At 65.0% G+C, this 111,276-nt stretch carries 115 protein-coding genes, 2 tRNA genes and 2 rRNA genes; 66 read left to right on the forward strand and 53 right to left on the reverse strand.

Annotated features, from left to right (window positions below; genetic code table 11):
* The 3 genes from R6U53_RS11620 to R6U53_RS11630 form a co-directional block, all read left to right on the forward strand.
* Positions 1-387, forward strand: a 23S ribosomal RNA gene (locus R6U53_RS11620); the annotation flags it as partial.
* Positions 388-498: 111 nt separating this feature from the next.
* Positions 499-620 (forward strand): 5S ribosomal RNA (gene rrf / locus R6U53_RS11625).
* Positions 621-751: 131 nt separating this feature from the next.
* A tRNA-Cys gene (locus R6U53_RS11630) sits at positions 752-827 on the forward strand.
* Between the two features lie 79 nt (positions 828-906).
* Here R6U53_RS11630 and R6U53_RS11635 read toward each other — a convergent pair.
* A complete protein-coding gene (locus R6U53_RS11635; protein WP_410322528.1) occupies positions 907-1,641 on the reverse strand; it encodes a polysaccharide deacetylase family protein in 735 nt (244 codons plus the stop codon).
* Between the two features lie 123 nt (positions 1,642-1,764).
* On the opposite strand from R6U53_RS11635, the gene R6U53_RS11640 reads away from it, so the two are divergent.
* Entirely contained in the window at positions 1,765-2,763 is a 999-nt protein-coding gene (locus R6U53_RS11640) for an NADPH:quinone reductase (protein ID WP_410322529.1), read from the forward strand.
* Positions 2,764-2,877: 114 nt separating this feature from the next.
* Here the strand turns inward: R6U53_RS11640 and R6U53_RS11645 are convergent, their stop codons facing one another.
* Complete coding sequence (locus R6U53_RS11645) at positions 2,878-3,111, reverse strand: hypothetical protein (RefSeq protein WP_410322530.1); 234 nt, start codon at positions 3,109-3,111, stop codon at positions 2,878-2,880.
* Between the two features lie 43 nt (positions 3,112-3,154).
* Positions 3,155-3,337, reverse strand: coding sequence for a hypothetical protein (locus tag R6U53_RS11650; protein WP_410322531.1), 183 nt, complete (start codon positions 3,335-3,337; stop codon positions 3,155-3,157).
* Between the two features lie 303 nt (positions 3,338-3,640).
* Between R6U53_RS11650 and R6U53_RS11655 the strand changes: the two genes are divergently transcribed.
* A complete protein-coding gene (locus R6U53_RS11655) occupies positions 3,641-4,069 on the forward strand; it encodes an HIT family protein (RefSeq protein WP_410322532.1) in 429 nt (142 codons plus the stop codon).
* Positions 4,070-4,130: 61 nt separating this feature from the next.
* On the forward strand, positions 4,131-4,838 hold the full coding sequence (locus R6U53_RS11660; protein WP_410322533.1) for a ParA family protein: 708 nt from the start codon (positions 4,131-4,133) through the stop codon (positions 4,836-4,838).
* Here R6U53_RS11660 and R6U53_RS11665 read toward each other — a convergent pair.
* On the reverse strand, positions 4,831-5,325 hold the full coding sequence (locus R6U53_RS11665; protein WP_410322534.1) for a hypothetical protein: 495 nt from the start codon (positions 5,323-5,325) through the stop codon (positions 4,831-4,833). The genes R6U53_RS11660 and R6U53_RS11665 overlap by 8 nt on opposite strands.
* Positions 5,326-5,496: 171 nt before the next feature.
* Between R6U53_RS11665 and R6U53_RS11670 the strand changes: the two genes are divergently transcribed.
* The 8 genes from R6U53_RS11670 to mutL all read left to right on the forward strand — a co-directional run bounded on the left by R6U53_RS11670 (position 5,497) and on the right by mutL (position 16,511).
* Complete coding sequence (locus R6U53_RS11670; protein ID WP_410322535.1) at positions 5,497-6,360, forward strand: transcription initiation factor IIB; 864 nt, start codon at positions 5,497-5,499, stop codon at positions 6,358-6,360.
* A 44-nt stretch (positions 6,361-6,404) separates the two neighbouring features.
* On the forward strand, positions 6,405-6,695 hold the full coding sequence (locus R6U53_RS11675) for a DUF5789 family protein (protein ID WP_410322536.1): 291 nt from the start codon (positions 6,405-6,407) through the stop codon (positions 6,693-6,695).
* A 247-nt stretch (positions 6,696-6,942) separates the two neighbouring features.
* Positions 6,943-8,007, forward strand: a complete 1,065-nt coding sequence (locus R6U53_RS11680) for a TAXI family TRAP transporter solute-binding subunit (protein ID WP_410322537.1) — start codon at positions 6,943-6,945, stop codon at positions 8,005-8,007.
* Position 8,008: 1 nt separating this feature from the next.
* Positions 8,009-8,488, forward strand: coding sequence for a DUF1850 domain-containing protein (locus tag R6U53_RS11685; RefSeq protein ID WP_410322538.1), 480 nt, complete (start codon positions 8,009-8,011; stop codon positions 8,486-8,488).
* Positions 8,478-11,189, forward strand: a complete 2,712-nt coding sequence (locus R6U53_RS11690; RefSeq protein WP_410322539.1) for a TRAP transporter permease — start codon at positions 8,478-8,480, stop codon at positions 11,187-11,189. Before R6U53_RS11685 ends, R6U53_RS11690 begins: the two co-directional genes overlap by 11 nt.
* A gap of 70 nt (positions 11,190-11,259) precedes the next feature.
* On the forward strand, positions 11,260-11,643 hold the full coding sequence (locus tag R6U53_RS11695) for a VOC family protein (RefSeq protein WP_410322540.1): 384 nt from the start codon (positions 11,260-11,262) through the stop codon (positions 11,641-11,643).
* A 53-nt stretch (positions 11,644-11,696) separates the two neighbouring features.
* On the forward strand, positions 11,697-14,363 hold the full coding sequence (mutS, locus tag R6U53_RS11700; RefSeq protein ID WP_410322541.1) for a DNA mismatch repair protein MutS: 2,667 nt from the start codon (positions 11,697-11,699) through the stop codon (positions 14,361-14,363).
* 63 nt (positions 14,364-14,426) lie between these two features.
* Positions 14,427-16,511 carry a DNA mismatch repair endonuclease MutL gene (gene mutL / locus R6U53_RS11705; protein WP_410322542.1) on the forward strand — a complete coding sequence of 695 codons (2,085 nt, stop codon included), beginning with the start codon at positions 14,427-14,429 and terminating at the stop codon, positions 16,509-16,511.
* A gap of 19 nt (positions 16,512-16,530) precedes the next feature.
* Here the strand turns inward: mutL and R6U53_RS11710 are convergent, their stop codons facing one another.
* The 4 genes from R6U53_RS11710 to R6U53_RS11725 all read right to left on the reverse strand — a co-directional run bounded on the left by R6U53_RS11710 (position 16,531) and on the right by R6U53_RS11725 (position 22,300).
* Positions 16,531-17,709 carry a type I restriction enzyme HsdR N-terminal domain-containing protein gene (locus tag R6U53_RS11710; protein WP_410322678.1) on the reverse strand — a complete coding sequence of 393 codons (1,179 nt, stop codon included), beginning with the start codon at positions 17,707-17,709 and terminating at the stop codon, positions 16,531-16,533.
* A gap of 138 nt (positions 17,710-17,847) precedes the next feature.
* Entirely contained in the window at positions 17,848-19,698 is a 1,851-nt protein-coding gene (locus R6U53_RS11715) for a phenylalanine--tRNA ligase subunit beta (RefSeq protein WP_410322543.1), read from the reverse strand.
* A complete protein-coding gene (locus R6U53_RS11720; RefSeq protein ID WP_410322544.1) occupies positions 19,698-21,212 on the reverse strand; it encodes a phenylalanine--tRNA ligase subunit alpha in 1,515 nt (504 codons plus the stop codon). The genes R6U53_RS11715 and R6U53_RS11720 overlap by 1 nt, the downstream gene beginning before the upstream one ends.
* A gap of 92 nt (positions 21,213-21,304) precedes the next feature.
* Positions 21,305-22,300, reverse strand: a complete 996-nt coding sequence (locus R6U53_RS11725; RefSeq protein ID WP_410322545.1) for a DUF5784 family protein — start codon at positions 22,298-22,300, stop codon at positions 21,305-21,307.
* 111 nt (positions 22,301-22,411) lie between these two features.
* Here R6U53_RS11725 and R6U53_RS11730 point away from each other — a divergent pair, with 111 nt between their 5' ends.
* Entirely contained in the window at positions 22,412-22,582 is a 171-nt protein-coding gene (locus R6U53_RS11730; RefSeq protein WP_410322546.1) for a DUF5786 family protein, read from the forward strand.
* Positions 22,583-22,609: 27 nt separating this feature from the next.
* Here R6U53_RS11730 and R6U53_RS11735 read toward each other — a convergent pair whose 3' ends face one another.
* Entirely contained in the window at positions 22,610-23,371 is a 762-nt protein-coding gene (locus R6U53_RS11735) for an SDR family NAD(P)-dependent oxidoreductase (protein ID WP_410322547.1), read from the reverse strand.
* 441 nt (positions 23,372-23,812) lie between these two features.
* On the opposite strand from R6U53_RS11735, the gene R6U53_RS11740 reads away from it, so the two are divergent.
* The 4 genes from R6U53_RS11740 to R6U53_RS11755 all read left to right on the forward strand — a co-directional run bounded on the left by R6U53_RS11740 (position 23,813) and on the right by R6U53_RS11755 (position 28,040).
* Positions 23,813-24,565, forward strand: a complete 753-nt coding sequence (locus R6U53_RS11740; protein ID WP_410322548.1) for an IclR family transcriptional regulator — start codon at positions 23,813-23,815, stop codon at positions 24,563-24,565.
* A gap of 142 nt (positions 24,566-24,707) precedes the next feature.
* A complete protein-coding gene (locus tag R6U53_RS11745) occupies positions 24,708-25,598 on the forward strand; it encodes a ZIP family metal transporter (RefSeq protein WP_410322549.1) in 891 nt (296 codons plus the stop codon).
* A gap of 320 nt (positions 25,599-25,918) precedes the next feature.
* Positions 25,919-26,746: an SDR family oxidoreductase gene (locus R6U53_RS11750; protein WP_410322550.1), complete on the forward strand. Its 828-nt coding sequence runs from the start codon at positions 25,919-25,921 to the stop codon at positions 26,744-26,746.
* Between the two features lies 1 nt (position 26,747).
* On the forward strand, positions 26,748-28,040 hold the full coding sequence (locus tag R6U53_RS11755) for a glycerate kinase (protein ID WP_410322551.1): 1,293 nt from the start codon (positions 26,748-26,750) through the stop codon (positions 28,038-28,040).
* Between the two features lie 21 nt (positions 28,041-28,061).
* Here the strand turns inward: R6U53_RS11755 and R6U53_RS11760 are convergent, their stop codons facing one another.
* The 3 genes from R6U53_RS11760 to aspS all read right to left on the reverse strand — a co-directional run bounded on the left by R6U53_RS11760 (position 28,062) and on the right by aspS (position 31,444).
* A complete protein-coding gene (locus R6U53_RS11760) occupies positions 28,062-29,123 on the reverse strand; it encodes an ArsA family ATPase (RefSeq protein ID WP_410322552.1) in 1,062 nt (353 codons plus the stop codon).
* A gap of 90 nt (positions 29,124-29,213) precedes the next feature.
* Positions 29,214-29,825, reverse strand: a complete 612-nt coding sequence (locus R6U53_RS11765) for a hypothetical protein (protein ID WP_410322553.1) — start codon at positions 29,823-29,825, stop codon at positions 29,214-29,216.
* A gap of 317 nt (positions 29,826-30,142) precedes the next feature.
* The gene (gene aspS, locus R6U53_RS11770; RefSeq protein ID WP_410322554.1) at positions 30,143-31,444 is read right to left on the reverse strand and encodes an aspartate--tRNA(Asn) ligase; all 1,302 of its coding nucleotides are present in this window, start codon (positions 31,442-31,444) and stop codon (positions 30,143-30,145) included.
* 147 nt (positions 31,445-31,591) lie between these two features.
* On the opposite strand from aspS, the gene R6U53_RS11775 reads away from it, so the two are divergent.
* On the forward strand, positions 31,592-32,191 hold the full coding sequence (locus R6U53_RS11775) for a DUF6159 family protein (RefSeq protein ID WP_410322555.1): 600 nt from the start codon (positions 31,592-31,594) through the stop codon (positions 32,189-32,191).
* Here the strand turns inward: R6U53_RS11775 and R6U53_RS11780 are convergent.
* Both R6U53_RS11780 and R6U53_RS11785 read right to left on the reverse strand, forming a co-directional pair.
* Positions 32,161-32,766 carry a cysteine hydrolase family protein gene (locus tag R6U53_RS11780; protein WP_410322556.1) on the reverse strand — a complete coding sequence of 202 codons (606 nt, stop codon included), beginning with the start codon at positions 32,764-32,766 and terminating at the stop codon, positions 32,161-32,163. The two genes, R6U53_RS11775 and R6U53_RS11780, sit on opposite strands and share 31 nt — an antisense overlap.
* 63 nt (positions 32,767-32,829) lie before the next feature.
* Positions 32,830-33,420: an FAD-dependent oxidoreductase gene (locus R6U53_RS11785; RefSeq protein ID WP_410322557.1), complete on the reverse strand. Its 591-nt coding sequence runs from the start codon at positions 33,418-33,420 to the stop codon at positions 32,830-32,832.
* A gap of 108 nt (positions 33,421-33,528) precedes the next feature.
* On the opposite strand from R6U53_RS11785, the gene R6U53_RS11790 reads away from it, so the two are divergent.
* A complete protein-coding gene (locus R6U53_RS11790) occupies positions 33,529-33,936 on the forward strand; it encodes an SHOCT domain-containing protein (RefSeq protein WP_410322558.1) in 408 nt (135 codons plus the stop codon).
* 16 nt (positions 33,937-33,952) lie between these two features.
* Here the strand turns inward: R6U53_RS11790 and R6U53_RS11795 are convergent, their stop codons facing one another.
* Positions 33,953-36,163 (reverse strand): twin-arginine translocase subunit TatC, encoded by a 2,211-nt coding sequence (locus R6U53_RS11795; protein ID WP_410322559.1) that lies wholly within the window; start codon positions 36,161-36,163, stop codon positions 33,953-33,955.
* A 180-nt stretch (positions 36,164-36,343) separates the two neighbouring features.
* Between R6U53_RS11795 and R6U53_RS11800 the strand changes: the two genes are divergently transcribed.
* The 6 genes from R6U53_RS11800 (at position 36,344) to R6U53_RS11825 (ending at position 40,964) form a co-directional block, all read left to right on the forward strand.
* Positions 36,344-37,030: an AzlC family ABC transporter permease gene (locus R6U53_RS11800; RefSeq protein WP_410322560.1), complete on the forward strand. Its 687-nt coding sequence runs from the start codon at positions 36,344-36,346 to the stop codon at positions 37,028-37,030.
* Positions 37,027-37,404, forward strand: a complete 378-nt coding sequence (locus tag R6U53_RS11805; protein WP_410322561.1) for an AzlD domain-containing protein — start codon at positions 37,027-37,029, stop codon at positions 37,402-37,404. Before R6U53_RS11800 ends, R6U53_RS11805 begins: the two co-directional genes overlap by 4 nt.
* Positions 37,405-37,577: 173 nt before the next feature.
* Positions 37,578-38,588 carry an ABC transporter substrate-binding protein gene (locus R6U53_RS11810; protein ID WP_410322562.1) on the forward strand — a complete coding sequence of 337 codons (1,011 nt, stop codon included), beginning with the start codon at positions 37,578-37,580 and terminating at the stop codon, positions 38,586-38,588.
* A gap of 3 nt (positions 38,589-38,591) precedes the next feature.
* Positions 38,592-39,461, forward strand: a complete 870-nt coding sequence (locus R6U53_RS11815) for an ABC transporter permease (RefSeq protein WP_410322563.1) — start codon at positions 38,592-38,594, stop codon at positions 39,459-39,461.
* The gene (locus tag R6U53_RS11820) at positions 39,458-40,207 is read left to right on the forward strand and encodes an ABC transporter ATP-binding protein (RefSeq protein WP_410322564.1); all 750 of its coding nucleotides are present in this window, start codon (positions 39,458-39,460) and stop codon (positions 40,205-40,207) included. The genes R6U53_RS11815 and R6U53_RS11820 overlap by 4 nt, the downstream gene beginning before the upstream one ends.
* 1 nt (position 40,208) lies before the next feature.
* Complete coding sequence (locus R6U53_RS11825) at positions 40,209-40,964, forward strand: ABC transporter permease (RefSeq protein WP_410322565.1); 756 nt, start codon at positions 40,209-40,211, stop codon at positions 40,962-40,964.
* Positions 40,965-41,003: 39 nt separating this feature from the next.
* Here R6U53_RS11825 and larB read toward each other — a convergent pair whose 3' ends face one another.
* Together larB and R6U53_RS11835 are read right to left on the reverse strand one after the other, a co-directional pair.
* Complete coding sequence (gene larB, locus R6U53_RS11830) at positions 41,004-41,801, reverse strand: nickel pincer cofactor biosynthesis protein LarB (RefSeq protein WP_410322566.1); 798 nt, start codon at positions 41,799-41,801, stop codon at positions 41,004-41,006.
* A gap of 30 nt (positions 41,802-41,831) precedes the next feature.
* Positions 41,832-42,971, reverse strand: a complete 1,140-nt coding sequence (locus R6U53_RS11835; RefSeq protein WP_410322567.1) for a nicotinate phosphoribosyltransferase — start codon at positions 42,969-42,971, stop codon at positions 41,832-41,834.
* A 117-nt stretch (positions 42,972-43,088) separates the two neighbouring features.
* Between R6U53_RS11835 and R6U53_RS11840 the strand changes: the two genes are divergently transcribed.
* Positions 43,089-43,862 (forward strand): twin-arginine translocase subunit TatC, encoded by a 774-nt coding sequence (locus R6U53_RS11840; RefSeq protein ID WP_410322568.1) that lies wholly within the window; start codon positions 43,089-43,091, stop codon positions 43,860-43,862.
* Positions 43,863-43,918: 56 nt separating this feature from the next.
* Here R6U53_RS11840 and R6U53_RS11845 read toward each other — a convergent pair whose 3' ends face one another.
* From R6U53_RS11845 to R6U53_RS11865, 5 genes are all read right to left on the reverse strand, one after another.
* The gene (locus R6U53_RS11845; protein WP_410322569.1) at positions 43,919-44,815 is read right to left on the reverse strand and encodes a hypothetical protein; all 897 of its coding nucleotides are present in this window, start codon (positions 44,813-44,815) and stop codon (positions 43,919-43,921) included.
* Positions 44,812-45,876, reverse strand: coding sequence for a glycosyltransferase family 4 protein (locus R6U53_RS11850; protein ID WP_410322570.1), 1,065 nt, complete (start codon positions 45,874-45,876; stop codon positions 44,812-44,814). Before R6U53_RS11850 ends, R6U53_RS11845 begins: the two co-directional genes overlap by 4 nt.
* Positions 45,873-46,250, reverse strand: coding sequence for a 6-pyruvoyl trahydropterin synthase family protein (locus tag R6U53_RS11855; protein ID WP_410322571.1), 378 nt, complete (start codon positions 46,248-46,250; stop codon positions 45,873-45,875). The genes R6U53_RS11850 and R6U53_RS11855 overlap by 4 nt, the downstream gene beginning before the upstream one ends.
* A gap of 48 nt (positions 46,251-46,298) precedes the next feature.
* Positions 46,299-47,288, reverse strand: coding sequence for a zinc-dependent alcohol dehydrogenase (locus R6U53_RS11860; RefSeq protein WP_410322572.1), 990 nt, complete (start codon positions 47,286-47,288; stop codon positions 46,299-46,301).
* 174 nt (positions 47,289-47,462) lie between these two features.
* Entirely contained in the window at positions 47,463-48,341 is an 879-nt protein-coding gene (locus R6U53_RS11865; RefSeq protein WP_410322679.1) for a hypothetical protein, read from the reverse strand.
* Positions 48,342-48,429: 88 nt separating this feature from the next.
* On the opposite strand from R6U53_RS11865, the gene R6U53_RS11870 reads away from it, so the two are divergent.
* From R6U53_RS11870 to R6U53_RS11900, 7 genes are all read left to right on the forward strand, one after another.
* Entirely contained in the window at positions 48,430-50,403 is a 1,974-nt protein-coding gene (locus R6U53_RS11870; protein ID WP_410322573.1) for an aldo/keto reductase, read from the forward strand.
* A 49-nt stretch (positions 50,404-50,452) separates the two neighbouring features.
* Positions 50,453-50,848, forward strand: a complete 396-nt coding sequence (locus R6U53_RS11875) for a hypothetical protein (protein WP_410322574.1) — start codon at positions 50,453-50,455, stop codon at positions 50,846-50,848.
* A 160-nt stretch (positions 50,849-51,008) separates the two neighbouring features.
* A complete protein-coding gene (locus tag R6U53_RS11880) occupies positions 51,009-51,782 on the forward strand; it encodes a CDP-alcohol phosphatidyltransferase family protein (protein ID WP_410322575.1) in 774 nt (257 codons plus the stop codon).
* Positions 51,783-51,915: 133 nt separating this feature from the next.
* Entirely contained in the window at positions 51,916-52,383 is a 468-nt protein-coding gene (locus R6U53_RS11885) for a metal-dependent hydrolase (protein ID WP_410322576.1), read from the forward strand.
* 58 nt (positions 52,384-52,441) lie between these two features.
* Positions 52,442-53,002 (forward strand): phosphatase PAP2 family protein, encoded by a 561-nt coding sequence (locus R6U53_RS11890; protein ID WP_410322577.1) that lies wholly within the window; start codon positions 52,442-52,444, stop codon positions 53,000-53,002.
* A gap of 353 nt (positions 53,003-53,355) precedes the next feature.
* Positions 53,356-53,970, forward strand: a complete 615-nt coding sequence (locus tag R6U53_RS11895) for a histidine phosphatase family protein (protein ID WP_410322578.1) — start codon at positions 53,356-53,358, stop codon at positions 53,968-53,970.
* Positions 53,971-54,051: 81 nt separating this feature from the next.
* Positions 54,052-54,747, forward strand: a complete 696-nt coding sequence (locus R6U53_RS11900) for a sensor histidine kinase (protein WP_410322579.1) — start codon at positions 54,052-54,054, stop codon at positions 54,745-54,747.
* A gap of 33 nt (positions 54,748-54,780) precedes the next feature.
* Here R6U53_RS11900 and larE read toward each other — a convergent pair whose 3' ends face one another.
* Positions 54,781-55,653, reverse strand: a complete 873-nt coding sequence (larE, locus tag R6U53_RS11905) for an ATP-dependent sacrificial sulfur transferase LarE (protein ID WP_410322580.1) — start codon at positions 55,651-55,653, stop codon at positions 54,781-54,783.
* 69 nt (positions 55,654-55,722) lie between these two features.
* Positions 55,723-57,093, reverse strand: a complete 1,371-nt coding sequence (locus tag R6U53_RS11910; protein WP_410322581.1) for a phosphoglucomutase/phosphomannomutase family protein — start codon at positions 57,091-57,093, stop codon at positions 55,723-55,725.
* Positions 57,094-57,177: 84 nt separating this feature from the next.
* On the opposite strand from R6U53_RS11910, the gene R6U53_RS11915 reads away from it, so the two are divergent.
* Positions 57,178-58,614 (forward strand): DHH family phosphoesterase, encoded by a 1,437-nt coding sequence (locus tag R6U53_RS11915; protein WP_410322582.1) that lies wholly within the window; start codon positions 57,178-57,180, stop codon positions 58,612-58,614.
* 18 nt (positions 58,615-58,632) lie between these two features.
* Here the strand turns inward: R6U53_RS11915 and R6U53_RS11920 are convergent, their stop codons facing one another.
* The gene (locus R6U53_RS11920) at positions 58,633-59,130 is read right to left on the reverse strand and encodes a cupin (protein WP_410322583.1); all 498 of its coding nucleotides are present in this window, start codon (positions 59,128-59,130) and stop codon (positions 58,633-58,635) included.
* 77 nt (positions 59,131-59,207) lie between these two features.
* Positions 59,208-59,690, reverse strand: a complete 483-nt coding sequence (locus R6U53_RS11925; RefSeq protein WP_410322584.1) for a hypothetical protein — start codon at positions 59,688-59,690, stop codon at positions 59,208-59,210.
* A gap of 212 nt (positions 59,691-59,902) precedes the next feature.
* Here R6U53_RS11925 and R6U53_RS11930 point away from each other — a divergent pair, with 212 nt between their 5' ends.
* Complete coding sequence (locus tag R6U53_RS11930; protein ID WP_410322585.1) at positions 59,903-61,822, forward strand: beta-CASP ribonuclease aCPSF1; 1,920 nt, start codon at positions 59,903-59,905, stop codon at positions 61,820-61,822.
* Between the two features lie 12 nt (positions 61,823-61,834).
* Here the strand turns inward: R6U53_RS11930 and R6U53_RS11935 are convergent, their stop codons facing one another.
* Positions 61,835-63,184: a DEAD/DEAH box helicase family protein gene (locus tag R6U53_RS11935; protein ID WP_410322586.1), complete on the reverse strand. Its 1,350-nt coding sequence runs from the start codon at positions 63,182-63,184 to the stop codon at positions 61,835-61,837.
* A gap of 87 nt (positions 63,185-63,271) precedes the next feature.
* Here R6U53_RS11935 and R6U53_RS11940 point away from each other — a divergent pair, with 87 nt between their 5' ends.
* Complete coding sequence (locus R6U53_RS11940) at positions 63,272-63,940, forward strand: nucleotide exchange factor GrpE (protein WP_410322587.1); 669 nt, start codon at positions 63,272-63,274, stop codon at positions 63,938-63,940.
* A gap of 134 nt (positions 63,941-64,074) precedes the next feature.
* Positions 64,075-65,994, forward strand: coding sequence for a molecular chaperone DnaK (dnaK, locus tag R6U53_RS11945; protein ID WP_410322588.1), 1,920 nt, complete (start codon positions 64,075-64,077; stop codon positions 65,992-65,994).
* A gap of 175 nt (positions 65,995-66,169) precedes the next feature.
* On the opposite strand, the gene R6U53_RS11950 is transcribed toward dnaK, so the two are convergent.
* Positions 66,170-66,367 (reverse strand): hypothetical protein, encoded by a 198-nt coding sequence (locus tag R6U53_RS11950; RefSeq protein WP_410322589.1) that lies wholly within the window; start codon positions 66,365-66,367, stop codon positions 66,170-66,172.
* 134 nt (positions 66,368-66,501) lie between these two features.
* Here R6U53_RS11950 and dnaJ point away from each other — a divergent pair, with 134 nt between their 5' ends.
* Entirely contained in the window at positions 66,502-67,662 is a 1,161-nt protein-coding gene (gene dnaJ / locus R6U53_RS11955; protein WP_410322590.1) for a molecular chaperone DnaJ, read from the forward strand.
* Here the strand turns inward: dnaJ and sppA are convergent, their stop codons facing one another.
* On the reverse strand, positions 67,663-68,661 hold the full coding sequence (sppA, locus tag R6U53_RS11960) for a signal peptide peptidase SppA (RefSeq protein WP_410322591.1): 999 nt from the start codon (positions 68,659-68,661) through the stop codon (positions 67,663-67,665).
* Between the two features lie 84 nt (positions 68,662-68,745).
* On the opposite strand from sppA, the gene R6U53_RS11965 reads away from it, so the two are divergent.
* From R6U53_RS11965 to R6U53_RS11975, 3 genes are read left to right on the forward strand one after another with little or no spacing between them, the layout of a single operon-like run.
* Entirely contained in the window at positions 68,746-69,207 is a 462-nt protein-coding gene (locus R6U53_RS11965) for a PUA domain-containing protein (protein WP_410322592.1), read from the forward strand.
* A gap of 45 nt (positions 69,208-69,252) precedes the next feature.
* The gene (locus R6U53_RS11970; protein WP_410322593.1) at positions 69,253-69,642 is read left to right on the forward strand and encodes a nascent polypeptide-associated complex protein; all 390 of its coding nucleotides are present in this window, start codon (positions 69,253-69,255) and stop codon (positions 69,640-69,642) included.
* Between the two features lie 32 nt (positions 69,643-69,674).
* Positions 69,675-70,436: a methyltransferase domain-containing protein gene (locus R6U53_RS11975; protein ID WP_410322680.1), complete on the forward strand. Its 762-nt coding sequence runs from the start codon at positions 69,675-69,677 to the stop codon at positions 70,434-70,436.
* Positions 70,437-70,445: 9 nt separating this feature from the next.
* On the opposite strand, the gene R6U53_RS11980 is transcribed toward R6U53_RS11975, so the two are convergent.
* The 3 genes from R6U53_RS11980 to R6U53_RS11990 form a co-directional block, all read right to left on the reverse strand.
* Complete coding sequence (locus R6U53_RS11980) at positions 70,446-71,087, reverse strand: hypothetical protein (RefSeq protein WP_410322594.1); 642 nt, start codon at positions 71,085-71,087, stop codon at positions 70,446-70,448.
* 115 nt (positions 71,088-71,202) lie between these two features.
* Positions 71,203-71,901, reverse strand: coding sequence for a DUF3179 domain-containing (seleno)protein (locus tag R6U53_RS11985; protein ID WP_410322595.1), 699 nt, complete (start codon positions 71,899-71,901; stop codon positions 71,203-71,205).
* A 233-nt stretch (positions 71,902-72,134) separates the two neighbouring features.
* Complete coding sequence (locus R6U53_RS11990) at positions 72,135-72,461, reverse strand: transcription factor S (protein ID WP_410322596.1); 327 nt, start codon at positions 72,459-72,461, stop codon at positions 72,135-72,137.
* A gap of 127 nt (positions 72,462-72,588) precedes the next feature.
* On the opposite strand from R6U53_RS11990, the gene R6U53_RS11995 reads away from it, so the two are divergent.
* The gene (locus tag R6U53_RS11995) at positions 72,589-73,119 is read left to right on the forward strand and encodes a hypothetical protein (RefSeq protein ID WP_410322597.1); all 531 of its coding nucleotides are present in this window, start codon (positions 72,589-72,591) and stop codon (positions 73,117-73,119) included.
* A gap of 131 nt (positions 73,120-73,250) precedes the next feature.
* A complete protein-coding gene (locus R6U53_RS12000) occupies positions 73,251-73,421 on the forward strand; it encodes a hypothetical protein (RefSeq protein WP_410322598.1) in 171 nt (56 codons plus the stop codon).
* Here R6U53_RS12000 and R6U53_RS12005 read toward each other — a convergent pair whose 3' ends face one another.
* Complete coding sequence (locus R6U53_RS12005) at positions 73,422-73,859, reverse strand: bifunctional nuclease family protein (RefSeq protein WP_410322599.1); 438 nt, start codon at positions 73,857-73,859, stop codon at positions 73,422-73,424. It abuts the gene before it with no gap.
* A 59-nt stretch (positions 73,860-73,918) separates the two neighbouring features.
* Between R6U53_RS12005 and R6U53_RS12010 the strand changes: the two genes are divergently transcribed.
* Positions 73,919-74,212, forward strand: coding sequence for a hypothetical protein (locus R6U53_RS12010; protein ID WP_410322600.1), 294 nt, complete (start codon positions 73,919-73,921; stop codon positions 74,210-74,212).
* A gap of 42 nt (positions 74,213-74,254) precedes the next feature.
* Positions 74,255-75,046 (forward strand): enoyl-CoA hydratase/isomerase family protein, encoded by a 792-nt coding sequence (locus tag R6U53_RS12015; protein ID WP_410322601.1) that lies wholly within the window; start codon positions 74,255-74,257, stop codon positions 75,044-75,046.
* A 100-nt stretch (positions 75,047-75,146) separates the two neighbouring features.
* Here the strand turns inward: R6U53_RS12015 and R6U53_RS12020 are convergent.
* The 5 genes from R6U53_RS12020 to R6U53_RS12040 form a co-directional block, all read right to left on the reverse strand.
* A tRNA-Ser gene (locus tag R6U53_RS12020) sits at positions 75,147-75,231 on the reverse strand.
* A gap of 94 nt (positions 75,232-75,325) precedes the next feature.
* Positions 75,326-75,784, reverse strand: a complete 459-nt coding sequence (locus R6U53_RS12025; protein WP_410322602.1) for a universal stress protein — start codon at positions 75,782-75,784, stop codon at positions 75,326-75,328.
* 51 nt (positions 75,785-75,835) lie between these two features.
* Positions 75,836-76,255 carry a universal stress protein gene (locus R6U53_RS12030; RefSeq protein ID WP_410322603.1) on the reverse strand — a complete coding sequence of 140 codons (420 nt, stop codon included), beginning with the start codon at positions 76,253-76,255 and terminating at the stop codon, positions 75,836-75,838.
* A gap of 54 nt (positions 76,256-76,309) precedes the next feature.
* A complete protein-coding gene (locus R6U53_RS12035) occupies positions 76,310-77,035 on the reverse strand; it encodes a creatininase family protein (protein ID WP_410322604.1) in 726 nt (241 codons plus the stop codon).
* A gap of 13 nt (positions 77,036-77,048) precedes the next feature.
* Positions 77,049-77,582, reverse strand: coding sequence for a 50S ribosomal protein L16 (locus tag R6U53_RS12040; protein WP_410322605.1), 534 nt, complete (start codon positions 77,580-77,582; stop codon positions 77,049-77,051).
* Between the two features lie 235 nt (positions 77,583-77,817).
* Here R6U53_RS12040 and R6U53_RS12045 point away from each other — a divergent pair, with 235 nt between their 5' ends.
* The 3 genes from R6U53_RS12045 to R6U53_RS12055 all read left to right on the forward strand — a co-directional run bounded on the left by R6U53_RS12045 (position 77,818) and on the right by R6U53_RS12055 (position 80,710).
* Positions 77,818-78,774 (forward strand): rhomboid family intramembrane serine protease, encoded by a 957-nt coding sequence (locus R6U53_RS12045; protein ID WP_410322606.1) that lies wholly within the window; start codon positions 77,818-77,820, stop codon positions 78,772-78,774.
* Positions 78,775-79,518, forward strand: coding sequence for an endonuclease V (locus R6U53_RS12050; RefSeq protein ID WP_410322607.1), 744 nt, complete (start codon positions 78,775-78,777; stop codon positions 79,516-79,518). It begins immediately after the preceding gene.
* A gap of 571 nt (positions 79,519-80,089) precedes the next feature.
* Positions 80,090-80,710, forward strand: a complete 621-nt coding sequence (locus R6U53_RS12055) for a class I SAM-dependent methyltransferase (protein WP_410322608.1) — start codon at positions 80,090-80,092, stop codon at positions 80,708-80,710.
* 7 nt (positions 80,711-80,717) lie between these two features.
* On the opposite strand, the gene R6U53_RS12060 is transcribed toward R6U53_RS12055, so the two are convergent.
* Complete coding sequence (locus R6U53_RS12060; RefSeq protein ID WP_410322609.1) at positions 80,718-80,999, reverse strand: helix-turn-helix transcriptional regulator; 282 nt, start codon at positions 80,997-80,999, stop codon at positions 80,718-80,720.
* A gap of 143 nt (positions 81,000-81,142) precedes the next feature.
* On the opposite strand from R6U53_RS12060, the gene R6U53_RS12065 reads away from it, so the two are divergent.
* Positions 81,143-81,460, forward strand: a complete 318-nt coding sequence (locus R6U53_RS12065; RefSeq protein WP_410322610.1) for a hypothetical protein — start codon at positions 81,143-81,145, stop codon at positions 81,458-81,460.
* The gene (locus tag R6U53_RS12070) at positions 81,460-83,298 is read left to right on the forward strand and encodes a ribosome biogenesis/translation initiation ATPase RLI (protein ID WP_410322611.1); all 1,839 of its coding nucleotides are present in this window, start codon (positions 81,460-81,462) and stop codon (positions 83,296-83,298) included. Before R6U53_RS12065 ends, R6U53_RS12070 begins: the two co-directional genes overlap by 1 nt.
* Here the strand turns inward: R6U53_RS12070 and R6U53_RS12075 are convergent.
* Together R6U53_RS12075 and R6U53_RS12080 are read right to left on the reverse strand one after the other, a co-directional pair.
* Positions 83,274-83,951 carry a DUF3267 domain-containing protein gene (locus R6U53_RS12075; protein WP_410322612.1) on the reverse strand — a complete coding sequence of 226 codons (678 nt, stop codon included), beginning with the start codon at positions 83,949-83,951 and terminating at the stop codon, positions 83,274-83,276. The genes R6U53_RS12070 and R6U53_RS12075 overlap by 25 nt on opposite strands.
* A gap of 12 nt (positions 83,952-83,963) precedes the next feature.
* Positions 83,964-85,568, reverse strand: coding sequence for a right-handed parallel beta-helix repeat-containing protein (locus R6U53_RS12080; protein ID WP_410322613.1), 1,605 nt, complete (start codon positions 85,566-85,568; stop codon positions 83,964-83,966).
* Between the two features lie 472 nt (positions 85,569-86,040).
* Between R6U53_RS12080 and hjc the strand changes: the two genes are divergently transcribed.
* Positions 86,041-86,565: a Holliday junction resolvase Hjc gene (gene hjc / locus R6U53_RS12085; RefSeq protein WP_410322614.1), complete on the forward strand. Its 525-nt coding sequence runs from the start codon at positions 86,041-86,043 to the stop codon at positions 86,563-86,565.
* A gap of 171 nt (positions 86,566-86,736) precedes the next feature.
* On the forward strand, positions 86,737-87,714 hold the full coding sequence (locus R6U53_RS12090) for an NOG1 family protein (RefSeq protein ID WP_410322615.1): 978 nt from the start codon (positions 86,737-86,739) through the stop codon (positions 87,712-87,714).
* Between the two features lie 60 nt (positions 87,715-87,774).
* Here R6U53_RS12090 and R6U53_RS12095 read toward each other — a convergent pair whose 3' ends face one another.
* Complete coding sequence (locus R6U53_RS12095; protein ID WP_410322616.1) at positions 87,775-88,518, reverse strand: SIMPL domain-containing protein; 744 nt, start codon at positions 88,516-88,518, stop codon at positions 87,775-87,777.
* Between the two features lie 70 nt (positions 88,519-88,588).
* On the reverse strand, positions 88,589-89,887 hold the full coding sequence (locus R6U53_RS12100) for a TIGR00341 family protein (RefSeq protein ID WP_410322617.1): 1,299 nt from the start codon (positions 89,885-89,887) through the stop codon (positions 88,589-88,591).
* Positions 89,888-90,003: 116 nt separating this feature from the next.
* Here R6U53_RS12100 and R6U53_RS12105 point away from each other — a divergent pair, with 116 nt between their 5' ends.
* Both R6U53_RS12105 and engB read left to right on the forward strand, forming a co-directional pair.
* A complete protein-coding gene (locus R6U53_RS12105; protein ID WP_410322618.1) occupies positions 90,004-91,017 on the forward strand; it encodes a hypothetical protein in 1,014 nt (337 codons plus the stop codon).
* Positions 91,018-91,087: 70 nt separating this feature from the next.
* The gene (engB, locus tag R6U53_RS12110) at positions 91,088-91,705 is read left to right on the forward strand and encodes a GTP-binding protein EngB (RefSeq protein WP_410322619.1); all 618 of its coding nucleotides are present in this window, start codon (positions 91,088-91,090) and stop codon (positions 91,703-91,705) included.
* 17 nt (positions 91,706-91,722) lie between these two features.
* On the opposite strand, the gene R6U53_RS12115 is transcribed toward engB, so the two are convergent.
* On the reverse strand, positions 91,723-92,091 hold the full coding sequence (locus R6U53_RS12115; protein ID WP_410322620.1) for a DCC1-like thiol-disulfide oxidoreductase family protein: 369 nt from the start codon (positions 92,089-92,091) through the stop codon (positions 91,723-91,725).
* Positions 92,092-92,320: 229 nt separating this feature from the next.
* On the opposite strand from R6U53_RS12115, the gene R6U53_RS12120 reads away from it, so the two are divergent.
* Positions 92,321-93,334 carry an arsenic resistance protein gene (locus tag R6U53_RS12120; RefSeq protein ID WP_410322621.1) on the forward strand — a complete coding sequence of 338 codons (1,014 nt, stop codon included), beginning with the start codon at positions 92,321-92,323 and terminating at the stop codon, positions 93,332-93,334.
* 40 nt (positions 93,335-93,374) lie between these two features.
* On the opposite strand, the gene R6U53_RS12125 is transcribed toward R6U53_RS12120, so the two are convergent.
* A complete protein-coding gene (locus tag R6U53_RS12125; protein ID WP_410322622.1) occupies positions 93,375-94,652 on the reverse strand; it encodes an MFS transporter in 1,278 nt (425 codons plus the stop codon).
* A 122-nt stretch (positions 94,653-94,774) separates the two neighbouring features.
* Between R6U53_RS12125 and R6U53_RS12130 the strand changes: the two genes are divergently transcribed.
* From R6U53_RS12130 to R6U53_RS12140, 3 genes are all read left to right on the forward strand, one after another.
* Positions 94,775-95,125 (forward strand): DUF192 domain-containing protein, encoded by a 351-nt coding sequence (locus R6U53_RS12130; RefSeq protein WP_410322623.1) that lies wholly within the window; start codon positions 94,775-94,777, stop codon positions 95,123-95,125.
* Positions 95,126-95,287: 162 nt separating this feature from the next.
* Positions 95,288-96,823 (forward strand): (R)-citramalate synthase, encoded by a 1,536-nt coding sequence (locus R6U53_RS12135; RefSeq protein ID WP_410322624.1) that lies wholly within the window; start codon positions 95,288-95,290, stop codon positions 96,821-96,823.
* A 79-nt stretch (positions 96,824-96,902) separates the two neighbouring features.
* Entirely contained in the window at positions 96,903-98,633 is a 1,731-nt protein-coding gene (locus tag R6U53_RS12140) for an excinuclease ABC subunit C (protein ID WP_410322625.1), read from the forward strand.
* 198 nt (positions 98,634-98,831) lie between these two features.
* Here R6U53_RS12140 and R6U53_RS12145 read toward each other — a convergent pair whose 3' ends face one another.
* The 3 genes from R6U53_RS12145 to R6U53_RS12155 form a co-directional block, all read right to left on the reverse strand.
* Positions 98,832-99,401 (reverse strand): peroxiredoxin, encoded by a 570-nt coding sequence (locus tag R6U53_RS12145; RefSeq protein WP_410322626.1) that lies wholly within the window; start codon positions 99,399-99,401, stop codon positions 98,832-98,834.
* A gap of 1 nt (position 99,402) precedes the next feature.
* On the reverse strand, positions 99,403-100,218 hold the full coding sequence (locus R6U53_RS12150) for a hypothetical protein (RefSeq protein WP_410322627.1): 816 nt from the start codon (positions 100,216-100,218) through the stop codon (positions 99,403-99,405).
* Between the two features lie 199 nt (positions 100,219-100,417).
* Positions 100,418-100,633, reverse strand: coding sequence for a hypothetical protein (locus tag R6U53_RS12155; protein ID WP_410322628.1), 216 nt, complete (start codon positions 100,631-100,633; stop codon positions 100,418-100,420).
* Positions 100,634-100,752: 119 nt separating this feature from the next.
* Between R6U53_RS12155 and leuS the strand changes: the two genes are divergently transcribed.
* Both leuS and R6U53_RS12165 read left to right on the forward strand, forming a co-directional pair.
* Entirely contained in the window at positions 100,753-103,419 is a 2,667-nt protein-coding gene (gene leuS / locus R6U53_RS12160; protein ID WP_410322629.1) for a leucine--tRNA ligase, read from the forward strand.
* A 97-nt stretch (positions 103,420-103,516) separates the two neighbouring features.
* Entirely contained in the window at positions 103,517-104,521 is a 1,005-nt protein-coding gene (locus R6U53_RS12165) for a threonine aldolase family protein (protein WP_410322630.1), read from the forward strand.
* Positions 104,522-104,534: 13 nt separating this feature from the next.
* Here R6U53_RS12165 and R6U53_RS12170 read toward each other — a convergent pair whose 3' ends face one another.
* Positions 104,535-104,717 carry a hypothetical protein gene (locus tag R6U53_RS12170; RefSeq protein WP_410322631.1) on the reverse strand — a complete coding sequence of 61 codons (183 nt, stop codon included), beginning with the start codon at positions 104,715-104,717 and terminating at the stop codon, positions 104,535-104,537.
* A 117-nt stretch (positions 104,718-104,834) separates the two neighbouring features.
* Between R6U53_RS12170 and R6U53_RS12175 the strand changes: the two genes are divergently transcribed.
* The gene (locus tag R6U53_RS12175) at positions 104,835-105,575 is read left to right on the forward strand and encodes an ArsR/SmtB family transcription factor (protein ID WP_410322632.1); all 741 of its coding nucleotides are present in this window, start codon (positions 104,835-104,837) and stop codon (positions 105,573-105,575) included.
* Between the two features lie 164 nt (positions 105,576-105,739).
* Here R6U53_RS12175 and R6U53_RS12180 read toward each other — a convergent pair whose 3' ends face one another.
* Entirely contained in the window at positions 105,740-106,261 is a 522-nt protein-coding gene (locus R6U53_RS12180) for a metallophosphoesterase (protein ID WP_410322633.1), read from the reverse strand.
* A 128-nt stretch (positions 106,262-106,389) separates the two neighbouring features.
* Between R6U53_RS12180 and pdxT the strand changes: the two genes are divergently transcribed.
* The 3 genes from pdxT (at position 106,390) to hisE (ending at position 107,807) form a co-directional block, all read left to right on the forward strand.
* Positions 106,390-106,968 carry a pyridoxal 5'-phosphate synthase glutaminase subunit PdxT gene (pdxT, locus tag R6U53_RS12185; protein WP_410322634.1) on the forward strand — a complete coding sequence of 193 codons (579 nt, stop codon included), beginning with the start codon at positions 106,390-106,392 and terminating at the stop codon, positions 106,966-106,968.
* Between the two features lie 87 nt (positions 106,969-107,055).
* Positions 107,056-107,502: a bifunctional nuclease family protein gene (locus R6U53_RS12190; protein ID WP_410322635.1), complete on the forward strand. Its 447-nt coding sequence runs from the start codon at positions 107,056-107,058 to the stop codon at positions 107,500-107,502.
* On the forward strand, positions 107,499-107,807 hold the full coding sequence (gene hisE, locus R6U53_RS12195) for a phosphoribosyl-ATP diphosphatase (protein ID WP_410322636.1): 309 nt from the start codon (positions 107,499-107,501) through the stop codon (positions 107,805-107,807). The genes R6U53_RS12190 and hisE overlap by 4 nt, the downstream gene beginning before the upstream one ends.
* 25 nt (positions 107,808-107,832) lie before the next feature.
* Here hisE and R6U53_RS12200 read toward each other — a convergent pair whose 3' ends face one another.
* Genes R6U53_RS12200 through R6U53_RS12210 form a run of 3 tightly spaced genes read right to left on the reverse strand, consistent with a single transcriptional unit; the run spans position 107,833 to position 111,235 of the window.
* Complete coding sequence (locus R6U53_RS12200; RefSeq protein ID WP_410322637.1) at positions 107,833-108,621, reverse strand: hypothetical protein; 789 nt, start codon at positions 108,619-108,621, stop codon at positions 107,833-107,835.
* Positions 108,621-109,559: a hypothetical protein gene (locus R6U53_RS12205; protein ID WP_410322638.1), complete on the reverse strand. Its 939-nt coding sequence runs from the start codon at positions 109,557-109,559 to the stop codon at positions 108,621-108,623. The genes R6U53_RS12200 and R6U53_RS12205 overlap by 1 nt, the downstream gene beginning before the upstream one ends.
* Positions 109,559-111,235 (reverse strand): hypothetical protein, encoded by a 1,677-nt coding sequence (locus tag R6U53_RS12210; protein WP_410322639.1) that lies wholly within the window; start codon positions 111,233-111,235, stop codon positions 109,559-109,561. Before R6U53_RS12210 ends, R6U53_RS12205 begins: the two co-directional genes overlap by 1 nt.
* Between the last annotated feature and the right edge of the window lie 41 nt (positions 111,236-111,276).

Here is a 111,276-nt window from a genome sequence, read left to right on the forward strand (position 1 = left end):
ATGTCGGTTCCCTCCATCCTGCCTGTGCAGAAGCAGGCAAGGGTGAGGTTGTTCGCCTATTAAAGGAGGTCGTGAGCTGGGTTTAGACCGTCGTGAGACAGGTCGGCTGCTATCTACTGGGTGTGTTTGACGCTTGACAGGAACGACCGTATAGTACGAGAGGAACTACGGTTGGGTGCCACTGGTTTACCAGTTGTCCGAGAGGGCACTGCTGGGCAGCTACGCACCACGGGGTAACGGCTGAATGCATCTAAGCCGGAAACCCACCTGGAAAAGAAGCGTCGCCGAGGTCTCTCGTAGAAGACGAGTTCGATAGACTCGGGGTGTACGCGTCGAGGCAACGAGACGTTCAGCCCGCGAGTACTAACCGACCGAAGCCACCAATCTTGATTGCTCCGCCCGATGAAGCGGGTCCGGGCGTAAACTGGATCGCATGTATATTACGGTAACACCACCGGTAGCGGTATACCATCGTGGTTCGACTCCACGAGCCGGCGTTAAGGCGGCCAAAGCGGCGGGGCCACTCCCGTACCCATCCCGAACACGGAAGATAAGCCCGCCAGCGTTCCAGGGAGTACTGGAGTGCGCGAGCCTCTGGGAAATCCGGTTCGCCGCCTGCCACTCATTCAACCCCCGCACAGGGATGCTGTGCGGGGGTTTTGTATTTTCATGTGGCGAGTGACGACGTCGCTGCGGGGCGGTGAGAAGCGACCGCTACGCTTAAAACGCCGTCTCCGCTATCTGTAGACGCGCCAAGGTGGCAGAGTCTGGCCTTACGCGGTTGCCTGCAGAGCAGCTACACGCCGGTTCAAATCCGGCCCTTGGCTTTCTTACGACGGTCGAACCGTAGCAATGGGTCCCTCGCACACGGGGTTTAGTAATGTAAAAAGCGGTGGGAATTCTCGCTCAGTCGATCCGAACGGGTCGGACGCAGTCGAGGACGACCCCTGTCCCGCCGGTCTCGAACTGCTCGGCGACGGAGACCGGTTCGACCGCGGCGATCCACTCCTCGAAGGCGCCGATGCCGTCGTGGTACTCGACGACGGGGGGATGAAAGAGGAACGGACTGTCCCCATTCGCGTTCTCGCGGAGTTTCGCCATCACGTCTTCTGGCGGACTCTCGGGCAAAAGCGCGATGTCGAACGGCGTTACCGGTGGTCTGATGTCGACGCTGTCGGACGCTCGATCCGCTGATCCGAGCACCCACTCGAAACCGACGTCTTCGATGGATCGTACCGATCCCTCACTGAGCGTGAGGAAGGGCACAAAAAAGCCGTCGGGCGAGACTCCGGTGGCGTCTTCGATGGCGGCCAACCCTGTGGTGATGGCGTCGTGGGCGTCGTCGTAAGAAAGATCGGCGTAGGTGTGGTGGCGGTGGGAGTGAAACGCGATCTCGTGGCCGTCGGCGTCGAGCGTTTCTATGATCGCCGCGTGTTCGTCGGCGTCGCGTCCGAGGAAGGCGAAACTCCCCGACGCATCGTTATCCGTGAGCATCGCCGATTGCGCCTCGAAGTCCTCCAGTTCGTATTCGGCGACGCAGAACCACGCTTTCCACCGGTCTTTTTCGGGTAGTTCACCGTCGGTAAAGAGGCTCAGCCAGGTTTCGAACTCGCGTACTGTCGGTGTCTCTGCTTTACGCATGTTCTGTCCCCTTTCATCGATACTCAATTAACGCTTTCGCAAATCGCGGTTTTCACGGCCTCTACGGACGACTTAGCTCCATATGGGTGGGTATATATCCTCTAGCGTACTACCGGCGAGGAGATGCACGCAGTACGTTTTCACGAGTTTGGGAAGTCCATCGACATGTATCAGGTCGATGAGATCGACCGTCCGGGGCCTCGCGACGATGAGGTTTTAATCGAAATAAGCGCGTCGAGCGTGAACCCGGCCGACACGTACATGACCGAAGGGATGTACGCGCCGCCGGAACTCCCTTGGGTCCCCGGTATCGACTTCGCGGGTGAGGTCGTCGAGGTCGGCGATCGCGTCGGTGAACCCGATGCGGCAGGTCAGGCGGACCATTTCGAGGCCGGAGACCGCGTCTTCGGAACCGGCGCGGCGAAGTTCGTCCACGGCGGATACCAGGAATACGCGGCGATCCCGGCGTCGCGGGTCGTCCATCTCCCGGACAACATGGATCTGATCTCGGCAGGTGGCGTTGGCTGCGCAGCCGTGACCGCCTGGTTGTGTCTCATCGATTTTGCGGGACTCCAAGTCTCCGAGCAGTGTCTCATTCACGGCGCCAGCGGCGGCGTTGGCCACACCGCTGTTCAGATCGCCGCCGCCGCCGGCGCGCACGTCGTCGCCACCGCGTCACCGAAGAACCACGATCGGGTCCGCGAACTGGGCGCCGATGTAGTCCTCGATTACGCGCGCGACGATCTCGCCGACGCGATCATCGAGGCGTCCGGTGGCGGTGTTGACGTCATTCTCGACCACCGTCTCGACGAGTACCTCGACCTCGACGCCGAGGTCGCCAATATGGAAGCCCGTGTCATGGGCATCGGCGAGGCCGAAATGGACCCCCCTGTCGGGGTTGCGGCGTCATCGTCGCCGCGTCTGAAGAACCTGACGGTGAAGTTCATGAAGATGTTCAACACGCCCGATCTGAAACCCCCGCTGGAGGGGATCGCCGGGATGATCGAACGCGACGAGTTCGTCGTCGATGTCGCTCGCGAATACCCCCTCGAAGAGGCCGGACAGGCCCACCACGACGTGATGGCGGACAGTTTCTTCGGGAAGCTCATCGTTCGTCCCTGAACCGCGCTCACGTGTCTTTCGCAGGTGGGTGTGGAAAAAATACGTCGATCCGCCCGAACCCCCCCCACACGTGGGTCCTCTCGGTCTGATCTCCGCTGCGATTCTACTGTCGAGTTACACGTCGAGCGTATCGCGAACCCGCGGAACGACCTCGTCGAGTCCCAACGCGACGATGCCAGCGTACAGCGCGACCGCACCCATGACCGATAGCCAGATCGCAAAGTGCATGTTACCGGCCGCGAGGTATTCGACGCTCGTCAGTTCGGCGAGGACTCCGGCGACGGTGAATCCAGCCGCGATGACCGCGTAGACGAGCAGTTCGACGATCGGTGCGAGGAGCTCTTTCATACCGTCGATACGACTATTGGCGTATAAAAAACTGCCGGCAGCGTTACGCGCCGACTTCGACGACGAAGTCCGACTGTACCCACATCTCCGGATCTTCCCGGTCGTAGATGACGACCTCGCCGTTGTCGAGCGAAAGGTGTGCATACCGTTCGGAGTCAAGCGGCGTCTCTGGCGGTTCGGTCGATGATCCGGGCGATTCGTCCGTATCGGAGGGTGCGTCACTCATTAGCATATGTACCCTGGCGGTGGATGGGTATAAGCGTTCGGTCGCCGGATGCCGACCAGTATATGTTGTATTATGGGGATAATACTGACAAAAGGGGTAACCGTCGGACCGCTGGATCTCGGTCGATGGTAACCGCTCTCGACCCGTCCGATCGAACCGTTCTGGGTGGCTTTCTCGATACCGTGCCGACGTCGATCGAGACCGACTCGTTGCCACCGACGTATCGATCCGCCACCTGTCGTATCAAACGGACTGGATCCACCGAGGACCAACGTTCATACGGACGCCGTTCGAGGTTCCGATATGGCCGACAGAACGATCTTCGAACGAATTATCGACGGGGCTCTTCCCGCGACCATCGTCCTCGAGACCGAGCGCGCAGCGGCCTTCCTCGATGCGAACCCCCTCGCGCCCGGGCACACGCTCGTCGTCCCGAGAGAGCCGTACGAACGACTTCGTGATGCCCCAGCCGAAGTGTCCTCCAGCCTCTTCGAGGCGGTTCGAACGCTCGCACCTGCCGTCGAGGATGCCGTCGACGCCGACGCCACCACCATCGGACTCAACGATGGTACTGCGGCCGGACAGGAGGTCCCACACCTTCACGTCCACATCATTCCTCGTTTCGAGGGTGACGGCGGCGGTTCGATCCACACCGCGATGGGTTCGCGGCCGGATCTATCGGACGAGGAGATGATCGACATCGGCGATCGGATCGCGGCACACATCGAGTGAGGCGATTGGGTGGATCGTCGAGAGCAGTACGCTTTTATCCGACACCGACCGGACCGTACGTATGTCAACGACGGTTGCGCTCGTCGGCGCCGCTGGCGGCGTCGGAACGACACGTTTGACGCTCGAATTCGGTCGACTGCTGGCGGGCAACGGGACCGATACGGCGATTCTCGACGCATCCTACGGGACCCAGGGGTTGTCGGATCGAATCTCCGGTCGAATCGACCCGGACATAACGACGCTCTGTCTCCAGGAGATCCCGCTCGGGGAAGGACTCATCGACCTCTCGCTACAGGGGGCGGGACGATTGGCCGTCTGTCCGGCGTACGCACCGTTCGAACGTCTCGCACGGGCGAAGGCCGCCGACGCCGCCGAGCGGTTCGGTGAACTAATCGATGAGGCCGGTCGACACTTCGAGTGCGTACTCGTCGATACGCCGCCGGTGGCGACGAATCCGGCCGTCGCGGCCGTCACCACGGCCGATACGGTCGCGATCGTCTGCGATGGCTCTCGGGCCGAGTCGGCCATCCCACGAACTGCGGACCGGTTGGCCGATCTCGGAACGTCGTCGTCGGCGACGTTCGTTACGCGGACGGCCGACCACTCGGATGCCGACGTTGCGCTCCCCCCGTTCGATTCGGAATCGATCGCGACTGAGTTGAATACACCCGCTTACGAGGCTGTCGCCAACGCGGTCGAACGGATAACTGACGTGTCGATCGAGCGTCCGGAATCGGGGGGACTCCTCGACGGAATTTCGTTTAAATAAGGTCGCTGAGATCGCTTCTGGCCTCCGACAGCGGATCTTCGTTGTCGAGCGAACAGGCGTCGGCGATCGCGGATCCAGCGTCCTCGATCGGTTCGTGCGTAGCGACGTACGCCCCGAGTGCGAACTCGTCGTCTCCGAGGCCGGCCAGCGTCCGCGCGTCAGTTCGCGATAGCTCGCCGGCGAGCCAATCGTCCAAAACCCGTTTCGCCGTCGGGGTCAGCGGATCGATCGGCTCCCCGAGGAGGTACAGCGTCTTGGCCGCGGTCGTCTTCGGCACGGTCGCGACGGCAGCCGCGCGACCGACGCTCGCCCCTCCCGTGTAGGCTTCGACGACCGCGGCCGCGTGTTCGGGCGAACAGGGAAGCCGATTTTCGAACGCGACGAGCCGCTCCCGAAGCGGTGCGTCGGTTCCGTCCGCCGTCGCCACCCCTCGGTCGCGCTGCTCGGTCGTGACTTCGATGCCGGCGGCGATCTCCGAGAGCGTCATAGATACCAATGGTATGTACTAGTTGATAAATGCCGGGGTGTTTCGGGACGTCCTCGGTGATCCGCCGGGTGGAGCGTACCGGTAACCGATACGCTTTTGCGGGCTTTTTTCGCCGTTTCCGGCTTCGACGCTCCGTTTTTAAAGTACCGTTGTGCCGAAGTATCACATGTGATGAGTACGACGACACGACAGACCTGCCCGGAGTGCGGCGGTCGGCTTCGAAGTGCACGTTCGGAGACCGTCTGCAGCGACTGCGGCCTCGTTGTCTCCGAGGACGAACTGGATCGCGGTCCCGAGTGGCGATCGTTCGCCGACGACGAGACGAACCCTGAGCGGTGCGGCGCCCCGTTGACCCGCTCGCGTCACGACCGAGGGCTCTCAACCGAGATCGGGCGATCGACGCGTCTCAAGGGTCGAAAGCGACGACAGCTCGCTCGCATGCGCAAACAGCACAATCGAGCGCGGATCTCTTCGAAACGCGACCGGAATCAGGTCTACGGCTTCACCGAGATCCGGCGGCTCACGGGACAGTTGGAGCTCCCCGAAACGGTTCGCGATCGCGCATGCGTCCTGTTCGAGTCCGCACAGGACGCTGACCTGCTCCAAGGCCGCTGTATCGAGGGGTTCGCCGCGGCGGCGGTGTACGCCGTCTGCCGGACCGCGTCGGTGTCGCGGACGCTTGAGGAGATCGTCGCCGTCGCGAGCGCTGACGATGCCGAACTCAAGGTCGCATACGACGCGCTGAACCGCGATCTCAACCTCCCCATCGGTCCGATCGATCCCACCGAGTACCTCGCGCGCTTCGCCTCGAAGCTCGACGTGCCGAGCGACGTCGAACGAACCGCGCGACGGTTGGCGACCGACGCCCACGAGTCCGGACTCACCATGGGCCGGAATCCCAGCGGTGTCGCCGCCGCTTGCCTGTACACGGCTGCACGCGAGATGGGCCACGACCTCACACAGAAAGCCGCTGCGGACGTCGCGGACGTTTCGGCTGTCACGGTCCGGAACACCTATCAAGATCTGCGGCAGTGAACGCGTTCGTAAGCATTAGGGCGGGACGCATCGAACGAACTCCCATGAGCGACACCGACGACGAAGAGGAGGGACCTGCGGTTCCGCTCGGCGAGGGCGAATCCGTCGAGGGCGCGCCGCTCGCACGGGTGGCCTCGCGACTTCATTACGCCATCGGCAAGAGCGACATCGTCCGACGCGAGGGTGACACGGTCATTCGGACGCCCGACGGCCCCCGCAAACTGGCGTCGGTACTCGAAGAGACCGACGAAGTGTACTTCGACACCAGACGGGCCTTTGAAGCGGCCGTTCGAGACGTCATCGGAGTTGGTCCGGTCCCAGCGGCTGACGAGTAGCGACGTTCGTCGACCGCGTTCTTGTCCGTCGCACGATGCCCTTGAGCGGCGTCTCCCCCGATATTTGTCGGATCGGGACTATTACCCCCGGTCGACATACAACCAGTATCACGTGACATTGTCATTATTTGTCATATGTCTATTTACACTGAGTCTTATGCGAACTATTAACCTATAGCGCTGCTTTGTGTGAATATCGAACATTTCTTAGAAGGGTTTATACTGTATAAAAACCAAGTTAGTGGACATGGTGGATTCATCAGACATCGACCGTCGTCGCGTACTGAAAGGAATGGGCGCCGTCGGGATCGCGAGTCTCGCCGGCTGTACGGGTAACGGTGACGGCAACGGTGACGGGGATGGGAACGGGAACGGGAACGGGAACGGGAACGGGAACGGTGACGGCAACGGTGACGGCAACGGTGACGGCAACGGGAACGGCGACGAACCCGCCGCGATCATCAACTGGCACGCGGGCGGAACGGGTGGTACCTACTTCCCGCTCTCCGGCGAGTTCGAGACGATCGTCGAGGACGTCACAGACTACGATCTGCAGGTGTCCTCGACCGGCGCGAGCGTCGAGAACGTGGGCAGCCTCGGCAGCGGTGACGCCGACTTCGCGCTCATCCAAAACGACATCGCCTACTTCGCGAAGAACGGCACCGGGCTGGAGGCCTTCGAGGGGAACCCGATCGAGAATCTCGCGGGCGTCGCGACGCTGTATCCAGAGACGATTCACATCGTCACGCGACCGGACGCCGATATCGAATCGGTAGCCGACCTCGAGGGACAGCGAGTCAACACCGGTGACCTCGGAAGCGGAACGCAGGTCAACGCTCTGCAGATCCTCGAATCCGTCGCCGGACTCACCCCGGACGACTTCGACGAGCAGAACACGGACTTCACCCAGGCCGCCGACCAGATCCGTGACGGCGACATCGAGGCGGCGTTCGTCGTCGGCGGTTGGCCGGTCGGTGCGGTCGAGGAACTCGCGACGACGAACGATATCGCCATGCTGAACCTCACCGACGACGAGCGGGCTGCCGCCCGCGAGGACGCCTCGTGGTTCGCGGACGACACCATTCCGGCCGGCACGTACGAGGGCGTCGACGAGGACGTCAACACCGTCTCCGTGCAGGCGATGATCGCGACCCGCGAGGAGTACGACGCCGACATCGTCGAGGAGGTCACCGCCGCGATCTTCGACAACACCGACCGACTCACTATCAAGGAGGACTTCATCGGCGCCGACACGGCGCAGGACGGCATGTCTATCGACCTCCACGAGGGTGCCGCAAGCTACTTCGAGTAGCGTGAACCTCCGGTTCTCGACCATAGCAGTCGCCGTCTCGGTCGTCTGCGTGGTCGCCGTCGCCGCAACCGTTTTCGCCGGCACCACGACCCTCGTCGTCAGCGATGGCAACGGAACCGACCTCGCTATGTTTCCCGTCCACGACGGCTCGGAGGTCACGATCGAGTACACCCACAGCGTCGAAAAGACGCTCGTGAGTGACGTCTATCGCGTCTCCGATGGCGCTCTCGTCGACGATCGCATGCTTTTCAGCTCCTTCGGTGCGGGACTCCCCTCGGAGGCCGACGTCGAACGCGAGGACGACAGATACGTATACTACCCGCCGGAACAGCGGTACGAACGGCTATCCGTCTCGACAGGGCCGGTGGCCGACCACGACCTCATCGTCGACGGAGAACGCCACGACCTCCACGCGTTGGCCGACGACGGGACGGTGCAGTTCCGGATCGAGTCAAGCCCCCGATTCGCACATGTCACCTGACCCAACCGACGACTCGCCTGTTGACGACGACCGGACGACCGATCCAGACGCCGTCGACGGTGATCCGGACGAACTGTACGACGAAATCGATCGAAAACGAACGCTCCGTGGCTGGACCGTAGTCGCCGTCGCGATCGTCGGCATTCTCTTTTCTATCTTTCAGATGTGGCTCGCCGCCCGTGGGTTCACCTTCGAGGTGACGCTCCCGTGGATCGGAACGTACCGGATCGCTTCGCTGCAGAACCTTCAGGTCAGGGCGATTCACGTCACCTTTGCACTCGTCCTCGCATTCCTCATGTATCCCGGTTCGGACGGGGAGGGGCCGCTCGCACGGCTGCTCGACCCGATCCCGCGTGCCGCCCGTTCCCGTCTCGGCGACCATCCGCTGACACGCGCCGTCGAGGGACTTCGCTCGACGGTTCGGTGGTTCTTCGTCGACGAAGATAGCGACCGAGTGACGCCGGCCGATCTCGTGCTCATTCTGTTGACCCTTCTGCCGACCATCTACTACTTTCGACACTTCGACGAGGTCCGAAACGTCGTTCGGATTCGTGGACTTCGGGGAGCGGCCCCGCTGGGCGACCTCTATCCGGCGCTCGAACCGATCGCGGTCGGCCCCCTCGCGACTTGGCCGGTCGCGTACCTCATGGGCATCCTCGCCATCCTCCTCGTCTTGGAGGCCACCAGGCGATCGCTCGGCGTGTTGCTCATGGGGCTCGTCTCGACGTTCATCCTCTACGGACGCTACGGCTACCTCATCCCGCGCGACGCGCCGGGAATCGGCATCCTCTCGACGAGCGAACTCCGATGGGATCAGATCGTCCAGAACCTCTGGTACACCGTCGAGGGAATCCTCGGCACCCCTGTCTCCGTCAGCGTTCGGTTCATTTACATCTTCATCCTCTTCGGCGCGTTCCTCGAGATGTCGGGTGCCGGCAAGTGGTTTATCGACCTGGCGTACTCGCTGACTGGGACCCGAAAGGGCGGCCCCGCGAAGGCGAGCGTCGTCTCCTCGGGTTTCATGGGTATGCTTTCGGGATCGTCGGTCGCGAACACCGTCACGACCGGCGCGCTGACGATCCCGCTGATGAAGCGATCGGGTTACTCTTCGGAGTTCGCCGGCGCGGTCGAATCGTCGGTGTCCTCCGGTGGGCAGATCCTGCCACCGGTGATGGGAGCCGCCGCGTTCCTGATCGTCGAGTTCACTGGGACACCCTTCCGGGACGTCATCATCGCCGCGACGCTGCCGGCGCTCATGTTCTTTTTCGGTATGTGGGTGATGGTTCACTTCGAGGCGGCCAAACACGGCATCGGCGGTCTCGACCGCTCGGAGCTACTCGATCTCGGTCCGCACATGAAACGCGGGTGGTTCTACCTCGTCCCGCTCGGTCTCCTGTTGTACTACATCGTCGTCGCGCGGCTCTCGATCGGCCGAGCCGGCTGGCTCACGATCCTCGCGACCGTCTCGTTGATCGCCGTTGTCGCCGCCTACGACGAGCGAACCGGGCCGTACGTTGTCGGTGCGATCGCAGCGCTTTTCACCGCCACTGCCGCCTCCCTGTACCTGTTCGGCGTGTCCCCGATCGGTCTCATAATGGGCGCCGGAGCCGTCGAACTCGACCCGATGGCCGCACTCCGCGAGGCGCTCTCCTCGCTCGTGTTCGTTCTCATCGCTGTCGGCGTCGCGATGCTTCTGATTCGTCCGGGCGGTGAGGCACCGCTTTTGGAACTCGACGACACGGTGAACGACGCGGCGGGATTCGTCGACGACCGCCTCGATCGGGAGTTCGCGACGACGCGTGCCGGGCTTTTCGCCTCCTTTTTCTTCAAGTCGCTGGACAACGGGGCGCGAACGGCGACGGTCGTCGTCGTGGCCGTCGCCGCGGCCGGGATCATCCCCGGCATCATCGGCGTGACCGGGTTGGCCGGGAGCCTCCGGAGCCTGATCCTCACCGTCAGCGGCGGCTCGCTCGTTCTGTTGCTCATCTTGGCCGGTATCTCGTCGATCATCGTCGGCATGGGCATGCCGACGACCGTCATGTACATCGTAATCATCGTGCTGTTGGGGCCGACGCTCGACACGTTCGGCATCGCGGTGCTCGCGACGCACCTGTTCGTGCTGTATCTGGGCCTCATGGCGGACGTGACGCCTCCGGTCGGAGTCGCCGCCTTCGCCGCCGCGGGAATCGCCAAATCCGAGCCGATACAGACGTGCGTGCAGGCGTTCTTGCTCTCGTTGAACAAGATCCTCGTCCCGTTCGCGTTCATTTTCGCGCCCGGCATCTTGTTAATTCGCGATTGGGACGCCGAGGCCGGCGACCTGACGCTCGCCGGCTGGAGCGACGTCGCCGACCTCGGGTTCTTCGTCCCCGAGGTGTTGATCCCCGTCGTCGCCGTCTTCGTCGGCGTCTACGGACTCGCGATCTCGATCATCGGCTACTACCGGACGTACGTTTCCCGACTGGCCCGCGTCGGCTTCGGGGTCAGCGCGGTGTTGCTCTCGGTCCCCGGTATGCTCTTGATGCCGGCGGGTACCGCGCTGGGACTCGCTGGGATCGACGTGACGCTCTTCACGCCGACGATCGATCTCGGCGTTCGGGGTGTCGGTGGGGCGATCTTCGCCGCCTTGATGATCAGAAACATACGACGGGCGGCTCGTGAAGACGAAGGGACGCCGACGACCGAAGAAGTCCCGGCCTGACTGACGCTCGGTGACCGTCGCGACAGTCGACCGCCGGAACCCTTTCGCTCCGGGGGGTCGAGTACCCCCCATGGACCTCGAACGGTTCTTTCACGTCGCGATCAAGACGGACGACCTCGAAGCGAGCACCGCGTTCTACCGTGATGCCCTCGGCGGCGACCTGTTGGAGTCGGGTGACGCCGGCGACGGCTCCGAGTACGTCGCGCTGTCGGTCGCCGACAAGCGTGTCTACTGTTTCGAGCGGCCGCCCTACGAGATCGACGGCCTCGTAGACGACGTGCCGCTGGGCGTGTTGCACTTCGGCTTCGTCGTCCCCGATGTCGACGCCGCCATCGAAACGCTCGACGCCGCCGGCACGGAACTGTTCATGACGCCCGAGACGTTCGGCGACCTCCGGATCGCGTTCGTCTACGGTCCCGCCGGCGAACTCGTCGAGTTCATCGAGGAGCGATGATCCGACGCTCCGAACCCGTCACGCTTTAGCGCTCGGCACTCGCCGATGCGAACATGGCTTCGGGTATCGTCGGGGATTTCTTTGAGTTGAAGGCCGAAAGCGGAGCCGATCTGCTGGCGATGCAGATGGGCGATTTCTACGAGTTCTTCGGCGAGGACGCGGAACTGGTCGGCGAGGAACTCGAGTTGAAAGTCTCCGAGCGTACCTCGGGAGGCGACCCTTACGCGATGGCGGGCGTCCCGGTCGACGATCTCACGCCGTACGTGAAAGCGCTCGCCGAGCGCGGCTACCGGATCGCGGTCGCCGACCAACGCGAGGTCGACGGCGAGATCTCACGCGAGATCGTCCGGATCGTCACGCCCGGGACACTTCTCGAAACCGACGACGAGAGCGCACAGTATCTCGCGAGCGTCGCGGTCGACGGGAACGACTACGGACTCGCCGTCTGTGACGTGACGACCGGCCGGTTCCGCGCGACGACGCTGTCGGGCGACCGCGCTGCGGACCGGACGCTGACGGAACTGTACCGGTTCGATCCGGTCGAGGTGTTACCGGGACCGACCGTGCGCGAACACGACGACTTTCTCACGGCGGTTCGCGAGGAACTGCACACGCGGTTGACCCTCCACGAGACGGAGGCGTTCGCGCCGGGGCGGGCCAGACATCGACTCACCGAACTGTTCGGTGACGCCGTCGAAACGGTCGGACTCTCGGATATCTCGATCGCGGCGGCCGGGGCGGCGATCGATTACATCGACGAGACCGGCGTGGGCGCGCTCGCCTCCGTGACCCGGATCGGCGCGTACGCCCCCGACGATCACGTTTCGATCGATGCGACGACGCAGCGAAACCTCGAACTCACCGATCCGATGACGGCGGGCGGGCAGACCCTCTTCGAGACGATCGACCACACCGAGACGAGCGCCGGCGGCCGACTGCTCAAGGAGTGGCTCACGCGACCGCTTCGTCGACCGGACGTGCTCCGAACCCGACAGGCCGCCGTCGACGCGTTGCTCGGGGACGCGCTGGTTCGCGAGGGGATCATCGAGACGCTCGCCGAGGCCTACGACATCGAGCGGGCCGCCTCCCGGACGGTTTCGGGGAGCGCCGACGCCGACGCCTTGCTTCGCGTCCGCGAGACGCTCGCGCTGGTTCCCGATCTCCGCGAGCGTATCGACGGCTCGCCGGAACTCGCCGATTCGCCGGTCGCCGGGCTGTTCGCGGACCTCGATCGGGCCGCGATCGATGACCTTCGGACGGAACTCGATGCCTTAGCCGACGACCCGCCAAAAACGCTCCACGAGGGCGGGCTGATCGAACGCGGCTACGACGACGACCTCGACGACCTCGTCGCGCGCCACGAGTCCGCACTGGAGTGGTTCGAGACGCTCGAAGCGCGCGAAAAGCGACGACACGACCTCTCGAGACTGACCGTCAGCCGGAACAAGACCGACGGCTACTACGTCCAGGTCGGCAAGTCCGAGTCCGACGCTGTCCCCGGCGCCTACGAGGGTATCAAGACGCTGAAAAACGCCGAACGGTACGTCTTCGACGAGTTACGGGAGAAGGAACGGCAGATCCTCCGATTGGAAGACGAACGCGGTGAGCGCGAGTACGAGGCGTTCTGCCGGCTTCGCGATACGGTCGCCGAACGGGCCGACCTGCTCGGCGCGATCGGGGGCGCGCTCGCGGAGCTCGACGCCCACTGCTCGCTCGCGACCCACGCCGCACGACAGGGTTGGACGCGCCCCGAACTGACCGACGAGCGCGTGCTCGACGTCGAGGCCGGTCGCCACCCCGTCGTCGAGACCGACACCCAGTTCGTCCCGAACGATCTGTACCTCGACCGCGACCGGCGCTTTCTGCTCGTCACCGGCCCCAACATGTCCGGGAAGTCGACCTACATGCGGCAGGCGGCGCTCGTCACGCTGCTCGCCCAGGTCGGCTCGTTCGTCCCCGCGACGTCCGCTCGCGTCGGACTCGTCGACGGGATCTACACGCGCGTCGGCGCGCTCGACGAACTCGCCGGCGGGCGCTCGACGTTCATGGTCGAGATGGAGGAGCTCTCAAACATCCTCCACTCGGCCACCGAGGACTCGCTCGTCATCCTCGACGAGGTCGGCCGGGGGACGGCGACCTACGACGGCATCTCGATCGCGTGGGCGGCGACGGAGTACCTGCACAACGAGATCGGCGCGTTCACGCTCTTTGCGACGCACTACCACGAACTGACCGCGCTCGCCGACGAGTTGCCCCGCGTCGAGAACGTCCACGTCGCCGTCGCCGGGGAACCGGACGCCGAGACGCGCACCGACGCCGCCGCGGACGGGGCTGGTGAGGGCGTCACCTTCCTTCGGACGATCGAACCGGGACCGACCGACCGTTCGTACGGCGTGCACGTCGCGGATTTGGCTGGCGTTCCAGCCCCCGTTGTCGATCGTGCTGGCGACGTCCTCTCGCGACTCCGCGAGGAGCGAGCGATCGAGGCGAAAGGCGGTGACTCCGGCGAGCCCGTCCAGGCGGTGTTCGATCTGTCAAACGCCGAGTTTCGATCCGATCGTCGCGTCGAAGAGGACGCTCACGACGACGCGAAACCATCGCCCGACCCCGGCATCGAAGCCATACTCGACGAAATCCGGGGGACGTCGCTCGCCGAAACGTCCCCGGTCGAGCTCATGACCCGCGTCCAAGAGTGGCAGCGGCGGCTCGACGAGGAGTGACGCGGTCGGCTCGCCCGAGCGAAACGATTACGCCCGATCCGCTACACGCTCCGGTAGATCCACATGCCGGAGATCAGGGAACTCGACGCGAAGACGCGCGATCGGATCGCCGCCGGGGAGGTCGTCGAGCGCCCCGCCTCCGTGGTCAAAGAGCTCGTGGAGAACGCCATCGACGCGGACGCGACCCGGATCGACGTACGGGTCGAGTCGGGTGGCACTGACCGAATCGTCGTCAGCGACGACGGCCTCGGAATGTCCGAATCCGACGCCCGACTCGCGATCGACGAACACACCACTAGCAAGCTCAGGTCGGTCGACGACCTCGATTCGATCCGCACGCTCGGCTTTCGGGGCGAGGCGCTCCACGCGATCGGCTCCGTCGCCCGGCTTCGAATCGAGACGAAACCGCGCGGCGGCTCGCGCGGAACGGAACTCGTCGTCGAGCACGGTGAGTGCGTCTCGTGCGGTCCGACCGGCTGTCCCGCGGGGACGGCAGTCGAGGTGACCGACCTCTTCGGAAGCGTCCCGGCCCGTCGGAAGTACCTCAAAACCGAGGCGACGGAGTTCGACCACGTCGCCCGGATCGTCACCGGCTACGCGCTGGCCCGTCCCGATGTCGCGATCTCGTTGACCCGCGACGGGCGCGAGACGTTCGCGACGACGGGGGACGGCGACCGGAAGAGCGCTGTCATGTCGGTTTACGGCCGCGAGGTCGCCTCGGCGATGCTCCCCGTCGAATCCAATGGATGCGACGAGCCACTCTCCGGCGTCGAGGGACTCGTCAGCCACCCGGAGACGAACCGGGCGGGTCGCGAGTACGTGACGACGCTCGTCGACGGCCGGTACGTGACGGCCGGCGCCGTCCGCGAGGCGATCGTCGACGCCTACGGGAGCCAACTCGCCCCGGATCGCTACCCCTTCGCTGTCGTCGACGTTCGGCTTCCGCCAGGCGGCGTCGACGTGAACGTCCACCCGCGAAAGCTGGAGGTAATGTTCGTCGACGAGGCCGAGATCAAAGTCGGCGTCACGGAGGCGGTCGAATCGGCGCTTTCGGAGGCCGGGTTGCTCCGCTCTCGCGCGCCGCGCGGGAGATCGGCTCCCGACCAGACCGAGGTGTCGCCGTCGCGTTCCGACCCGGCTTCGCCCTCTTCGGACGACCCCCGGATGGACGAAGCGGAGCAGGAACGGTCCTCCCCGTCGTGCTATTCGTCTCCGGGCGAAAACGCCCCGGAAGACGAGTATCACCCGAAGCGGACTGACGCGAGCACGCGAACCGCCAACGGCGGTGCCACATCGACGCCGTCCCCTCGGTCCGAACAGCCGTCGTCCGAACCGAGCGCGACGGACGCTCCGGCTACATCCGCCGATGTCGACGCCGCCGAATCCGCTCCGCAGTCGGACGAACCATCCCCGCCAGGCCGATCGGGGGAACGACCGGCGGACTCGGAACCGCCGCGTACCCGAAGCGTCCGTCCCACCACGCAACGAACCCTCGACGGCACGACGACGACCGGTACGCCGTCGGGCTTCGAGCGACTTCCCGATCTGCACGTTCTCGGGCAGTTCGACGACACGTATCTCGTCGCCGAGTCCGAGGACGGCCTCCTCGTGATCGACCAACACGCCGCCGACGAACGGGTGAACTACGAGCGATTGCGGGCGGCCTTCGACGGCGACGTGACCACGCAGACGCTCGCCGACCCGGTCTCCGTCGGCGTCACCGCCCGCGAGGCCGCCATCGCCGAGGAGTACGGCGAAGCGCTCGCGAAACTCGGCTTTCGGGCGCGACTGGACGACGATCGAACGCTCTCGGTGACGACCGTCCCCGCCTTCTTGGCGGATCACGTCGGCGAGGCCGCCCCCGAAATCGCCCGCGATCTCCTCGGTGAGTTCCTCGGCGGCGACCCCGAGGGAACCATCGAGGCGGTCGCCGCCGACGTGCTCGGCGATCTGGCGTGTCACCCCTCGATCACGGGTAACAGTTCGCTCCGGGAGGGGACGATCAAGGGCCTCCTCGACGCGCTCGACGACTGCGAGAACCCCTACGCCTGCCCACACGGCCGGCCGACGATTCTCGAGTTCTCGACCGAGGAGATCGAGAATCGGTTCGAGCGGGACTATCCGGGGCACGGCGGGCGGCGGCGGTAGGTGGATAACTGCGCGAAAATCATAACATATCGTCAGTTGTTTCGGCTGTGCGTAATGCTTCGAGGGTCGTATAGCGCAAGCCTTGCGGATATTTTGATTTATAGGGAACTGGATCTTCGAGTTCGTAAAGCGACCCCGGCTTAAATACGATTACCTGCTTTCCATCCTCGACTGTTATTTGGCCGGTGTACTCCTGCGGTTCTCGTATTAGGTCGGCTTCACCGGGCTCAACGATATCATCGACCTCGGCAACGTACTTTACTTCCTGAACGTCTCCGGTAACGTACATCGCAACGTAGTCGAATTCGCTCCCGACTCGGACGAATCCCCAGGCCTCGTTCTCCTTGAGGAACGTAAGCCCTGATTCTTTCGTGGGAAAGACTGCAACGCGCGCGTCAGGGTCCCCTTTGATTTCTGTTCGGGTGATCCTCCCCGCTACGTTGTCTTCCCCCGGCTTAACCTCATCCTCAATGCGATTTACCTCCCCTTTTAGTTCCGGTTCCGCTGACCGTTTCTCACTCACAAACTGTCGCTGTTCGCGGAGAACGGTCACGAGATTCTGTGTGAATTCACGCGACTGTTCTTCGAGATCTATGGTGAGTTCACCGACTTCGTTTTCGACCGCTTCCGTCACCGCCGCCGTGACGCTGTCCTCGTTCTCCCGCAAATCCCGAATCACACGGTTCGTCTGTGTGACCTGCTCGGCCACCTCGTCGGATTTCCCCGAGCGTATCGACTCCTTAGTCAGCAGTTCGAGAACGTTCGGATTTCCGGTGAGGTCGTCTAGGCCGAACTGTACGACTGAAACCTCCTCCCCGCCGTTTCGCTGGCGGTTCTTGGTCAGTACCTCGAAGGACTTTCCGTTGGTCAAAATCCCCCAGTCCACGTTCAGTTCCTGTCGCATGTAACTCCGTAACTGTCGGATCTCGTTGTCACTGAGCGTCGATCGGACGGGCTTTGCCTCGACGAACACGACGGGAGAATCCCCGACTAACAGGGCGTAATCGACGTGCGTGCTTCCCGATGCCATCGGGACCGTGTGTTCCAACGCGACTTCGGTCGAGTAGAGGTCCCAGCCGAGCAGTTCGAGAAACGGCTGTATGAGCTTGACCTTCGTGTTCTCTTCGTCCATCTGCGGTGACGCCTCGATGAGTTGCTGACTCCGCTGGACGTACTCGTTGATCGCTGCCCTGTCCATTACCCGGCTATCCGTCACGAACCAGTTTAAAGGGTGGTGTGTACGGGAAAAGTCCGCAAAGTAACGGGCGGATACAAGAGTAATCTCGCTCGCCATTTATAAATCTAAAATAAGAACGTCCGAACTGCTTATAAACGCCTACCGCAACGCATCAAGCCGGAACTCGAACGCCGCCACCGGCAGTTCCAGATCGTGTTCGACCAGCACCTTCGGGTGGACCTCGCCGAGGACGCCCACCGACTCGCCGTCGAGGACGATCTCCGCGGTTCGGCCGCGTATAAATGACGGGTGATCCGTAGGTGGCGTTTCGAGCGTCTTGCCGAACGCTCGGGCGAGCGCCTGCAGGCGCGCCTTCGCGTCCTCGTAGGAGGCGTCGGTTCGGGCGAGCACGCCGGCGACCGAGCGGTGTTCTTCGACGCCGGTCGGCTCGTCGGGATCGACCCCGGAGACGAGGCCGATCTCGGCGAGGTCCTGCGGGTACGCCCGGTGGGTGTTGCTCTCCAGGACCATCACGAGCGAGGGGAGCGCCCACGTCCGCACGACGGTGTACTCCTCGCTGTAGGGTTCGGTGATCGTCGGCGGCCCCCGGGCACCGAGTGCGTCGTGGTCGGGCGAGAGGCCCATCCGGTCGAACAGCGCCGCCTCGTTCGTCATGTAGAAGTTCAACAGGTCCTCGAAGCCGAGGCCGACGAGGGCGTCGCGCGCGGCGTCTTCGAGCCGCGAGTGTGCATGGCGGCCGCCGACGGTCGACACGTCGGGATACGTCGGTTCGAGGTCGTTGAAGCCGTAGGCCCGGCCCACGTCGTCGACGATGTCCATCGGGTGCAACACGTCAACCCGATACGGCGGGATCTCGACCTCGTAGACCAGTCCCTCGTCCACTGGTTTGCCGTCGGGTTCGGCTCCGGATCGACCCCCTCCACCGGCCGTGTCGGGGCCTTGGGTCCGATTCGGTACGGTTTCGAGCTCGACGTCGTCCGCGGGGACCTCTGGCTCCCCACGTTCTTCGCCCGCGTCCACCGTCTCGGCGCTGAGGCCCGCCCGTTCGAGGAGGTCGACGACCTCCTTCCCGGGAACGTCGATGCCGAGCGTCCGTTCGATGCGGTCGTGGCCGACGCGTTTGGTGTCCGTCGAGAGGTCCGGTCGGACGAACTCGCGGTCGTCGTACCGCACGTCGACCTCCTCGATTCGCCCGCCGCGGGCGTCGAGCGCGTAGCACACGATGGTGAGCATCCGGTCGATCGTCCACTGATCCGTGCCGGTCATCTCGATGAGCAGATCGCGCGACCCCTCGTCGACCTCCGTTCGCTTGCCGTTGATCACCGGCGGGAACGAAAAGAGGCCGATGTCGTCGTAGATCGCGGGGTACCGATCCAGTCCCTCGACGAGATCGCGGTAGGTGTCGCCCGTCGGATGGGTGTCGAGTACCTCGCCAGGAGTCCGTTCCTCGTCGTCGTCCAGCGGGACGAACCGGTCGCCGTCCGGCTCGACACCCCTGTAGCTGATCGTCTTCGGTGCGTCGTCGTCGCCCCGAGCCGCCCGACCCTTTATCATCGCGAGGTCGTGGACGCCGATCGCGCCCTTCGCGCGCCCGCGGCCCATCGTCGCGTGGAGCTTCTCTTGCAGTTGGATGAGCGATTCGAGGCGGCGCTCGTCGAGGTCCAGCCCACGGACGATCGCACCGGTCACGTAGGGGCGTTCCTCGGGGACCGACTCGTCGACCTCGATGACCCACTCGGCGTCGTTCGTCTTCGGGACGTAGACGCCGCGGTCGTGACCGTACTGGTAGCGGAGCGACCGAGCGATTCCCTCGACCGAGAGGCGATCGAGTCGATCGGGGGCGAACTCCAGCTCGAACGCTCCGTCGTCGCCGAGCCCCTCGAACTCCAGTCCGAGCGCGAAGAGGTCGTCTTTGAGTTCTTCGTCGGATCTGTCCTCGGCGCCCGCCAGCTTCCGTAGTTCGTCGGGATCGACGTCGACGACGGGCATCAGTACACCACCTCCACGTTCCGCAGCAAGTCGAGGTCACACAGCGTTCCGTGCACGTCGCGGATGTCCTCGAAGCCGTACATCAGCATGAGCAGCCGCTCCAAGGCGAGCCCCCACGCCATCACGTCACACTCGACGCCGAGCGGGGCAAGCACCTCCTCGCGGAAGATGCCGGAGTTGCCGATCTCGATCAGCTCGCCCGTCTCGGGATGTTTGCCGAACAGCTCGAAACTCGGCTCCGTGTAAGGGTTGTAGTGGGGTTTGAACTCCAGATCGGTGATCCCAAACTGCTCGTAGAACTCGGTGAAAGTGCCCATCAGATCCCGAACCGACAGTTTCTCCGCCATCACCCACCCCTCGATCTGGAAGAACTCCAGAAGATGCGTCGGATCGAGCGTGTCGTTACGGTAGACCTTCTCGACGCTGAAGTACCGCTGCGGCGGTTCGAGCTCGCCGACGGCGTGCCCCGAGAGGTATCGCATCGATAGCGACGTGGTGTGACCGCGCAGGGCGACCGCGCGAGCGAAGTCCTCGGACCACGGCGAGTGGTAGCCGTCGCCCTCGGTCCCGACGCCGTTTCGGTGGGCGTCCTCGACGCGTTCCACGAGATCCTCGGGGAGGTCATCCATCAGCGGGACGTCGAGGGCGAACCGATCCCAGTGGGTTCGCGCCGGGTGATCCTGCGGCATGAACAGACAGTCGTTGATCCAGAAGTCCGCGTCGGCGTGGGGGCCCTCCATCTCCTGAAAGCCCATCCCGACGAGGACGTCCTTGACGCGGTTGGCGGTCTGGCGGAGGATGTGTTCTTTGCCGCTGTGAATGGTCTCGGCGTCGGCGTCGACGTTATATTCGGTGAACTCGACCTCGCGCCACTCGCCCGAGGTCAGCAGTTCGGGAGTGACGGCGCTGACTGTCTCGGTCGCCTCGACGCCCTCCATCAGCGCCGTCACGCCGTCGTCGGTCAGCGTGACGCTGCGGACCGTCGTCTCGGTCCGCTCGACCAGTCCGCGGGATTCGAGCCGGTCGAGGATTCCCACATCGAGGTACCCGGCGTTTCCGTCGGCGATGGCGTCCAACGCTTCAGCCTCGGGGTCATCCTCGGGGTCGTACTTCGGATCCTCGCCCAGCCGAACCGCGCCGCCCTCGATCGAGCCGTAGCCCTTCCTCGCGAGGTTCGACAGCGCGATGTCGACTTCCGGGCCATCGAGCCCCGACGCGCCGATCAGTTGCCCCATCTCGGTCGGTTCCGCGTCGGCACCCGCCTCGACGGCGGCGGCTCGGAGGCGAAGTTCGGGCAGTCCCGCCTCGCGGTAGCGCTTGCCCTCTTCGGTGAGCGTCACGTCCTCGGCGACGTGTTCGTCGACCGCGAGCAGCCCTGCCCCCTCGAGTTCGAAGGCGGCCCGCGTGATCGCGGCCGTGTCTTCACCGAGCTCGTCGGCGAGCTGTGCAACCGTCTTCTGTTCCGTCGCGCTGGCGGCTTCCAGCAGCGCGAGTTGCGTTTCGGGCAGTCTCATTGTGTCGAGTTGTGCGAGGCTGGCTGTTAGCGGTTCCGACTCGGCGGCGGCCCGGCTCGCCGCGCGTCGTTCACCCTATAAAAACCCTTCGGCTAAACGAACTCGATCCCGCCGTCGAGGTCGAACGGCAGGCTCCCGTGGCGGTAGCCTTCGATCCGTCCGCCGGGCCGCGCACGGAACACCACGGTCGGCTCGTGGCCGACGCCTGGACGTTCGCCTTTCACCGCCGCCCACTCGGCGTCGGTGAACGAGGTACAGTCGACGAACAGGGCCGCGTCGGGGTGCTTTGCGAGCTGGTCGGTGCGCTTTGCGCCGCCCGTTTCTTTGACCGCTGCGACCGGGTGATCGGCGTGCGAACGGCGTGCCGGCGGTTCGGGTCTGGTCACCTCCACGAGCCGCGATCCGACGGCGAAATCGAGCGCGTGGCCGCTGTCCTGTTCGACCTCCGGAACGAAATCGAGTCCGGCCTCAGTGAGGATCCTCGCGACCGTGAACTCGCCCATCGTCGCGCGCATGCGGGTGAGATCGAACCCCGGTGAAGTGCCGAGTTTCGAGGCCATGGTATAGCGGTGTTCGTCTAGCGTGCCGGTCGAAAACAGCGACTCGTAAAAGTCGAGTCCATCCTCGCGGTTCGCGTCGGGGAAGCCGGCGGCGTCCTCGTGGAAAAATCGGCGGGTCGTGTCCCGGCCGTCCTTCGAAAAGAAGACCGGGAGGAAAAACCACGTCACGTACTCGAACTCGGCGAGCCACGGATCCGTCACTTCGAGTCGGGCCGTGAGTTCGCGTTCGGCCCACCTGGTGATCGCGTAGGGGGCCTCCGCGAACGTCTCCTTGTCCGTCCGCCACAACACCTCGGGCGTTTCGGTGTTGCCGAGCCAGTACGCCCGCTCGGGGCCAAACGCGAAGAGGGCGAAATCCCCGTTCTCCATGTCGAGTCGGACGGCGTCGTATCGGTCGTCGCCGACCGCAAACCACGTCTCGTCGAGTCGAGCGCCGAACCGCTCGTCGAGCGGCGCGAGAAGTTGCGTCCGGATGCGGTCGCGTGTCCACGTCCCCTCGGAGCGGCGGAATCGAAGCGGGCCTGCCACGCTAGTTTTTATACCCCGGTGCGTTTACGGGTTCCGCTTTCGGTTCATCGATGCCCACTGTCACGTTCCCCGATACATTCATAGTGAACAATAACCAAGGACAGGTATACCATGTCAATGGGTGCCTATGACGAGGACGAACACGAGCGCCGCGAAAAGAAAGCCGCCACGGTCGACGCCGCCTTCGACGACGAGCGGACGAGCTACCAGGGAACGATCGAGTACGACTCCGGCGACTCGGCCGAAGCGCTCATAGATCAGTTCAAGCGAATGCGCGAGTGACCGCACGATTCTCCCGACGCGGCTCTCTCAACTCACCGAGTAGCCGCCGTCGACCACGAGCCCGTGGCCCGTGATGAACGAGGCCTCGTCCGAGAGGAGGAAGGCGATGGCGTCGGCGATCTCCTCGGGTTCGGCGAAGCGACCGAGCGGATACTGGCGTTCGGCCTGTGATTTGGCCGCCTCGGGATCGGCCATCGACTCGAAGTGCATGTTGCCGAGCGACGTCTCGACGAAGCCCGGACAGACCGCGTTAGCGCGAACCCCGTCGCGTCCCGCCTCCGCCGCGACAGCGCGGGTGAAGTTCATTACGGCCCCCTTCGTCAGCGAGTAGACCGACTGTTTCGGCAGTCCGAGAAATGAGGCGAGCGAGCCGACGTTGACGATCGCCCCGTCGCCGCGGGCTCTGAAGTGCGGGAGGGCGGCTCGACAGCCGTTCCAGACGCCGCGAACGTTCACGTCGACGACGCGCTCGAAGGTGTCTTCGGCCACGTCCTCGGTGTCGGCCGGTGAGTGGCCGATCCCGGCGTTGTTGACGATGGCGTCGAGGCCGTACTCGTCGATCGTCGTCTTCACGACGGCGTCGAACGCATCGGCGTCGGCCACGTCGAGCGCGGAAAAGACCGCCTCACCGCCGGCTGCCTCGACCGCCTCGACGGTCTCGGCACCGCCCGTCTCGTCCACGTCGGTCGCGACGACGAAGCCGCCGTCCTCGGCGACGCGCAGTGCGGTCGCACGACCGATTCCCGATCCAGCGCCGGTAATGAACACCGTCCGATCTTCGAATCGCATACCGCTAGAAGCGATGCGTGTGACATAAATCCCGAGTGGACGGTCACCGCTCGGACCGGTCGGCGGTTATCGGAGCAGGTCGAGCAGTCGGTCGATGGGTCGACTCGCCTTCCGGAGGTCGGCCGGACGGGGGGTGTCTTTCAGACGGAGCAGTTCGGTCTCGCTGGCGGGGCGTCGCTGTGACATCGAGTGTGGATAGACGCCGAACGCGTATTAATATATCGGATATTATATGTTTTCTCTTTGCGAACGCGATTGTTTTCCTACTGGTGGCATATAAGGCCGAATTTACGGCGGTTCAGGCTTCTGAAAGCAAATCTCAGAAAAGTTAATAGACGCCCACGTTCAAACACCGTCGCGGTGCGTTTCGCAGACGTGAACGCCCGTCGATCGTGACCGGGTCGAACAACGCTTATCAGCGGAGGTGTCGAAGGGGCGCGCATGGAGGACGACCGCGTCCGCGCGACCGAGACTTCGATCCGGATGATCGAGGGAATCATCGACCTCGGCGGCGAGGCGGGGATCACGGAACTCGCGACGCACCTGTCGGTCGCCAAGAGCACTGTTTATAAACATCTCAGCACTCTCGAATCCAACGGGATCGTCGTCAAGCACGACGGCCGCTTCCGAATCGGTCTTCGGACTCTCGAGTTCGGCGGCTACGCACAGCGGTACGACGGCGTCTACGACACCGCTCGTCCGCAGATGCGAATGATGGCCGACGAGACGGGGGAACTCGCCAACCTCATGTTCGAGGAGAACGGCCGGGGCGTCTACATCCACACCTCACGTGGCGAGGACGCCGTCGATATCGACACCCAGACCGGGCGGCGAGCGTATCTCCACGCGACGGGGCTCGGCAAGGCGATCCTCGCGACGCTCGACGACGATCGCGTCGAGGAGATCATCGGGGCGACCGGCCTCCCCGCCGTGACGGAGCACACGATCACGGAGCCGGCGGCACTGTTCGACGAACTCGCGGAAATCCGTGCGAGTGGTGTCGCCTACGACCGCGAGGAGTGCGTTGACGGGATGGCATGCATCGCGCGTCCGCTCTCGACGCCCGGCGATCGACCGGCCGCGATCAGCATCACCGGCCCAGTGAGCAGGGTGACGAGCGACGAGGCCGAACAGTCGATCCGGACGGTACTCGAGCAGGCGGGCAACGTCATCGAACTCAACCTCACGGGGTAGCGCACCTGGGAGTTCTCGTTCGCAATGGGGAAACGTACGGCCGCCCACCGTCGATCCGCGTGCCGCCGATCGTGACTGCCGACTTTCGACCAATTATTTTTAGGATAGCCAAAAACAACTTCGTCAGTTGGAAACTTTTTATATGCGCGTCCACGACGTACACGTATCCGTGGAGAATCTCATCCTCGTCTTCGTCGCCGGACTCGCCACCGCGTTGGCCACCGGAATCGGTGCGCTCCCGTTCTTTTTCGTCGACGACTTCAGCGATCGGTGGAACGTGGCGCTGTGGGGGATCGCGTCGGGGATCATGGTCTCGGCGTCGCTGTTTGGCCTCGTCGACGAGGGGCTGGCGTACGCCTCGGACAGACTCCCGACTCTGCTGATCGGCGGCGTGATCGCGGGCATCGTACTGGTCGAAGCGTCCGATCGCCTCCTCGACGGTGCCGAGTTCGGCGCCGTGGACGACGCTGGCGACGTTCACCTCGGTGAGGAGGGCGGGCACAGCGAGCGCGTACTCGGCGCTCAGGCGTTCGCCGAGGGAGATGTAAAAAAGCTCGCCCTCATACTCGGCATCCTGACCGTCCACAGCTTTCCCGAGGGCGTCGCCGTCGGCGTCTCCTTCGCGGAACTCGGCCTCGACAGTGGGATTCCGATTCTCGGCTTTTCCGTGCCGCTGCTCGCGGTGTTCATGACGGTCGCGATCTCGATTCACAACGTCCCCGAGGGGACCGCCATCGCCATCCCGATGCGCGCGATGGGGCTGTCGAACTGGCGGATGGTCGGCGCGGCCGTCTTTTCGAGTCTCCCACAGCCGATCGGTGCGGTCATCGCGTTCGCGTTCGTCACGTGGGCCCGCGAGTTCCTGCCGTTCGGGTTCGGATTCGCCGCGGGCGCGATGGTGTATCTGGTCATCACCGAGTTTATCCCCGAAGCGCTCGAAACCGGCGCGGATCTGCCCCACCGTGGCCACCTCGAGTTGCTCGGCGGCATCGGAGCGGGCGTCGTCGTGATGATCCCGCTGTTGTACATATAGCGTTCCCACCGGGAGTACCGTAGCCAGCCGTAGATTTCGACACCCGCATGCGACACCGTGTCTCGATGCTTCGCGGGGGAAACTCTAGTGACCACTGGACGTCACTGCACACCCGATCCTACGACAGCAGTGCGGTCGGTGTGTACACCGTTTCAGTTGTTACTACCTGAATTCCTACGCTGCCCCTCATCAGTCGTCGAACGTGGATCTCGACGTCGACGAGCGCGAGCGGAACGGGGACCTCGATGAGCGGGTCGATTCGCGATCCGGCGTTCCGACTCCCTCGAATGGTATAACTACCGTCCGCTCGATCGGTCGATATGAGCAATCGGACGGTACTGATCACCGGCTGTTCGTCCGGGATCGGCCGGGCGGCCGCCTACGCGTTCTTGGACGAGGAGTGGCAGGTGTACGCGACCGCGCGAAACCCGGCGGACATCGAGACGCTCGGCGACGCCGGCTGCGACATCGGGACGATCGACGTCCGGAGCGACGAGGACGTCACCCGGGTGGTCGATCGGATCATCGACGAGGAGGGTCGCCTCGACGCCGTGGTGAACAACGCGGGCTACGGCCAGCACGGCCCGCTCGAAGACATCGACGACGAACTGTTCGAAAAGCAGTTCGACGTGAACGTCTTCGGCCCCCACCGACTCGTTCGCGCCGCGCTGCCGCACATGCGCGAGCGCGAGGACGGGACGATCGTCAACGTCTCCTCGCTCGCGGGCCGGATCGCCGCCCCCGGGATGGGAGCGTATTCGGCGTCGAAACACGCCATCGAGGGGTACAGCGACGCGCTGCGACGCGAACTCGATCCGTTCGGGATCGACGTCAGCGTCGTCCAGCCGGGGCCGGTCGGGACGAACTTCCGCGACCGGGTCGACGACGAACTGGGTCGCCTCGATCGGACGGCCGCCTACGAGGACCTCTACGAGTTTCAGGAGGACGCGACGCTCATCGGCGCCGACAGCCCGTTCGCCGTTCATCCCGCCGAGGTCGCCGAGGCGATCGTCGAGGCCTCGGTGTCGCCCGACCCCGAGCCACGATACGTCGTGGGACGAGCCGCACAACTGCTCGTCTACGCCAGCTATCTGCCCGACCGAGTCGCTGACCAGCTCTTCGGGGCAGTTCGACGGTTCACGTCCTGAGATGTTCGAGGATAGCGATATCCTCGCCGATTCGCCGGCACACGAACTCGCGTTGGACTGTCTCGCCGCGGGAATCGACGCCGCCCACCCAAAACGCGCGGTCGAACGCCACTGTGCCGTCGCGGGGGAGACGCTGCGGATCAAAGGCACCGAGTACGATCTTTCGGCGTACGATTCGGTCATCGTTCTCGGGGGTGGAAAGGCGGCCGACGATCTCGCGGCGGCGTTCGAGACGCTGCTCGGCGATCGGATCGACGGCGGTGTGGTCGTCACGAACGAACGCACCGCCGATCCGACGCGCGTCGACGTGCTCGAGGGCGAACACCCGACACCCGGCGAGGGGAGCGTTTCGGGTGCACGAACCGTGCTCGATCGAGCCGAAGCGGCCGACGCCGGAACGCTCGTCATCGCCGCCATCGCCGGCGGCGGCAGCGCGCTCCTGTGTGCTCCTGCGCCGGGGCTCTCGGTGGACGACCTTCGAGCAGTCACCGACGGCCTCCTCGACGCCGGCGCGCCGATCGACGAGATCAACACTGTGCGACGGGCCTGCTCGGCGATCAAGGGCGGCGGACTCGCGGTCACAGCGGCTCCGGCACCGGTCGTCGGCGTTCTAGTCAGCGACGTCGTCGGCGACGATCCGTCGGTCATTGCCAGCGGGCCGACAGCTCCGACGGGGAGCGATCCGGCCGCCGCGCTCGCGGTGCTGGACCGATACGGTCTCGACGTGTCGGCCGTCCGCGAACGCCTCGATGGCCTCGAACCGATCGAGCCCGCCGATGTCGACGTCGAGAACCACATTATCGCCTCGGGCCGGGATGCGATCGACGCAGCCCGCGAAGTCGCCACAGAGCGGGGCTACGGGGCGTGCGTCCTCTCGACGAGAATCGAGGGGGAGGCGACGGCGGCCGGCCGGATTCACGCCGCGATCGGGGCCGAGGCCGCCGACAGCGGGGACCCCGTCGGTCCGCCCGCCGTCGTTCTCTCGGGCGGCGAGACGACGGTTCAGGTGACCGGCGACGGCGTCGGCGGTCCGAACGGCGAGTTCGTTCTCGCCGCCGCTTCGGATCTCCCGCAAAACGCGGTCCTCGCCGCGGTCGACACCGATGGCGGCGACGGGAGCACCGACGCCGCCGGTGGGCTGGTCGACGGCCGGACGGTCGACGATCCCGAGGCCGCCCGCGCGGCGCTCGCGGACAACGACAGCTACACGTTTTTGGACTCGAAGGACGCGCTCTTGTGGACGGGCGCAACCGGAACGAACGTCAACGACCTTCGGGTGCTCGTCGTCCCCTGAGCACGGCGTTCGGCGCGGTTATCAATCGAGACAGCGGCCGACGATCCCGAGCATCGCCTCCCCGTGAACCGCCTCGGCAAACAGCGGGACTCGCTTTACGTCTCGACCGCTGAACAGTTCCTGTGCCCGAGCGAGCGCGTCGCGTTGGACTTCCCATCGCCGTCGACAGAACTCGCAGTGTTCGGTGTCCGGGGCGACGAACCAGTCCGTGTCGAGGCCAGTAACGGACGTGAGGTCCTCGCTGACGCGGTTGACGACGACGGTCCCGACGGGGATACCGAACTCCGCTAACCGGCCGACGAGTCGCTCGCTCTCGACCACGCTCATCTTCTCGGGGACCATGACGACGCGGAAGTCGGTTCGCGTTGGATCTCCGAGCGCGGTCCGCAAGCGCTCGATCTTCGTCGATAGCTCGTCCAGATTCGCGGTCGCCTCGACGCCGTCGCCGTCCCCGAACAGTCCGCCCACGCTATCCATCATCCCCGACAGCGATTCTCGAAGCGAGAGCAATCGGCCCAGCATCGAGTCCATCACGTCGGGCAGTTCGAGCAGCCGGAGCGTGTGGCCCGTTGGCGCGGTGTCGACGACAACTCGATCGAACCGGGGATCGTCGAGGTACTCGATCAAAAGCGACATCGCGGCGGCTTCGTCGGCGCCCGGCATCGCGCCGCCCGCGAGGGGGTGGCCCCCATCGCCGAACAGCGATTCGAGGCCGCCGAGTCCGGCGTCGGCTGCGGTGACGTCCCGCGCGTCTTCGTCGAACGCCCCGTCGTCGGGCGCGAAGGGACCAGCCGCCGACTCGGGATCGATCTCGACAGCGAAGAGCGGGATCTCATCGTCTATTCGCCCCGGTTCCGACGGGATCTCCGTTTCGAGGGTGTCGGACAGCGAGTGGGCGGGATCGGTCGAAACGACGAGCGTCGACGTGCCGCCGCGCGCGCTCGCAAGCGCTGTCGCGGCCGCGCAGGTGGTCTTCCCGACGCCGCCTTTGCCGCCGTAGAGGACGTACTCCGGCGCGTCCACGCCGGCCGGAAGCTCCTCCGTTTCGAGGGAGTCGACTGCCTCGACGGTGAGTTCGGTCATACCGGTCGTGGGTGATCACCGTTTGTGTACCCGTCGGTACGGGACGCGGTGTCGAAAAAAAGCGGTGTCAAACCGACGGTCGGTATCGGATTACGCCGAGAGCTCGGTCGTCTCGCTGGCGGCCTCTTGGACGTTCTCCGTCACGTCCTCGAGTTGCTCTTGAATCGCCTCAGCTTGGGCCTCGAGCTGCTCCTGCATCTCCTCGCCGCGGGCCTCGAACTCGGCCTGCAGGTCCTCGATCCCGTCCTCGAGTCGCTCGAGCATCTCGATGGTCTGGCCTTCGAGGTCCTCGTGGGCGTTGAGCAGGGTCGTGACCTGTTCGTTGAGTGCCGAGAGGAACTCGTCGAGCATCTCGTCGGTCGTCTGGGTGCTCTCGTCGAACCCGCCCTCGAGTTGATCGATGGCGTCGAGTTGGCTCTCCTCGAACAGGTTGAGCTGTTCGTGGGTGATCTCGCGGACTTCGTCGACGCCGCTACCGGCGGGGACGACGGCTTCGATGGCGTCGAAGTACGTGTCGACGCCCGTGCGGACGAGATCGGTGTTGCGCTCGGAGGCGTCGCGGGCCGGGCCGAATCCGTCGACCATCGCCGCGTTGAACTGTTTTTGGGCCTCGATACCGTTCTCGACGACTTCGTGGGCGCTCTGGATCGTACTGCGCTGGAACTCGAACGCAACGGACACCGGGGTGCTGTATTCGCTCATTGTAACTGAACAAACGACCGCTGAGGTAATAAGCGTGTCGGTGAAAACCATTCTATACCATTTGAGTACATCTAAAACCTATTTTGGTGTCGTGTCCGGCGATTCGCGGGTTCTCTCCCCACGCGAAATCGAGCGCTGTCGCTCCTCGTGAGGACCTCACAAAAAGGACGCGTATTCGCTCATTCGGTGCGGTCGGAGAAGCGTCTTCGCCCACGGGGCTCAATCGCTGTCTGTCTCGCGGGGACACCCCAATACGGTTGTGCTCGCCTCGCTCCGCGCGGCTGTGCTGACTGCGACTTCCGAACCCCCCAGGATCGCTACGGCGAGAGCCGTTGCCGGTCGCGCGGGAACAACACGGCCTCGCGGATGTTGTCTAGATCGAGCATCGTCATGATGAGCCGCTCGGCACCGAGCCCCCAGCCCGCGTGCGGCGGCATCCCGTATCTGAACATCTTCGTGTAGTACTCGAACGCGTCGGAATCGAGTCCCTGCGCCTCGAAGCCCCCGATGAGCTTCTCGCGGCGGTGTTCGCGCTGGCCGCCCGAGACGAGTTCCATCCGCGGGTGCATCATGTCGAAGCCCGTCGAGAGCTGGTCGTCGTCGTCGTGATCCATGATGTAGAACGGCTTGATTTCGGCGGGCCAGTCGGTGATGAAGTAGTGGCCCCCCACGTCGTCTCCGAGCGCCTTCTCGCCCTCGGTCGGCAGGTCGTCGCCCCACACGAGCTGTTCGTCGAGCACACCCGTCGCGTTGATCCGCTCGATCACCTCCTCGTAGCTGATGCGCGGGAACGGCGTCTCCGGCACCTCGAGCTCGTCGATGCCGAGCGCGTCGAGTTCCTCCCCGCAGTTCTCGGCGACGGCCTCGTAGGCGGCGACGACGACGGATTCGCAGACGTCCATCGCGTCGTTGTGATCGCAGAAGGCCCCCTCGAAGTCGATCGAGGTCGCCTCGTTGAGGTGTCGCGGCGTGTTGTGCTCCTCGGCGCGGAATATCGGGCCGATCTCGAAGACGCGCTCGAGGTTCGAGCCCGCGACGAGCTGTTTGAAAAGCTGCGGGCTCTGGTTCATGAACGCCTCGCGGCCGAAGTACGTTATCGGGAACAGTTCCGTGCCGCCCTCGGTCCCCGTCGCGACGATCTTCGGCGTGTTGATCTCGGTCGCATCGGCCTCGCGGAACGCGTCCCGAACGGCGGCTTGAATCTCGCTGCGGATCTCGAAGACCGCCTGGCCGGCCTCGCGACGGAGATCGAGCGTCCGGTTGTCGAGTCGAGTCGAGAGTTCGGCGTCGACCTTCCCGGTCGGGTCCAGCGGCAGTTCGGTGTCCGCGGCCGACAGCACCTCGACGGTGTCGGGCACGATCTCGACGTCGGTCGGCGCGCGCGGTTCCTCGTTCACCTCGCCGGTCACGGCGACGACCGACTCCCGCGAGACGCCGAGCCCCGTCTCGACGAGGTCGTCGTCCATCTCGTCTTTCTCGAATTTGATCTGTATTCGTCCGGTCGTATCGCGCAGAATGAGGAAGGCGATGCCGCCCAAATCACGGATTTCGTGAACCCAACCGGCGACGGTAACCGTCTCACCAGGCGTCGCCTCAGCCGTGTATGTTCGATCGTCCATACTCTGGATTCTCCACGGTTGAACTTAAGCGCGGGGAAACACACCGGATACGATCCGCCCTCCGCAAACCATGCTCCCACGACGGCCCCTCGGCAAAAACGCCCAGTATCGATACGTTCTCACGATGTGTCACTTCTCGGGATGGCAATGCGTACTCGATCCAGTGGCGTTGGATTCTTCGACCGACTCAACACCGGCTGGAAGCTCACGAAAGACAGCATCGACGTGATCGGAGACCATCCGAAACTGCTAGCGTTCCCGCTGTTGGCAGCGATTGCGAGCATCGTCTTTCTGGTGGTCTTTTTTGTTCCCATGGTCCTCGCCGACGTCATCGGCGGCGGACCGGAGTACGTCGTGCTCTTCGCGTTGCACTTCGTGACGACGTTCTTCAGTACGTACTTTTCGGCCGCGCTGGTGTGCGCGTCCAACGAGGCGTTTCACGGACGAGATCCCCGAATCCGCGCCAGCATGCGCGCGATCAACGGTCGTCTCGGACAGATCGCCATCCGGTCCGTGATCTCCGCGACGGTCAGCGTTCTCCTCCGGATGCTCGAAGACCCGGATAATCCCCTCGCTTCGATCCCGCGATCTCTGTTCGCCCTCGGGTGGTCGATTGCGACCTTCTTCGTCGTCCCCGTCATCGTCCTCGAGAACTTCGACTTCGAGACGCTCGGCGGTCGGACCGAGCGCACGGCCACGCCCGGAACGAGGTCGGATCACGGGTCCAGCGAGCCGTTCGTCGATTGATCCTCCCCGAACTCGATCTCGGAGCGGGAGTGAACTTCCCCGAAGAGCCACTCCGCGTGTTCTAAGGCGTACTCGCGGTGAGACTCCTCGATCGATCCGACGGCGTCTTCGAGCAGTATCGGCCGGTAATCGCGCAGCCCCGCGGAGCCGGCGGTGTGGAGCACGCAGACGTTAGCGAGCGTCCCGCAGATCACGAGGTCGCCGACGGCGTGGCTTTCGAGCCAGCCCTCCAGCCCGGTCCGATAAAAAGCGTCGTAGGTGTGTTTGTCGACGACGAGGTCTTCGGCTCCCGGTTCGAGTTCGTCGATGAGTTCGGCCTCCCACGACCCCTCGAGGACGTGTTCGCCCCACCGGTCGAACTCGTCGTAGTAGTGGTTCCCCTCGAACTGCTCGGGTGGGTGGACGTCCCGGGTGAAGACCACCGACGCGCCGGCCTCGCGGGCCTCCGAAACGACCGCCGCACACGGCTCGATCGCCGCCTCGCTCCCCGGCGCGTACAGCGAGCCGTCGGGGTGACAAAAGCCGTTCTGCATGTCGACAACCACGATCGCGGTCCGTTCGGGATCGAGCTTCATACGGCAACGTTCCGCCGGAAGCGACAAACCGTTTTCGCGGCGATCGACGGCTCCCCCCGCGGACTACTCGCCGGCCATCCCACCAAAGACCGCGTCGGCGTCGGCGGGCACGTCGAAGTCGTGGTAGTGTTCGCCCTTCTGCTTCGAGAGGATGTTCAGCGCCGCCGCCGCGCCGTCACCGGCGGAGATGATCGCCTGCCACTCCTCGGCTCTGACCATCGCCCCCGTCGCGTAGGCGTTTTGGACGCTCGTCTCCATCGTCACGTCCACGTCGACGATATCGCCGTCGAACGCGCAACCGAGCGATTCGGCGAGGTCGCGGTTCGCGCCGGTCGCCAACACGACGTAGCTCCCGGTGTACTCCCCCCCGTCGGTCTCGACGGTGAAGCCGTCGTCAGCCTCGTTCACGTCGGTTACTTCCACATCGACGCGCTCGACGCCGAAGCTATCGACCTGCGATCGAGCGGCCGTGATGAACGTGGAGCCGTCGACCGAGCCGACCCCGAGGTAGTTGAACAGATGCGCCTTGTGCATCCACGTCCCGTCGGTGTCGAAACAGATGGTCTCCAGTCCGTTCTTCCGTGCGAAGAGGGCTGCACTCAACCCGGCGGGGCCGCCCCCGACGACGAGCACGTCGGCGTTGGTTTCGGTCATACGCGTTCGTGTTCACTTTCCACCGACAAAATAGTCGTGGATGACGTCAACGTCGCCGCCGTCTGTGTGGTTTATTAGTTATAAATGCTTGCCGCTCGATGCTAGCGCATGGCCGATAGTGCGTGGTCCAGACTCCGCGAGAACGTGACCGGGATCGTCGCCCTGATCGTCACCGGAACGTGGCTCGCGGCGCTGCTCTCCGGGCAGGGCTGGTGGCTGCCGTTCATGCTGTTCGGCTATATCGTTATCGTCCCGGTCGTCGCGATCCTCTTCGGGGACGCCGACGACGTCGCTGAGTGGTGGGACGACGAGACCGCTCCCGAAACGGTGGACGTCGAGACGGCCGACGCCGAACCCGAGCCACTACAGACGCTCCGAGACCGGTATGCTCGCGGCGAACTCAGCGACGCGGAGTTCGATCGGAAACTCGATCGACTCCTCGAAACCGAGACGATCGACGAAGTGTCGGAGTACCGTCGGTCCTCGGAGCCACTGATCGAAGACGACGTCGAGTGAGCCGAACAGGCGCGTTTCAGTCGGCCGGTTCGGTCGTTTCGGGCACTCGTCGACCGCCGAGCGTGTAGAGCCACAGCAATCCGAGACCGAGCCCGTAGGTAGCGATCACCGGCAGGCCGAGCAGGAACATCGTGAACACGCCCCGCGGCGACAGGAAGGCTCCGGCCGCGAGCACGGCGATCGAGAGCTCGCGCCATCGGCCGCGCATCGTCGCGTAGGGGACGATCCCACCGCGGTGAAAGAGGAGCATCGTGACGGGCACCATGACGAGGATCCCGATCCCGACGGTGAGGAAAAAGACCAGCCAGCCGTAATTACTGATCCGGTAGGCGATCACCATCTCCGCGCGCAACACGTCCGTCGCGAGCCACGAGATGACCGACGGGGCGACGTAGAGAAAGCCGAACAGACTGCCGAGCGACATCGACGTCAGGAGGCTACCGCCCCACACGAGGAGGACGCGTCGGTCGCCGCGGGCGATCCCGCGCTCTTTCAGCGCCGGCCACGAGTAGTACATGAGCAACGGAACGACAGCCGCGAGCCCGAATATCACGGCCACCTTGATCATGAAGATGAGCGCCTCGACCGGGTGGAGCGTGACGATCGACACCTGCTCGGAGGCGAACTGGGATGGCATACCGCTGACGAACTGCTCGTGGAGCCGGCCGATTCCGCCCTGATACAGTACGAAGAAGGTCCCGGCCATGACGGCCATGAACAGGCCGACGAGTCGGAACGATTTCGACGTGATGCTGTCGAAGACGAACTTGATATCGTAGGCGTAGCCGCCGATGTCGTCCTCGTCGATGTCGTCTTCGCTGAACGCGCCGAGGATGCCCGCCCCCCTGGCCGCCATAATCCGGCCGTCGTCGACCTCCTCGGTTTCGGCTGCCTCGTCGTCGCCCGCGTCGGAACTCGCCTCGTCCCCCTCACTCCCGTCCGTTTCGGCGTCTGCAGTATCAGCCCCTTCGGTCCCCTCGGCGTCGGCCGCGTCGAACCGATCGAGGATCGCCTGTGCGCGGTTGACGTCTCCCTCGTCCATCGCCCGTCCGGCGAGGGCGACCGCTTCTGACTCCTCCATCGCCTCGAACACCGCGTCCGGGGCCGACCGGACCTCTTCGAGGTCGAGTTCGGCGACGTCTACCTCCTCGGGATCCATCCATCCGTACCGCTCCATCGGTTCGAGGCCGTCGTAGACGAAGTACGCGAACCCGATGAACGCGAAGACGAGTCCGTACAGCGAGCCGACGACCGCGATGTACGTCGTTTCGGCGACTCCGTACCCCACGCCCGCGGCCAGGACCCGGTAGCTGGATCCGATGGCGGCGAGCGCGCCGTTGATCGCGGTGTAGCCGCCGTAGGTATAGAACGCGTAGACGAGACCGAGACCGATCAAAAAGAGTCCGACGAGGACGTTCCACCGCGCTTTTGCGGTCCCTTTGAGATCGATCGAATCGCGCGAGCGTTTCGTCGTGACGACGATCTTCGTCACGTAGAGGGAGGCCCCATACAGCACGACCAGCGGTACCGCCCACATGATCTGTGTGAAGGGGTCCGGCGGCGAAAACAGCGCGCCGAAGACGAAGATAGCGACGACCGCGTACTTCCACTTGTCGCGGAACGTCTCGTATTGAACGATTCCCGTGTACGCGAGCGTGCTCATGAACAGCGGCAACTGTGCGGCTAGCCCGAACGAGAGCGAGAGGAGGAAGATGAACTGCGCCCACATCGAAATCGAGTACGTCGGCTGAAAACCCGCGCCGACGGCGTTGTCGGCCAAAAACGCGAACATGATCGGGAAGAACAGGTTGTAGGCGTAGGCGACGCCGCCGAGAAAGAGCGTCGCGCTGACCACCGCGAAGGCGGCACCCTTCCAGCGCGGGAGATTCTCCGGCCAGCGCCCGCGGTCCTTCAGCGAGTCGCGGCCGAAGTACGCGAGCGCGGGAAGCATGATGATGAGACCGGACACGAGCCCGATCTTCGCCTGCAGGAGGATGACCTCGAAGGGCGTGATGGCGACGACGACGATGTCCGGGTGAGCGTTCAGATCCCGCTTGAGTATATCCCAGATGTAGAGACGCAGTACGGTGAACGTCCCGAGAAACCCGATGACGAAGACGATGAAAACCTTCTGGAGATGCTTCTGTGCGGTTCGAAGCAGCGCGCCGAGGTGTGCGCGACCCTCCGAGACCGTCCGGGCGACATCGTCGTCTACGGCGCTGGACACGACGAAAGGTTATCCGCTCGCGGTTATCAACCTTTTCCGTTAGCCGCCGGGATGGAAGGCTTTTCACCCCCGGAGTGCGCGTGATCGATCGATGACTGCTGGTATCGACCCCCACGGAACGCCTATACGGCCGAATCTCACAGTTTCGGGTCGACTACATCCCGGTCGCGGTCGCACGCGATGATCGATATTCATCCGGATATTCGCGCCGGAATCCGGGATTCGATCCCGTTTTACCTCGGCATCGTTCCGTTCGCGATGATCACGGGAATCGCCGCCATCGAGGCCGGCCTCTCCGCCGAGCAGGCGATCGTGATGTCCGTCATCGTCTTCGCCGGCGCGTCCCAGATCGCCGCGTTCGAACTGCTCAACAACGCGGCCCCGCTGGTCGTCGTGATCGGCACCGCCGTCGTGGTCAATCTCCGAATGCTCATGTACTCCGCCTCCATCGCCCCGTACTTCACGGGCTACAGCCGGCGCGTCCGGGCGGCGCTGGCGCACGTGCTCGTCGATCAGGTGTACGCGATGTCCGTCGCGGAGTTCTCGCGAAACGAGTCCCGGGATCGGCTCCGCTATTACGCCGGGCTCGGAGGCGCGTCCTGGTTCGTCTGGTCGTCGGCGACCGCCGCCGGCGTTCTCGTCGGGACGGGCCTCCCGCCCGAACTCGAACTCTCCTTCGCCATCCCCCTCGTGTTCATCGCCCTGCTCGTCCCGTCGATACGCGACCGGCCGGCGATCGCGACGGCCGCCGTCTCCGGCGTGGGCGCGCTGCTCGCGGCCGACGTGCCGTTCAATCTCGGTCTCTTCGTCGGTACCGTCTCCGGGATCGCTGTCGGCCTCGCCGTCGAGACGTGGGGGAATCGATGAGTCTCGCTCAGACCGCGAGCGCCGGCGCGAGCGCGAGCGGGGGATACGGATCGACGGCCATCTGGTTCGTTATCGTCGTCCTCGCCGTCGCGACCTACGCGATCCGGCTGTCGTTCATCTACCTGTTCGGTCGGCTCGAGTCGGTTCCCGAGGCCGTCGAACGCGTGCTCCGATTGGTCCCGGCGGCGGTGCTCGCGGCGCTGGCGCTTCCGGCGGTCGTCACGCTCGAACCGTCGCTCTCGGCGACCGTGCTCGACGAGCGGCTCGCCGCCGGAATCGTCGCCGTCGCCGTCGCCTGGCGGACCGAGAACGTCTTCGCGACGATCGCGAGCGGGATGGGCACGCTGTGGCTGCTTCGGTTCGCTCCGTTGTGATCGATCCCGACGTCCGGCCCTTCCGTCGCCCCCTCGCCGTCGAGCCGAAGGCGTCCACGATCTCCGACGAAATGAAGCGTAATCGAGTTTCAATCGAGATGTACATAGATATTATCTCTTCAAAGATTAGGTCCGAACATATTTTAAATTAGAACCTGTTATATGAGGCAACAGTGCACCGACGAGAGCTCCTCAGTGCGGCTGGCGGCGGGATTTGCCTCGGTCTCGGGGGCTGTCTCGGGCGATTCGACACCGACGGAGCGACGGGAACGTCGATACGAACCGTCGAGGTCGAAAGCAGTATTAGCGTCGCCGTCTTCAGGTGGGGGCTCCGGGAGGGCGTCTGGGCCGACCGCGGGATCGACCTCGATTTCGAAACGGCTCCCTTCGGGCGTTACAATCGACAGATCGTCGACGGCGAGGCCAACGTCGGCGCACCCTCCGCGGTCGCCCAACTCGAACTCACGAATAAAGGCGAGCCGCTGACGTTCGTGGCTCCACAGCAGAACATGTTCAACCGGATGTTCGCCCGGGCCGACGACGGGACGATCGAGGATCCGACCGACCTCACCGACAGGCGACTCGGGCTTCCGGCGTCGCTGAGTTCGACGACGAGTATCGTCCACCGGGTGCTCGTCGAGGACGAATACGAGTTCGACATCGTCGAGGACACCGCCGACACGCGGGCGGCCGAGCCGCCGGCGCTGTGGGAGTTCCTGCTCGAGGGCGAACTCGACGCCGTCTCGCAGTTTTCGGGTTTCACCATCCGCGGCATGGCCGACGATGGCGTCAAGACGATCTTCGATCCCTACGCGCTCTGGTACGACCGGACCGGAGTTGGGGTTCCGACGACCGCGTTCACCGTCCGTCCGGAGTGGCTCTCGGAACACGCCGATGCGGTCGATGACTTCCTCGCCGGCTGGGCGGCCGCGCTCGATTCTTTCGGTGCCAACACGGAGGCTGCCCTGGAGGAGTTCGGTGCCGACGCCGGGATCACCGATCCCGACGAGGCCGCGGTCGTCGTCGATCTCATGGACGACGGCGTCGTCTTCGGACCCGCCTACTACGACGAGGAACTCGTCGACGCCCACTGGACGTTCTTCGAGCTGCTCGCCGACGCCGACGAGATCGGCCTCGGCGACCGCGAGACGACGTTCCGGACCCAAGAGGAGCTGCGGGGCTGACGGATGGCTGCCGACGGCGATTCGCGCGTGCGCCATCCGTCCCGACTCGACCGCCGGCTCCGACAGCGGCTCCGTGCGCTCCCGATCGCCGTCCCCCGGCCGGCCACGGTCGCCGCCGTCCTCGTCGTCCTCGTCGGCTGGCAGCTGCTCTCGCTTCGATTTCCCGACTACCGGTTCCCCGGTCTGGCAACGCTCGCCGGAAACGTTGTCGTGGTGATCTCTGGCGAGACGCCGTTCGAGCCGCTCGTCCAGTACGGGGCCACGATCGCGCGCGTCTCGATCGGGTTCGCCGTCTCGATGGTTCTGGCGACGCTGTGGGGCGTCGCGATGGGCTCGCGGGACGCCCTCCGCGGATACCTCTCGGGGCCGCTTTTCGTCCTCCTGACCGTCCCGTCGGTCGTGTGGGCCTTCGTCGGCGTCATCTGGTTCGGCCTGACGGAGTTTCTCGTCCCAGTCTTCGTCGTCGTGCTCGTCGTGTTCCCGTATCTGACCGTGACCGTCTGGGAGGGGATGGGCGACGTCGACGAGTCGCTGCTCGAGATGGCGGCCGCCTTCGGCGCGAGCCGGCGTGCGATCTGGCGAGACGTCTACCTCCCGCAGCTGCGGCCGTATCTGTTTGGGATCGCCCGGGTCGGGTTGGCGGTCTCCTGGAAGCTGTGTCTCGTCGCCGAGGTCTTCGGCTCCGCCACCGGCGTCGGCGTCGCGGTCAAGTACCACTTCGAGAGTTTCGAGAATGGGATGGTCATCGCGTGGGCGCTTCCGATGATGGCGGTGATCTACGGTGCCGATCGACTCCTCCGGCGACTGGAGCGGCGCGCGACCCGCTGGCAACCCGACTCGGAGGCGACCGACGTCCGGGGGATGATAGAGTGAGCCGGCTCCGGATCGCGGGCGCGACAAAACGCTTCGAGGGTCCCGACGGTCCGCTCACGGTCTTCGAGGGACTCGATCTCACCGTCGAGGACGGCGAGTTCGTCACGCTCATGGGGCCCTCCGGGTGCGGCAAGACCACCCTCCTGAACGCGGTCGCCGGCATCCTCGAACTCGACGCGGGGACGGTCGAGTTCGACGGGCGACCGGTCGTCCCGGGCGAGCTCCCGATCGGCTACGTCTTTCAGGATCCCCGCCTGCTCGAGTGGCGCACCGTCGGCGAGAACATCGCCTTTGCGCTGGAGGCCGCCGACGTCGACCCCGACGAGCACGACCGCCGGATCCAGACGTGGCTCGATCGCGTCGGGCTCGGCGACGAACGGGACAGTTATCCGAAACAGCTCTCCGGCGGGATGCGTCAACGGGTCGGGCTCGCGCGAGCGCTCGCCATCGGCCCGGAACTCCTGTTGATGGACGAACCGTTCTCCTCGCTCGACGAGGTGACCGCTCGGACGGCTCGGCGGGATCTGCTCGAGTTGTGGGAGGAGACCGGAACGTCCGTGCTCTTCGTCACCCACGACGTCGCCGAAGCGGTCGTCCTCTCGGATCGAGTCCTGCTGATGAACGAGGCGGGCGTCATCTTCGAGGAACTGGTCGTCCCCCACGAGCGCCCCCGGGAGTTCGACGCCCCCGCGATCCACGAGACCCAGGCCGAACTGACCCGGACGTTCTTCGAGGCGGTGGAGTGACGTGAACAGACGCGGGATCGTTGGTGGGATCGCCCTGTTGGTCGGCTGGGCGATCGGGAGCGCGATCGCGCCGGCGCTGCTCCCCGCCCCGCTTTCGGTCCTCGAACGGCTCCCCGCCATTCTGGGGCCCGGACCGGGTGGCGACGGACTCACCCATCTCGGATACAGCCTGTTCAGGGTCACACTCGCGACGACGGTCGGCCTCGCCGTCGCGGTCCCGGTCGGCGTCGCCATGGCCCTCGACGACCGAATCGAGGTCGGGGTCTCGGTCTGGTTGCCGTTCTGGATGACGATCCCCACGCTGGTCGTCGTGCTGGTGGCGATGGTGCTCTTCGGTTTCAGTGGCCTCTCTGTCGTGGCGGCCGTCGTCGTCGCCGCCACGCCGTTCGCTACCGTCACCGTCTACGAGGGCGCCGCGAACGTCGATCGGGATCTCCTCGCGATGGCGTCGGCGTTCGGTGCGGACCGCCGCGCCGTCCTGCGGGACATCTATCTCCCCTCGATCCTCCCGGCCCTCTTCGGGAGCGCGCGGTACCTGCTGAGTATGGTCTGGAAGATCGTCGTTCTCGCCGAGACGTTCGGCATGAACCGGGGGATGGGGGCGCTCTTTCGGTTCTGGTTCAACGAGGGCGACTTGACGGCGCTGTTCGCGACGATCGCGCTCTTCGTCGGCGTGATGGTCGCTTTCCAGGCCACGATCTCCGGGCTGGAACGCCGGCTGTTCCGCTGGCGAGACGGGCTCCCGACCGCGCGATGAGGGGTATCGACCGATCCGCCGTCCGCCCCGTCGATCGTTCTATCGCGCGACGAGTGCCGCCTGCCCGCCCGCGACGAAACCCGCGTCGACGTTGACGACGGTCAGGTACGTACACGACTGCAGCATGCCGAGGAGCGCGGCCTCACCGTTGCCGCCGTAGCCCGTCCCCGTGCCGACGGGGAGGCCGATGACGGGCGCGGAGACGAGTCCGGCGACGACGGTCGCCAGCGCGCCCTCCCGACCGGCGGCGACGACGACGCAGTCACAGGTCTCCAGCGTCTCCCGCTCGGCGAACAGCCGATGGATCGCGGAGACGCCGACGTCGTAGATCGTCTCGACGCGACAGCCCATCTCGTCGGCGAGGGCGGCTGCCTGTTCCGCGACCGCGATGTCGGAGGTGCCGGCGGTGACGACGCCGACCCGTCCGCACCGCTCGGGCGGCTCGTAGTCCTCGGCGTGGAGGACGAGGGTCCCCGAGTGCTCGTAGACCTCGCTGTCCGCGGCCGCCGCCTCCAGATCGTCGCGCGCGGACTCGGGGACGCCCGTGAGGATCGCCCGCCCAGTCGAGGCCAGGAGCTCCCGGGCGATGCCGAGCAGTTCCCCGTCGGTTTTGCGCTCGGCCTCGACCACTTCGGGAATGCCGGTTCGCTCGCCCTGGCGGGCGTCGACGCGGGCGAACTCGGTCCCCCCCTCGCCGATCCGTCGGACGCCGGCGAGGCGCTCTCTGGCTTCGGCGACCGCGATCTCGCCGCGATCCAGCGCCTCCAAGACGGACTCCAGGTCCACGCCGTCGCCGGCCTCCCCGGCTGTCGACTCCTCGCGTTCGCGCTCGTCCATATCCCCCGTTTCGGTTCCCCGGCCGTAGGTCTACCGCTCGAAGACGCCGCGCTCTCTGAGCGGTTCGATCGCGTCCCGTGCGCGCGCCGTCGACGCGTCGAGACCGAACTCGCGGACCACCTCGCCGTCGAGAACGAGCGGTTCGAGCAGTTCCTCGCCGGGTGCCGTCTCGTCCACGGCGACGACGGTGTCCTGGTAGTCCTCTCGGTAGATCGTCTTCGCGCCCGGTTTGACGCCGCGTTTGGTTCGGGGTTCGCCGTCGACCGCCACCACGTTCAAGGAGAAGTCGACCGGGTCGGCGTTGGCGATCGTCCCTCCGACGCCGAAGCCGTCGGCGACATCCCGGAGGCGTTCGATCTCTGCGGCGTCGATCCCGCCACTGACCAGCACGTCGACGTCCTCGCGGTTTCGCCGACGCAGCTCCCAGCGGACGTCCTCGACGATGGCCCGCATGTCGCCCCGCCGAGAGGAGGTCGTATCCAGCCGGACGCCGTCGAGCGCCTCGCCCAGCGTGTCGGCCGCCCGCCCGACCTCGTCGGCCTCGTCGCCGAAGGTGTCACACAGCATCACGCGCGGCACGTCGGGATCGATCGCCTCGTCGAAGCCATGCCAGGCGGCCTCGGGCGAGCCCAGCACGATCGCCAGCGCGTGCGGCATCGTCCCGCCGGCCTCGACGCCGATGGCCTCGCCGCCGGCGACGTTGCCGATCCCGTCGACGCCGCCGACGAGCGCGCTCCGTTCCACCATCGCACCCAGCGCCGGGTGCTGTCGCCGGGTGCCGAAACTGAGGACGGTTCGATCCCGGGCGGCCGCCCGGACCCGCCAGGCCGCCGAAGCGATTCCGGAGGCGTGAGCGAGAAATCCCAAAAGCGGCGACTCGTAGCGGCCGAACGCCCGGTAGGGGCCTTGGATCCGCAGGACGGGGCCCCCGGAGATCGGCGTTCCCTCCGGCGGTGCGTAGACGTCGACCGGCAGCCCCTCGAGGAGGGTGGCGGCGTCCTCGAGCCCGGAGAGCAGGTTCCACCCGTCGGGGGCCGAAAGCTCCGCGACCACCGTCGGATCCGCGCCGACGTCGTCCAGGACCGCCTCCGTTCGGAGGAAGTAGGCGGCGGTCGCCCGTCCCTCGTCGATTTCCTCGGTGGTGAGCACGTCGTATCTTCGCTCGGTCATCGACTGTCACTCCGGGGCGGCTGAATAAGGGCGTTTGGCTCCGGTGGGGCCCGGCGGGAGCGCAGTTGCGGGGGCGCAGCCGACAGGATTACAAACGCCGGGGACGGATGCACGCCAATGGCAGAGACGGCCGACGGGGGATACGACGTCGACGATGGGATCCTCGGCGAGGGTCCCGAGAGCGACGAGGAGATGCCGCTGGCGGACCACATCGAGGAGATGGTCTATCGGCTGGGGATCGTCCTCGTGGTCATGGCGATCGTCTCCGGTATCGTCTTTCCTTTCGGCGATCAGATCATCAACTTCCTGTGGTACTCCGTCCTCCCTGGCGGCGACATCGCCCGACCGCGGGTGTATCACCCGCTCGGGCTCATCCTCGCGCGGCTGAAGGTCGCGACCCTCGCGGGCTTCGTTATCGGTCTCCCAGTGTTCGTCTATCAAACGTATCTGTTCATGCGTCCGGGTCTGTACTCCCACGAGCGGCGATATTATCTCGCATCCGTCCCGGCGAGCCTCGTGTTGGGCGTCTTCGGCGTGCTCTTCGCCTACTTCCTCATTCTGCCGGCGATCTTCACGTACTTTCTGACGTACTCCCAGGACGCCGCAGTCATCGCGTTCGGGCTCACGCAGACGTTCGATCTCATCGTGTTGATGATGGGGCTATTCGCCGCCGTCTTCCAGATCCCACTGTTCGTCATGCTGGCGATCATGATGGGGCTGACGACGCGCGCGTGGCTGGCCGAAAAGCGGCTGTACTTTTGGGGTGCCTTCCTCGGCATCGCCTTCCTCTTCAGCCCGGACCCGACGGGGATGGCACCGATCATGGTCGCCGCCACGATGATCGGCCTCTTCGAGGCGACGCTTCTGTTGTTGCGGTGGGTCCGGCGATAACGCAATATCGCCGTCGTTTTCTCCGATCTGTCCGCCGACGGTCCTCACCTTTCAAATCATTTCTTGACGCACCCCAGGACGTCGAGTTGATGCGTAAGGTAGCACAACTCGGCGGAATCGACCTGTCTCCGACGCTCGGCCAGCCACGCTTCGAGCGTCTCGGTATCGTCGGTCATCTCACCGACGGCTTCCTCGATCGTATCGAGAATGTGCCGGAGAAAGTACGCCTCGTCGGCAGGATACGTTCCCTCGATAGGGCGGACGACCCAGTCCGAGCCGGCAACGCCGAGAAGCGTCACCCCGACGGCTCCCTGTAGCCGAGCGACGACAGCTCCACCCGCCCGACTGTTTCCGCCCGGTTTCGCGTCCATGTGAGCGTGGTAGTGACGCTCGATCGTCCGGTCGGCCGGGAGTTCCGGCTGGAACCGAGTCCCACCGTCGAACGTGATGGGGAAATAACAGAGTCCGCCGGGCGAAAGCGCATCGAGCAACCGATCCAGCGCGTCGAGTTCGAGGAGATCCAGCAGCGCGCTGCCGACGACCAGATCCCACTCGCCAGTCGTTCGCTCGGCGTGCGCGACGGCCTCCGAGACCACCGGTTCGAGTTCGATACGACGGTTCGATCCCTCGAGAACGATCCGGTCCGTCTCGGAGACCGAAACCGATCGTTCGGCGGCCCACTCTCGGACGTACGGCACGACGGCTTCGATGGTGTCCGATTCGATATCGACCGCTGTGTATCGGATCTCTCCCGGCGGGAGTACGTCCCACTCGACGAGGCGGGCGAGCATCGTCCCGATGCCAGCCCCGACTTCGAGGACCCGAAGCGGGCCGTCGCCGGCTTCCGTTCGGTTCCGGAGGCGTTCGCGAAGCGTTCCGACGAGCCGTCGATCGATCGCACGGTCGTCGACGGTCCGTTTCGCCCGAAGATAGCGCCGGAAGTCACCAGTCATGTTATCCCCTCGAGAGCGGCGACGGCTTCGAGCAGCCCGCGGACGCGGGCGGTCGTCTCGCGCCAGTCTGGATGCGATTCGTATCGTCGTCTGGCGGCTTTGCCCATCGAGGCCAGCCGATCGCGGTCGGCGTCGAACCGCGTCAGCGCCCTTGCGATCGCCGCTGAGTTCCCCGGATCGACGAGTACGCCCGTCTCGCCGTCGGTGACGACATCTGTTGCTCCCCCCGCTCGTGAGGCGATCGCCGGGAGCCCGAAACTCATCCCCTCCAGATAGACGATGCCGAACCCCTCGTATCGGGACGGCACCGCGAGGACGTGACTCGATCGGAGCACCGTTTCCAGTTCCTCCTCGGAGAGTTCGCCCGCCAGATCAACGCGGTCGGCGAGACCTTCTCGGCGGACGCTGCGTCGCACCGCGGCGGCGTATCGCTCATCGGCCGATCGTCCTACGACGGTCAGTTTCACGTCGGTTTCGGCGGCCGACAGCCCCTCGATGAGCGTTTTCAGCCCCTTTCGGGGAGTGACGTTGCCGACGAAGACTACCCGAAGCGGTCGCTCCCGTGCGCGGTGCTCGATCGTCCCGTCGTCGAGGTCGGGATCGAACTGGTCGCCGGCGGGCGGTGCGACGGCAGTCAACCCAGGATCGACGCCGAGGCCGGTAACGATGTCTCTGGTCGTCGTGCTGTTGCAGACTGCGCCGTCGACCGTTCCGAGATACCGGCGCTCGATGGCGCGGTACAACGGGGACAGACGTCTCGATTCGCTCGTTCGCAGGTGATGGACGATGCTGACGATCGGATACGGCAACTGACGGTTTGCCCGGAGCAGGGACGGATGGGCGAGTTCGTCCTGCAGCATGACGTCGACGTCGATATCCAATCGATCCCGGAGCCGTGGCGAAGCGTTGTCGAGGAGTCCCCGGGGGTACCGCCGCCAGGGCAACTCAACGAGTTCAACGGTATCGCCGGCCGCTCGAAGTCCCTCGAGTAGTTTTCGATCGTAACGAAACCCCCCGGATCGCTCGTCGATGTCACCGTACAGCGTCAGTCCGACTCTCATACCGAAACATCGTATGTGGCAGCCGCCGTGTCGTCTTCCCAGACCGTCACAGCCAGCTCGGTGACGGTCTCGTCGGTCACGGCCGCGGTCACGCGCTCGAAGATGACGCGGGCAAAGCGTTCGACGCTCGGGTTGTAGCCCTCGAACTCCGGAAGGTCGTTGAGCAGCGTATCGCGGTACCGATCGGCCAGTGACGCGAGTGCGGCCTCGGCGTCGTCGATGTCGACGAGGTAGTCGTACTCGTTCAGTTCGGGACCGCGGAAGGTCAGTTCCACCTCGAAGTGATGGGAATGCGGGACTCCCTCGGGGCCCGGATCCGGAACCGTGAGGTAGTGCTGTGCCACGAAGTCGGTCAGCACCGTCGTGGAGTACACGGACCCGACAACGGGTGGCGGGCACCTAAATCCGGAGGATCGTTCGCATCACTCGTAGGTGAACACGATCTGGACGGCCTCGTCCTGTCGTTCCTCAAGCAGTCGGTAGGCATCGGCCGCGTGCTCGATGTCGAATTCGTGGGTGAAAAGCGCCGAGAGATCGTGCTCGGCCAGCCACGACCGGACGACGTCCAGCCGGCGGTCCTTGTCCCACCGGTCGGCGTGGTCAGGATCGATCCGGCTTACCTGGCTGCTCCGGAGGCGGATGTGGCTCCGATGGTACGTTCCGCCGAGATCCAGCGCCACGTCCTTCGTGCCGTACCAGGACCCGACGATGACCGTCCCCGCATAGCCCGCGACGTCGATAGCGTCGTCGAGTGCCGTCGGGTTCCCGGAGAGTTCGAACGCGATGTCGGCGTCCGCCTCGATCGCGCCCCCGAGGGCGTCGGGCGAGACGGCGCGGTCGGCGCCCAGCGATTCCGAGAGCCGCCGCCGGGGCTCGTAGTGATCAACGGTGATGAGTTCCGAAAGCGGGAACTCAGATAGCAGCGCCGTCGTCAACAGCCCGATCGGCCCCTGGCCGAACACCACGACCCGCGCGCCGATCCGGGGCCGCGCGTCCATGACGAAGTTGACTGCCGTCTCGGTGTTCGGGATCAGGAGGGCTCGCTCGTCGGACAGCGCCGTCGGGACGAGCGTCTCGGGGTCGGCGAGGAAGTGACTCTCGTGGGGGTTGAACGCGAACACCCGCCGTTCGAGCCACTCGTCGTCGACGCCCTCGCCGACGGCCGTCACGCGCCCCACAGAGGCGTAGCCGTACTGCAGCGGGTACGAGAACGTGTCCTCGAATGCGTCGATCGTCTCGTCGACTACCAGTTCCGGGGGGACCTCGTCACGGTAGACCAGCATCTCCGTGCCCGGACTGACAGTTGACCGTCCCGTCTGAACCCGGACCTCACCAGCATCCGGATCGGGGATCGACGACGTTCGGACTTCCACCGATCGCGGCCCGGTGAAGTACAGCGCCCGCCGAGTCATCCCCGCTCACGCCGCTCCGGTGTCCTGGGATGCTTGATCCGAGGGGGTGGATGTGGCGATCGAGCGCGTCGGCGTTTCCCCTGGTGATTCACAGTCGAATCTATGTGGGTCCTTGACTAAAGATTACGGCTCCCGGCCCTGTGGTCCTCGATCACAACGACCGATTTCGGCCCGTTATTCGGTGGATAAATACCCCAGCGCCGCCAGCCGCTCGCTGTCGGTCTCGGCGCCGTAGACACGGCCCACTGGGAGCGGTTCCGGAGGTTCGAGGGTCGGGACGGAGCTCCGTCGGCCCTGGCCGTCCGTCTCCGCCCACGGAACCGCGAGCAGAGCCGGCACCGGCGTGTGCATCGGATGACCGTAGAGACCCCACTCCCCGAAGAGATTGCCGTGATCGGCGGTGATCGCGACACGACCGGTGACGTTCTCGACGAGCGTCCGTACCTCGGCGAGCACGTACTCGAGGTTCGCTCTGTAGGCCGATCGAACCCGTTCGGTCGTGATTTCGCCACGGCGGAGTAACACCCACGGGTTCGCGTCGTTGCTGTGGCTGCCGGTCCGGGCCATGCCGTCGTCGCCCGCGATCGGGTCCGGAACGAACGGGTGATGGGGCTGCATGTAGTGGACGACCAGCCGATCGGGATCACGGTCACGATCGAGCGCGATCGCCCGTTCGGTGATCGTCGCCGGCCGCACGGTACCGAGATCGTCGTCCCAGGCATACTTCCAGACCTCGTCGAGGGCAGCGAACGCGTCTGCCTCGAGGTACCGATCAGTCCAGGTGTTTCCGGTGACCATGACCGTCCGGCCGGTCTCGGTGCGGCCGCCGAAGGTGTTCTCGAGCCACTCCGAGGAGGAACTCCCGACCGACCGAACGGTTTCGACGGCGTCGAGAAAATCGACATCGGTCGCGACCGACCGCAGCAGATCCGCCCGGCAGGCGTCCAGCACGACGAGCACGTCCCACTCGCGGTCGTAGACGTTCTCGCCGTAGTCCATCCGCCGGCCGATCGCCTGCAGACATCGCAGATAACCCGTGCCGAGCCGGCTCATTCCCGGTTCCATCACGTTGGTCGGTCCGCGCCATGTCGACTAAACGCCTCCGCCGAGGGAATATATGTCCGGCCGCCCTGGTACCGTCGTGAACTGTCTGTTCGTGGGCGCCGGGGCGATCGCGACCGAGTACGCGGCCGGACTGTCCGACGGTCCGCTGTCGCTGGCCGGCGTCTGTGATCTGGACGGCGAGCGGGCGGCGGCGCTGGCCGAGGACCATGTCTGTCCCTCGTTTACCGACTTGCAAGCGGCCCTCGACACGGTCGACGCGCCGCTGGTGGTCAACCTGACGAGTCACGCCGCCCACGCGCCGGTGACGCGGGCGGCGCTCTCGGCGGATCGACACGTCTTCTCGCAGAAGCCGCTGGCGCTCGACGGTGACACGGCCGGCGAGTTGCTGGCGATGGCCCGCCGCCGGGGACTGGCGCTCGGATGCGCGCCGACGACGTCGCGGGGCCCTCCCCAGCGCCGGGCAGCACGACTCCTCGCGGACGGGCGGCTCGGTCCCGTCCAACTGGGCTACGCCCATGCTCACGTCGGTCGGGTGACCGACTGGCACGACCGTCCCGAATCGTTCCTGGAGATCGGCCCGCTGTACGACGGCGGCGTCTATCCCCTTTCGCTTCTCGTCTCGTGGTTCGGCCCCGTCGAGCGCGTCCGTGTCGCCGACGCGCTTCACCTCTGGCCCGACCGTGAAGCGAGGCGGCCGACCGCGCCGAGCCACGTCGAGGCCACCCTCGCGTTCGCCTCGGGACTGACCGTCCGATTGACGGCGAGCCTCTATGCGCCTCACCGGAGCCGGGAGTTCTACGGCCTCGAACTCCACGGCGACGACGGATCGCTGTATCTTCGGGGAACCGGCGCGATGGAGTCATCTACCGACGACGTTCAGTTCGGCCGTCTCGGCCGTGAATACACGACCGTGCCGCCGCAGTCTCCCGCCGAATCGCTCTCGTATCTCGACGCCGTCGAGCGACTCGCGACAAGCGTCGCCGACGGAACGCCCTCGCGATCCGGCGGTCAACGGGGCGCACACGTCGTTGCCGTCTGCAACGCCATCGAGACGGCTGCAGCGGACGGCGGTCCGATCGCGGTTCCCGCACACGGTGTGACGAGTGACTCCCTTCCAGAGCCGGTCGTCACTCCGCCGGGACGACATCAGCCTTCCGACAGCCCCAGATCGCTCCGCCTCCCATCGATCGGGTTCGGCTGTTCGCGCTACCGCGACGGGGAGTACATCGATCGGATCGATTCGATCGTCACCGCCCTGGACGCCGGCTATCGGCTCATCGACAGCGCGGAACTGTACGGCAACGAACACCGGATCGGGGACGTACTGGCCGCCCCTGGCGCGCCAGATCGCGAGCGTCTCTTTATCATCGGGAAAGCGTGGCGCACCAACCACCGCCGCGAGCACCTGCTCGAAGCGTGTGCGGGCAGCCGCTCGGAACTCGGTATCGACGCGTTCGATTGCTACACGCTGCACTGGCCGTCGGCGCTGGCTTACCGCGGTGAACTGTCCCGTCTCGCCGAGAAACCGATCGAGCAACAGGAAGCGTTGACTTTCCCCAGTGACGACGACGGTGATCTAGAAGCGGCGAACGTCCCGCTCTCGACCGCCTGGCGGAATCTGGAGGAGATCCACAACCGGGGCTGGGCGCGCACTCTGGGCGTCTGTAACGTCTCGCGGACGCAACTGGAGACGATTCTCGAGACCGGCACGGTCCGGCCGGCCCTCGTTCAGATCGAACGCCATCCGTATCGACCACAGCGCGAACTCGTTGCCTTCTGTCACGAGCGCGGTATCCGGGTCGTCGCTCACTCGCCGCTGTCGGCCCCCGGTCTCCTCGAGGAGCCGGTCCTGGTGGAGATCGCCGCCGATTGCGGGCTCTCACCGGCCGGCGTCGTCCTCGCGTGGAACGTCACACAGGGCATCGTTCCGATCCCCGCCAGTACCACGCCGTCACACGTCGTTGCGAATCTGGCCGCGGCCGCCGAACGGCTGCCCCCGGAGGCGTGTGCCCGCCTCGAGACCCTCCGGGATCCTGACTTCGAGCGATAGCCCGCCTGTTTTGCAGTACAACTATGTCACCCCGTATCATATATGCGGTATGGCAACGAGCGAAACCCGGGGATTCGGATTCGGCACGGAATCGTTGCGCGGCCCCCACTGGGTGGGTATCCTCGCGGCGCTGGTCTCCGCCGTTATACACCTCCTGCTCGGGGTCAGAATGAGCATCAATATGTCCCCCTCGGCGATGAGCATCAGTTTCATCCTCGCCGGGCTGGGCTTTCTTGGCGGGATCGTACTCGTCGTCCTCGATCGCCATCGACGGGCGGTCTACGCCGTCGGGATCCCGTTCACGCTGCTCCAGATCGTCCTGTGGTACTATCTCAACTTCGTCGCCGGTCCGAAATCGTTCCCGGCGGACATTGGCACGCTCGGCGCCATCGACAAGGCCGCACAGGTCGTTCTCGTCGCCGTCCTCGTCGTCTTGCTGCGGTAGCCCGTAGTCATGGATCTTGCCGCCTCACTCGCGCTTTAAGCGATGTCTCCCCTAATCGTCTCACGGGGCTTCCGAATGAACGATTTCGACGGTGTCGAGGTTTCGTTCCCCTCGACACGACGACGGCTGCGGCCCAGACAGCGCGGACCGGGAGGCGGTGATGGCCGAACTGCGGCGTAAGCGGTCGGTCTCCGTCGGGCTCGGTGTCGGTCTGCCGGCGTTCGCCGCGCTCTGCCTGGCTGCTGTCCTTTGGGGAGTTCTCCCACTCGACGAGACGGAACAGCTGTTGGTCTCTCCGGCCGTAGTCGCTGGGATTTGCTGGGCGGGACAGCTCTGGTACGTGGGGTACAGCGTCGACACCGTGGGCTTGACCGGCGGCGTCCGACGTCGTCTGTTCGGGCTGGCGAACACGCTTACACTGCTCCGGGGGGCGCTCTATGCGGTCGTGGCTGGGTTCGTCGTCGTCCCGGCTACGACGGATCTCGCCTGGGTCCCGGCACTGTGTTACGGCGTTGGCGTCGTCTTCGACAAACTCGACGGCACCGTCGCCCGGAGCGTCGGCCAACAGACGGCTCTCGGGGCCCGCCTCGATACGGCCTTCGACACCTTCGGTTTCGTTGCCGCCCCGTTGTTAGCGGTGCTGTGGGGTCTGTTGCCGATCTGGTATCTCTCGATTTCGGCCGCTCGATACGTCTTTCTCGCGGGCATTCGCTGGCGGCGCCTCCGTGATCGTCCCGTGTTCGATCGGCCCGACAGCGACCTCGGGAAGTATCTCGCAGGTGTCCAGATGGGCTTCATTACGATCGCGCTCGTCCCGTCGACGCCGACGGATCTCGTCTGGACCGTCGCGCCGATCGTGCTCGCGCCGTCGCTGGCCGTGTTCGCCCGGGACTACCTCACCGTCAGCGGCCGGCTTCCCCGCACCAATACCTGATACTGTCGGTCATGAGACTTTGAGGGCCGTTGCACGATTCGATCGGCTTCGGACGTTCAGGTCGGCGATCGCCACCGATCGTTCACGGAGTTATGATCGACAGTATGAGTACGTTCGCGACGACAGTACACACATGCTCTTTCTGACGCATCTCGCTGCTGCCGCCGTCGTCGGGAGAGTGTCCCGGCTATCGACGCCGTGGCTGCTCGTCGGCGCGGCGCTCCCGGACCTCATCGATAAGCCACTCGGGGCGCTCGGCGTAGTCGAGCTGTACCACTCGATCGGCCACAGTGTCCTTCTCGCTTTGCTTCTTGTCCCGATCGCGCTGTACGGTCGGGCCGGGGCGGCCGCCGCGATCGGGTGGGGCTCACATCTCTGTCTCGACGCCATACACGTCGTGATCAACGGACGGCCCGGCCACGCGCTGTTCCTGCTGTGGCCGTTCGTCGAACCTGCCGACCCGCTCGCGATCCCTCCAGGAGCGTTCTTTTGGTACTACCTCGGCACGCCGTCGTTCTACCTCGAGGTCATCGTGTGGATCGCGTTGTTCGCCGTTCTCGCCGCCGATCGGTCCCTGCCGTCCCGCGTTCGAGCCGAATGAGTCGGGGCGACGGCGGGTGGGTATATGACTCTCCGACTGGAACCGTTCGGACGAACCCATGGTGCAGTTACTCGGCGAACTCCTCGAATACGTCCTGGCGATCGACGCGCTCACTGCGGAGCTGATCCTCGAGCTACGCCACCCGATCCTGACAAATCTGATGACGTCCGTGACCGGACTGGGCTCCGTAGCGGCTGGACTCGCCGTCGTCGGACTGTTCTACCTGGCGGAGTGGCGCGAGGAGTTCTTCGTTACGCTCATCGCGCTTTCGATCACAGGGGTGATCGTCGCGGTCCTGATGACGGTCGTCCAGCGCCCGTTTCCGACCCAGCCGGTCTGTCTGACTGACGGTGCCGGGACGCCGACGACGTCGTTTCCGTCCGGCCACGCGGCCGCCGTCACGGCGTACGCGATGGTGGCTCGGAACTCCGACGCGTTGCCGTTCAGATCGGTCGCCGCGCTCGCCGCCGTCGTCGCCGTATCGCGGATCTATCTCGGTACCCACTTTCTGTCCGATACCGTGGCGGGTATCGCGATCGGCATCGCTTCGGTTATCGTCGCCGAGCGAGTTCTTGCCCGCACGGACCTCGACGCAGTGTTCAGAAAGCTGCCACAGTAGGCGACTTCGAACCGGTCGCCGCCCTCACCGATAGGCTGAACAGACCCGCCGAATGCCCTGCTCGAATCCGATTTCGGGCCCCCAGCCGGTCGCCTCGCGCAGCTTCGAAGCGTCGGCACAGATGTCGTGGACGTATACCGATTCGGGGATCGGGTTCGAGGTTTGCCCCCAGCGTCTCGTTGATCGAGTCGATGGCCACGTTAAAACAGTGGCTCCCGCCGGTCCCGACGCTGTAGATCCATCCAGTTCGTCCCTCCACGACGACTCCGGCGCGCGGGCTACTACCGGCACACGGACAGCGGATTGCACACTCTTCCGGTAGTCTGATACTGCTTCCGGGACTACGATGTCCCATGACGCGCGTCGTCGCCGTTCGTCACGGCGAAACCGACTGGAACCGCAACGGCCGGATGCAGGGATGGGCCCCCGTTCCGCTGAACGAAACAGGGCGTAAGCAGGCTCGGACCGTCGGCCGGTGGCTGGCCGAGTCCTACGAGGTAGACCGCGTCCTCGCCTCAGATCTCCTTCGAACGCGCGAAACGACCGACCTGCTTCTCGATTCGGTCGGCGATCGATCCGTTTCGTTCGAGTCGGCGTGGCGCGAACGCGGCCTCGGGATCTATCAGGGACTCAGCTACGATGACGTCGAATCGCGGTTTCCGAACTACGGATTGAGCGAAACGGCCTATCGGGAGACCGAGGCCACTCCGGAGGGCGGGGAGTCGTTTCGGGAGGTAAAAGAGCGCGTCGTGGGTCGGTTCGAGGAGCTCGGTGGCGGCGACGACGAGACGCTCCTCCTCGTCACCCACGGCGGCCCGCTGTGTATGTTGCTCGGCCACGTCAAGGACCAAGAGCTGACGGAGTCGCTGTTGAATCATCACCTCGAGAACTGCGCAGTCACGGAGTTCCTGGTGAACGGCCGCGAGACGACGATCGTTCGAGAGGGCGTCGTTCCGACACACGATTAGAACGCCTCCGTGGATAGCCGGCCGGTCTCACGTAGAGAGACCCTCGAACACCGACTTATCTCCGCCGGGCGTAGTTCGAATATGGCCGACGACTCCCCCGATCAGGCACGTCTCGAAAAGCAACGGGACGACCTCGAACTCCTCAACCAGGTCATGCGACACGACATCCGGAACGATCTCCAGTTGATCGGCGCCTACGCAGAGCTCCTCGAGGAACACGTCGACGAGGATGGCGAGCAGTATCTCGAGATTATCAAAGAGAACACGGAGAGTGCCGTCGATCTGACGACGAGCGCGCGCGACCTGGCGCGGGTGATGCTCAACGCGGAGGGGGACACTCGATCGGTCTCCGTCGCTAGCGTTCTCGACCAGCAGATCGAGGAGGTTCGCTCCGGGTATCCCGGCGCGATACTTACCGTCGACGAACCGATACCCGAAACCGACGTAGTCGGTAACGACATGCTCGGCTCCGTCTTTCGGAACCTGCTCGCGAACGCCGTCCAGCACAACGACAAGACGCCGCCGAAAATCGACGTTTCGACCGTCGAGACTCCCGAACGCGTCGAGGTCAGAATCGCCGACAACGGTCCTGGCATCCCCGATGCACAGAAGGGGGCTATCTTCGGTAAAGCCGAGAAGGGCCTCGATAGTTCGGGTGCCGGGATCGGACTCTACTTGGTTCGATCGCTCGTCGAAACGTACGGCGGCGACGTTTTCGTCGAGGACAACGAACCGGTGGGGTCGGTGTTCGTCGTCACGCTCCCGATCGCCGAATAGCGGCACTCACCCGACGTCGGCGGGCGTTCGTTTTCAGTCGTCCACCGTCGGGTACTCCGTCCCCAGCACGGCTTCGGCGTCGACCGCGTCCTCCGGTTCGTCACTATCGGGCGAGACGCTCCCCGTCCGGTACCCCTCCAGATCCAGCGTGACGTGGTCGAATCCGACGTCCGGGAGGTGTCTGCGGACCGCCGCCGCGAACTCGGGATCGAGCGCCCGGTCGAGTTCGTCGGCCCCGACCTCGATCCTCGCGAGTCCGTCGTGATCGCGGACGCGGAACTGCTCGAATCCCCACGTACGGAGAAGCGTTTCGGCCTTCTCGATGCGGCTCAGTCTCGATTCGGTCACTTCGAGACCGGTCGGGATGCGAGAAGAGAGACACGCCATCGAGGGCTTATCGGCCACCGAAAGCCCGTACTCTCTCGCGATGGCGCGAACCGCCGATTTCTCGATGCCGTGTTCGAGCAGCGGCGAGTAGGCGTTCAGTTCCTCGACGGCTCGCAGTCCGGGGCGGTGTCCCTCGCCCGGATCGGAGGCGTTCGTTCCGTCACAGACCGTCTCGATGCCGAGCTCCCGGGCCGCCTCGAACATCTTCCCGAGCCGCATCGAGCGGCAGTGATAACAGCGCTCGTCGTCGTTGGCGACGAACGCCTCGCTGTCGAGTTCCGAAAAGGAGACGATCTCGTGACGAACGCCGATCTCGTCTGCCACCCGGGTCGCGTCTTCCAGTTCGGCGGCCGGGAGTGTCTCGCTTTTCGCGGTGCAGGCGACCGCGCGCTCGCCCAGCGCCTCCTCGGCGAGCGCGGCGACGACCGACGAATCGACGCCGCCGGAGAAGGCGACGAGCACCCCGTCGAACCGACGGAGATCCTCGATCGCGGCGTCGCGTTTGGCCTCGATATCCATACTCCTCTCATCGGGGTGTGCGTAGAAAAGCCCGGCGGCATTCGGGTCGCCCGTCCGGTCGATTTCACCTCACACGAGCGGTTCGAGCAGCGCCGTCCCGGCCGAAAGCAGTTCGTCCACGCGCTCCTCGCTTCTCGCTTCCGCGTAAATTCGCAGTTTCGGCTCCGTGCCGCTCGGCCGGACGAGAACCCACGAACCGTCCGTCAAAAAGAGCTTGAACCCGTCGATCCGTCCGACCCGGTCGATCTCCGTCCCGGCCACCGCCTCGGGCAACTCGTCGCCGAGCAGCTCCAGCACGGCCGACTTCCGGTCGTCGGGACAGTCGATACTCCGCCTGTCTTGAACGATATCGCCGTACTCGGTCCGGAGGCGATCGAGTCGGTCGTCGAGCGGTTCCTCGCGGTGGGCCGCCGCGACGACGAGCGCGATCAACACGCCGTCTTTGTTGCGCAGGTGGGACGTGATTCCAAATCCACCCGACTCCTCACCGCCGACGAGCGCGCCGTGTTCGGCCATCGCCGCCGCGACCCACTTGAATCCGACGGCCGTCTCGTGGACCGTGTGTCCGTGCGCCTCGGCGATTCGATCGAGCATCGCCGTCGTCGAGACGGTTCGGACGGCGCTGCCGCCCTCCGATTCCAGCAGGTAGTCGTACAGGACCGCGAACACCCAGTTCGGATCGACGACCCCGCGTTCGGGGGTGACGACCGCGATCCTATCGGAGTCGCCGTCGTTGGCGATTCCCAACTCGGCGTCGCCAGCTCGGACCTCGGCTTCGAGGGTGGTGAGCCGTTCGGCGGACGGTTCGGGCGGGGAGCCGCCGAACTCCGGGTCGGCCTCGCTCCGGAGACGGGTGACGCTCGCGCCGGCCCGTTCGAGAAGCTCGTCCGTGACGCCGCGACCGCTGCCGTGCATGGCATCGTGTACGATCTCCATCCCGTCGAGGTCGACGTCGACGAACGAGCGCGCGTGATCGAGGTAGGGTTCGATGAAGTCGAGCTCTCGAACGGACCCCCACCGCTCCTCGTCGATCGGCTCCGGCGGCTTCAGTTCGGCAGCGAGTGTATCGGTTACGTCCGGAAGCGCGGGCGCGCCGCCGCTCGGAACGAACTTGATCCCGTTGTACGTCGGCGGATTGTGACTCGCCGTCACCTGCAGCGCGCCCGAGAGGTTCCGATCGGTCACCGTCCACGCGACCACCGGCGTCGGCGTATCGCGCTCGGGGACGATGGCGTCGAAGCCGTTCGAACAGAGCACGCGGACGAGTTCCTCGGCGGCCGGCCGCGACCCCTCTCGCGGATCGTAGCCGATGGCGATTGGCGCCTCCTCGCCGCGCTCTAAGAGATAATCAGCGACGGCCTGCCCGACGGCGCGGATCCGCGGCGTGGTGAACTCCTCGACGGTCGTCCGCCAGCCGTCGGTGCCGAATTCGATGTCCATGCCGTCGAATCGGCCGGATCGATTAAAAAGACCCTGGCGACGATCCTGCCGGGGTTTAAATCCGAGAACGCGTTACTGCGGTGTATGGCTGCCGTCGACGGTCCCGTCCCGGAGTTGCAGACTCGCGCCGATGCGTGCGCGACGCGGCTGTGTTCGGCCGACCGCGTGCTGCTCGCCTCGCACATCGACGCCGACGGACTCACGAGTGCGGCGGTCGCCGCAAGCGCGCTCGAGCGCGCATCGATCCCCTTCGAGACGGTGTTCGAAAAGCAACTCGACGCCGCTTCGATCGCCGGAATCGCCGCCAGAGAGTACGATACGGTGCTTTTCACCGATTTCGGCAGCGGCCAGTTGGATATCATCGCCGAACACGAACGCGACGGCGCGTTCGTCCCCGTCATCGCCGATCATCACCGTCCCGCCGAGACGGACACCGAACTCCACCTCAACCCGCTCTTGGAGGGCATCGACGGCGCGTCTGAACTCTCGGGCGCGGGGGCCGCCTACGTGCTCGCACGCGCGCTCGCGGCCCGATCGGAAGCCGACGAACGGTTCAATAACCGCGATCTCGCAGCGCTAGCTGTCGTCGGCGCGGTGGGCGACATGCAAGCATCCGGCGGCGAACTCCACGGGGCGAACGCCGGGATCGTCGCGGAGGGCGTCGAGGCGGGCGTGCTCGAGAAAACGACGGATCTCGCGATATACGGCAAACAGACCCGGCCGCTGCCGAAACTGCTCGAATACGCCTCCGACGTTCGCATTCCGGGGATCACGAACGACGAGCGCGGCGTCGTCTCATTTCTGGACGGGGTCGACGTCACTTGCCGGGCCGACGGTGCGTGGAAACGCTGGGTGGATCTGACCGACGACGAAAAGCAGCGACTCGCGAGCGCGCTCGTCAAACACGCCGTCTCGCGCGGCGTCCCGGCGTTCAAAATCGACCGGCTCGTCGGCACGAGCTACGTGCTCTCTGAGGAGACGATCGGAACCGAGCTTCGCGACGCCAGCGAGTTCTCCACCCTTTTGAACGCGACGGCGCGCTACGAACGCGCCGACGTCGGTCTCGCGGTCTGTCTCGGCGACCGCGAGGCGGCGTTCGACCGGGCGAAAAAGCTCCTCGCGAACCACCGTCGGAACCTCTCGGAGGGGATCGAATGGGTCGAAGACCACGGCGTCACTCGGGGAGAGCACATCCAGTGGTTCGACTCCGGTGAGGAGATCCGAGAGACGATCGTCGGTATCATTGCCGGTATGTCGATGGGGGCTGAGGGGGTCTCCCGCGAGGTACCCATCGTCGCGTTCGCACGAAAGAATGACGAGGAGACGAAGGTTTCCGCCCGCGGAACCGGCCCGCTCGTCGGGCGAGGGCTGGATCTCTCGGCGGCGATGGGCGAGGCGGCGCGCGCGGTCGGCGGCGACGGCGGCGGCCACGACATCGCGGCGGGCGCGACGATTCCGGCCGGGGCCCAAGCGGAGTTCGTCGAACACGCCGACCGGATCGTCGGCGATCAACTCGATTAATCGTCGCCGCGCGCCACCTCACCCGAGGCGCATCTCGGTCCCGCAGACGGTGCAGGTGAGTCGGTACGCGTCGTCGGGGTCGGTGACGCGGTGTGCGGTCAGCTCCTCGCACAGCCGGCAGGGTGCGAGCGATTCCATCCGCTCGGTCTCCGAGAGGGGGGGCCGTGCGGCGAAAACGATTCCGACGACAGGTTTCGTTCCGGTGTTCCGACCGCAACGGTACTCGCCCGCGGTAAACCGGACGAGTTCGTTGGCCTCCACGTTGAGGTGGTTCGGTTCGCCAGCGCCGTCTCTTGGGTGGTGTTCGAACGTCATCACCCCTTCGGCGATGTAGAATATTTCCTCGCGGTCGCGATACGTGTACAGACCGGCCGAAACGGATTCCCCGGGATCGAGCTCGTAGCGTGTCACGGTTATGTGGTCGGCGTCGACGGCGTCGGTCAGGTCGCGTCGATTCTCGTTGACTCCCACTGGGTGTGGGTCGGGATCGACGTCGTCGACCGGAACCCGTTCCATGGATCCCGAACGCTGTCTCGTGTAGAAAAGCTGTCGTCTGCTGTGATTATCCCCCGAAGAGTACGTCGATTGACCGCTCATCGGTTCGAAACGAACGGACTCGGCTCGTCGGTCCACCCCCATCCCGGCAGTCGCGTCTGAAAGCCGGCCGCGAGGGCCGCGTCGAGATCGTCCGCGCCAGCCGGCGCTTCGGGGCCGCCACGCGTGTGTGCGTCGGCGAAGTGAAACGTCGCCTCCGCCAACAGCGCGAACGGCTCGCCGCCGGCGATCGTCGCCGCGAGCTTTCGGCCGAGGAACTCGTCGACGATGAAGCCGGGATAGTCCCCCTCACAGTCGAGGGTCCGGAGCAACGCACACAGGGCGGCGACGTTGACTGCCTTATCACCGTCGGCGAACACCGCATCGACCTCGTTTCGGTACTGCTCGGCCGAGACGTGGGCGACGTCGACGCCGAAGAGTTGGCCGAGTCGATCCCGCGTTTCGTTTATCAGCTCGGGGATCGAACCCCGTGCTCTGAGCCGTTCGTGTTCGTCGGCGACGGTCTGTGGTGTGATTTCCATACCTCTCTTTGCGAAGGGTTTTATATGAGTGGTGGGTTAGGGTCGATTACGAGCGGGTTTTCCGGTTACCTCCCGCGGCCGTCATCCGACGACAGCCACCGCAGATCCGAATACATGACCTGTTGTCACCTACGCAGTCGGCGAACCCATCGGTCACCGCCGAGCGCGGTACACGCGGAGCGGCCGGAGCCCGATTCAAGGATTTTTAACGTATGAGTGCAGTAGAGCGGAAACTCGATGATATCAAGGCGACGATCGTCAGCGAAGTCCCGAACGACATCTCCGTGTCGGACGTGAAATACGAGGGCCCCGAGTTGGTGGTCTACACCCGCGATCCGAAGAAGTTCGCGAGCGACGGCGACCTGATTCGCCGACTCGCCTCGAAGCTCAGAAAGCGGATCACCGTCCGACCCGACCCCGAGGTGTTGGCCCCACCGAGCGAGGCGCGCGAGCGGATCACGAACGTGATACCCGAGGAGGCGGGCGTCACCGACCTCGACTTCCACGCCGATACCGGCGAGGTCGTCATCGAGGCGCAGAAACCGGGCATGGTCATCGGCCGTCACGGTTCGACGCTCAGGGAGATCACCCAGAAGGTCGGGTGGACCCCTGAGGTCGTTCGAACGCCGCCGATCGAGTCGGCCACCGTCTCGAACGTCCGCAACTTCCTGAAACAGGAGCGCGAGGAGCGCCGCGACATCCTCGAACGCATCGGCCGGCAGATCCACCGCGAGGAGATGTCCGACGACGAGTGGGTCCGGATCACGACGCTCGGGTGCTGTCGGGAGGTCGGTCGCGCCGCGTTCATCCTCAACACGCCGGAAACGCGCGTCCTCATCGACTGCGGCGACAAACCCGGTGCGGAGGGGGAGGTCCCGTATCTGCAGGTCCCCGAGGCGCTCGGGGCCGGCGCGTCGAACATCGATGCGGTCGTGCTCACGCACGCTCACCTGGACCATTCTGCGCTCGTCCCGCTTCTGTTCAAATACGGCTACGACGGTCCGGTCTACTGTACCGAACCGACGCGGGATCTGATGGGGCTGCTCACGCTCGATTACCTCGACGTCGCCGCCAAGGAGGGTCGGACACCACCGTACGAGTCCGCACAGGTCCGTGAGGCGATCAAACACAGTATCCCGGTCGAATACGGTGACGTGACGGACATCGCCCCCGATATGAAGCTCACCTACCACAACGCCGGCCACATTCTCGGCTCGGCGGTCACGCACTTCCACGTGGGCGACGGCCTCTATAACGTCGCGTTCTCGGGCGACATCCACTACGACGATACCCGCCTTTTCAACGGCGCGGTCAACGACTTCCCGCGCGTCGAGACGCTCGTCATGGAGTCGACCTACGGCGGGCGAAACGACTACCAGACCGATCAGGAAGACTCCGAAAAGAAACTCAAAGAGATCATCCGCGAAACGACCACCGAGGGCGGCAAGGTACTCATCCCAGCCTTCGCAGTCGGCCGTTCACAGGAGATCATGCTCGTCCTCGAGGAGGCGATGCGGGAGGGGGAGATCCCGACGGTTCCTGTTCACCTCGACGGGATGATCTGGGAGGCGACGGCGATCCACACCACCTACCCCGAGTACCTCCGCGACGACCTCCGCGATCGGATCTTCCACGACGACGAAAATCCATTCCTCGCCGACCAGTTCAACCACATCGACGGCGGCGAGGACGAACGCCAAGACATCGCCGACGGCGGGCCATGTATCATCATCTCGACCTCCGGGATGATCGAGGGCGGGCCGATCATGTCGTGGCTCAACCACGTCGGCGGCGAGGCGGACTCGCGGCTCGTCTTCGTCGGTTACCAAGCGCAGGGTACCCTCGGCCGCCGCATCCAGAACGGCTGGGACGAGATCCCGATGAACGACCGCTCGAACGGTCGCGGGACACTACAACTGAACATGGACGTCAAGACGGTCGACGGCTTCTCCGGGCACGCCGACCGACAGGGCCTGATGAACTTCGTGCGCACGATGAACCCGCGTCCCGAGAAGGTTCTCTGCGTTCACGGTGACGAATCGTCCGTGCAGGACCTCTCTTCGGCGCTGTATCACGAGTTCAACATGCGGACGTTCGCGCCGAAGAACCTCGAAACGTTCCGGTTCAAGTGACCTCGCTGCTCCTTACCGCCGCCGTCTCGATACCCGTTCTTCGGCCGTCTCCCTGGTTACGACCTCGTATAACACGGCTCGTCGACCGTCGGCCTTCGGCCGCAACACCCGGCCGAGTCGCTGGGTGAACTCCCGCTCGCTGCCCGATCCCGACAGGACGACGGCGACGTTCGCGTCGGGCACGTCGACGCCCTCGTCGAGGACGTTCGCGGCGATCACTCGCGAGTAGTCCCCGCGGCGGAACCGATCGAGGATCTCGCGGCGCTCGTCGGCGGCCGTCTCGTTCGTGATCGGCGGGATGAGAAACCGCGAGGCGAGTTCGTAGACGAGATCGGTGTAGGCGGTGAAGACGATGATCCGGTCCCCGCGGTGGCGATCCAAGATGTCGGCGAGCGCACCGGTCTTCCGATCGGCGTTCATCATCACTTCGCGGGCGCGCTGTTTGGCGAGCAGCGCCTCCCGGGCGTTCGGATCCGATCCGGAGCGCTTGACGAGTTCCTGATAATCGCTCCCGGATCGGAGCTGGATTCCCGACCGCGCGAGGTAGTCGGTGAACGTTCCCTGGAACTCTTCGTACGTCTCTCGCTCTTGATCCGTGAGGGCGACCTCGATCCGCTTGATATCGTAGTCAGCCAGATGTTCCCCGGCGAGATCGTCCGCCGACAGACGGTAGACGACCGATCCGATCAGTTCCTCTATCGCCTCGTGTGCGCCGTCGGGCCGTTCGAACGTCGCCGTGAGACCGAGACGAGCGGGCGCGGCCATCAATCGGGCGATGTCGCGGTACCCCTCGCCGCCGAGGTGGTGAACCTCGTCGAAAATCAACAGGCCGAACCGATCGCCCAACTCGTCGGCGCGGAGGTACGCCGAGTCGTAGGTGGCGACCGTGATCGCTTCAACGCGCTGGGTTCCACCGCCGAGGCGGCCGATCGCTCCCGTCTCGCCGAACTCCGCCTCGAGTTCGCCATACCACTGATCGAGGAGATCGATCGTCGGGACGACGACGAGCGTCGGGGTATCGAGCGCGGCGATCGCGCCGATGGCGACGACCGTCTTTCCGCTCCCGGTCGGGAGTTCGATCACGCCACGGTCGTTCGCGTCCCGCCACGCTCCGAGCGCCTCGGTCTGGTAGCCGCGGAGGTCGTACTCGGTGGTGAGATCGTCGACGTCGGCCGTCCGGAGCGAGCGATCGTCGAGCGGGAGACCGCGATCGACGCAGATTCGGCGCAAAAACGGGTATCGGTACGCGGGTGCCCGATGGGTTTTCGAGCGGGGATCCGACTCGACGAACGACAGCCGATCGATCTCTCTCGGGGCGTCTTCGATCCGTATCGTCCCCTCGTCGTACCGGAGCGTGACCACGGTGGGTGTCGGCGTTCGGGCGGCTTAACTCCGAGGGAGGCGAGCGCGTTTCTCAATCCTTATTGTCGCCGACGGGTACCGTCGAATATGAGCGACGAGGACGGAGACGTCGTCGAAACGGCCGACGCTACCGACGACCCCTCGGCGGCGTCCGGGGATGGTACGGAGGAACCGAACGAGGGTTCGAGCGGCGAACCGCCGATCGAGGAGATCGCCGCACGGATCGAAGGCGAGTCCTCGGAGTCGGTCGCCGAGGAGATCGCGACGCTTCGCGAGGAGGTCGCTACCCTCCGAACGGAACGCGACGATTTCGAAGCGCGACTCAAGCGCAAGCAAGCGGAGTTCCAAAACTACAAGAAACGCCAACAGAAGCGGCGCGAGAAGGAGAAAGCCCGTGCGACCGAAGCGCTCGTCGAGGAGATCGTCGAGGTGCGCGACAACCTCGCGCGGGCACTCGAACAGGACGAGAACGCCGACATCCGCGACGGCGTCGAGGCGACGCTCCGCGGACTCGAGGAGGTGCTCGACGGCGAGGGCGTCGAACCGATCGAGCCAGACCTCGGAACCGAGACCGACCCGGCCCGTCACGAGGTTCTGCTCCGCGTCGAGAGCGACCAACCGGAAGGGACCGTCGCCGATCTCCACCGCCCCGGCTACGAGATGGCCGGGAAGGTGCTCCGGACGGCGCAGGTGACGGTCTCCGACGGATCCGGGGCGGACGACGCCGAGAGCGGTTCGGACGAACGGGACGAATAGCGGTTCTGTTTATATCTCTCGGTCCACGAAGCGGCAAATTTAAAAAACCGAGAGACTGCGGCGGTTTCTGACAGCAACTCGTTTCGGCGCATCTAGCAACTTTTAACCGATTCAGCCCGATAGGTACGACCAACATGGCGACTAACAAGATTCTCGGTATCGACCTCGGTACCACCAACTCCGCGTTCGCGGTGATGGAGGGTGGCGACCCCGAGATCATCGTCAACAGCGAAGGGGAACGAACCACGCCGTCGATCGTCGCCTTCAGCGACGACGGCGAACGGCTGGTCGGTAAGCCGGCGAAGAACCAGGCCGTCCAGAACCCCGAAAAGACGATCGCATCGATCAAACGCCACATGGGCGAGGAGAACTACACCGTCGAGGTGGGCGGCGACGAGTACACCCCCGAGCAGATCTCGGCGATGATCCTCCAGAAGATCAAACGCGACGCCGAGGAGTACCTCGGCGACGAGATCGAGAAGGCGGTTATCACGGTCCCGGCGTACTTCAACGACAAGCAGCGGCAGGCGACGAAGAACGCTGGCGAGATCGCGGGCTTCGAGGTGGAACGGATCGTCAACGAACCGACGGCGGCGGCGATGGCCTACGGTCTCGACGACGACTCCGATCAGACCGTCCTGGTGTACGACCTCGGCGGCGGCACCTTCGACGTCTCGATTCTCGATCTCGGCGGCGGCGTCTACGAGGTCGTCGCGACGAACGGGGACAACGACCTCGGTGGCGACGACTGGGACGAGGCGATCATCGACTACCTCGCTGACTCCTTCGAGGCGGAACACGGGATCGACCTCCGCGACGATCGACAGGCCCTCCAGCGGCTGACCGAGGCCGCCGAGGAGGCGAAAATCGAACTCTCCTCGCGAAAGGAGACGACGATCAACCTCCCGTTTATCGCCGCGACCGACGAGGGACCGCTCAACCTCGAGGAGAAAATTTCGCGCGCGAAGTTCGAGTCGCTTACGAGCGATCTCGTCAACCGCACGGTCGAGCCGACCGAACAGGCGCTCGCCGACGCCGGCTACTCGAAGGGCGACATCGACGAGGTGATCCTCGTCGGCGGCTCGACGCGGATGCCGCAGGTCCAAGCGAAGGTCGAAGGGCTCACGGGACAGACGCCGAAGAAGAACGTCAACCCCGACGAGGTCGTCGCGCTCGGCGCGGCAATTCAGGGCGGTGTCCTCGCCGGCGACGTCGACGACATCGTCCTGCTCGACGTGACGCCGCTCAGTCTCGGCATCGAGGTGAAAGGCGGCCTCTTCGAGCGGCTCATTGACAAGAACACGACCATCCCGACGGACGCCTCGAAGGTGTTCACGACGGCCGCACCGAATCAGACCTCGGTCAACATCCGCGTCTTCCAGGGCGAACGCGAGATCGCCGAGGAGAACGAACTCCTCGGGGCCTTCCAGTTGACCGGCATTCCACCGGCCCCCGCCGGCACGCCGCAGATCGAGGTCACCTTCGACATCGACGAGAACGGTATCGTGAACGTCTCCGCCGAGGATCAAGGCTCCGGCAACAAGGAGGACATCACCATCGAGGGCGGCGCTGGCCTCTCCGACGAGGAGATCGAACGGATGCAGGAGGAAGCCGAAGAACACGCCGAGGAGGACGAGAAGCGCCGCGAGCGCATCGAGGCGCGAAACGACGCCGAGTCGACGCTCCAGCGCGCCGAGACGCTGTTGGAGGAGAACGAGGAGGCCGTCGACGACGCGATCCGTTCCGACATCGAGGCCGCGATGGACGACCTCCGCGAAGTCGTCGAGGACGAGGAGGCGACGACGGAGGGACTCACCGACGCGACCGAGGCGCTCGCAGAGGAACTCCAGGAGATCGGCAAGCAGATGTACCAACAGCAGGCTGCGGGTGCCGAGGGCGCGGGTGCGGGTGCGGGCGCTGGTGGTATGGGCGGGATGGGAGGGATGGGCGCTGGCGGTCCCGACGGCATGGGTGCCGGCGGTGCCGAAAGCAACGGCTCCGACGAGGAGTTCGTCGACGCCGACTTCGAGGACGTCGACACCGACGAAGAATGAGTCGGTGTCGTCGGCTCGAAAGGCGAGCGGAGTGAGTCTTTCGGTGTCTCAGAAAGCGAGCGGATGGGAGCTTTCTGATGCGGGCGGTGAAGAATGAGTCGGTGTCGTCGGCTCGAAAGGCGAGCGGAGTGAGTCGTCGGTAGACGGAGACGAGCGACGATCGCGATTGGAAGGGCTACTCGCCGCTTTCAGAGTCTTCGCGCTGCAATCGATCCCACAGCCAAAGCGCCAGCAAAAACGGGGCCAACGGCAATAGGAGGACCATCGCGCCGATCCCGATGACGGCGTCGAGGATCTTGTTGCCGAGCGACGTCTCCTTCGACGTTATCGGGGTGACGGTCCGTATCAGGGACTCGGTATCGGTCTCGGGCATGTACGAGACTACGCCACCGTCGCTCATAATCGTACTGTGTCCTTTCGACCCGCATCGCTAACAGTCCGATCCCGTCCGGATGCGGTCGCGACCCGTTCTTTTCAAGTATCTCAACCGTCTATCCCCGACAACGAATGAGCGAGGACTTCTACTCGGCCCTCGGCGTCTCCCGGGACGCGGACGAAGACGAGATCAAACGGGCGTATCGGAAGAAGGCGGCCGAATATCACCCGGACGTATCCGACGACCCGGACGCCGAGGAGAAATTCAAGAAGGTACAGAAAGCCAAGGAGGTGCTTCTCGACGACGAGAAGCGACAGATGTACGACCAGATGGGCCACGACCGCTTCGAGGAGGCCGACAAGCGCGGCGCGACCGACGCCGGGCGCGGCGGCATGGGCGGCATGGGCGGCATGGGTGGCATGGGCGGTGCTGGCGGTATGGGCGGAATGAACGACATCTTCGAGCAGTTCTTCGGCGGCGGTGGCTCCCGCTCCAGCTCTCGCTCCGGTCCGCGGCAGGGTTCGGACCTCAAGACCCGCCTCGAGATCGACCTCGAGGACGCCTACGACGGCGTCACGAAGCAGTTGACGATCACCCGCCCAGAGCGCTGTCCCGACTGCGACGGTTCGGGCCATCCGCCCGACGCCGACTCGCGGACCTGTTCTGCGTGTAACGGACAGGGTCAGCAGACGACGGTCCAACAGACACCGCTGGGGCGCGTCCAACAGACGCAGACCTGCTCGCAGTGCGGCGGCGAGGGGACGATCTACTCCGAGACGTGTTCGACCTGTCGAGGTGACGGGCAGATCAGAAACGAGGCGACCCTCCAGGTCGAGGTGCCGGCCGGCATTCGAAGCGGACAGACCCTCCGCATGGACGGGGAAGGCGCGCCGGGTGAGAACGGCGGTCCGAACGGCGACCTCCTGGTGGAAATACAGATCGAAGAACACGAAGTCTTCGAGCGCGACGGCGACGACCTCCGGCTCAGACACCCGATCTCGTTCCCGCAGGCCGTGTTCGGCGACACCGTCGAGATCGAGACGCTCGACGGCACCGTCGAGATGGACGTTCCGGCAGGTACCCAAAGCGGCGAGACGTTCCGGCTCCGCGGGAAGGGAATGCCACGACTGCGACGGCGCGGGAACGGTGACCTCTACGTGCAGGTTCGGATCGTCACCCCCGATTCCCTCAACGACGAGCAACGCGAGGCGCTCGAGGCGTTCGCAGAGGCCGGCGGTGAGGAAATCGACGTCGAACAGGGCTTTTTCGAAAGGCTAAAACAGAGTTTCTAGTCAAAAGCGGAACCGAAATTCCCCGTTCGGGTCGCTGAACCGGGCGGCTATTCCGGCCCCGAACGCGTACGCGACGCCTTCGGCACCGCCCCGGAGCCGCTCGCCGATCCCGGCCGAGGGCTCCAGTTTGGTCGTGTCGACGGGTTTTTGCAGTAGTTCTTCGAGTCGCGCCTCGACGTCCTCGCGAGTTCCGAGGTGGTCGACCAGTCCCATCTCCGCGGCCTCCTCGCCGAGAAAGACCCGCGCTTCGGTCTCCCGAAGCGTTTCGGGGTCAGTCTCGCGTCCCTCGGCGACGGTCTCGACGAACTGGTCGTAATAGTCGTCGATGATTCCCTGCAGGTACTCGCGCTCGTCGTCGGAGAGGTCGCTGAAGGGACTGCCGGCTTCCTTGTACTCCCCCGCAGTCAGCTGTTCGTACTCCAGGCCGGCCTTCTCGAGCAGTCCCGAAGCGGTCACTCGCGACCCCCGGACGCCGATCGAGCCGACGATGCTCCCCTCGCGGGCCCACAGCTCGTCACAGCCACTCGCGATCCAGTAGCCGCCGCTGGCGCAGACGTCGGTCGTGTACGCGACCGTCGGACCGTCGAACGCCGCCGCGGCGAGCCTGATGTCGTCGCTCGGGACGACCGCGCCACCCGGCGTGTTCAGTTTGAGGACGAGCGCTTCCGCGTTGTCGTTGGCGTCGGCTTCCTCGATCAGGTCGACGATGTCGTCGGCCCCCGGTGATCCGGGTGCTCGAACCGGGATGCCGCCGCCCCCGTCGCGGGTGATCGGTCCATCGACGGCGATCTCGACGGCGTTGTAACTCGGGAAGACGCTCCGGGCGATCGATCCACCGAACCGAAGTCCTCCGACGACGACGGCGATGGCGAGCAGGACGCCGAGCAACTCGGCTGTTCCCGTCGGGACCTCGACGAACAACAGCCAGCCGACGACGCCTGCGAGAAGGCCCACGACCAAGACGACCGCGACTCGGCCCGCGGTGTTGAGTCCGTTCATCGACCGTACCGACGGCCCGGACGCTGTTAAGTGTGGGAGTGCCGGGTCCGAAAGGGGTATTCGAGCCGCCGCCGACGATCGGACATGGCAAGCGACATCGACGCGCTCGCGACGGTCGCCGACTACCAGTTCGGGGCCGGCGCTGGCTCGGCGCTCTTCGACGGCGAGGTCGTCGTCCAGCGGACCGGCTCGGGTCGGCCACAGCAGATCCTCGCCGACGGCGAACGCGTCGTCTCCTACGGCACCGACGGCCGGTTCACCATCGGTGCCGCCGGCGGGCGTCGGCTCCAACGCGCCCTCGAACCGCCGGCGTACCGGGTCGTCGTCGGCGACGACAGCGAGCCGTTCGTCCGCGACGGCAAGAACGTCTTCGCGAAGTTCGTCCGCGAGGTCGATCCGGCGGTCCGGCCGGGCGACGAGGTACTCGTCGAACACGAACGCGGTGCGCTGCTCGCGGTCGGGCGCGCGGAACTGTCGGCCGACGCGATGATCGATTTCGACACCGGCATGGCGGTGAAGGTTCGCGACGGTATCGAAACCCCATAGGAGCAAACATCAGGCTTTTTGCGCGGTCGGTCCCTCCGTAGAGGTATGTTTGGAGGAGGCGGCGGATTGAACCCGCGCAAGATGAAACAGATGATGAACCAGATGGGGATCGACCTCGAAGATATCGACGCCGAGGAGGTCATCATTCGCACGGCCGAGGAGGACCTGGTCTTCCACGACGCCGACGTTCAGCGGATGGATGCCCAGGGCCAACAGACCTATCAGATCGTCGGCAAACCGGAGTCCGTGGCTCGCGGTGACACCGGCGACGACGGTACCGAGGCGGACGCCGAAGACGGTTCGGACTCGGAGAGCGGATTCTCCGACGACGACGTCGAGATCGTCGCCATGCGAACCGGCGTCTCCGAGGAGAAAGCCCGCGAGGCGCTCGAGGAGACCGGCGACCTCGCCGCGGCCGTCCAGAAACTCGAGTGACGGGGGGAGACGCAGACGCGAACGCGGCCGCGGTGCGGACGGATCGTCGTGTGCTCGTCGTGCGCGGCTCCCGTGAGTTCCTGCTCGCCCCGGGCGACACGCAGGAGACCGATCTCGGTATCCTCGACCTTCCTGCGGACGCCACCTCTGGAACGGTCGTCGAGACGCATCTGGGCGAACCGTTCGAGGTTCGGCGACTCCGCGGTCCGGACCTGTTCGATCACCTCGAACGGACCGGCGCGCCGATGATGCCCCGCGATATCGGGCTCGTGATCGGCCACACCGGCGTCGCGTCGGGTGACCGTGCCCTCGACGCCGGCACCGGCACGGGTGTCCTCGCGGCGTATCTCGGCCGCCTCGGGGTCGAGGTGACGACCTACGAGCGCGACCCCGACTTCGCCGAGGTCGCCCGGAGCAACATGGTGACGGCCGGTGTCTCGGATCTCGTCGACGTCCGGACGGGCGATCTGACCGACGCGCTCGACGACCTCGGTGACGAGACCGACGACGGCTACGATCTGCTCACACTCGACACCGGCGACGCGCCCGCGGTCGTCGAACGCGCGGACGACCTGCTCGCTCCCGGCGGCTTTCTCGCCGTCTACTCGCCGTTCGTCGAATCGACCCGCGAGTGCGTCGAGACCGCCCGTGAGACGGGTCTCGAGGACATCGAGACGCTCGAGACGATCCAGCGGCGAATGGACTTCGACGAGCGCGGGTCTCGCCCGTCGACGGCCGGCGTCGGCCACACCGGGTATCTGCTGTTTGCGCGGTTCCGGCCGACGTTCGAGTAACTCCGACGATCAAACTTCACCCGCCGGGTCGATCCATACCTGACTGCCGACCCACAGTAACGTGGCGAGGAGCGACATAACGGCGAGCGGAACCATCCACTGGAGGGCGGCGATAACGCCGGCCGACGCCTGCAGCCCGATGACGACGAGCAACTGTGGGCGACAGCAGGCGAATCCGGAGACGAGTCCTGGAACCCCTGCAGTCGCGCCTGCCCCGGCCCCGAGTCGACAGGCGGTCGGACCGCGCCAGGAGACGACCGAGACCGCGAGCGTCGCGCCGACCAGCGTTCCGAGGGCGAATCCGATCGCGATGTTGACGGGACTGAGGAGGTAGACGACCGGTCCGATCTCGACCACCGCGATCGTCTCGTAGAGAAACGGAGACAGCCGGGTTAGCGCCGTTACGGCCGGGTCGTCGACGACGATCACGTCGAACCCACCGGTTCCCGTCAGGGTGAGGTGCCGCGGCGCCCACAGGTAGGTGAGAATGTACAGTCCGGTGGTGACGCCGAGCGTCGCCCGACCATCGTGCCGTCCGAGCGCTCCGCGGACGGCGATCCCGGTTCTCGCCAACAGTCGCCGGAGCCACTCGACCGGTGCCGTCCGCGGTGACGGTGGTCCCCGGTGGTCGACGGTTTCGGTCGGTTCCATCGTCGGATCGCCACCCGTTCTGTCTCCGGATAAAAGGCGTACCACGCGGACCACATGTCGTCGAACGCGAGGATCGATCCCAGCGGAAGCTCGGCGGCCGACGTGACGCCCCCTTCTACCGCGTAACCAGTATCGCTCGAGTCGGCAGCCACCTCCAGACCGTCCGGGTTCGCGTAGACGTAGCCGGCCGCCAACTCCCGATCGGCAACGGCAACGACCGGCGTCTCGCCGACCGTTCCGGGTAGCGCTCGCGCCAGCGCCCCCAGGTCGTCCAGACGACCCGGAACTCCCTGAGCGATCGGCCGAGAAATCGGTCGGCACCCTCGGCGTCGCGGTGGCCGCCGACTTCGGTCGCCGTGGCTGCGATCTGTGACCACCGGGCGTCGGCGCCCCGATCCCACATGATCAGATTCGAATTGACGAGTCGACCGGAGACGCCGAACTCGACCCCGCCCCGATAGAATCCCTGTGCGGTCCCGGTCAGCGGGCAGTACGTCACCGCGACTGGTTCGCCGCCTATCACGTCGTTTACGATCTCGTGGTGGACGAGTCCCCGCTGTGGATACGCCCGAACGTCGCCGTCGAGGTCGACGCCGAAAACGCGCGCACAGCCCGGGAGGTCGACATCGGCGGCGCGAGCGACGCGGGGCTCGTCGACCGAAGGGATGCCGTCGTGGCCGACGCCACCGCTCATGTCGTGATCGGCGAGCGCCGTCAGTTCGTGACCGAGGTGGAGCGCTATTTCTCGGAGCGGAGTCTCCCTGTCTGCGTACCCGCCCGTCGGCGTGGCCGTCGCGCGATCGAACTCGGTCACTCGACGGCCGCCGGAGAGATCCACGGTTCCCTCGATCCCGGTGCACGGGCCCCCGAGATCGACGAGGGGCCCGCCGCGAGCGATCCCCGTACCTCTCGTCGTGTGTAGCCCATAGCCGGACTAGTGACGAGAAACGGTGCTAACCACTTAGCGATCGTGTGTCGGTACCACACTGGTGCGAACCGGACCGGCCCCGTGCGATCTTCGACGCGCCGGTCGAACACCGCCCGCCCCTAGTGGTCGTCCTCGCGCCACTTTTTCCCGCACTCGACGCAGGTGAAAAACCGCGTCTCGGACTCGTCGGCGGCGCGGATCTGCTTCATTTCGTAGCGGGCCCGGTCGTGGCCGCATTCCGGACAGTGTACCGTCGTCGTCGGTCCGATCTCGCTGTCATCGACGTCGGACATATCGACCGGACCGCTGTCGGTGTCTTGACCCTCTGTCGTGACCATCTCGGCCTCGCTGTCCGCGTCGCGTTCCTTCTCGAACCCGCAAGAGCCACACACCCACAGCCCGTCTTGGCTGTGCATCATCGAACCGCACTCGTCGCAAAATTCCATATCCGGAGTTCAGTCGTCCGGCGTATTTAACGCCCCGGGTTCCGGCTCACGCATCAGTCACATCGAGCCGTCGGACGCGGCGCCGATCCGCCCGAACGTTGAGGTGTCTGCCGATCCGACCGTCCCCATGGAGAAGACGCCACGGGGAACGTCGGTCGGCGTCGACGATCCCTACGACCTCGTCGAGCGGTGTGATTTCCTCACCGACGACGGGCGGTGTCGATACGCCGCGGAGTACGGCCACCACGATCCGGCGTTCGCGCGCGGGCGCCACGAGGACGACCTTCGGTGTCCCGCCGCCGATCCGCACGGCGAGTGGCGCTGGGCCGACTGTCCGAAGTTCCGGGCGACTGACACCTCCCGCGAGTGCCGCCGGTGTGGGCTCGAAGAGCGACGACTGGCGAGCGAGCGGAGTCGACCGCTCCTCGAGGAACACCACCTCGAATACCCCGATGACGACCGCAAGGAACTCGCTCACGAGATCACGGTGTCGCTGTGTCGGTGGTGTCACGCGAAGATCCACGGATCGTGGGCGCAGATCGACGACGGGGCGACGCCCGATCCCGAGGCCATCGCGGCGGCCGAGGGTCGGCGGACGAAGGAGCGTTCGGAGTTCGCCTTCGAGTCCGCCGCCGAGCGCTACGGTGACGACGAGTGATCGAACGATCGGGTGGTTCTGGACCCTACCTATACCGGTATGATCAGATATATACGCCAATTAATCTCGAACTGAACAGTAAACGCGCATGATTCACAAGATTATTATTATTAGAGGATGTGCGTGTGGGCATGGTGGACGATACCAAAGGGGTGGAGATGCGCGCGACGTCCGAACACGTCCAGGGTGCCTACGACTACTTCGAGGGGCACTCGGCGTTCATTATCGCCGACACCGCGGCCGACGACGCGTGGATCGCGGTACCGGAGGGACAAGAGGCCTGCGTCGAGGTCAACCGGTAGCTACCGGAGCTCGAAGGCGTCCGGCGGACGACCGGCCGCGTCGATCACGTCGTCGTCGACGTGGATCGGACACTCGACTCTGAGCGCCAGAGCGATGGCGTCGCTCGGACGGGCATCGAAGGTGAGCTCGCGCCGGTTTCCGTCGGCGTACCGTTCGGCGTCTATTTTTGCCAAAAACGTGCGGTCGGCGAGTCCGTCGATCCTGATTCGATCGATCGCGCCGCCGAACTCGGTGAGCATTTCGACGAACAGATCGTGCGTGAGCGGCCGCTCGAAGGGGCGGCCGTCGATGGCGTGTGAGATGGATTTCGCCTGATCGGCGCTGATGAATATCGGGAGGGCCTGTCCCCGCGCCCGCAGGACGACGACCGGAGCACCCTCCGCCCCCTCGTCGTCGACGCTGATCCCGAGGCCGTCAACCGTCGCCTCGTGTGTCATTGTATACCGTTGTACCGAACGTCACCAAAGCTTTTCGCCTCCAGCGACGACGGGGGCGTATGGGAGACGGATACGTCGTCGCGGCGAAACCGTCCGCACGGCGGGTCAGCGGCGCGGTCGGCGCGTGGATCGCCGAGTCGGGTCAACAGCGACGGTTCGACTCGAAGGCGGTGGCTCGCGAGTGGGCCTCCGAGGTGAGTCCGGACGGACGGACATTGTGGGTCCAAGACGCTCACCCGCGTGACGGCAGCGGCGCGGACGGCTATCTGCTGGCCCGGCGAAGTACCGTTCGGGGCAACCAAGAGGAGCTGCCGGGCGAGCAGGTCGGCTTCTCGGAACTTCGATCGCGCTGAATCGCCCCCGTGTTTGATTCCGTTCCGGGTCGTCGAGAGCATATGGAGACGATCGGAACCGGATTGGCAAAAGCCGATATCGATGGCCACCGAGCCGACGTATATCTCTCGCGACCGGCGAAGCGAAACGCGATGACTGCGCCGTTGATCGAGGACGTGATCGCCGCCTTCCGGACGGTCGATCGCGACGACGTTCGGGCGATTACGCTCCTCGGCGAGGGACCGGTGTTCTGTGCCGGAATGGACCTAGAACGCATGCGGTGCCGCGTCGAAGCAGATGCCGACGTTCCCGATCCTCTCGATGCGCTCTCGGAGCTCATCGACACTATCGAAACGGCTCGACAGCCGGTCGTCGTCGGGATCAAACGTGCCGCGGTCGCGGGTGCCTTCGAGTTGACGCTCGGCTGTGACTTCCGCGTGCTCGGCTCGGAGGCGAGCTACGGGGTCCCCGAGGTCGAACTCGGGACGTTCCCGCACGTCGGCGCGACGCAGCGGCTCCCGCGTCTCGTCGGTCTCTCGAGGGCCAAAGAGATCGTGTTGACCGGCGAGTACGTTCCGCCGGCGTCGGCGCTCGACTGTGGGTTGGTCCACGAGGTCTGTGCGCCCGACGACGTCGACGATCGCGCGCGAACGTTCGCCGATCGGCTCTGTGAGAACGCGCCGCTGGGGCTTCAACACGGGAAACGAGCGCTCAACGAGGCGTTCGATCGGCCGCTGGAAGACGGCTTGGCGTTCGAACGGGAACTCGGCCGCCAGCTGGACGACACACGCGATTATCGCGAGGGGTTCGACGCGCAGATCGAGGGGCGGGATACAGAGTTCGCCGGCGAGTAACCGGCGGACTATCGACTGCGGTGTCGTCGCCCCGTCCCGACGAACTGTCAGTCCCGACCTTCGCTACACAATCGTTTTTCGAAATGAACCGAACGAGAAGCGCCGAGGGTGAGATTTGAACTCACGTGTCCTCTCGGACAGTAGATTTCGAATCTACCGCCTTGGCCGGGCTAGGCTACCTCGGCTCGCTCGTACGTCGGTCGGTGTCGAGTTTATGCGTTTCGATCGACACCGCCCGACCGTCGCAAAACCCAGGAGTCGGCTCGCGGCCGCCGCCGATCAGCCCTCCGCGTCGTCGCGTCGCCGCGGGAGTCCACCGCCGATAACGATGACCGGAACGGGCGCGGACTCGAGGAGCTGTTCGGCCGTTCCACCCAGAACGAGCCGTTTGAATCCCGATCGACCGGTCGCACCGACGATCACGGCGTCCGCCCCGATCTCGTCAATCGTCTCGATGATGCGTTCCGGTGGCGGTCCCTCGGCGACGGTAGTGTGACATTCTACGTCCGCCTCAGCCGCCGCCGATTTCGCGCTCTCGACCGCGCTTTTAGCGTCCGCTCTGAGATTCTCCCGAACCTCCTCGGGATCGATGATGGCGTTGTCGTAGGCCGTTCGGGTCTCGACGACGGAGATCGCGTGAAGCGTCGCGCCGGTCGAGCGAGCAATCTCGAGCGCGTGATCGAGCGCGGCCGCGGCGTCGTCGCTGCCATCGGTCGCCAACAGAATCGTCCCGTACATACACCGGGCTACACGGGGTGGCGAAATAAACCCGACTCCCGACACTCGCCGTTAGGTCGGCCGGACCACGGTGACGGGGACGTGGGCGCGTCTAACAACCGTTTCGGCGACGCTGCCGAGGAGAACCCGAGAGATGCCAGCACGGCCGTGGCTCCCGATGACGATGTGATCGATGTCGCGTTCCTCGGCGTGCTCGACGATGGCTTTCGACGGGCGACCGACGGTGGACTCGGTTTCGATCTCGACGCCGGCCGCCGCCGCGACTTCCGTCGCGTTTTCGAGGACGGTTTCCGAGCGCTCCTCCGCGGCCGAGAGCCAGTCATCGACGCTTCCTGGGCCCCAGGCGGTTGTGCCGTCGACCGGATCCATCACGTAGAGTGTGACGATGTCGTCCGTCGAAAACTGTTCGAGCGCGTACGCGAGCGCGTCGTCGGACGGCGCGGAACCATCGACGGGAACGAGAACACGCATACGCTGAGTTGGATATGCACCAATATAAACCCGGGCGACGCCATCGATAACCCCTCAGCGATCGCGCCGCGCGACCGCATCTAGAAGCTCCGAAAGCCCTTCCGCCGCCGCGTCCAGAAGCTCCTCGCCGAGCGCCGCATCTCCGTCCCGGGGATCGCCGACGACGCCGCTTTGGGTGAAACTGTCGGAGTCGTACGCGAGATTGGTCCCGGCGACCCACTCGCCCCAGCCGTCTGCGGCCCCGGCGACAGCCTCGTCGATCCGGTCGTCGCGTATCAGTTCCGGGTGAAGGTGGCGAATCGCGGCGGTTTCGGCCGGCCCGGCGTGGCCGAACTCGTCGAAATCGACCGAATCGAACCACGTATACCCGGCGGCGTAGGCGTCGCCGTCCCGGCTCACCCGACCGCACAGTTCGCGGATCGCCTCGGCGTTTCCGCCGTGGCCGTTGACGACGACGACTCGATCGAAGCCGTGGTGTGTGAGGCTCTCGACCGTCTCGCGAACGTAAGCGCGAAAGGTGTCCTCCGAAACCCACAGCGTCCCGTCGAACGCGCGGTGTTCCTCCGCGATCCCGACGGGAATCGTCGGTCCCACGATCGGCTCGTCGTCGTGGGCGTCCGCGTAGCGATCCGCGCCAGCCGTGGCGATCGCCTCGGCCGTTAGCGAATCGACCCCGAGGGGCGCGTGCGGGCCGTGCTGTTCCGTACTTCCGACCGGCAACAGCGCGAGATCCGTCTCGGCGTCTCGGGCGTCGGTCCACGTCGATTCGTCGAGCCGCATAAAAATGGGCGCGTTACGCGATGAGCAGTTCCTCGCCGCGCTCGACTCGAACGGTGCACGGCGGGGAGATCTTGTTGTACGCGCGACGGAGCGAGTCCTTCGCAACCGCGGCGTCCTCGGGGTGACACCAGATGGTGAAAAGCCGGTCGCCCTTACGCATCCGGGCGGCCGTGCCGACGATCTTGCCGAACGATTGGCGCATTCCGTCGGAGACACGGTCCGCACCCGCACCGGTTGCCTGTTTGTTTTCCCGGATGACCTGGTGGGGGAACTTCCGGAGAATCATCTTGTAGTCGCCGCCCTCGCCGAGCTCTTTGAGCATGCGACGGTTCGCGGAGAGTCGCGAGGCTTCGAGCGAACCGTGGCGGATCTGGACGTCCTCGTCGACGATGAGACTGATCTGCACCGCGTAGTCATCGGGCTCGGCGTCGAAGTTTCCCATCTTGTACTGGGCGACCTTCGAGCCGGGAATGCCCGTGATGTACTCCCGTCGGGTGTACGAGGGCTTGTCGATGTCCCTGTACATTGAGGCGGGCTTGTCACTCATAGTACCTCGATTGAGGATCAGTTCGCTGATAAAGGCTTCGAAGCGATGGTTTCGTAGGACGGAGTCGCGGTGTGAGACGCCGCGTCCGGGCCGGATTCGAAACCCCCTCCCACTGATCGGTGTAGTCTCTCACCGATGGGTGGCGAACCGTTGTCGGCGCCCGCTGATAAAGCGTTACACCGATCCGTACCACGCATCCCAACGACTTTGCCCGCGCGGCGGCTACGGGAAACCAATGGCGACGTGTGACGTCTGTGGCAAAGACGAGAACATGCCGTATAACTGCCGACACTGCGGCGGAACCTACTGCGGCGACCATCGGCTACCGGAGAATCACGGCTGTCCCGGCCTAGAGAACTGGAACGACCCGAGCGGCGTCTTCGACAGTGGGTTCGACGATTCGATCGGAGGCGGTGACCGAGGCGGATTCCGACGTACCGGTTCGCGCAGCGTCCTCGATCGTCTCGGGCTCGACGCCGGTCCCGGCGGTCCGCTCAGTTATTTCAGGAACAACCTCACCTACCTCTTCCTCGCGATCATGGTCGTCGTCTTCGGCATACAGTACGTCTTCGCGCCGCTTTTCGGCGTCCGGCTCCCGTCCGCGGGTGTCAACCCCGGAACGACGACCTGGGGGCAGATCTTTACCCTCACGACAGTGCATCCCGAGTACGTCTGGACGTGGATCGTCTCGGTGTTCGCCCACGGCAGTCCGGCGCACCTGTTGTTCAACGCGATCGCGCTGTATTTTTTCGGCCCGCTCGTCGAACGGCAGGTCGGTTCCCGGAAGTTCGCCGCGCTGTTCGTCGTCAGCGGCGTCCTCGCGGGGCTCGGGCAGGTCGGCGTCGCCCTCGTGACCGGCGAGCAGGTCGCCGTCCTCGGCGCTTCGGGCGCGATCATGGCGATCATGGGTGTCTTGGCGATCACGTCACCGCGGCTGAAGGTTCTGTTGTTCTTTTTCATCCCGATGTCGATCCGCACGCTGACGCTCCTCTTTGCGGCCTTCTCGATCTTCGCGTTCGTCTCCGACGGCGGCATCTTGGATGGCGTCGCCCACTTTGCTCACCTCACCGGCCTCGTTATCGGCCTGTGGTACGGCACTCGGATCAAGGATCGGATCGGGCGCGGACCGCGGCAATTGAACATCGGCCCCGGCGGTCCGGGCGGTCCGGGCGGCCCCGGACGGTTCCGATAGATGAACGTCGTCGCCAACCGGTTCCGGCCGACCGCCCCCGACGGACGAGCGGAGATGGAGGCGCTTCAGCGCGAGATCGCAGCCACCGCCGTATTCGATGACGTCATCGATTTCACCCCCGAATCGATCCGGGCGGGCGAGACGCTCGTCGCCGGGATCGATCAGGCCTTCGTCGGCGATCGGGCGGTGTCGGCCGTCGTCCTCGTTTGCGGCGGCGAAACCGTCGACCGCGCCCACGCCGTCACCCCGCTTTCGATGCCGTACGTGCCGGGACTGCTCGCCTTCCGGGAGGGCGAACCGATAGTCGCGGCGCTGGAAGCGCTCGACGCCGAGCCGGACCTGCTCGTCTTCGACGGCAGCGGTCGGATCCACTACCGCGAGGCGGGACTGGCGACTCACGTCGGCGTCTGCTTCGACGTGCCCGCGATCGGCGTGACCAAGAACCTCCTGTGTGGGCGACCCCGCGGACCAACCGACAGTCTCGCGGAGGGCGACTGGGTCGCGATCGAGGCCGACGACTCCATGGCGACCCCCGACGGGACCGTCGTCGGCTACGCCTATCAGAGCCGCCAGTACCCGAACTCGAACCGGATCAACCCGGTCTACGTCTCGCCCGGCCACCGGCTGTCGGCGGCGACGGCGCTCGAATGCGTCGTCGCCTGCGGCGGCGAGTACAAACTGCCGCGACCGACGCGGCTGGCCGATCGGTACGCCGACGAGCTGAAACGCGAGTACGCGGAATGACGCGGACGCGACTTCCGGTAGTAGCCGCTCGAACGGGACGTTCTATTGCTGAATTAAACTGCTCCGTGCTCTGTCGATACACGCGTTCCCAGACCAGCTCCGCGCTTTGCCGATACGCGTGCGTATGTCGGCTGCCTCCTCGTCCGAAAGCTTCCCCCTCCTCTCAGCAGCACAAGCAGCGTCGGTGTCGTAACCAACCGAGTCGCCCGATCGATGACGCGTGTACGAGCGCGAGCCGGTGACGTCCGTTCGTTCGACGAGGCCCCGAGGTGCGCGGAACTGCACTCGGCGCTTCCCTTCCGACCCGGAGCTCCCGCGTGTATATCGGGAGCCAACGGAGACATCTCACTCGCCGACGCTTCCGGAGGTCGCATGGATGACGCGAACAAGGATGCTTTCTTGTAGCTTCAAAAAGAACGTCCCATGGTGGCGGTGACGACAGTTACCCCCTCTGAGCCCCTTGTGATGAGGGATTTCCTCCGAGCCACCGTTCCGAACGACGAGCGGTCGGTCCGTACGACGACCGGGACCGACCGGTGGGTTTGAACCGGCAGCCGCGCGTACCGCCCATATGACCGATTGGGACGAGCGATTCGAGAGCGGACAGTATCCGCGGGATCCGGAGCCGTCCGGGCTGTTACGGCGCTACGTCGATGCCCTCCCGGCGGGCCGCGCGCTCGACGTAGCGACCGGAACCGGACGAAACGCCGTTTTCTTGGCCGAACGGGGCTACCACGTCGACGCGCTCGACGCGTCGCGCGTCGGCCTCGAAACCACGCACGGTCGGGCGGCCGAGCGGGGCGTCGACGACCGAATCGAACTCGTCCAGACGGACGTGCCGACCTACGAGTTCCCGGCCGATACGTACGATCTCGTGACGATCAGCTTCTACCGCGCCGTCGATCGGTTCGCCGATATGAAAGAATCGCTGACCGAGGGCGGCGTCCTCTTCGTCGAACACCACCTTCGGACGACTGATTCGACCTCGAGCGGCCCGAGCGGCGACCGATATCGATTCGCCGCGAACGAACTGCTTCGCTCGATGTTGGACCTCACTGTGCTCGCCTACGAGGAGCGAACCGAGGCCAGACCGGACGGGCGAAACGCGGCGATCGCTCGCGTCGTCGCCCGGAACACGTCGGGGCAGCGACAGTCGTACCCACCGCTCGAAGCGGCATATGCCGGGACGTAGTTGAGGATCAGTCGTCCGATGCGGCGGGGTCGGCCGTGCCGTCGGTGACCGCTTCCCCGGCGTCGGTCAGTTCGTAGAGGTTCTGTCGCGCGTCGGCGAAGTACACGTCTTCGGAGACGATCTCGATCTCTTCGAGCCGCTCGAGGGCGTACCGGACGGTTCGAGCGGAGAGCATCGACTCCTCGACGATGCGCTTTTGTGTCATCGCACCGTTGTATTCGAGGACTTTATAAACGAGCTTCGCGCTGGGCGGGAGGTCTGTGAGTGCTTCCCCGTCAGAATCGGCCATCTCTACCCTACAGAAGGGCAGCCAGCCGTATAAATATTGGAGTCGCACGGCTAGGGACTCGCCGATCTGATCGGGCCGACGGCCGGAATCGCCGGCGTCGCGGGAACGAACCGCTTTTGAAGACGGATAGCCCAACGGTAGGTATGGCAACCGATACGGTCGAACGTCGGGTCGCGCACGTCCGTGGCATTACGGTCACGGCGATCGCGTGTCTTGCCGGCGTCGCCGCCGCCGCCGTCTCCACGGCCGTCGCCGCGGGAGCCGAGGACACGCTCGCCGTCTACATCCTCGCGAGCGCGGTCGTCGTTCAGTTCCCGCTCTTTCGGGTCCTCGAGATGGCCGGTCTCGAACTGAACGCCGACGACTTCGGGGCGAAAGACTACCTCTACGTCGCGTTCATGACGTTCGCCTTCTGGTTCGTGTGTTGGGCGGTCCTCCTCGAAACTGGGGCGAGCTTCTGATGGCCGACGACAGCATCGCCGTGGTCGATCTGGACCGCTGTCAGCCCGACCGGTGCAACTACGAGTGTGCGAACTTCTGCCCGCCGAACCGAACCGGCGAGGAGTGCATCGTTACCCGAGAGGAACGCCACGGGGACGACGAGTACTACGCGGGTGGACCGGATCAGGTTTCGATCTCCGAGGAACTGTGTCTGGGCGAAACCTGCGGGATCTGCGTCGAGAAGTGCCCCTTCGACGCGATCGAGATCATCAACCTCCCGCAGGAACTCGACGAGGAACCGACCCACCGATACGGCGAGAACAGTTTCGCGCTATACGGCCTGCCCGCCCCGCAGGAAGGGCGGGTGACCGGCATTTTGGGACCGAACGGTATCGGAAAGACGACCGCCGTCCACATCCTCGCCGACGAGATCACACCGAACCTCGGTCGGTTCGAGGACGAACCGAATTGGGAGGAAGTGCTGGAGGAGTATCGCGGCACCGCGCTGCAGGAGTACCTCGAAGACCTCCAAGACGGCGACGTGACTGTCGCCCGAAAACCGCAGTACGTCGACAGGATCCCCGATAGTTTCGACGGCAAGACGAGCGAGTTGCTCGCGGGCGTCGACGAACGCGGCGTCGCCGACGAGTTGGTCGAACGACTCGAGATCGACGCGGTGATCGACCAGCCGATCGACACGCTCTCGGGCGGCGAACTCCAGCGCGTCGCGCTGGCCGCGACGCTCGTTCGGGACGCCGACTTCTACTTCCTCGACGAGATCACGCCGTACCTCGACATCGGTCAACGGGTGACGGCGGCGCGGTTGATCCAGGATCTCTCCGAGGACGACCGCTCGATGCTCGTCGTCGAGCACGATCTGGCGGTGCTCGACTTGCTCGCCGACGCGCTCCACGTCGCCTACGGTGAGCCGGGGGTCTTCGGCGTCATCACGCCGCCGAAATCGACGAAGGGCGGGATCAACGAGTACCTGCACGGCTATCTCGAAAACGAGAACATGCGGATCCGACCGGGGGCGATCGAGTTCGAAGAGCACGCCCCCCGCACCGAAGGCTACGGCGACACGCTCGTGGCGTACCCCACGATGACCAAATCCTACGGCGAGGGCGAGTTCAGCCTCGACGTCGATGCCGGGGAGATCCGCCAAAACGAGGTTCTCGGCATCGTCGGTCCGAACGGGATCGGAAAATCGACGTTCGCGAAGTTGCTCGCCGGACGGCTCGAACCCGACGGGGAGAGCTTCGCTGCCGACCTCGACATCTCGTACAAACCGCAGTACGTCGAGATCGACCAGCCGCTGCGCGTCGACGCCTTCCTCTCGTCGATCGCCGACGACTTCGGCTCCTCCTACTGGACCACCGAGATCGCCAACCCGCTCCAACTCGAGCGGATCATGGAGCAGAACCTCACGGACCTCTCCGGCGGCGAACGCCAGCGGGTCGCCATCGCCGCGTGTCTATCGAAGGAGGCCGACCTCTATTTGCTCGATGAGCCCTCCGCGCACCTCGACGTCGAACAGCGGGTGCTCGCGACGCGGGCCATCCGCCGTTACACGGAAAACCACGACAAGACGGCGATGGTCATCGACCACGACATCTACATGATCGATCTGCTCTCGGATCGACTACAGGTCTTCGAGGGGCGGCCTGCCGAGCACGGCCACGCCGGCCGGCCGATGGGGATGCGCGAGGGGATGAACACGTTCCTCGCGAACCTCGACGTGACCTTCCGCCGCGACGAGCGGACGGGTCGCCCCCGGATCAACAAGCCCGGGTCCCAGAAGGATCGCCAACAGAAGAACGCGGGCGAATACTACTACGCGCCGACCGATTCGAACTGATCGGGGCCGCCTTTCTCGGAGCGCGTTGCGGGCTCGAAGACGCACCAGTGGTGGAGATCGGCGTCGTACAGCAGCGTTCCGTCGGGGAGCCGCCGGAGCCGCCGGACGACGTAGAGGTCACCGACCGCCCCGGCCGCGTTGCTCGCCAAGATGAGGTACACCGTGAGGGCGACGATCGGCACGGGGACGAACAAAAGCGGCGTCCCGACGAGCGCGATGAGCAAAAGCGGGGCGATCGCGATGGGCACCAGTTCCTCGACGGCCTGGAACTGCCCGAACGCCGCCGTGTAAAACGCGCCCATCGCCAGGTGCACGCCGTACGTCACGTCCTTGCCGTACTGGCGCATCACCGCGCCGTGAATCAGTTCGTGAACGACGACCACGACGGCGAGCGCGACGACGAACGAAACGAGCACGGCGACGAGATCCAGCGCGACCGTGATCGCTTCGGCGGTCTCGGTCACGCCGACACCGCGGAAAAACACCTCGGGGCTCTGAACCCCCCACAGAATCCACCCGAAGCCGGCGAACGCGAGGATCCCTATCGGAACCGACAGCACCAACAGGAGGACCGTCGAGTGCTCGAAGGGATCGTGATCGTCGTATCCCTCTGGAGTCGGTGGCGGCCCCGCCGTCTTCGGGTCGGGGGACATCGAAACCACGCGCTACGACGTCTCGGCCGGTTCGAACGTGATCGCGACGAGTCCGTCGATCGTTCCCGCGAACCCGTTCGTGTCCACGTCTTCGTGCTGTGGGATCGGGCCGTCAGTGCTCGCGATTCGATATTCTACATCCGGCGGGATCTCCTGCGTTGGCTCCACGAAGAGGAGCGATTCACAGCCCCCGCGCTCGCCGCTCCACGTCGGGAGCCGAACCGGAACGGCATCCGCCTCCGCACGGATGACGTGTCCCATGAACAGTTGGCAGTCCTCTCCATTCTCCGTGTTCCCGTCGGTCGAGGACGGAAGCACCATCCCGCCGAGTGATCCGTAGTCGAGGTTCTCGATGTCCGAGCGATCGGTGATATAGAACGTCCCGTCCCAGCAACCGTACGAGTCGTACGGGCCGATCCCCTCGATCTTCTTGTAGGATCTCTCCCCGATGTATCCGATCCCGGTCGGCGGCGTCTCGCCATCGGGCTCATCCTCGTCGAGACCGCCGGTACAGTCCCCCCCGCCGTCCTCGATCCGCTCGACCGACCAGGGAGCGAACGCCACGCCGTCGCTGACGCGCTGACCCCGGGGGTTCTCGGTGGGGTTGTCCTCGTGGACGGGGCCGGATTCGTGGCCCCACCAGTTGCACGTCGCGTCGACGGGAGGATTCGATTCTCGATTTGCGTGGAGAACTCCGTATTCGTCATTCCCCTCGATATTGTTATTTTGGAGTATCGTATCGCGATCAGCCGAATTCCCCACATGATAGCCGACAGTGTTCCCCTTTAGCGTACACGCTCGAACCTCAAGCAAACTACTGTCGTGGTAGATACCGGCGTCAGCGTTATTCTGAATCACACAATCCGTTATGACGGTTGGCTCATCCGTATAAGGGATATCTCCGTACGTGATATAAACGCCTGCCCCATCGCTACCGCTGATCTGTGTTTCTTCCATTCGTGCCCCCGGCATCGGTGTGAAATCGAACGGCGCACCGTTATCAGCGATATGACAGCCCTTGACCTTCAAAATCGCACTACTTCCTGTAACTATCGGATTAGTCCCGTTTTCGACGATTTCGCAGTCTTGTATGGTCGCCGAAGAGTAGTCGTCGATAAGGATACCCCGTCCGCCGTTCCTCCGAATCGTCGAGTCTTCACAGTGAATCTCCCCCTCAAAAGACACGAATATGCCCCTCTCGGAAGTATTTTGAACCGTTACGGAAGAAACACTCGTGTTTTCAGTGCCATCGGCCTGAAGCCCCGTCTCGAAGTGTTCTATCGTGAGGTTTCGAACTGTGTATCGGTCTCCTTCTGAGATGAAAAGTCCAGTCCCGCTTCCATCGCCCTCAATCCGATAGCCGTTACCGTCGAGCGTCACATCCGCAGAATTAGTGATTACCAAACCGCTCCCCCCCTCCACGATCAGATCAGCCTCGAGAACGTACTCGCCCGGTTCATCGATCGTCGTCGGCTCGGTGATCGTGGTCGGACCGTCGTCGGCCCCCGTCCGGGCGACGGACGAGAGTCCGAGAAACCCAATGGAGCCTCCGATGGCACCCTTTCGAAGCACGGTTCGACGCGATGTCCGCCCCGAGAGCTTGTCACAAAACGGCATGCTACCGGAGACGATCGGTCCTCGTATCGTTATGAGCGTGGTAGACGCGATAATTTGGAATTACTGAGACTGTCTCGTTTACTTATGTTTCCACAGCAGCCGAGCCATCGTCCATATCAAGCGGCTATCCGCCGTGATTCGTGAAACGAGTTCGAATCACCTTCCTCGCGAGCGTTCGATGGCTGTTTATAAATAAAATCCTCCACCGACAGCGCTTTTTTGCAGTACGGTTCGTCGTGATGTTTCGATCGAAGGTTCCTCTTTGTACATACTTATAGAATATTATATACATACTTGATTATACGCCGTATTCTCAAACTAAGACGGGATTATCATCGAGCGTATGTTCTCCTGAGCAATTACGTCGGCCCGATTGCCACGTCAAATCGAGAATCGAACTCACACCGGACTCTACTCACCGCCGTAGTCGGCCATCGCCCCTTTTAAATCGGTCCGCACCCCAGACTCGCCAATGGCGAATCCGAACGCGAAGGGCGACCGCCGCGAGCGCGAACTCGTCACGAAACTCGACGAGGCGGGGTTCGCGGTCATGCGCGCGCCTGCCTCCGGTAGCGCGACCGAGCGCGAACTCCCGGACGTGCTCGCGGGCGACGGCGAGACGTTCTACGCGATCGAGGCGAAGTCCTCGGCGGGCAACCCGATCTACCTCACCGGCGAGGAGATCGAAGCGCTCGTGTACTTCTCGCGGAACTTCGGCGCGAAACCCCGCGTCGGCGTCCGCTTCGACCGCGAGGACTGGTACTTCTTTCACCCCGGGGACCTCTACCGGACCGACGGCGGCAACTACCGCGTAAAAAAGGAGACCGCGCTCGCCGACGGCACCGATTTCGCGGAGTTCACCGGGGGCTCGAAGAAGGTGACGCTCGACGAGATCGCCGTCGAGAACGCCGACGACGGGGATGAGGATGTCCGCGAGATCGTCGGCGCGGTCGAACGCGGCGACCTCTCGGTCGACGACGCGGTCGAGATGTTATGAGCGAATAACTATCACCGAGCGTCGTCGAAACGATGCATAAACACCGTTGGGTGACGCGAAAGACGAGTATAGATATCCGCGACGGTGTGCGCGGCCCGCTTCTGTTCGGGCCGCAGCCGCCGTCTCGGCGGGAGACACGGCACTTATACGTGACGGCGCACAAACGGAGGTATGCACTTCGAAGACCTTCCGACGACGCCCCGGTCGGAGGAGCTGGTCGACAAGGCGTTCTCTCGGGCGGCGCGCGCGGGGCGGGCGAAACAGGGCAAGGAGGCCCAAGAGTCGATGCTCCAGACGGCCGCGAACATCCTCTCGGACAACCTCGGCAACGTCGTCACGTCGTGGCCCGATTTCGAGCAGGTCGACCCCTTCTACTACGAACTCGCCGACGCGACGCTGGCCGACACGGACGTCGGCGGCGTCGATCGGCTCCGACAGCACCTCTCGGAGGTGATGTGGGCCTCCCGACAGACCGGCTCGATCAAGGAGGAGTACCACGGCCGGATCAGGAACTCGGACACCGACACCGCGCGGAAGCTCCGCAAGCAGGCGTTCGCGCGGCTCGCGGACATCACCGAGCAGGTCGAAGAGGAGCTCCTCGCGATCAGCGAGGCGCGGGACGCCCTCAAGACGCTGCCGGACATCCGGGCCGATGAACCCGCGATCGTCGTCGCCGGTTACCCGAACGTCGGCAAGTCGTCGTTCGTCAACGGCGTGACGAACGCCAGGAACGAGACGGCCGCCTACCCGTACACGACCACTCGGATCAACGTCGGCCACCTCGAGCGCGACCACATCCGCTATCAGCTAGTCGATACGCCGGGGCTTCTCGATCGGCCCGCTGACGAGCGAAATCCGATCGAGTCGCAGGCCGTCTCGGCGCTGACGCACCTCGCCGACGCCGTCCTCGTCATGCTCGACGCCAGTGGGGAGTGCGGTTACCCAATCGAGGACCAACTCGACCTGCTCGCCGACATCGAAGCGACGTTCGACGCGCCGATCCTCGTCGTCTGTAATAAATCCGATCGGTCGACGGACGTCGAGGCCGACCTGTATATGAGCGTCGAGACGAGCGAGGGCGTCGATGACGTCCTCGACGCCGCGATCGACGCCGTCGGCTACGAACCCGAGTTGCCGTTCGAGGGATAGACGAGCCGTCAGTCCACGGATCGGCACGCTCTCCAGGGGGAATCGGGGAGCGAGAAACCCTCAGTTCGCCGTCGCGTTGTACGTCACTTCGACCGCGTACTCGACGGAGACGTCGCCGAGATCGACGCTCGTCGTCGGCTCGTTGGTCGCGCCGTCACCGGCCGCCATCTCGTAGCGGACCGGGGTGAAGTTCCGCTGGGTCGCGTCGACGTTGGCGACGCTCGTCACGTGGAGTTCGCCGTTTCTCGCGATGGCGTCGGCCTGCATCCGTGCGTCGTCCATCGCGTTCGCGATCGCCTCCTCGCGGAGCTCGGTTCGAGTGGCTTCCGAGAGGGTGAACTCGACGTTCTGTACTTCGGCGTCGGCGTCCGCAGCGGCGTCGATGACCGCGCCGACGCGGTCGGGGTCGTCGAGTGTTACCTCGAACGCGTGTACGCCGCGGTACTCGGGGACCTCACGCTCCTCTTGGGATCGGGGGGGCTCGCCGCGGATCCGATACTCGGTCGTCTCGTAGTCGTCCTCGCTCACGCCGGCGTCGTCGAGGTTCGATCGGAGCGCGTCGGCCTGATCAGCGAGGTCGTCCCGAACCGCGGCGGGATCGTCACCCTCGGCGACGGCGGCGACCCGGACGACGGCACGATCCGGCGGCGCGTCCGCACCGCCGACCGCGTCGACGGAGATCGTTCGATCCGCGGCGTCATCGGGCGATTGTGCGCCGATCGGCGAAACGACAGCGACGCCGACGAGCGCCATTGCCACGAGCGAGGTGACGATTATCAGTACTGCGAGTCTGTCGCGTTGCATATCCGAAGCAACGATCGGAGATGTACTATAAACGACGGAGACTCAAATGGCCGTTTGACTCATCGGACGGTCACCTCGTGCGCTCGATTTCGACGTACAGCACCTGCACGTCGACGTCGATCCCGTAGTCGGTCGCGAGGCGGCGTTCGATGTCGGCCGCGAGACCGCTGCGTGGGGCCCCCGATGGAACGCCGACCGTGATCACGCTCTCGGTCGGGCGTTGGAAGAGGGTGTACTCGGTTTCCGTCCGGGTCTCGAGTTCGAGAAGCTCGTAGCCCGAATAGGCCGGTGCTTCGAGTTCCGTCGTCACCCCGTCGCGGATGTCCTGTTCGGTCTGGGCGAACTGATAGGTGTTGTATGTGACGCCGCCGAGAAACACCGACAGCAGCGCGATGGCGGCGACGAGGACGGCGACGCGCTTCAGCGTCGCCGTCCTCGCGCGGTCGTGTCGGAAGAACTGCTCGGGGCGATACCCGGCGTACCACAGCACGACGAGCGCGGCGAGGTTGATTGAGAGAACGTTGACTGTGACGAGGACGCCCGACCCGATCGCGAGCGCTGGGTTGCCGTAGGCGATCCCGATCCCGACCGTCGCGGCGGGCGGGATCAACGCGACGGCGATCATGACGCCGACGAGCGCCGTCGAGACGCCGGTCATCAGACTCACCGCGCCGGCGATTCCCGCGCCGATCGCGACCGCGAGCGAGAGAACGCTCGGCGAGAGCCGTTCGGCGACTTCCGAGAGCGTGAGCGGGTCCAACCCCGGGGGAACGAGATTCGTCACTTTGACGAACATCGCAAAGAACGTCGCGGAAACGATCGCGAGCACGATCCCGAAGAGTTGGAGGCCGACGCCCCGACGAAATAGCTCGCCATCGTCGATGACACTCCCGACGGCGGCGGACATCGCTGGCCCGATGAGCGGTGCGATGACCATCGACCCGACGACGGTCGCCGGGGAGTTGAGCAGGAGTCCGGCCGTCGCGATCACCGCCGAAACGATCGTCATGGTGACGTACGTCGGCAGCGCGGCGGCGAGCTCCTCGGCGCGGGATTCCAGCTCCTGACGTGCGATCCGCTCCTCGTTTTCCTCCTTTTGCGCGTACTCCTCGGTGAGTGCCTCGAAGCGCTCTGATTCGACCGTTTCGGCGCTGACGACGACGGTGTACGCCTCCCGTTCGAGCCCGGCGTCGCGGAGCTGTTCGAGAACCGGCTCGACGGCGCTCGTCGGCAGTGGGAAGTACGCGACCGCAGTGTACTCCCGCCCGCTGGTTTCGTCGGTGACGACGTAGTCGATCCCCTCCTTCTCGAGGAGCTTCAGCACGGTTTGTCGTTTGCCGATGGGAATCGTCACTTGAACGAGTCGCACGCCGTAGGCGTCGCTCCCCGAACCGATAAACCCAACCGTTCGTCGGGGTCGTCCCGAATCGGGACGCGGCTCGAGGCGACACAACTGCTACATAGGCGGCGGACGCATCGACGCACATGCCCATCGAGTTCGAGCGATCGGTCGACGAAGCGCGTTTCAAGAGCCCCTTCGAGGAGTTCGAGACGGTTGCCGAGACGATCGAACACCGCACTGATCCGCTAACGGGACGCAGCGTCAGGATCGTTCCGCAGGCGGCTCCCACCCCCGATCCGGATGATAGGCCCGACCTCGACGACGCAATCGGCGACGGGGAGGAGTGCTTTTTCTGCCCGCACAACGTAGAGGACGTGACGCCGGAGTATCCGGCGTTCGTCGGCGTCGATCGGGGAGCTCGCGGCGAGGCTACTTCGTTCCCGAACCTGTTCCCGTACTCGAAACACTCGAACGTCGTCGCCCTCACCGAGGACCACTTCCGACCGATGGACGAACTCGGGGCCGACCGCCTCGCCGACGGCCTCGGGTGCGCGCTCGAGTATGTACAGGCCGTCGCCGACCACGACGATTCCGCGTTCGCCTCGATCAACATGAACTTCCTGCCGCCGTCGGGCAGCAGCATCGTCCACCCGCACATGCAGGCGATCGCCGACGATCACGGGACGGATCGGCAGGCGAGGATCGCGCGGCGAGAGCGCGAATACGAGGCCGAACACGGGGCGCGATACTACGACGACCTCCTCGAACGCGAGCGAGGCGGCGACAGATACGTCGGCGACACCGGCGACGTGGAGTGGATCGCGCCCTTTGCACCGCTGGGGAAGTGGCACGTCACGGGCGTCGCCGATACGACCGGTCTCCTCGATCCCGATGACGGGGCTGTCGACGGCTTCGCGACCGGGATCGCGAACGTGCTCGACTACTACGCGGATCTCGGACTCAACACGTTCAACGTCGGCCTTCGGTTCGCGCGACGGAATCCCGCCTCGCAGGTCGCAGTCGACGTCCTCGCCCGGTCGGTCTTCGAGGATCGATACATCAACGACATGTTCTACTTCCAGACGGTCCACGACCAGCGGTCGATCGACGTGGCACCCGAAACGTACGCCTCCGAGGTCGCGGCGCACTTCGAGTAGTCGGTCTCGGCCGGATTACGCGAACCGCGAGGACCGGTCGTCTTATACACGCCACCGGCCAACGGCGAGTATGTTCGAGACGCGCCCCGACCGCGACGCAGAGGTGGTCCTCATCGGGCGGTCTAACGTGGGGAAGTCGACGCTGATGCGAGAGATCACGGGTCACACGTTCGATACGGGTGGGAAACCGGGCGTCACGAAGAAGCCGAACCACTACGATTGGGCCTCCGAGGACTTCGTCGTCACCGATCTTCCCGGTTTCGGGTTCATGTCGGGCGTCCCCGACGACGTTCGAGAACGGATCAAAACCGACGTGGTGCGCTACATCGAGGCGAACGCCGAGAAGATCCTCGTCGGAGTCTTAGTCGTGGACGGAAAGTCGGTGATCGACATCATCGATCGACACTCCGGCCCCGACGAAATCCCCCACGACGTCGAGATGTTCGGCTTCCTTCAGGAACTCGGGATTCCGACGGTCGTCGCGGTCAACAAGATGGACAAAGTCGACGACAGCGACGAGCGCCTCGACGCGGTGGCCGAACGCCTCGGACTCTACACACCGTGGCAGCAGTTCGATGAGATCATCGCACCGATCTCGGCGAAGCGTGGATCGATCGAACCGCTCAACGAGGCCGTCAGGGAGCACCTCCACGAGGCGAAGCGAGACGACCTGTTCAAGTTCTTCTGAGAGCTCACTCGACGGCCCTAGCGTTCGGGTCGATCCTTCGAGAGGAACTGTCCCCACAGATCGCGCCGGTCCGCGATCGCCCGATAGGCTCGTTCCCGAAATCGCTCGTAATCCTCGAACTGGCCGAGAAACCGGGTCAGATCGCGCGTTCCCGGCGGCACGTCGGCCCGCGCGAATGTCCGTTCGGCCGCCGCGCCGCACGAGTAGACCGTATCGTCGATCAACAGGTGCATACACGACTCGTAGTCGTCGGGAAGTCGCGCGCGCTGGTCGCCGGTGAGGTCCGAAAAGCCGACCAACTCCAGATCGGTTCGCCGTCCGAAGTAGTCGGCCCACCAGGTACAGAAGCCACAGTCGTCGTCGTAGACGAGCACATCGCCACTCATACGCGATGGTTCGTGTGCCAGACAAATATGTGCCCCGGAACCGTTGGGCGCTCTCCGGCGGGGGGAGCAACTCCGAAGCCACGACCGCAATGTTTGTATATTGTGCAATATAAACAATATATTGATGAGTCGAAACGCGAACCGGTGGGAGGGTGGCCTTCGCTGGATCGATCCGGTCCGATTCCGGTTTAGATCTCGGAGCGGGGCCCTCTACAGGAGGATCGACTGAATGATCGGCGAGGCGCTCCGATATCTAAAATCGAAGCTCATCTACGTCGTCGTCGGATCGCTCGCGGCCGGCCTTCTCGTCGGGCAGTTCATCGGTACGACCACACAGTCGTGGCTGCAGGCCGCGATCATTCCGGTGTTATTCGTGATGATATACCCGATGATGATCACCATCGACCTCCGAGAAGTGCTCTCGATCAGAGAGCACTTCGGGCCGGTCGGCGCGAGTTTGCTAATCAATTTCGGGATCGCGCCGCTCGTTGCGATCGGTCTCGCCCGGCTCTTTTTCGCGGGCAATCCCGCCTACGCCATCGGTCTATACCTGATCGCACTCATCCCGACATCGGGGATGACCGCCGCGTGGACCGGGTTGGCCGGCGGCGACTTGGAGGCCGCACTGGTCGCGATCGCGGCCAATCTGATCGCCGCCGTGTTCGTTCTCCCGATGTACCTCTCGGTGCTCATCAGCGGGGATGTCGGGTTCGATCCGAACGCACTTTATCGGCAGTTGGCGATCGTCGTCGCGATCCCGATGGTCGCCGGCACTCTAACGCGACGCATTCTCTTGGGACGATACGGTATGGAGGGGTTCAAACGGCTCAAGCCAACGTTCGGTGGCATCTCCTCGTTCGGCGTGATGTTGATCGTCTTCATCGCGATGGCGATTCGATCCGAGAGTATCGTGTCCGATCCAGTCGCGTCGGCGCTCACTATCGTCCCACTGGTAACGTTCTACGCGATCGTGCTCGCTATCGGGGCCGGCATCGGTCGACTGTTCCTCACCGAACCACAATCAGTCGCGCTCGTGTACGCGACGAGTATGCGCAATCTCTCGATCGCGCTGGCCATCGCGGCCGCCCCCGGGTTTCCGCCCGCTGAATCGGTCCTGCCGATCGCGCTCGCGTATCTCGTTCAGCCGCCGCTCGGTGCGGTGTACATGCAGTACCGGCGCGATTTCGTCGACGAGGAGCGAAGCGTAGTCGCTGCGTTCCACGCGCGAATCCCCCGATTGTGACCGGCCGCCGATCCCGCTCCGCGATGGGGCAATTCGTTCTTCACGACAGCAGCGTCGGCGAGACCGCCCCGTCGAGCGTCTCCTCGACCTGCGTGGCGACGAGGACGAGAGCAGCGACGGCGAGGACGGCACCGACGGCGAACGGAACGACGAACCCATAGGCGAACAGCGCACCCGATGCCAGCGGCCCGACGGCCGTCCCGAGCCCGAACGCCATGGTCAACACCGACAGCGTCGTGCCCGACTCGCCCTCCTTGGCGAGGTCGCCGGCCACCGCGAGCGCCGGGGCGAACACCATCGCCACAGAGACGCCGTGGACCAATCGCGCGCCGAGCATCGTGAACGAGGAGGTGACGAGTCCCTGTGCCAACACCGCGGGCGCGAGGAGGACGAGTCCCCAGACCAAGAACGGCTTTCTGCCGAACCGATCGGCGGCGCGTCCGATCGGCACCTGGAGGGCGACGTTGGCGATGACGACCGCGGAAAACTGGATACCGAACCACGTGGGTCCCTGATCGAGTCGGGCGTTGATCGGTTCCTGGAGGGTCGCGAACAGCGCGATCGAGGTCGCCATGAACAGCGTCCCGACGCCGAGAACGAAGATCGGATCGAGCAGTCGACCGTCATCGCCGGCCACCGCGATCGAGAGGTCGTCGCTCGCGTCGGCCGCGGACATCGGCGGCTCCGAGATGAGTACGGTCACGAGGAGGAAGCTCACGAGCGCGCCGAGAACCGCGACGCCGAAGGCGGCGTTGAACCCCGAGAGCGTCGCGTCGAACGGCAGCGCGTAGGGGCCGCCCTGGACGACGAGCCCCGCGACGACCGGGCCGAACCCGAATCCGATGAGCCGGAAGGTGTTGAACACGCCGAAGTTTCCCCCCCGTTCGGCGTCGCTTCGGGCGAGATCGTTGACGAGCGCGATCGTCGTCGGGATGACGAACGCGCCGCCCAGCCCCTGCACCGCTCGCACGACGAGCAGCGCTTCGTAGCTCTCGACGAGCGCGTAGGCGACGCTCGTGATCGCGAGCACGACGAGACCGAAGAGGATGTACACCTTTCGGCGACCCGTTCGGTCCGAGAGCCGGCCGGTAAATGGCTGGGCGAAACTGTTCAGAAAGCCGAACAGCGACAGCGCGACGCCGATGAGGAGCTCGATCGTGACCGCGATGCCGAGCACCGACGTTCCCTCGAATCCGGGAAGTGCGAGTTCGCCGCTGGCGATGTACAGCGGCAGGACGATGATGAGAAACGAGTTCGCGACCGCGTCGGCCATCCGAGCGAACGCCAACACGATGACTCTGCGATCGGTCCCGAACATCCACCGGAACGAGGCGGGGGCGACGCATCACGTTTCCGAAGTGGGCACGACGGTCGGCGAGCCGCGTCCGAACGGGACCGACTGTCGGATGATTTTTGCTCTCGCACGCGGTCGGTGCGCTCGTGCGCGTCGTTCACGAATCCGCCGCCGGCGATCGGACCCTCGCAACCGACGTCGAGGTCGCCGAGAGCATCGTCGCACAGGGGCTCGGCCTGATGTTCAGACGATCGATCCCCGCGGAGTACGCGCTCGTATTTCCGTTTTCAGGCGTCTCGACGCGCGGGTTACACATGGTGTTCGTCCCCTTCGATATCGACGCGGTCTGGCTCGTCGACGGCGAGGTCCGGGCGAGAAAGGGGCTGTCTGCGTGGACCGGGCGCGGCCGCGCCGAGGCCGACACCGTGATCGAACTACCCGCGGGTGCGGCGGCGGACGTCTCCGTCGGCGACACGGTTCGGATCGAGGGTCGGTGATCGCTCCCGGCGGTGAGCGCGCAATCAGCAGGTTAATGAACGTCCGTGTCGATTGACGACGTACAACCATGCCGAACTCCGACACGGCAGAGGATAGAGTAAGTCGCCCGACGGCGGCTGGTCGAGAAATTCGACCGCGTGCCTAACAACGAGGTTTCTACTGTGACGACGCTATTTGGGGATCACCCAGCGACTGCTCCCCTCGAAGACTGTGATGTACAGTTTCTGGACACCACGCTGCGCGACGGCGAACAGGCCCCCGGCATCTCGTTGACACCCGGCGAGAAGGCCGAGATCGCGCTGGCGCTCGACGAGGCGAACGTCTCGGTCATCGAGGCCGGCAGTGCCTGCACCGGCCCCGGCGAGCGCGAGACGATTTCGCGCGTCACCGATCTGGGTCTCGACGCGCGGGTGACGAGTTTCACCCGCGGCGTCAGAAACGACATCGATCTGGCCTTGGACTGCGACGTCGATGGGGTCAACCTCGTCGTCCCCGCCAGCGATCGCCACGTCGAGCGCAAAGTGAACACCACACGCCAAGAGATCGTCGAGACGACTGTCGAGTTGGTGGAGTACGCCAAGGGGCACGGCCTGTGGGTCGAGGTCCTCGGCGAGGACGGCTCCCGCGCCGACCTCGACTTTCTGGAGGAACTCATGGGCGCGGCCTTCGACGCCGGCGCGGACCGCGTCTGTGCGCCCGACACCGTCGGCCACGCCACGCCCGACCGGATGCTCGATATCTACTCGCGGCTCTCGAAGCTCGGACCGACCTCGATGCACACCCACGACGACCTCGGGCTCGCGGTCACGAACGCCCTCGTCGGCGTCGCCGCGGGCGCGGATCTCGTCCACGGTACGATCAACGGGATCGGCGAACGCGCCGGTAACGTCGCCATCGAGGAGGTCGCGATCGCGCTCGATCACGGCTACGGCGTCGAAACTGTCGACACCGAGATGCTCTACGAACTCGGCCAGCTCGTCGCCTCGAAGACCGGCGTCCCGCTCGCGCCGAACAAGGCCGTCGTCGGCGAGAACGCCTTCACCCACGAGTCGGGGATCCACACCGACGGGACGCTCAAAGACGACGCGATGTACGAGCCGTACCCGCCCGAGAAGGTCGGCCGAACCCGGCGGCTCGTCCTCGGCAAACACGCCGGCAGAGCCGGCGTCGAGGCCGCCCTCGCCGAACACGGACTCGACGCCACGGCCGACGAGCTCGCCGAGATCGTCAACCGAGTCAAACGGCTCGGGGACCGGGGCAAACGCGTCACCGACGCCGATCTGCTTACGATCGCCGAGGAGGTACAGGGTCGCGAACACGAGCGTCGCGTCGAGTTGGTCGATCTGACCGCCGCCTCGGGAAGCGGGACGCCGACCGCCTCGGTTCGACTGGAAGTCGACGGCGAGGAGCGCGTCGCCTCCGGCACCGGCAGCGGTCCGGTCGACGCCGCCATCGCCGCGGTCAAGTCGGCGCTCGGTTCGGCCTCGAACGCCCAACTGGAGTCGTATCACGTCGACGCGATCACCGGCGGCACGGACGCCGTTGTCACCGTCGAAGTCGAGATGTCCCGCGGCGACCGGACGGTTACCGTCGCGGCGTCCGATTCGGACATCACGACCGCTTCCGTGCAGGCGATGGTCGACGCCCTCGACCGACTCCTCGCGGACGTCGACACGCCCGTGCTGTCCGACGACTGAGCCGGTTTTTTGACGACTCGGCGTCCACCTGCCGCGCCGGACGCGTCACGCTGATACGGATCCGGCACTTCCGTCGGATATGGACGCGGCGGCGGTCAGCGCGCGGGCATCGGAACTCCCGGACGATCCGGGAGTCTACCAGTTCGAGGTCGACGATCGGGTGCTGTACGTCGGCAAGGCGGTCGACATCCGCGCTCGGGTCCGCTCCTACGCCGATCCGCGCGGCGAGCGCATCCGCCGGATGGTCGAGGCGGCCGAGCGGATCGACTTCGCCGTCACCGACACGGAGACGCAGGCGCTCCTCCTCGAAGCGAACCTTATAAAACGTCATCAGCCGCGCTACAACGTCCGACTGAAGGACGACAAATCCTACCCGCTGGTGGCGATCACCGACCACGTCGTCCCCCGGATCGAGGTTACCCGCGACCCCGATGAAGGCGCGACGGTGTTCGGCCCGTTCACCGACAAGGGCCGCGTCGAGACTGTAATCAAGGCGATCCGACGAATCTACGGGATTCGGGGTTGTTCGGACCACAAGTACGAGGGTCGGACTCGCCCCTGTCTCGATTACGAAATGGGGCTGTGCACCGCGCCCTGTACCGGCGAGATCGGAGCCGACGCGTACCTCGACGACGTCGAATCGACCGTCCGGTTTCTCGAGGGCGAAACGGGCGCGCTCGCGGAACCGATCCGGCGGCGCATGGGCGAGGCGGCCCAGGCGGAGGCGTTCGAGCGCGCGGCCACGCTGCGCGACGAACTCGACGCCGTCGAGGCGTTCCACGGCGGCGGCGGCGACGCCGTCGTCGGCCGGACCGAGGAGTACGTCGACGTTCTCGGGGTCGCGATCGAGGGCGAGACTGCCACCGTCGCCCGCCTCCACAGCGAGGGCGGCAAACTCGTCGACAGAGAGCGCCACCGCGTCGACGCACCCGAGGAGGGCGCACACGTCGCGGCCGTGCTCGCGGCCTTCGTCCCGCAGTTCTACGCCGACCGGACGCTGCCGGACGCGCTGTTGCTCCCCGAGCGGTACGACGACCGCGACCTCGACCGATGGCTCGACGCCGAGGGGGTCTCCGTCCGGGTGCCCGGCGCGGGTCGGGAGGCGACGCTCGTCGAGTTGGCGATCAAGAACGCCCACAGCCGGGCCGGTGAATCCGACGGGTCGGTCGAACTCGTTCGACGGCTCGGACTCGATCGGATCGATCGGATCGAGGGATTCGACGTGAGCCACACCGGCGGGCGCTCGGTCGTCGGGAGCAACGTCGTGTTCGCCGACGGTTCCCCGGAGAAACACGGCTATCGACGCAAAAAACTGGACGAGGCGAACGACGATTACGCGAACATGCGGACGCTGCTCCGGTGGCGGGCGAAGCGAGCGGTCGAGGGACGCGACGATCGGCCCGATCCCGACCTCCTGGTGATCGACGGCGGCGCTGGACAACGCAACGCCGCGGTCGATGCGCTTTCGGCGGTCGGCTGGGAGGTTCCGATCGTCGGATTGGCGAAAGCCGAAGAGCGCGTGATCACCGGCGACGGGAGCCTCGATTGGAACGAGGACGATCCGGCGTTACACCTCCTCCAGCGGGTCCGGGACGAAGCCCACCGCTTCGCCGTCCAGTACCACCAGACGATCCGGGACACGGTGTCGACGCCGCTCGACGACGTGACGGGCGTCGGCCCGGAACTCCGCAAGCGCCTGCTCGGCCGCTTCGGGAGCCTAGACGGGATTCGCGCCGCCTCGATCGAGGAACTCGCGAGCGTCGAGGGGGTTGGGGAGGCGACGGCCGAGGCGATCGACCGGGCGCTGTAGGCGGCGTTCGGCGCGGTCGAAGTATATAAACATCACCCGAACCCGCCCATATGTACGTATAAGGGATACCCGGTGACGTCTTATCGGGTGGTTCAACACTCCCGTCGGCGCTCGGCGATCGTTTACTACTGGCTCGGAGCACGGTCTCTTCACCCGAACTGGGGATGAAACCGCCGGTGGACGCAGGAGGCGTACTGATCATTCAGCGAGGGTGTCCGTCACCCACGCCAAAACCTCGCTCGCGTGCTCGTCCGGCGGGAAAACCGGATAGAAGACGTGTTCGATACGCCCACCGGAAACTACTAACGTCAACCGTTTCAGATACTCGTCTCCCTCGATGGTGAACCTCGGCAAGTCGAGTTCGTTCGCCAGTTCCCACTCGGCGTCGCTGAGCATCTCGAAGGGGAGGTGTAGCCGATCGCGGGCCTCGCGTTGGTACTCGATCGACTGCGGGGACAGTCCGAACACCTCCCCGACGCCGCCGTCCCGGAGTTCGTGGTAGTGATCGCGAAACCCACACGATTCGGGAGTACAGCCGCGGGCACCCGGTACACGTTCCCACCCGTCCGGGATCACGTCCTCGTCCGGGCGCCCCGTCATGGGATACACGTATATGACTGTACGAGGGGGGAGATCCCGGAGATCGACCGTCGTTTCGTCGGTCGCCGGGAGCGACACGTCGGGCATCTCCGCCCCCTGGAGGTGGTCGGCCTCCCCATCATCCTCCGGTTCCGGCAGGTCGTCCGGGAGCGGGAATTCGTGAGACATATTAGCAAGAAACGCTCCCGATCGTATAGTACCTTATCCGTCCCGACTGGCTCCCATCACGAGATACAACACGAGGATGGCACTCACGTACAGCGCCATTTCGCCGCCGCCCCACGTCAGCACGTTCGAGGGATCGATGGTTGTTCCACACGCGCGGGACGCCGGCCAGTACCAACGCGAACCCGAGCGACCGAGTTTGAATCGGAATCCGGGCGGCGCTCCAGCGCGGATCCCGGGCGACGAAGGGGTTCACGACCCCGAACAGGTCGAACCAGCCGATCAGAATTCGCGTGGTCAGCGGGGAGACCGCCCACGGCCACACGCCGATCATCAGTTCGGGGACGAGAAACAGCGCGACGGCACTGCCGACGACGACGATGCCGAGGTCGCCGCAGAGCAGCCGAACCGCGCGTGGGAGCTCGACGACGTTCGCTTCGACCGCGCTCGGTTCGGCTTCGTCCGTTGAGTACCCAGAGGGCGGGATGAGCACCGGGGTCAGCGCGTACAGAAACACCCGCAGGTAGAACGTCTGGTGGCCGTGACTGACGTTCTCCCAGTGAAGCGCCGTCGCGATCGCGAAGAACCAGGTGAACGTCGCGATCCCGGGGAAGATCGACGCGACTTCGCGCCACCGCTCCGTCGTGGTGACGCAGTAGAAAAAATACACGCCGTCGCCCATCAAAAGCGGCGTCGTTCCGGATCGTATTGTCCACGCGAAGAACTCGGTCGTCCGGTCGGGAACGCCGTACAGCACGACGAACGTCGCGGCGAGAAACGGGATGACGAATATGCCGACGTACCGCGTAATCAGTAGCACGCGGCCGTCGCGAGTAGACGTGTCCGTCGCCCGCCCGAGCGCGGTTCCCCACTGTGTGTCTCTTATGATCTATCGCTCGGACGGGTACGCGTTATGATGACATATATGTCGACACACCGGTCGCGAACACGGTCACTCTCCACCACGCGACGGTCTCGCTCGCCGTCGTGACGCGGCTTCGACCGCCGTTCGCCTTCGGTCACTCCCAGGAGACACGCTTTCTGACGCCCTTCAGCGTCTTCGAGATCATCCAGACGATCAGGAGAAACGGCACCAGCGGCAACAACACGACGAGTAGCGCCGCCGCGGCCGCGATCTTCGGATTGGCGAGCTGATCGTTCTCGGCTTCGGGTTCGGTGTCGCGGATCGATCCTATCGCGCGTTTCAGCCGTCCCGCCGTCGCGTCTGTGGCCATATCCGGAGTTGACGGCCCGGGCGTATCATCTTTCCCCCGTTTCCCAGTTCGTAGGCATGCGCCGGCCGGATGGAAAGTTTAAGGGCCGAACCGACGGAAGGTCTGATACCTTCCTCTATATGTACGACGACGGATACGACCACGCCGAGGTCGAACGACGCTGGCGGGACGCCTGGGACGACGCTTCCGCGTACCGGATCCCCGACGACGCCGAGGATCCGACCTACGTCCTCGGGATGTACCCCTACCCGTCCGGACAGCTCCACATGGGCCACGTCCGGAACTACACGATCACGGACGCGTACGCCCGGTATCGACGGATGTGCGGCGACGAGGTGCTCCACCCGATGGGGTGGGACGCCTTCGGGCTCCCCGCCGAAAACGCCGCCAAAGAGCGCGACACAGACCCGCGCGATTGGACCTTCGACTGCATCGCAACGATGAAACGACAGATGGAGTCGATGGGTTTCGGCTACGATTGGGATCGGGAGATCACGACCTGCACGCCCGAGTACTACAAGTGGAACCAGTGGCTCTTCACGCGGTTTCTCGAAGAGGGGCTGGCCGAACAACGTGACGCGGAGGTCAACTGGTGTCCGACGTGCGAGACGGTGCTCGCGGACGAGCAGGTCGAGACGGAGGCCGAGCTTTGCTGGCGGTGTGACACGCCCGTCGAGACCCGCGAACTCGAACAGTGGTTCCTTTCGATCACCGAATACGCCGACGAACTCGTCGACTGTATCGACGATCTGGAGGGGTGGCCCGACTCCGTCAGGCAGATGCAGCGCAACTGGATCGGCCGCCAGCACGGGACGACGCTGCGATTCGACGTGTCCAGCGACGACGAAGAGTACGGCGCGGTCGAGGCGTTCACGACCCGCGTCGACACGATATTCGGCGCGACGTTCTTCGCTTTGGCCCCCGACCATCCGATCACGCAGGAACTCATCGAAGAAAGCGAGGCGGTCCACGAGTTCGTCCACCACGAGGCCGATCCCGAGGGCGACGAGCCGAACGGCGTCGAGACCGACCTCACGGCGACGAACCCGGTCACGGGCGAGAGACTGCCGGTCTTCGTGGCCGACTTCGTCCTCTCGGACGTCGGGACCGGCGCGCTGATGGGCGTGCCGGGCCACGACCACCGCGATCACGCCTTCGCGGAGAAGATAGACGTCGACATCGTGCCGGTGATCGCGCCCGAACCGGACGAGAGAGACGACCTGGACGCGCCGGACGTGAGCGAGGAGGCCTACACCGAAGACGGTGTGTTGGTCAACTCCGGCGAGTACGACGGTCTCGGAAGCCCCGAAGCGCGCGAACGGCTGACTGAGGACATCGACGGCGCGAGCCACCACACCCAGTACCGACTGCGCGATTGGGGCATCTCCCGACAGCGCTACTGGGGGACGCCGATCCCTATCGTCCACTGCGCCGACTGCGGGGCCGTCCCCGTCCCCGAGGATGACCTTCCGGTCGAACTCCCCGAGTTTATCAACACTACGGGTAACCCCCTCGACGCCGCTACCGAGTGGAAAAACACGTCCTGTCCGGAGTGCGGCGGCGACGCCGAGCGCGAAACCGATACGATGGACACGTTCGTCGACTCGTCGTGGTACTTCCTGCGCTACGTCTCGCCCGATCTCGACGACGCGCCGTTCGACCTCGATCGGGCAAACGACTGGATGCCGGTCGACCAATATGTCGGCGGGATCGAACACGCCGTGATGCACCTGCTGTACTCGCGGTTCGTGACGAAGACGCTCGCCGACTACGAGGGCCTCGAACACCGCGAGCCGTTCACCAACCTGCTCGCCCAGGGCATGGTCCAACTGGAGGGCGAGAAGATGTCGAAATCGAAGGGCAACGTCGTCTCGCCGCAGGCGATCGTCTCCGAGTACGGCGCGGACACCGCCCGGCTGTTCATTATGCAGGCCGCCCAGCCCGAACGCGACTTCGATTGGTCCGATCAGGGCGTCAAGTCGGCGTACGCCTTCCTCTCGCGGCTGAAGGAGCTCGTCGACGCCTACGCCGCCGGCGAGATCGAGACGACGGACGGTGCGGGACCGATCGCCGAGTACGTCGAGGGCGAGACCGAGGCCGCGGTCGTCGTCGCCACGGCGGAGTACGACGAGTTGGTGTTCAACACCGCCGTTCGCGGCGCGCAATCGCTCGTCGGCACGCTCAGACAGTACCGCGAGTACACGGCCGTCCACGACGAGACGGTCGAACGCGCGCTTTCGGTTGCGATCCGCCTGCTCGCCCCCGTCGCGCCGCACCTCTGTGAGGAGTTGTGGGTGACGCTCGGGGGGGACGGGTTCGTCGTCGACGCCGAGTGGCCGACCGCCGACGCCGATCGAGAGACGATCGAGAAGCGGCAACGGCTCGTCGAGAACACCCGCGAGGACGTCCGACAGATCGTCGACGTCGCGGGAATCGACGATCCCGACCGGATCGACATCGTCGTCACGCCCGAGTGGAAGCACCGGGCGCTGAACGTCGCCATCGACAGCGACGCGCCGAACGTCATCTCCGAACTGATGGACCACGACGAGATCAAACGTCACGGGCAGGACGCCGCGTCCTACGGGCAGGATCTACAGGAGAACCGCGAGGCGCTCCAGCGGACGCTCGATCCGGACACCGAACTCGCCGCGCTCAGGTCCGCGGCGTGGCTGATCGAACGCGAGTTCGACGCCGAGGTACGCGTGTTGGCCGCCGGGGACGCCTCTGAAGACGTGGCGAACAAAGCGGAGCCGTCGCGACCCGCCATCGATATCCACGAGTAGATGATGTTCCTGATGTTCCTCCCCGACGGCGTGCTATCACGCCTCGATTCGCGGTGACACTGCGGCAATTCTTATATATCGATCGCGACTCCCCGATATGATCGATCTGCGAAGCGACACGGTGACGAGACCCTCCCCGGCGATGCGCGCGGCGATGGCCGACGCCGAGGTGGGCGACGACGTCCACGGAGAGGACCCGACGGTGAACGAACTCGAAGCGACGGTCGCGGACATCCTCGATATGGAGGCCGCGCTGTTCGTCCCCTCGGGGACGATGGGTAACCAGATCGCCGCCCGAGTCCACACCGAGCACGGCGACGAGGTGCTCGTCGAGCGCGAGAGCCACATTTATAAGTGGGAGCTGGGCGGCCTCGCCCAGCACGCCGGTCTGCAGGCTCGGACGATCGACGGTGGCTCGCGCGGCGTCGTCACGCCCGACGCGATCGCCGAGGGACACGTCGAGGCCGACAGCCACTGCGCCGGAACCGGGCTCGTCTGCCTCGAAAACACCCACAACAGCAAGGGTGGGACCGCTATCGCCCCCGACGACGTGGACGCCGCCGCGCAGGCCGCACACGAACGGGGCGTTCCGGTACACGTCGACGGGGCCCGGCTGTTCAACGCCGCCGCGGCGCTCGACGTCGAGGCCACGCGGTTGGTGCGGGAGGCGGATTCGGTGATGTGCTGTCTCTCGAAGGGACTGGGTGCGCCGGTCGGTTCGATGCTCGCCGGGGCAGAACAGTTCATCGAGGAGGCGCGTCGGATGCGCAAACTGTTCGGCGGCGGGATGCGCCAAGCGGGCGTTCTCGCTGCACCGGGACTGCTCGCGTTGGAGAACCGCGAGCGATTGGCCCACGACAACGCGAACGCCCGCACGCTCGCGGCGGGGCTCGCCTCGATCGACGGATTGTCGATCAGCGACCCGGAGACGAACATCGTCGTGGCGGAACCGGAGATATCGGTCGAGCGGTTCGTCGACGCCTGCGCCGAACGCGGCGTGAACTGCGGGCCCTTCGGTGGGGGACGGGTTCGCTTTTGTACGCACCTCGACGTCGGCCCCGAGGACGTCGAGACGGCTATCGATCGGATCGCCGAAATATAGCTGATAGCGTATACTACCGGCGTCGCCCGTCGCGCATGCCCTCCGAGAAGCTGAGCAACGTCCGCCGGATGAAAAGAAAGATCGCGAAGACGATGAGCAAAAGCACCAGGATGATGCCGACGAGGACCGGATCGACACCGAGAAAGAGCGGTGACGGGGTGACGGATGTGGCGACCGTCGGGTCGGATACTGACATACCCGGGGGTAACGGTCCCAGGACAAAACCGTTTCGGGGCACCGTCGCGGTGACGCCGGACGCCGGGCTGACGACGTTCATAAAAGTTCATGACTGCGGACCTAATACGCCATCTCGATGAGCCTTCTGCCCTCCACCCCGGATATCTCTTCGGCAGGTGAGCCGCGGGTCGTCGGCCTCGACAGCGAAGAGGCCGACGACCTGCTGGCCGCGCTCTCTTCGGAGACGGCTCGCCGGATCTTGGCGACGCTCCACGAGGAGCCAGCCCCGCCCGGCGAACTCGCCGACCGCGTCGACACGTCGCTGCAGAACGCCCAGTATCACCTCGCGAAACTGGAGGACGCCGGCGCAATCGAGGTCGTCGGCACCGCCTACTCGGAGAAGGGTCGTGAGATGTCGATCTACGGTCCCGCCGACAGCCCGCTCGTCATCTTCGCCGGCGAGAAAGAGCGCGCGTCCGGGCTTCGAGCCGCCGTCTCGCGGCTCTTCGCGGGCTTTCTCGCGCTCGGCGTCGGCGGTGCGGTGGTCCAATCGCTGTTCGGCGAGGGGCTCCTCACGGACGACGCCGCTCCCGAGGGCGCCTCGACCGACGGTGCAGAGGCGACGCCGACTCCCGAATCGGGTGATGTGGGGGCGTTCGACGCTCCCGAAGCGACGCCCGGGGCGGAACCGACGCCGACCCCGATCCCCGAGACCGAAGAGGCAGCAACCGCGGCAACCGAGGCAGCCGATGGATTCGTGTCGGTCTTCGAGGGATTGTTTGCGAGCGGGATGCCGCCCGGTCTCGCGTTCTTTCTCGGCGGCGCGATCGTCCTCACGATCGCCGTCGGAGTGACGTACCTCCGGGCGAGACCCTGATCGATCGACATCAGCCGTCGATAACTCAAACGTCGATTGTACCCTTCGGTGAACACTTTACTCCCCCGCCCGACACGCCGAGTGCGCTGGACGCTTCGGCCCTCCATCACCGCGATCCGATCCCCGAACCCGCGTTCGGCGCGCTATTTCGCCGTTCTGTCTCGTTACCGTCTCCCTCGCGGTTCGACGACGAACCGCTCGAAGACGGTTCCGGACGGTTCGAGGAGCCGTCCCCGGGCCATCCTCTCGCCGTCGTCCCACTCCAATTCGGCGTAGGCGGGGCGGTTCCACCGCGGATCGGCGTGACTCCCCGGGTTCAAAACTGGAACGACCCCCGGACGGAACTCCGGGGCGTGCGAGTGCCCGACCACGACGAGGTCGGCGTTGGACTGTCTCCCGAACATCGATAACGCCGTCTCGGTGTGTTCGTGGCCGTGGACGACGGCGATTCTGAGCCCCTCCCACCCGACGATCCGATCGGACGGAACGCGATCGCATACGGCCGGCGTGTCGTTGTTTCCGGCGACACCGTAGACCGGGCCGCGGGATTCGAACGCGTCGAGCACGTCACCGGTGATGAAATCACCCGCGTGGACGATCCTGTCGGCCGTTCGGAGCGCCTCCTCGAGTCGGTCAGTGAGGCGTGCGTCCTCCCGGCCGTGGGTATCCGAGAGCGCCACGAGCATGCGAACGCTACGGCGTTGACGGGCAAAGCCTCACCGAAAACGGTGCCGGCGGTTCGCTCGCGAACTGATCGTCCGCCGGAGTGGGGATGAACCGAGCCCTTTTTTGGATCGACCGAACTACATGTAGTATGCTCAAAGCGGGCGTCATCGCGGTCCAAGGCGATGTCGCCGAACACGCCGACGCCATCCGACGCGCCGCCGACCGACACGGCGAGGCCTGCACCGTCGAAACCATCCGGACCGCAGGCGTCGTCCCCGACTGCGACCTCCTCCTGTTGCCCGGCGGGGAATCGACCACCATCTCGCGACTTCTCGTCGACGAGGGAATCGACGCGGAGATCGAGGCGTTCGCCGCCGCCGGCAAACCGATGCTCGCCACCTGCGCGGGCCTCATCGTCGCCAGTTCCGACGCGAAGGACGACCGCGTCGCGACGCTCGACGTCCTCGATGCGACCGTCGACCGCAACGTCTTCGGTCGACAGGCGGATAGCTTCGAGGCCGCCCTCGACGTGACCGGGCTCGAATCGCCGTTTCCGGCCGTCTTCATCCGCGCTCCGGCGATCGACGAGGTCGGCCCGGACGTCGAGGTGCTCGCGACGGTCGACGGTCGACCGGTCGCCGTCCGCCAAGGCGCCATCGTCGGCACCTCATTTCACCCCGAACTGACCGACGACTCGCGAATTCACGGGCTGGCGTTTTTCGAGTAGCGGGCGCGTTCCCCGAGGTGTTCAGCCCGATTCGCGGGCGTCTCGGTCGACACGCGGATTTTTACCGTTTCGACGCTTCAATCGCCCATGGACGCACACATCGAGGGCGTTCGGTTCGCCGAGTCGCCCTCGGGAGTCGTCGCGATCGTCACGCTCGCTGTCGAGGGTGAGACTGACGTCGTTCCCATCTTCGTCGGCTTCGAGGAGGCCGCGAGCATCGTTCGCGGCCTCGATGCGGTCGATATCGGTCGGCCGCTCACGCACGATCTCCTGCTCGACGTGGTCGAGGAATTGGGCGGCCGGGTCGATCGTGTCACCATCTCCGGACTCGAGGACGAGACGTACATCGCCGACCTGTACCTCGACACGCCGCGTGGCGGGGTCGTCGTCGACGCTCGCCCCAGCGATTCGCTGGCTCTCGCCGCGCGGACGAACGCCGACATCGAGATCGCGCCGTCGGTGTTCGAGGAGGGTCGCGAGCCCATCGCCGAATACGAACACTTAGACGATATCCGGACCTTGATTGGCGCATGAGCGATGGTCACGACGGCGGCGGCGACATCCTCGACGACCTCTCCGCGTTGATCGAATCGCGAAAGGCGGAACTCCCCGACGGCTCCTACACCACGTCGCTTTTCACCCACAAAAAAGGCGAAAACGCCGTCCTCGAGAAACTCGGCGAGGAGACGACGGAACTCATCTTGGCGGCCAAGGACGACGACACCGAGGAGCTGACACACGAGGCGGCCGATTTACTCTACCACCTGCTCGTGTTGCTGTCGATGAAAGATCTCGATATCGACGCCGTCCGTTCGGAACTTCGAGAGCGACACGGGTAATGGATCACGGATCGAGCGCCGGCGCTCAGACCGAGACCTCGACGTCCACATCGAGCAGTTCCAACACCGCTTCGACGCCCAGTCGATCGTCGGCGTCGTCGCTCGTATCGTCGACGACGTCCATGATCCCCCGTTCGAGTTCTTCGAGCCGTTCAGTAACCTTCTCGAGATTGAGTATCCTCGGTGCCAGGGTCACGTACGTCGTCCCCTCCCGTTCGTACGTGTCGTCCGCGTCCATCTCCGGAAGTCCGCCGTCAGTCGGAAGGTCGAGCGTGCCGAGACCGGCGACGGCGATCGGCGTCTCGAAGGTGATCGAACCGTCCGCGATCGCCTGCGGGAGGACGGTCGTCGCACCGTCGACGGTCGTCTCGCCGCGGTTTCGGAACGTGTAACACAACGTATCCTCGATCGTGAGATCCCTGTCCGCCGTCGCGATGCCGAGGACGACGCAGTTCTCCAAGATGACGTCGCTGCCGACGACGTTGCCGCGGACGACGCAGTCGGTGAGTCGCACCCGTTTCCCCGTCACGGTCCCGGTGATCCGGCTTTCGCTTGCGACCGCTCGCCCCGGCGTGCCGATCTCGCCGGCGACGCGTCCGCCGTCGATCTCGACGGATTCCGCCGCCATGATCGACCCCTCGACGAGGGCGTCCCCGGCGACCTCGACGGTGCTCCCGTAGACGCTCCCCTCGACCGTCGAACCCTCGTTGATCCGGACTGGACGATCGATCTCGGCGCGCTCGGCCGGGAAGATCCGCCCGTCGTAGCGCTCGTCCGCTTCGACGACCGCGCGGGTTCGTTCGATGTGCGCCATCAGTCGCTCCCCCCTTCGACTGCGACAGTGACGCCCTCCTCGAGAACCGCGTCGGACACGGCGTCGGTGTACGAGAGGCCGAGCGACGATTCGCCATGCGATTCGAGCGCCTCCCGGAGATCGGCGTCGGTGAGCCGTCCCTCCTCGACCCCGCTTATCGTGCTGTGTACGCCCGACATGAGGTCTTCGGTCCCATCGATCGGCGACAGCGAAACCGAACACCACTCGCCCCCGTTGCTCGTGAGACGCGAGGGAACGACGATCTGTCGCTCGGAGACGCCGTCGATCTCGTACTCGACGACGTAGTACGGGACCTGTAGCTGCGTATCGCTGTCGGTCGGGAGCGGGACGTCGTCGAGGCGGTGATCCTGGATCGTCTCGACGAGCTGCTCCTGTCGATCGATGTAATCGTAGATGCTCTGGACGACGTCCCCCGTCGTCCCGCGGAGCCTCTCCGTTCGTTCTTCGCGAACCTCGTCGTTGTGCGCTTGCAGGACCTCCCACGCTCCCGTGACCTGTTGTGTGAAGGGGTCCTCGATGCCGGCTTCGAACTGCTCTTCGTCGATCTCGAAGATGTGTTCGCCCACGTCACGGATTCGTTCCTCGGCTTTCTCGTCCAGTTCGGCCTGTTTTCGTTCGTACCGTTCGGCGATGCTCTCGACGCGCTCGTCGAGTTCGTCGCGCTCCGAAACGATCTGCTCGTGTTCGGCTTCGATCTGCGGTTTGACCGACCGAACGTCCATGACGTGCTCCATCAGCTTCAGCTCCGCCTGCGCCTGGATGTTCTCGTGGATGGCATCGCGGATCATCTCCGCGGAGTCGGTGATCGCCGTCTTCACCTTCTGGACTTCACCGATCAGCTCCTCGACGCGCGTTCGCACGTTCGCGAGGGTCTGATTGATCGCTTTGAGCGGCTTGTGGAGGTCCTCGTTCGCCATCAGTCGTCACCCCCATCGTAGGCTTTTCTGCCCTTCAACCGATCCCACTGCAGTCGTTTTCGATCGATCCGAGACGAAATTCCGATCTTCCCCCGCGACTCGAACATGTGGCTCTCAAGATGGTGGCGCTTCTCGAGGTCGATCTCCTCGCTGTGGTGCTCGGATTCCTGTCGCATCTCGGCTTTCGTCCGTCGGTTTTCCATCTGTTGTTCGGCGATGAACTTCTCCGCCTCGCGACGACGCTCGTCTTCGCGCATCATCTGTGCCTTCTTTTCGGCGTCCTCTTGGGCCGCTTCGATTCGCTCTTGCTCCTCGTTTCGAGTCTGTTCGAGGATCCGTTCTGTCTCTGCGTCGATTTCGGCGAAAGACGACTCAACCTCGCGCTCGAAGTCACGCTTGCGTTCCTCGTTGAGCCGTTCGTATTTCACCATGAGCGAGCCGATCTCTGAGACCTTCCCCTCGGCGGCTTTGGCTTCGGTCTTGAGGTCGCGGATCCGAGAGCGGAGGTCTCGGATTCGATCTGACACCGATCGAATCTCCTCGCGACGCTGTTCGAACTCCCGCTCCTGTAGCTCGGACTTTTGATCCTCGATACTCTCGTAGACGCCACGTCGCTCGTCGTCCTTCTCGATCCACAGCTGATCCCAGACTGGATTGACGACGTCGTCTTTGATCTTGTGTCGCGGGATCACGTCCTCAGTTGGGTACTGATCCCGACATGTGTCACAGTACCACGCTCCCTCCTGTGCGTCCGACAGTTCGACCGGCGCATCGATGTCGTCGACCAGACAATCCGGACAGTAGAAGTTGTAACTCACCAATCCGAACGCGTCAGCGGCGGTCGCGACGTGCTCGTTCAGCAGGTCGATCGCGGTCTCTTGCATCCCCGAGAGGTCGTTGACGAGCGACCGGGTCGTATCGGAGATGCGCTCGAGCTTCGCGTCCTCGTCGGTCACGGCGGCCATCCGTTCGAGTTCGTCGAGGTCCTCGACATCGGCCCTCGCCTCCTCGAGCTCGATCGACGGATCGATGTCGACGTGCTCGTCGGTGTCCGCGAGCGAGGCGAGCTCCGAGACCGCCGTCGCCTCGGGCGAGTCCGCGGCGATCACCGGGGCCTCGACGGTGTGCTGTTCGGCGGCGTCGATCTCAGATTTGATCGATTCGAGTGTTTCGGTCACCTCCGCCTCGACGTTGTCCTCGCGGGGCAACACTACCGGAAAATCGTCGAGTTCGTCGAGCCGCTCGCTCGCGTCGGCGATCGTCTCCTCGCTCGAAAGGCGCTCGAGTTCGAACGCCGTCGGCGACAGCGACGCGCTCACGTCGTAGACGATCGTGCCGTCCTGGACGGGCAACGATCGACTCGTCCAGTATCCCTCCGTAATCGACGTGACGGTCACGTCGGGCGAACGGGAGGTACTGTACGCGTAGCCGCCCCCTCCGACGAGGAGACCGAGAACCACGAGGATCGCACCGACGGTGGCGTTGGCGGCGACGAATCCGACGATGCCGGCGACGACGCCGACCGCGCCGATACCGAGCGCGTAGCGGAGCCGCCTCTGCTGTGTGTCGAGGTGTTCGGAGAGCGGCTCTCTGAGTACTTCGTTGATCGCAAGCGAGCGCGCGCGGTCCGAATCGACTGGGTCGTCGGTCTCGTAAACGGCGCTACTTACGCGCATCGAGACCACCCACCCGGGGAGCCACTCGGAGCCGGTGTTCG

Origin of the sequence: Natronomonas sp. (assembly GCF_046483325.1) — an archaeon.
In the GTDB taxonomy this organism is placed as follows: domain Archaea; phylum Halobacteriota; class Halobacteria; order Halobacteriales; family Haloarculaceae; genus Natronomonas.

Excerpts from the sequence above, each read along its gene's own strand:
- R6U53_RS11635 (WP_410322528.1), bottom strand. The coding sequence starts at position 1,641 with ATGCGTAAAGCAGAGACACCGACAGTACGCGAGTTCGAAACCTGGCTG.
- R6U53_RS11640 (WP_410322529.1), top strand. The coding sequence starts at position 1,765 with ATGCACGCAGTACGTTTTCACGAGTTTGGGAAGTCCATCGACATGTAT.
- R6U53_RS11645 (WP_410322530.1), bottom strand. The coding sequence starts at position 3,111 with ATGAAAGAGCTCCTCGCACCGATCGTCGAACTGCTCGTCTACGCGGTC.
- R6U53_RS11650 (WP_410322531.1), bottom strand. The coding sequence starts at position 3,337 with ATGAGTGACGCACCCTCCGATACGGACGAATCGCCCGGATCATCGACC.
- R6U53_RS11655 (WP_410322532.1), top strand. The coding sequence starts at position 3,641 with ATGGCCGACAGAACGATCTTCGAACGAATTATCGACGGGGCTCTTCCC.
- R6U53_RS11660 (WP_410322533.1), top strand. The coding sequence starts at position 4,131 with ATGTCAACGACGGTTGCGCTCGTCGGCGCCGCTGGCGGCGTCGGAACG.
- R6U53_RS11665 (WP_410322534.1), bottom strand. The coding sequence starts at position 5,325 with ATGACGCTCTCGGAGATCGCCGCCGGCATCGAAGTCACGACCGAGCAG.
- R6U53_RS11670 (WP_410322535.1), top strand. The coding sequence starts at position 5,497 with ATGAGTACGACGACACGACAGACCTGCCCGGAGTGCGGCGGTCGGCTT.
- R6U53_RS11675 (WP_410322536.1), top strand. The coding sequence starts at position 6,405 with ATGAGCGACACCGACGACGAAGAGGAGGGACCTGCGGTTCCGCTCGGC.
- R6U53_RS11680 (WP_410322537.1), top strand. The coding sequence starts at position 6,943 with ATGGTGGATTCATCAGACATCGACCGTCGTCGCGTACTGAAAGGAATG.
- R6U53_RS11690 (WP_410322539.1), top strand. The coding sequence starts at position 8,478 with ATGTCACCTGACCCAACCGACGACTCGCCTGTTGACGACGACCGGACG.
- R6U53_RS11695 (WP_410322540.1), top strand. The coding sequence starts at position 11,260 with ATGGACCTCGAACGGTTCTTTCACGTCGCGATCAAGACGGACGACCTC.
- mutS (WP_410322541.1), top strand. The coding sequence starts at position 11,697 with ATGGCTTCGGGTATCGTCGGGGATTTCTTTGAGTTGAAGGCCGAAAGC.
- mutL (WP_410322542.1), top strand. The coding sequence starts at position 14,427 with ATGCCGGAGATCAGGGAACTCGACGCGAAGACGCGCGATCGGATCGCC.
- R6U53_RS11710 (WP_410322678.1), bottom strand. The coding sequence starts at position 17,709 with ATGGACAGGGCAGCGATCAACGAGTACGTCCAGCGGAGTCAGCAACTC.
- R6U53_RS11715 (WP_410322543.1), bottom strand. The coding sequence starts at position 19,698 with ATGCCCGTCGTCGACGTCGATCCCGACGAACTACGGAAGCTGGCGGGC.
- R6U53_RS11720 (WP_410322544.1), bottom strand. The coding sequence starts at position 21,212 with ATGAGACTGCCCGAAACGCAACTCGCGCTGCTGGAAGCCGCCAGCGCG.
- R6U53_RS11730 (WP_410322546.1), top strand. The coding sequence starts at position 22,412 with ATGTCAATGGGTGCCTATGACGAGGACGAACACGAGCGCCGCGAAAAG.
- R6U53_RS11735 (WP_410322547.1), bottom strand. The coding sequence starts at position 23,371 with ATGCGATTCGAAGATCGGACGGTGTTCATTACCGGCGCTGGATCGGGA.
- R6U53_RS11740 (WP_410322548.1), top strand. The coding sequence starts at position 23,813 with ATGGAGGACGACCGCGTCCGCGCGACCGAGACTTCGATCCGGATGATC.
- R6U53_RS11745 (WP_410322549.1), top strand. The coding sequence starts at position 24,708 with ATGCGCGTCCACGACGTACACGTATCCGTGGAGAATCTCATCCTCGTC.
- R6U53_RS11750 (WP_410322550.1), top strand. The coding sequence starts at position 25,919 with ATGAGCAATCGGACGGTACTGATCACCGGCTGTTCGTCCGGGATCGGC.
- R6U53_RS11755 (WP_410322551.1), top strand. The coding sequence starts at position 26,748 with ATGTTCGAGGATAGCGATATCCTCGCCGATTCGCCGGCACACGAACTC.
- R6U53_RS11760 (WP_410322552.1), bottom strand. The coding sequence starts at position 29,123 with ATGACCGAACTCACCGTCGAGGCAGTCGACTCCCTCGAAACGGAGGAG.
- R6U53_RS11765 (WP_410322553.1), bottom strand. The coding sequence starts at position 29,825 with ATGAGCGAATACAGCACCCCGGTGTCCGTTGCGTTCGAGTTCCAGCGC.
- aspS (WP_410322554.1), bottom strand. The coding sequence starts at position 31,444 with ATGGACGATCGAACATACACGGCTGAGGCGACGCCTGGTGAGACGGTT.
- R6U53_RS11775 (WP_410322555.1), top strand. The coding sequence starts at position 31,592 with ATGCGTACTCGATCCAGTGGCGTTGGATTCTTCGACCGACTCAACACC.
- R6U53_RS11780 (WP_410322556.1), bottom strand. The coding sequence starts at position 32,766 with ATGAAGCTCGATCCCGAACGGACCGCGATCGTGGTTGTCGACATGCAG.
- R6U53_RS11785 (WP_410322557.1), bottom strand. The coding sequence starts at position 33,420 with ATGACCGAAACCAACGCCGACGTGCTCGTCGTCGGGGGCGGCCCCGCC.
- R6U53_RS11790 (WP_410322558.1), top strand. The coding sequence starts at position 33,529 with ATGGCCGATAGTGCGTGGTCCAGACTCCGCGAGAACGTGACCGGGATC.
- R6U53_RS11800 (WP_410322560.1), top strand. The coding sequence starts at position 36,344 with ATGATCGATATTCATCCGGATATTCGCGCCGGAATCCGGGATTCGATC.
- R6U53_RS11805 (WP_410322561.1), top strand. The coding sequence starts at position 37,027 with ATGAGTCTCGCTCAGACCGCGAGCGCCGGCGCGAGCGCGAGCGGGGGA.
- R6U53_RS11815 (WP_410322563.1), top strand. The coding sequence starts at position 38,592 with ATGGCTGCCGACGGCGATTCGCGCGTGCGCCATCCGTCCCGACTCGAC.
- larB (WP_410322566.1), bottom strand. The coding sequence starts at position 41,801 with ATGGACGAGCGCGAACGCGAGGAGTCGACAGCCGGGGAGGCCGGCGAC.
- R6U53_RS11835 (WP_410322567.1), bottom strand. The coding sequence starts at position 42,971 with ATGACCGAGCGAAGATACGACGTGCTCACCACCGAGGAAATCGACGAG.
- R6U53_RS11840 (WP_410322568.1), top strand. The coding sequence starts at position 43,089 with ATGGCAGAGACGGCCGACGGGGGATACGACGTCGACGATGGGATCCTC.
- R6U53_RS11845 (WP_410322569.1), bottom strand. The coding sequence starts at position 44,815 with ATGACTGGTGACTTCCGGCGCTATCTTCGGGCGAAACGGACCGTCGAC.
- R6U53_RS11850 (WP_410322570.1), bottom strand. The coding sequence starts at position 45,876 with ATGAGAGTCGGACTGACGCTGTACGGTGACATCGACGAGCGATCCGGG.
- R6U53_RS11860 (WP_410322572.1), bottom strand. The coding sequence starts at position 47,288 with ATGACTCGGCGGGCGCTGTACTTCACCGGGCCGCGATCGGTGGAAGTC.
- R6U53_RS11865 (WP_410322679.1), bottom strand. The coding sequence starts at position 48,341 with ATGAGCCGGCTCGGCACGGGTTATCTGCGATGTCTGCAGGCGATCGGC.
- R6U53_RS11875 (WP_410322574.1), top strand. The coding sequence starts at position 50,453 with ATGGCAACGAGCGAAACCCGGGGATTCGGATTCGGCACGGAATCGTTG.
- R6U53_RS11880 (WP_410322575.1), top strand. The coding sequence starts at position 51,009 with ATGGCCGAACTGCGGCGTAAGCGGTCGGTCTCCGTCGGGCTCGGTGTC.
- R6U53_RS11885 (WP_410322576.1), top strand. The coding sequence starts at position 51,916 with ATGCTCTTTCTGACGCATCTCGCTGCTGCCGCCGTCGTCGGGAGAGTG.
- R6U53_RS11890 (WP_410322577.1), top strand. The coding sequence starts at position 52,442 with ATGGTGCAGTTACTCGGCGAACTCCTCGAATACGTCCTGGCGATCGAC.
- R6U53_RS11895 (WP_410322578.1), top strand. The coding sequence starts at position 53,356 with ATGACGCGCGTCGTCGCCGTTCGTCACGGCGAAACCGACTGGAACCGC.
- R6U53_RS11900 (WP_410322579.1), top strand. The coding sequence starts at position 54,052 with ATGGCCGACGACTCCCCCGATCAGGCACGTCTCGAAAAGCAACGGGAC.
- larE (WP_410322580.1), bottom strand. The coding sequence starts at position 55,653 with ATGGATATCGAGGCCAAACGCGACGCCGCGATCGAGGATCTCCGTCGG.
- R6U53_RS11910 (WP_410322581.1), bottom strand. The coding sequence starts at position 57,093 with ATGGACATCGAATTCGGCACCGACGGCTGGCGGACGACCGTCGAGGAG.
- R6U53_RS11915 (WP_410322582.1), top strand. The coding sequence starts at position 57,178 with ATGGCTGCCGTCGACGGTCCCGTCCCGGAGTTGCAGACTCGCGCCGAT.
- R6U53_RS11920 (WP_410322583.1), bottom strand. The coding sequence starts at position 59,130 with ATGGAACGGGTTCCGGTCGACGACGTCGATCCCGACCCACACCCAGTG.
- R6U53_RS11925 (WP_410322584.1), bottom strand. The coding sequence starts at position 59,690 with ATGGAAATCACACCACAGACCGTCGCCGACGAACACGAACGGCTCAGA.
- R6U53_RS11930 (WP_410322585.1), top strand. The coding sequence starts at position 59,903 with ATGAGTGCAGTAGAGCGGAAACTCGATGATATCAAGGCGACGATCGTC.
- R6U53_RS11940 (WP_410322587.1), top strand. The coding sequence starts at position 63,272 with ATGAGCGACGAGGACGGAGACGTCGTCGAAACGGCCGACGCTACCGAC.
- dnaK (WP_410322588.1), top strand. The coding sequence starts at position 64,075 with ATGGCGACTAACAAGATTCTCGGTATCGACCTCGGTACCACCAACTCC.
- R6U53_RS11950 (WP_410322589.1), bottom strand. The coding sequence starts at position 66,367 with ATGCCCGAGACCGATACCGAGTCCCTGATACGGACCGTCACCCCGATA.
- dnaJ (WP_410322590.1), top strand. The coding sequence starts at position 66,502 with ATGAGCGAGGACTTCTACTCGGCCCTCGGCGTCTCCCGGGACGCGGAC.
- sppA (WP_410322591.1), bottom strand. The coding sequence starts at position 68,661 with ATGAACGGACTCAACACCGCGGGCCGAGTCGCGGTCGTCTTGGTCGTG.
- R6U53_RS11965 (WP_410322592.1), top strand. The coding sequence starts at position 68,746 with ATGGCAAGCGACATCGACGCGCTCGCGACGGTCGCCGACTACCAGTTC.
- R6U53_RS11970 (WP_410322593.1), top strand. The coding sequence starts at position 69,253 with ATGTTTGGAGGAGGCGGCGGATTGAACCCGCGCAAGATGAAACAGATG.
- R6U53_RS11980 (WP_410322594.1), bottom strand. The coding sequence starts at position 71,087 with ATGGAACCGACCGAAACCGTCGACCACCGGGGACCACCGTCACCGCGG.
- R6U53_RS11990 (WP_410322596.1), bottom strand. The coding sequence starts at position 72,461 with ATGGAATTTTGCGACGAGTGCGGTTCGATGATGCACAGCCAAGACGGG.
- R6U53_RS11995 (WP_410322597.1), top strand. The coding sequence starts at position 72,589 with ATGGAGAAGACGCCACGGGGAACGTCGGTCGGCGTCGACGATCCCTAC.
- R6U53_RS12000 (WP_410322598.1), top strand. The coding sequence starts at position 73,251 with ATGGTGGACGATACCAAAGGGGTGGAGATGCGCGCGACGTCCGAACAC.
- R6U53_RS12005 (WP_410322599.1), bottom strand. The coding sequence starts at position 73,859 with ATGACACACGAGGCGACGGTTGACGGCCTCGGGATCAGCGTCGACGAC.
- R6U53_RS12010 (WP_410322600.1), top strand. The coding sequence starts at position 73,919 with ATGGGAGACGGATACGTCGTCGCGGCGAAACCGTCCGCACGGCGGGTC.
- R6U53_RS12015 (WP_410322601.1), top strand. The coding sequence starts at position 74,255 with ATGGAGACGATCGGAACCGGATTGGCAAAAGCCGATATCGATGGCCAC.
- R6U53_RS12025 (WP_410322602.1), bottom strand. The coding sequence starts at position 75,784 with ATGTACGGGACGATTCTGTTGGCGACCGATGGCAGCGACGACGCCGCG.
- R6U53_RS12030 (WP_410322603.1), bottom strand. The coding sequence starts at position 76,255 with ATGCGTGTTCTCGTTCCCGTCGATGGTTCCGCGCCGTCCGACGACGCG.
- R6U53_RS12035 (WP_410322604.1), bottom strand. The coding sequence starts at position 77,035 with ATGCGGCTCGACGAATCGACGTGGACCGACGCCCGAGACGCCGAGACG.
- R6U53_RS12040 (WP_410322605.1), bottom strand. The coding sequence starts at position 77,582 with ATGAGTGACAAGCCCGCCTCAATGTACAGGGACATCGACAAGCCCTCG.
- R6U53_RS12045 (WP_410322606.1), top strand. The coding sequence starts at position 77,818 with ATGGCGACGTGTGACGTCTGTGGCAAAGACGAGAACATGCCGTATAAC.
- R6U53_RS12050 (WP_410322607.1), top strand. The coding sequence starts at position 78,775 with ATGAACGTCGTCGCCAACCGGTTCCGGCCGACCGCCCCCGACGGACGA.
- R6U53_RS12055 (WP_410322608.1), top strand. The coding sequence starts at position 80,090 with ATGACCGATTGGGACGAGCGATTCGAGAGCGGACAGTATCCGCGGGAT.
- R6U53_RS12060 (WP_410322609.1), bottom strand. The coding sequence starts at position 80,999 with ATGGCCGATTCTGACGGGGAAGCACTCACAGACCTCCCGCCCAGCGCG.
- R6U53_RS12065 (WP_410322610.1), top strand. The coding sequence starts at position 81,143 with ATGGCAACCGATACGGTCGAACGTCGGGTCGCGCACGTCCGTGGCATT.
- R6U53_RS12070 (WP_410322611.1), top strand. The coding sequence starts at position 81,460 with ATGGCCGACGACAGCATCGCCGTGGTCGATCTGGACCGCTGTCAGCCC.
- R6U53_RS12075 (WP_410322612.1), bottom strand. The coding sequence starts at position 83,951 with ATGTCCCCCGACCCGAAGACGGCGGGGCCGCCACCGACTCCAGAGGGA.
- R6U53_RS12080 (WP_410322613.1), bottom strand. The coding sequence starts at position 85,568 with ATGCCGTTTTGTGACAAGCTCTCGGGGCGGACATCGCGTCGAACCGTG.
- hjc (WP_410322614.1), top strand. The coding sequence starts at position 86,041 with ATGGCGAATCCGAACGCGAAGGGCGACCGCCGCGAGCGCGAACTCGTC.
- R6U53_RS12090 (WP_410322615.1), top strand. The coding sequence starts at position 86,737 with ATGCACTTCGAAGACCTTCCGACGACGCCCCGGTCGGAGGAGCTGGTC.
- R6U53_RS12095 (WP_410322616.1), bottom strand. The coding sequence starts at position 88,518 with ATGCAACGCGACAGACTCGCAGTACTGATAATCGTCACCTCGCTCGTG.
- R6U53_RS12105 (WP_410322618.1), top strand. The coding sequence starts at position 90,004 with ATGCCCATCGAGTTCGAGCGATCGGTCGACGAAGCGCGTTTCAAGAGC.
- engB (WP_410322619.1), top strand. The coding sequence starts at position 91,088 with ATGTTCGAGACGCGCCCCGACCGCGACGCAGAGGTGGTCCTCATCGGG.
- R6U53_RS12115 (WP_410322620.1), bottom strand. The coding sequence starts at position 92,091 with ATGAGTGGCGATGTGCTCGTCTACGACGACGACTGTGGCTTCTGTACC.
- R6U53_RS12120 (WP_410322621.1), top strand. The coding sequence starts at position 92,321 with ATGATCGGCGAGGCGCTCCGATATCTAAAATCGAAGCTCATCTACGTC.
- R6U53_RS12125 (WP_410322622.1), bottom strand. The coding sequence starts at position 94,652 with ATGTTCGGGACCGATCGCAGAGTCATCGTGTTGGCGTTCGCTCGGATG.
- R6U53_RS12140 (WP_410322625.1), top strand. The coding sequence starts at position 96,903 with ATGGACGCGGCGGCGGTCAGCGCGCGGGCATCGGAACTCCCGGACGAT.
- R6U53_RS12145 (WP_410322626.1), bottom strand. The coding sequence starts at position 99,401 with ATGTCTCACGAATTCCCGCTCCCGGACGACCTGCCGGAACCGGAGGAT.
- R6U53_RS12155 (WP_410322628.1), bottom strand. The coding sequence starts at position 100,633 with ATGGCCACAGACGCGACGGCGGGACGGCTGAAACGCGCGATAGGATCG.
- leuS (WP_410322629.1), top strand. The coding sequence starts at position 100,753 with ATGTACGACGACGGATACGACCACGCCGAGGTCGAACGACGCTGGCGG.
- R6U53_RS12165 (WP_410322630.1), top strand. The coding sequence starts at position 103,517 with ATGATCGATCTGCGAAGCGACACGGTGACGAGACCCTCCCCGGCGATG.
- R6U53_RS12170 (WP_410322631.1), bottom strand. The coding sequence starts at position 104,717 with ATGTCAGTATCCGACCCGACGGTCGCCACATCCGTCACCCCGTCACCG.
- R6U53_RS12175 (WP_410322632.1), top strand. The coding sequence starts at position 104,835 with ATGAGCCTTCTGCCCTCCACCCCGGATATCTCTTCGGCAGGTGAGCCG.
- R6U53_RS12180 (WP_410322633.1), bottom strand. The coding sequence starts at position 106,261 with ATGCTCGTGGCGCTCTCGGATACCCACGGCCGGGAGGACGCACGCCTC.
- pdxT (WP_410322634.1), top strand. The coding sequence starts at position 106,390 with ATGCTCAAAGCGGGCGTCATCGCGGTCCAAGGCGATGTCGCCGAACAC.
- R6U53_RS12190 (WP_410322635.1), top strand. The coding sequence starts at position 107,056 with ATGGACGCACACATCGAGGGCGTTCGGTTCGCCGAGTCGCCCTCGGGA.
- hisE (WP_410322636.1), top strand. The coding sequence starts at position 107,499 with ATGAGCGATGGTCACGACGGCGGCGGCGACATCCTCGACGACCTCTCC.
- R6U53_RS12200 (WP_410322637.1), bottom strand. The coding sequence starts at position 108,621 with ATGGCGCACATCGAACGAACCCGCGCGGTCGTCGAAGCGGACGAGCGC.
- R6U53_RS12205 (WP_410322638.1), bottom strand. The coding sequence starts at position 109,559 with ATGGCGAACGAGGACCTCCACAAGCCGCTCAAAGCGATCAATCAGACC.
- R6U53_RS12210 (WP_410322639.1), bottom strand. The coding sequence starts at position 111,235 with ATGCGCGTAAGTAGCGCCGTTTACGAGACCGACGACCCAGTCGATTCG.